This is a genomic window from Myceligenerans salitolerans (assembly GCF_017349295.1).
Lineage (GTDB): Bacteria > Actinomycetota > Actinomycetes > Actinomycetales > Cellulomonadaceae > Myceligenerans > Myceligenerans salitolerans.
On record NZ_JAFMPK010000047.1, the window covers coordinates 1 to 115,343 of the forward strand.

Here is a 115,343-nt window from a genome sequence, read left to right on the forward strand (position 1 = left end):
GGGGCTTCCCCCTGAGTAGTGGACACGCGAGAGACTGGACCTGGTTTGGTCCGGAGGAAGCGAGTTCACCGTCATGGTGCGGAAGTTCTATCCGGAGGAGTTCAAGGCCGACGCTGTCGAGCTGTACTCCTCCACGCCGGGGGCGACGATCAAGGAGATCGCTGCTGACCTGGGAGTTCACGAGGGAACCCTGTCGAGGTGGTTGCAGGCCGCTGGTGTGACGTCGCCGACGGCGGCTGGTCGGGCCGATGACGGCGGTGGGTCGAGCGGGGCGGGGGTGCCTGAGACGGCGGCTGAGGAGCTGGAGCGGCTGCGCGCGGAGGTCAAGCGGTTGCGGGCGGACAAGTCACTGCTGGAGACCGAGCGGGAGATCCTGCGCAAGGCGGCGAAGTATTTCGCGGGCGAGACGACCTGGTGAGCCGTTTCCAGTTCGTCGCCGAGTTCCATGACACCTACGGGGTGAAGCGGCTGTGTGAGGTCCTGCAGATCGGCAGGTCTTCCTACTACAAGTGGCGTGATGGCGCTGATCGTCGGGCCGAGCGTGTGGCGGCGGACGCCGATCTGGCCGCGAAGGCGTCCGCGATCACCGCGCAGTTCGATGGGACCTATGGGTCCCCGCGGGTGACCGCTGAGCTGCGCGACGCCGGGGTCGTGGTGAACGCCAAGCGCGTGGCCCGGGTGATGCGCGAGCACGGGGTTGTGGGGGTCCACCTGCGCAAGAAGGTCCGCACCACGGTCCCGGCCAAGGACGCCCCGAAGGTCCCTGACCTGCTAGAACGCGACTTCACGGCCGACGCGCCGAACCGGAAGTACGTCGGTGACATCACCTACCTGCCGATCGGGGATGGGCAGTTCCTCTACTTGGCCACGGTGATCGACTGCTTCAACCGGCGCCTGGTCGGCTGGCAGATCGCCGACCACATGCGCGACACCCTGGTCATCGAGGCCCTCGATGCGGCCGCCCGCGAACGAGGCTCGTTGGCTGGGGCGATTTTCCACTCCGACAACGGCCGTCAGTACTGCTCGGACGACTTCCTCGCCGCGGCCGGGCGGCACGGGTTGACCCTGTCACGCGGCGCGGTCGGGACCAGCGCCGACAACGCGCTGGCCGAGAGCTTCAACGCCGCGCTCAAGCGCGAGACTCTCCAGGGTGAACGCCGCTGGAACGGGGCCCGGGAGTGCAGGAAGTCCGTGTTCCGGTGGGTCACCCGCTACAACACGCGACGACGACACTCCTACTGCGACTACATGAGCCCAATCGATTTCGAGAATACTCACCTCGCCACTACAATGCCGATTGCTGGTTAACACACCGAGGTGTCCACCATTCGGGGGGAAGCCCCACCGTACTGTTCGTCGCGTTGCATTGGTGGCCTCCACGTCGCATCGGCCGGGTGGGGTCTGCTGGTTGCGGGTGGCTTCCAGCTCGCCGGACAAGATCAGTTCAGCCAGCGTGTTCAGTTCCTGGTCGAGCGGGCGATCGACGTCAAGGAAGGTCACGTGCTCGCGCACCAGAGTCCAGACCTCCTTGGTGGCTGGGCTGAGTCGGTCGACGCCGCGCAGTTCGACGGCCTGGCACAGTGCGTGCAGGACGGCGGCGGTCACGTGGGCTGTCAGTTCCACGACGGTCCGGGCGTCCCTGGCAGCGATCGATCCCATACTCACCTTGTCCTGGTTGTGCGCCTCGGTCGAACGTGAGAACACGGTGGCCGGGCTCGCCTGTTTCAGGGCTTCGGCCGCGAATGATGAGCAGGCGATCTGCAGGCCCTTGTAGCCATGGGTGGTGCGTCCCTCGGGGACCAGGTTGGGCGGCAGGCCGCCGCTGAGTTTTTCGTCCACGACCTGGGCCAGTTGGCGGTCCAGCAGATCGGCGATGCTGGCCAGCGCAACCTTGAGGGAATCCATTGCCTGGGCGATATGGCCGCCGTAGAAGTTCCCGCCGGAGAACACCTCCCCTGAGCCGGTGTCGAACAGAGGGTTGTCGTTGGCAGAGTTGATCTCTCGCTCCACCCAAGGCTCTGCCCATGCCAGCGTGTCGTGTAGCACTCCGATCACCTGGGGAGCGCAGCGCACCGAGTACCGATCCTGGACCCGGCGCTCCACCGCCGGCGATCCGATGCGGTCCTCGATCGCCGACACCCCGGTAAGCGCCGAGCCGGTCAGGAGCCGGTGAATGTGCGAGGCGCTGCCGGCCTGGCCGGGGTGAGGCTTGTGCTCGCCGAGGAACGCCGCGAAGTGATGCCCGTTGCCGCCAAGCGCCTGCGAGGCCAGGGCAGTGCAGACCTCAGCGGCGAACGCGAGCCGATGGGCGTCGTGGACCGCCAGCGCCGCGTAGGCGGTCATGAAAGAGGTGCCGTTGACCAGCGCCAAGCCCTCCTTGGCGCGTAGCACCAGAGGCTGGAGGCCGCAGGCGCGCAGGGCTTCGGCGGCGGGCACGGTCTCGCCCCGGTGCCGCGCTGATCCCTCGCCGACGAGGGCAGCGGCGAGATAGCTCGACGGCACCAGATCGCCACTGGCGCCGACCGATCCTCGCTCGGGCACCTCGGGCAGTAGGTCGTGCTCGAGAAGCCCGACCAGCAGCTCGGCGACCTCCGGCCGGGTGCCGGATACGCCCCGAGCCAGGCAGTTGGCTCGGATGGCGATCATCGCGCGGACCACCTCGTCGGGACAGCGGGAACCGGCGCCGGTCAGGAGGAACTGAATGAGGCCGTCCTGCAGCGTACCCGTCTGACCGGCGCTGACCACCCGATGGGCGCTGTCACCGAACCCCGTGGTGACGCCGTAGATAACCGCACCTTCATCTACCAGCCGATCCTTCAAGCCGGCGCTGGCGCTCATCCGCCCGGTGCTCTGGGGATCGAGGGTGACGTGGGTGTGGGAAGGATCGCGGGCGAGCCGGGCCAGTGCGGCCACGTCGAGCGTGAAACCATCGATGAGCACTGTGGGCCTGTCGTCGCGCAACGTTCTACCGCCTCTGCCGAGTCAGTACTGATTGGGACTTCGGCGACAGTGCCGATTTATCCTACGGTCTTCCGTCCGCGAGCTTCAAGGGGACGCTGCCCTGGCCGGGCGAGGAGTGCGACGTGATCGACCCCGGATCCTGCTGCACGCGGCCCGATGAAGAGGACTACCACGGCTCCAGATCCGCCCGGCGGCATGGGGGACCCGCCCGAGAGGGCGTGTGCCGCCGTTCTCGTTGCTCACGGGTGTGATGAGGGGCCACGGGCCACGCTCCCTCGGATCCGATGTGCCGGGAGCCGGGAAAGGTTCATGTCCCGCCCGCAGACCGGTCCGGCCGGTACTTGCGCGGCGACATGGCCCCAAATGAGCGACCGGCCGGGGCGACGTGGGCTTGCGCGATCTGTCCGTAAAGTCTGCGCATTCTGTCTTGTCTCGCCTGCTCGCGCGTCGCGATGCTGGGAGCCGCGCCTGTGGGACCGGCGCACGGATCCGGGGGGATCGGCGGCAGGAGCCGCGATGTGCACCCGCTGTCTCGCCCAAGTGCCCGCCTCCGTTCGGGGAGCGGCAGACACGAAGGGAAAGCGATACATGAGAACGCAGAGCGTCACTGTGACCGGCATGCTCGCAGCCAGGGCGCAGGAACGGCCCGAGGCAACCGCGATCGAGCTCGTTGGTGCGGGAGGACTCAGCTATGCAGCGTGGAATCAGCGTGCCCGCGCCGTCGGTCATGGCCTGATCGCCAGGGGTGTGCAGCCTGGTGACCGTGTCGTGGTCCAAGCTTCGGGTGACTGGATCGCTTTCGCGATCGGATACGTCGGGGTGCAGGCCGCCGGGGCGATCGCTGTTCCCGTCCTGGCATCCGGTGGTGATGAGCACATTGCTCGCGTCCATGCGGAGGCGGGGGCGGTCGGTGTCATCGCGCATGCGCCCGTGGGCGGGTGCCCGGGGTGGTCCCAGGCGGTCCACGAGATCGAGGCGGGCCAGCCAAGTGGACCGACCGGGGTGGAGGTCCGTGGCGAGGACGACGCGGAGATCCTCTTCACCTCCGGAACGACCGGGCGGCCCAAGGGCGTCGTGTCCACGCACGACAACCTCACGCACGCGGTCCGCGAGCGTGGTGGAGGCGTGTCGGCGCCGCTCGCGGCGGTGCGTTCCGTGCTGCATGCGTTGCCGCCCGCGTCGAATGCGGGGCAGAGCCTGATGGTGCAGACGCTCAGCGCCGTGCCGCACACGATGATCGTGCCCGAGAAGTTCGATGCCGAGGGTTTCCTGGACATCGCGCAGGAGTCCAGGCCGGACGATGTGGTGCTGGTTCCCGCACATGCGCTGGCGCTGTTGCGTGTCAAGGCGCGGTTCGACCTGAGCGGCGTACGGCAGGTGCGGACCACGAGCGCGCCCATCTCGGCCGCGACGCTGGCCCGGCTCGCGGAATTGTTCCCGGAAGCGAGCATCGTCAACATGTACACCTCGACCGAGAGCTGGCCGGCGCGTCTGCGGATGCGTTTCGACCTGGATCGGCCGTTCTCCCTCGGCCGGGCACACGGCGGCAGCGAGGTGCGCATCGTCGACGAGGCCGGTGAGCCGGTCCCGGCCGGCGTGTCGGGCTCCGTGCAACTGCGGGCAGAGGGGGTACGTCCGCGCCGCTACTGGAACGACACAGGTGCAAGCACGAGCGTCTTCGGGGCGGGCCAGTGGGTGAGCACAGGCGATATAGGCCGTCTTGACGACGCGGGGTACTTCTACCTGGAAGACCGCAGCGCCGACACGGTGAACGTCGGCGGGCGCAATGTGTCGACCCTTGCCGCGCAGGGTGTGCTGGAGGAGCATCCTGACGTGGAAGAGGCGGCCGCGTTCGGCCTGCCGCATCCGACACTCGGGGAGTACCTGATCGCCGCGGTGATCGGTTCCGACGACCTCGACTCCGACCAGGTTCGTTCGTTCGCCGCTGCGCGGTTGGGGGAGGCCGACGCGCCAAAGCGCGTGGTCCGGGTCGAGCGGTTTCCCCGCAACGTGCTGGGCAAGGTCGTCAAGCGTGAACTGATCGAGTCGATGTCCGCGCTGCTCGCCCAGCATGGCGATCACGACGAGATGGCCAGTGATACGGAACGCGCGGTGGCGGCCATCTGGGCGCGGGTGCTGGACGTGGCCCCCGCCATGATCGGCCCGGGAGCCGAGTGGGTATCGTTGGGCGGATCCTCTCTCGAGGCAGCGGAGGTCGCGTTGCTCGTCAGTGATGAACTCGGGCGCGAGGTGCCCGAGAGGGCACTGAACGTCAACCCGACCGTGCGCGCCTTCGCCGCTGTGGTGGACGGGGCGCCGCTCGTGAACGACGGCGAGCTGCGGTCCATCAGGCGTGTCTCCCGCGGGGCGGCAGGATGAACCAGCTGCACACCGCCACGCACTATCAACGTTCCCTTTACAACGCGACGGGCGGGCAGGCGTCCGGCGTCAACGTCGGCGCCGCCATCCGGATGCGCGGCCCCGTCGACCCTGAGCGCATTCGCGGGGCGCTGGACGCGCTCACAGCCCGGCACGAGGCCTTGCGCACGACGCTGATGCGGCAGGACACCACCGACACCGCACATCAGGTCATCAGCGATCAGTTTCCGCTGGAATTGCGCGAGGTCAGCGTTCCCGAGCCCGACGAGGAGCAGCGGGAGACAACCTATGCCGCGCTCCTGCAAGCGGAGCTGCGGCGGCCGTTCGTGCTGGAGAGCAGCCCTCTTGCCCGGGCAGCGTTGGTGACACTCGCACACGACGACCAGGTGTTCGCGTTGATCGCGCACCACGCAGTCATGGACGGCTGGTCCGCCGGCGTGATTCGCGACGAGTTCCCGCGCCTGTACGAGTACGGCACGAGCGCGGCGCTTGCGCCTCCCATGCTTCATCTCGTCGACTACGCCATGTGGGAGGCCGGGCTGGCCGACGACCCGGCCACGCGAGAGCATTGGCGCGCGGCTCTGGCCGATGCCAGCCCTCGTCTCACCTTCCCGCCCGGGATGCCGGCCATCGGGGCCATCGTCCGCACCACACCGCATCCGCTCCCACTTGACCAGGGTCCGACGCTCAGCGCGTTCCGTTCGCTCATGGTCGCCGAGCAGGCGAGCCCCACCGCCGTCCTGTTGGCTGCGCTGGCAGCGTCCTTGAGCGATCACGCGACGAGCGAGAGGATCACGTTCGGCGTCATGCGGTCAAACCGCCAGCAGCGAGATATCCGCGGCACGGTCGGGTTCCTCGCCGGGCACGTTCCGGTCACGGTGGACCTGTCCGGCGACCCGTCGTGCGAGACGCTGGTCGGCCGTACGGCCCATGCCTACGACCGGGCGATATCGCGCCCGGCACCGCTCAGCGTGCTGCGTTCGGCACTGCCCGATAACCGCCCAGGACCGTTGTTCGACGTGTCGCTGAACTACAGCCACCAGCAGGCGCGCCACCAGACGGACGCGATCGTGATGAGCGGCGGGGTCATGTTCTCCCCGTTCGACCTCGCGCACTCCGAGCCGACGGAGCACCCCTGGTGGGACGGGGCCTCGCTGCTGGACTTCCAGATCAGATCCGATCCGGCCGGGAGGCTCTCCGGAACCCTCGTGGCAGATGCCCACATGTTCGGTGGCACGCCGGCGGCGCGGTTCGGTGAGCGTTTCGCCGCCGCGCTACGCGGGTTCGCCGATCGCCCCACGGATCGCCTCAGCGATCTTCTCACCCCGAAGGAGTGGGCCCTGTGAGCACGGACGCGAGCATGGAGGCGGATCCCACTATTGCTGCGCATACCAATGCTGTGGACGCCACCGAGGCCGGGACAGGCGTGTTACCGGTCACCTATCTCCAGCAGGAGTGGGTCGAGGCGGTCGGTGGAGACCAGTCCAATCACAACATCCCGCACGCCATCGAGATCACGGGGCCCTTGCGCCTGGGCGACCTTGCCGCCGTGCTGGCGGCACTGGTGGAACGTCACGAGACCATGCGCATGGCGTTCACCCGTACCAAGACCGGGATCGCGCAGCACGTCATCGCACCGTTCGACCCCGCGTGGAGTTTCGAAGACCTCTCAGGCCTTCCGCAGCCGGCGCAGCGCGCCGCGCTGGAACACCTCGCGGTCGAACGTTGCGAGCAGATGATCGACCTCTTCGCTCCACCGCTCTGGTCGGCGGTGCTGGCCCGGCTGAGCTCTGACCGCCACGTCCTGCTGACCATCTGGCACCACGCCGTGTTCGACGGATGGTCCAACGCGGTGTTCTTCCGCGAATTCCACCAGCTCTACCGCGCCCGGCTCGACCCCAGCCGCCCGCCCACACCAGCAGCGACGATCCACCCCGGCGACTACGCCGCGCACGAGAGGTCCATCGGCCTCGGGGAGCATACGCAGTTCTGGCGCGGACAGTTCCCGGCCGATCCGCCACGCCTACCTGCAGAGCCCGGCGTGCAGAGCGGCCCGCTGTGGCTGCAGGCCCACCCACTCCCGCGGATCGGGAGAGACACGGTCAGCGCGCTGCTGCGGCTCGCCGCACAGCGCGGTGCCAGACCCGGCAGCGCCATGCGCGCCCTGGTCCTGGCCTCACTCGCGCCCTACCTCGGCAACCACGTGATGATCGGGAGCGTCACCGCCAACCGGGACGCCCCCGAACTGACACACATCATCGGCCTCTTGAGTGACCACGTGCCCGTCCGGGTCGACCTGCGCGGTGGGCCATCGTTCGACGAACTCGTGGTGCGCGTCCAGGAAGCGACCAGACAGGCGCACCTGCACCGCGTCCCGGTCGGGGTACTGCGTCGCGAGCTACCGCTGGCGGCTCAGGAGGACGGTTCGTTGTTCGACATATCGGTCAACTACATGCCGCATACTCCTGGCAAGATCGCAACGGTTACGGCACAGGACGGCAGCCGCCTTACGATGCGGCCCGAGACGCTGCCCACCAACCTGCTCCGGCCGAGGATGAGATCAGCATTCAGCGGCGCCGTGAGTCTCGGGTTCCAGCTGCGCCATGCGCACGAGGGTCATATTTCCGGTGACCTGTGGGCGCATCACCCGGCATTCACCACAAGGACCCTCGACCAGCTGTGCCGAAACCTCCCCCGCACGGCGCAGGCAGTACTCGCCGATCCTCAGTGCCGAATTCAGGACCTTGCCGCCAAGGGGGCGGCTCGGGATTGATTATCGCCGCCACGCCGGTTACGTCTCGAGCGCAAGCCGCTGCTGGGCCGCCCACGCCTTCGCGGTCTCGGCGACCGGGAGTTCGGGGTCCAGTAGCCAGGCGGTCTCCAGGCCGTTGACAAAGGCGATGATCTCGATGGCCTTCAGATGGGTGTCGACGTCGGCTCGAACCTCACCGCGGTCTTGGGCGGCCGCGAGCACCGCGCCAAGCCGGTCGGCCGTCAAGTGGTATCGGCTGGTCAGCCGAGGGTGGAGGACGCCGTCCTCGCCGAGGTTCTCGACAACCAGCACCGTGTGCATGCCTACCGCGTGTGAATGGCTGGCCCATCGGGTGACGTTGTCCGCGATGACATCGAGAATGCCCAGACCTGCGTCGGCGTCGTGCCACAGCACCTCGTCCTCGTCCTCGTCGCGGCGATCCAACACCGCATTGAGCAGCGCCTCCTTGCTCGGGTAGTGGTAGAGGAGGCCGCTTTGCGAGACCCCCGCCGCGGTGGCGATCTGCGCGAGATTGGTGCCACGGGATCCGTTGCGGGCCACGAGCCGGGTCGCGGCATCGACGATCAGCTGCCTGCGGGCCTCGCCCTTCGCGGACAAGGTCTTCGTGACGCCGCCCGGCTCCTGCGTCGCTTGATGGTCATCCCGTCTCATAACCCGATCCTATGCAGTCGTCTAAGTGCGCGGTCATTGGCCCGTCGTTCATGGATGCCGATCGCTCAGAGCGTGAGTCACTTGACAGCTCCTTGCAGGAGGGCCTTCACGAAGTGGCGCTGAAGGATCAGGAATACCGCCAGGGACGGGGCGATGATCAACAATGAACCGGCGCACAGGAGAGCGATGTTGGTGCCATGTTCACCCTGGAAAGCTCCCAGGCCACCGGCAACGGTACGCATGGATGGGTCATCGATGAGCACGAGTGGCAGCAGGTACTGGTTCCAGGTCGCGAGGAAGAACAAGATCGTGAGTGCCGACAAGGCGGGCACCGCCAGTGGTAGCTGGATCCGGCGGAAGATCTGCCATGCGCTGGCGCCGTCGAGCTTGGCAGCCTCCGTGAGGGCCGTCTCGGCCTTGAGGAAGCTTGCTCGCATCCAGAACACGCCGAAGGGCATGAGCAGCCCGATGAGCGGCAGGATGACAGCCCAGCGCGAGCCGAGCAGCCCCATGTCGCGAAGGTTGTAGTAGAGGGGTGTGATGAGCGCTTCGAACGGCAGGGTCAGGCCGACCAGCAGGATGGCATTGATGAGGCGGCCGCCGGGCACGGCAAGCTGCGCCAGGCCGTATCCGGCCGCGGTGGCCATCGCGACGGCAGCAGGAACGACCCCTAGCACGATCAGGACGCTCGACTGGAACAGAGTGAGAAAGTTCGCTGCGGTCCATGCGTCGACGAAGTTGTGCCACTGAGGATCCGCGGGCCAGGCAAGCCCGGGAGGCGTGCTGTTCTGTGGCGCGAGCGCCGCGGTGAACATGCTGAGCAGCGGGATGACCGCGAACATCATCAGCGCCATCAGGATGGCGACGCGAGAGATGCGGTCGACGAGGGTTGACGAGGCGGCGCTCATTCGTGCCTCCCGATTCGTTGAATGGGCCAGATGACGAGCAGCACGAGGGCCGCGAGGAAAACGGCGAGAGCTGAGGCCTGCCCGACCTGCTGCTCCAGGAAGGTGAGCCGGTAGATCTCGACGCCCGGCACCATCGTCTGATAGCCAGGTCCGCCCTGGGTGGCGATCTGGACGACGTCGAAGCTGGCCAGGGCCGCGATCGTCGTGATCGTCGCGCAGACGGCGATCTCTTGACGAAGCCCAGGCAGCGTGACTGCGAAGAACTCGCCGACGCGGCCGGCCCCGTCCAGGCGGGCCGCCTCATACAGCGATGGGTCGATCTTCCCGATACCCGACAGCAGCAGCACGGTGCAGAAGCCGAGTGACAGCCAGAAGCCGATGATGCCGACGGCCGGCAACGCGAACGTGAAGTCTCCGAGCCACGCGCGTGTGAAGGACTCCAGGCCGACCGCCCTGAGGGACTGGTTGACGAGCCCGTCGGTGGAGAACATCCACGTCCACGCGATGCCGGCCGCCACCGGCGGCAGCACCTGCGGGATGAACAGCACGACCCGAGCCGCAGTGTTGAACGGACCCACCCGAAGCTCTCGGATCAAGCTCGCGGCGACAAGCCCGATACTGACCGGCAGCACGGTGTAGAAGAGGATGAGGACGAACGCGTGGATCACCGATCCGAACAGCTCGGGCTCGGTGAAGATGGCCTTCCAGTTGTCCAGCCCCGCAGGCGTTGCCGGCCCGATGCCGTCCCACTCGTAGAACGAGAACTGCACGGACTGGCCCAGCGGATACAGCACGAACACGGCATACATGACCAGCGCCGGCGCCACCCACACCACACCGCTCCATCGGTCTGCGCGACGCCGTCGGCGGGCCGGGCGTGGCACGGGGAGCGACTTTCGGGAGTCGAGATCGGGCTCCACGAAACTCGGCTTCTTCACCACCTTGCCGGTTGATGCCGTTGCTGCGTTCAGTGTCATGGCTCCGCCCGTGGAAATCTTCGTGGTGGCGCCGGTCTGCTGTGCGTCTGCGGTTCTCGGCGGAGCGTGACGGGCGTTCGGGTGCCTACTGTTCGGTGTCATTTTCGTAGTCCTCCTGGAGCGCCGCAGAGAACTCGGACGGCGACGTCTTTCCCGCCACGAGAAGTTGCGTCTGCGGGATCAGGGTGTTCGCATGCATCGACGCCGTCGAGTTCGACATGAAGTCGACGAGGCCGTCGCTCTCCAGCAGCGTCTGAAATGACTCGACGGTGGCTGCGACAAGGGATCCAGGCTCCGAGTCGGGCATGGGCGCGTCCGCGGGCCCGGCGGGCGGGAGCCCGAGAAGATCCAGGGTGCTCTGGCGGGCTTCGGCATCTGTCTGGATGAAGTTCAAGAACGCAGCTGCCGCATCGGGCTCGGAGGACCTGGCAGGAATGGCCAGGACGCCGGCGGCGGTCATCGCGGTGAAGGGATCACCGGCCTCCTCGGGCGGGAAGAGGAAGAACCCGATCTCGCCGCGGCCTGTTTCCTGAAGCGTTGGCGCCTGCCAGTTCCCGCTCGGGAAGAAAACGCCCTCGCCCTGCGCGAACCTGGCGGGAGCCTGTGTCTGATCGATGCTGTTGACGTCGTCGGGCAGATATCCCTTCGCCCCCCATCGTTGAAGCGTCGTGGCGGCCTCGACCAGCGCGGACGTGTCGATGTCCGCGCCCGGCTTGTTGTAATTCCAGTCCTGGATCACCTGTGTGCCGCCCGCATAGTTCATTTGGAGGTTCTGCAGCGGATACGCCAGTCCGCCGTCCTTGCCGTTGACCATGATCGGCAGGAGACCCGCGCTCTTCGCCTCGTCCAGACTCCGCTCGAGGTCGCCGAGCGTGGCCGGCGGCTCGGTCATCCCGATCTGGGCCGCAAGTTCCTTGTTGTAGTACACGCCCGTCAACCCGAAACCAGGTCCGGCGCCGTACAGATGCCCGGTGCCACGCTGACGACCGTCATCGGCGACACGGGTGGAAGCGAACTGCGACTGCGGCCACTCGGTCCATCCGTATGCCTCGGCGTACGGATCCAGATCGGTCAGGAGATGGTCCTTGACCAGGTTGCCGAAGGACGCGAGCCGGACCAGGTCCGGCACCTCGGTGCCGGAAATCAGGCGGGGCACGTTGGTCGTGAGATTGTTGAAGTCCTCGCCGGTCACCTCCACCGTGACATTGGGATGCTCGGCATGGAAGGCGGCGCCGAGTTCCTCGTACAGCGGCACATCCGGTGTCGACACAAGCACCTCGACAGTGACCGGCGCGTCACCGATGCTCGTGCTCACGGCTGCTGGCGTGACAGGCGGAGCACTCGGCGTGCCCGGGGCAGCGCACGATGCCACGAGGGCGGCAAGTAGGGCGGGCAGGATGAATGGGGCGACAGCCCGCCGACGTCGCCGAGACTGAGCATTGCTGGTACGCATGACAACTCCTCAAGAACGATGTTCGCGCGACGATGGGCCTGGCCATGTCGCTCCACAGGTGATCGAAGGAGGCGATCCGTATCGGGCGTCCGACACGGAGCCCGACAGATCAGGTGTTGATCGCCGAACTCGCGCGATCCGATTCCTGATTGGCGAACGCCTGCCGTAGTGCCGAGCCGGCCTTGTCGACGGCGTCTGCCGCGTCCGGCATGACGCCGAGCTTCTCGATGAACCCGTGGATCTGACCGGCGTAGTCGTGGATCTCGACAGCGACCTGATCCCTGCGCAACCGCCGGGCGTACTCGATGGCCTCCCCACGCAAGAAGTCGTGCTCGGCGGTGATCACGATCGCGGGAGAGACACCGCGCAACGTCTCGGCATGCAATGGCGAGGCGAGGGGAGACCGCCGCATCAGCTCGTCCGGGACGTAGGCGTCCCACAGATACGCGATCCGCTCATACGTGGTCCTGCCGTAGTCGCCACGGCCTGCGAAATCCGAATACGACTCCACGAAGCGGAGCTTGGTCGTGGTGTCCATGGTGCTGTCCAGCACCGGGTACACCAACAGCTGCAGCGTCAGATCAAGCTGGACGTCCCTGGCTCTGAGGGCGGCCGCTGCCGCGAGGTTTCCGCCCGCGCTGTCACCCCCGACCGCAACCCTGGAGAAGTTCTGCCGGGCCCAGCTGATGGCGGCCCATGTGTCGTCGAATGCCGCCGGAAATGGGTGCTCGGGCGCGAGCCGGTAGTCGATCGTGAGGACGGCACATGCGGCACGGTTCGCCAGGGCACGCGCGACCCCTTCGCAGGCGTCCAGGTCGCCCAGCATCCAACCGCCGCCATGCATCCAGACCAGAACGTCCTCTTCGCCGCCGTGCGGCCGGTAGAGCCTCGAGGAAACACCCCCGGCGTCGACCGTCTCCACGGAGGCCACGTGCTCGAGCGGGCCACGGCAGGCCAGCGCGTGATCGTGGGCCTGCTTGCGCAGTGCGGCGATGTCGCGACCCCAGTAGTTCACCTGAGGTGCGAGAGACTCGAAATACCTGCGCACCTGCGCGCTAGGTACTGGGGAAATCGGCGTCGTCATCGAGCTCCTCCTTGAGCTGAGTGGGCCTGCGGTGCCATCAAGCACCAGGTCGAAGCGTCCGCTCCTTCGCAAGCGCTTCGGGTACCGATGTGGATCAGCCGGACCGGTGCCGCGAGTCGTAACGGCACTCAATACCGACTGACTAATCAGTCTGTTTCGGTGAACGTACGCCCGCGCTTGGTCGGGTGTCCAGTAGGTTGCAGAATCGTTACCAGCAGGTGAATCCCCTTCACCGCTCGGTATGCTTCTCTGACCTGTGATGACGTTGATCAGGCGTGATCTCAAGGGGCATCGGTGCGCTAGGGCAGACGATCGACGCCACCGGTGGATCGAAGCCCTGAGCGGGCCCCGCCATCGGCGGCCCGATCGTCACCGTGCCGACCGCGCGGCTGCCGCGCATGGGTCTCGCGATCGGGCTTGGCGTCCGAAGGTCCGGGCACCCGGATGTCAGGCTGCCGAGATAGCCGTTCTGGTGAGTCGTTCCGAGACCTCCCAGACGCGTGCGGCCTCGCCGGCGCTGCGCAGCGGGGAGTACATCCGCTGCTCGGCCGGTGCGCCGCTGGTGTTGCCGAACCCGCTGGGGCTGTATAGGACACCCGGCTCGGCCTGGGGGCCGGTGGCCGCCATGAGCGCGGGCAGCGCCGCGGTCTCGACGGTGCCGGCCAGGATGCCGCGGGCCGAAAGCCAGCGGATCATCCGGCGTCCGGTGGTCTCCTGGGTGCGGCCGATCTCGGGGCGGGCGGCCAGGAGGTTGGTGGGAGCGACGCCGGGGTGGGAGATGTTGCTCGTGATGCCCCACCCGTGCGCCTGGCTGCGGCGTTCCAGCTCGAGGCCGAACAGGCCGAGGGCGATCTTGGACTGGCTGTAGGCGCGCATGCCGTCGTAGCTGCGTTCCCAGTTGAGGTCGTCCCAGTGGATCCTGCCGCTGCGGGCGGCGACGCTCACCTGCGACGTGACCCGTGCGCCGCCGGCGCGCAGCAGCGGCATCAGGTGCGCGACGAGGGCGAAGTGGCCCAGGTGGTTGGTGCCGAACTGGAGCTCGAACCCGTCGGCGGTCGTCCGGCGGTCGGGCGGGGTCATCACGCCGGCGTTGTTGATCAGGAGGTGAATCGGGTCGCCCTCCGCGCGCAGGGTGTCACCGAGGGCGGCGACGGACGCGAGGGAGGACAGTTCGAGGTCGCGCAGTGAGACGTTCGCGCCGGGCACGGACTGCTTGATCCTGGCGATCGCGGCCTCCCCCTTGGCCGGGTTGCGAACGGGGACGACGACCTCGGCCCCGGCCGCGGCAAGCCGTCGGGCCATGACCAGGCCCATGCCGTCGCTCGCCCCGGTGACGACGGCGCGCCTGCCGGTCAGATCGGGGATGGTGATGTCGATCGGTGTGCGGGACATGTGGTTCGCTCCTCGGTGTCGTGCGTTGGACCAACACTCGCTGAAGGCCGGCCCCTTATTCAGGGCCTGACGATCCGCCCTTACGCGGGGCGGGGCTCGACCGGATCCGCCGCGAGGCCGCCGCCGGAATCAGGACCTCCCGATCACAGGCTTGCCGGGGTCAGGGCCGCCGTCCGCAACGGGGGATCGCCAGGCCGTGGCTATCTCCTGCCGCGCGGGATAGAAACGAGGCAGTACTTCCAGAAGGGGGAGCGTCATGATCGATCGCACCGGGCTGGCGAGCTTTCTCCGCAAGCGGCGTGCGGCACTGCAGCCGGAGGACGTCGGCATGCCTCGGGGTCAGCGCCGCAGGACCAGCGGGCTGCGGCGCGAGGAGGTCGCGACGCTGTGCAACATGTCGGCCGACTACTACGCCCGGCTGGAGCGGGAGCGTGGGCCGCAGCCGTCGCAGCAGATGCTCGCCTCGATCGCTCAGGGGTTGCACCTGACGATCGACGAACGCGACCACCTGTTCCGGCTGGCCGGACACAACCCACCGCCCCGGGGAAGCTCCAGCGAACACATCAACCCGGGGCTGCTGCGCATCCTCGACCGCTTGGAGGACACACCCGCCGAGGTCGTCAACGAGCTCGGTGAGACACTGCGGCAGACGCCGATGGGCGTCGCCCTCACCGGCGACACGACCCGGTACACCGGGCCCGCCCGCAGCATGGGTTACCGGTGGTTCACCGACCCGGGCGCCCGGGACCTCTACGCCCCGGAGGAACACGCGTTCATGACCCGGATGTATGCCGCCGGGCTGCGCGGGCTCGTCACCCTCCGGGGCCCGGACTCCCGGGCCGCCTACCTGGCCGGGCTGCTCCTGGACAGCAGCGAGGAGTTCCGGCGCGTGTGGGAGGACCACGAGGTCGGGATACACCCCCACCAGGTCAAGCACTTCGTTCATCCCGAGGTCGGCGCCCTGGAGCTCAACTGCCAGCGGCTGATCGACCCGGGCCAGGCCCACGCCCTGATGGTCTACACCGCCGTACCCGGCAGCGAGAGCTACGAGAAGCTCCAGGTTCTGTCGGTCATCGGAGCGCAGGCGCTGCGCTGAGGCGCCGGTGACCGGTCGAGGCGTTCAGCGGATCCACGATGCGAGGACGGTGGGCCGGATCTTGCCGCCGGCGAGAGGGTTGGCCTGGTATCGCACGATGATGCGCTCCCCGCGGTGGCCGGTGCTGCGTTCGTTGCGTCTGCCCGATGAGGGATCGGCCACGACGTCCGTGTCGATGTACCAGCCCGTGTCCCAGGAGGCTTGGAGCGGGAGGTGTCCGCCCCACTGGTTGACGAGCGAGCGGATCGGCCAGATGACGTCGCGGGACTCGAGCCCTGTGTCGGCCAGACGGGTCCAGACCGGTGGGCGGCGTGAGTCGACGGGCTTGTCGCCCGCAAGGACGAGTCCGGCCTGGAGACACAGGTACACGCTCAGCGGCGGGTCGAGGCGTGCCGGGCCGTCGTGGCCGACCATGGACCGCAGTGCCGTCATCACGTGTGTGGGTCCCTTGCCCGCGCCACGGGCGCTGATCACGGCCACGTCCCACAGGGAGGGGACCGTGACGAAGCGTTCTTCGTCGCACGACCAGGTGATCTCACGCATGGTGGGGACGCCGAAGCGTCCGGCGAGCGGCCCGTTCTCGTAGGCTCGCCCGAGCATGTCGTCGAGGGCCGCCGCACCGATGGCCGGTACGAACACCAGCCTGGGCTCGAGCGCCTCGCGGCGCATGAGCTCGAAAGCGGGCAGGACCTTTCGCAGCGAGGCGTCGAATGCTTCCAGCGGCGGCAGCGGGGCCGGCCCGTCGGGTCGATGGTCGACCAACGCGGCCAGCCTGCGCGCGGTGGCGTGGGCGGCGCCGGGCTCCATCGTCGAGGTGTGCGGTATCGAACCGGCCACGCCAGCCTCCCGGTGATCGTCGTCACGTGAGCATAGGTCGGGCCCGGGGTCTGGTACGAGGATGAAAACACTGGTCGGAGGCATCGACCTCCTCGACCTCGCGCGTCCACGTTTCCGCGGCGTCGGCCTCCGGCACCTTGCGCTCCGGCGCCTTGCGACGAGCGAGGGCAAGGCCGTGCGGGCGTCCTGGCCGGGACGAGTCGATCGCGAAGCAGGTGTCCCGTGGGACGATGCCGGCCCAGCGATGCGCGGTCATGCCGTCCGGTAGTCGGTGTACCCGGCAGCGCCCCCGCCGTAGACGAGATCGAAGTCGGTCTCGTTGAGCGTGAGCCCCGCGGTCAGCCTGGTCGGCAGGTCCGGGTTGCTGATGAAGGGGCGGCCGAACGCCGCTGCGTCGACGTACCCCTTCTCGATCAGCGTGCAGGCCTTCTCCGCGTCGTAGTTCCCGGCGCCGATGATCACCCCGGGGAACGCGCCGCGCAGGGCGGCGCGGAAGTCCTCGTCCAGCGCGGGCCCTCCGGCCCAGTCCGGTTCGCACAGGTGCAGGTACCCGAGATCGCGCTCCGCGAGCCGAGCGGCGAGGTACAGGCCCATCTCGAGGCCGTCCGCGTCGTCGAGGCCACCGAACTTGATCATCGGGGAGATGCGGATCCCGACGTGCTGCGCATCCCACTCGGACACGACGGCGTCGACGACCTCGAGGGGGAAGCGGGCGCGGTTCTCCAGGCTCCCGCCGTAGGCGTCGGTCCGGGCGTTGGAGGAGACCGACATGAACTGCTGGAGCAGGTAGCCGTTCGCGCCGTGGATCTCGACCATGTCGAACCCCGCGCGGCGGGCGTTGGCGGTCGCGCGCCGGTAGTCCTCGACGACGCGGGCGATCTCGTCCGTCGTCAGGGCCCGCGGTGTCGGGCTCGGCACCGACTCCACCTGCCCGGCGGCGTTCTTGACGGTGGCCTTGCCGTCGAACGGCAGCGCGCTGGCGGACACACCTGGGCCGCCGCCCTGGTAGGACTCGTGCGTGACTCGTCCGACGTGCCAGAGCTGGAGCGCGATCCGCCCGCCCGCGGCGTGGACGGCGTCCGTGACCCGCTTCCAGCCGGCCACCTGTTCCGCGCTGTAGATTCCGGGGGTGTCGGCGTACCCCTTGCCCTCGGGCGAGATCTGGGAGCCTTCGGTGACGATGAGGCCGGCGCCGGCCCGCTGGCGGTAGTACTCCACCATGAGGTCGGTCGGGACGTCCCCGTCGCCGGCGCGGCTGCGCGTCATGGGTGCCATGAACACGCGGTTGCTGGTCGTCAGTGCCGGCAGGGTCAGTGGCTTGGTCAGGATCGAGGTCGTCTGGGTCGGCATCGTGGGCATGGTGTTCCTCCTGCGGGCATGCCGGAGCGGGCCCGCGTCTTGATGGTGTGTACGGCGTCTCGTGGCGCCTCGGACGGTCGCCGGGCGCTGCCCGGCGACGACGGGAGGTGGGCGGTCCCGGAGCGGCTGGGCCGCTCCGGAACGCGCGTCAGCGGACGGTGGTGCGGGCGGCCCGCTCGATCAGGTCGGAGACCACGTGGGGCCTGGAGACGGCGACCGCGTGCGAAGCCTTGATCTCCGTGGTGTGCGATCCTGCTCGCTCGGACATGAACCGCATGGAGTCGGCGGGAATGGTCAGGTCCTCGGTGGTGATCAAGGCCCAGCTCGGGATCGTCTTCCACGCCGCGCGCGTCGCCGTGTCGTTGAGTGCCGACTCGGCGATGGGCCGCTGGGTCGCAGCCAGCAGCGTGGTGGTCCGGCGGGGAACGTCCGCTGCGAACACCCGCCGGAACTCGTCCTGCTGGACGTAGAGGTCGGTGCCGGTCGTGCCGTCGGCCGCCGGGAACGGCACCGCGTCCAGGGCCGGGCCCAGTTCACCGCCCGGATACTTCGCGGCCAGCTCGGCGGTGCTCTCGCCGGCGTCGAGCTGGAAGCTGGCGATGTACACGAGCGCCTTGACATCCCGGTCACCGGCGGCCGCCTGGGTGATCACCGACCCACCGTAGGAGTGGCCGGCGAGGATGACGGGACCCTCGATGCTGTCCAGCACGCTGCTGAGGTACTCCGCGTCGCCGTGCAGCCCGCGCAGCGGGTTGGCCGGGGCGATCACGGGGTACCCCGCACGCCGGAGGTCGGTGATGACGCCGTTCCAGCTCGAGGAGTCGGCGAAGGCGCCGTGCACCAGCACCACGGTCGGCTTCTCGGGCCCGGTGTGCGGACCCTGGGCGGCGACCGGGGCGCCGGCGGTGGTCACCAGTGCGGTCAGAGCCACGCCGGCCGCCAGGAGTGTGCGCTTGAGGTTCATGACAGAGATTCCGTTCTGTGTGTGATCGGTCGGATCAGCGGGTGGTGGCGCGTGCGGCGGCGTCGATGATGTCGGCGACCGCTGCCGGCCGGGACACGGACACGGCGTGGGACGCGTCGATCTCGGTGGTGTGAGATCCGGCGCGCTCGGCCATGAAGCGCATCGAGTCGGCGGGGATGGCGAGGTCCTGGGTCGTGATGAGAGCCCAGCTCGGGATCGTTCGCCATGCGGCCTTCGTCGCCTTGTCCTCCAGCGCGGCCGCGGCGATCGGCCGCTGCGTGGCGGCCATCAGGTCGGTCACGTCGGGGTCGACGTCGGCCGCGAAGACCCGGCGGAACTCGTCGGGCCGGATGTAGAGGTCGGAGCCGACGCTGCCGTCGTCCGCGGGGAACGGGCGGGGGCCCAGCGCGGGCCCCAGCTCTCCGCCGGGATACTTCGCGGCGAGCTCGCCGGTGCTCTCGCCGGCGTCGAGGTGGAAGCTGGCGACGTAGACCAGGGCCGTCACGTTCGCTGCGCCGTCGGCGGCCTCACCCATCACGGAGCCGCCGTAGGAGTGGCCGGCGACGACCACCGGGCCGTCGATGCTGTCGATCACGCTGCGCAGGTAGGCGGCGTCCTGGGCCAGGCCGCGCAACGGGTTGGCCACGGCGACGGATCGGTATCCGCGCCTGCCGAGGTCCGCGATGACGCCGTTCCAGCTGGCGGACTCGGCGAACGCACCGTGGACGAGGACCACGGTCGGGGTCGTGGGGGAGGAGGTGGTGCGGGGTGTGTTGCTCATGATCGGTCCTGTCGGTGTCGGAGGGCTGCCGTTGTCAGCAGGATGCAATATATTGCACGGAGGCGTCAAGGTGTGGCGGCTTGCGTTTATTCCCGGCGGCGGACCAATATATTGGATGCCCATCCCGCAGAACGCCCCGCTCATCAACCGCCGTCTTCTCCGGGACGACGTCTACCACCGCCTGCGCGACGCCATCGTCGACGGCACCCTCGCTCCTGGTGAGCAGCTGCGGGACGTGGACCTGGCCGCGTGGCTCGGGGTCAGCCGCACTCCCGTCCGGGAGGCGTTGCTGCGCCTGGCGGAGGCTGGGTTGGTCGCTGCGCAGCCGGGGCGCTCCACCAGCGTGACCTCGTTGACCGAACGCGGGGTGCGCGAGGCGCGGGACGTCGTGGCGGCGATGCACCAGCTGGCCGTCCGCGAGGCTGTCGGCAGCCTCACCGAGGCCGACCTGGACACGATGCGCGCGGCCAACGCTCGCTTCCGCGCGGCGATCGCGGACGGTGACATCGAGGCCGCGATCGCCGCCGACGACCAGCTGCACGCCGTCCCGGTGGCCGTCGCCTCCAACAGTGCGCTGAGCACGGTGCTCGACCAGTTCACCCCGGTGCTCCGGCGCGCAGAACGCCTCCGCTTCTCCTCGGTGGACGCCGACGCGTCCGCGAACCGGCACGACGAGCTCATCCAGGCCTGTGCGGACGGCGACACCGAGCGCGCCGAACGGATCGCCGTCGGTACCTGGAGCACCCTTCCGACGGTCGAGTGATCCGCTGACGTGTCGGCGGTCCGCTCCGCGCCGATGGCCGGCGGTCGGGACTCTTGACCGCATGTAATATATTGCGCGCAGCGGTATCGCCCGACGACGAGGAGAGCTCATGGCCCTGTCCGACTTCCCGCGCCACCCCCTCACCTTCGGGCCGAGCCCGGTCCACCCGATGCCCCGGCTCACCGCGCACCTCGGTGGTGCCGAGATCTGGGCCAAGCGCGAGGACTGCAACGCGGGCCTGGCCTACGGCGGCAACAAGACCCGGAAGCTGGAGTACCTGGTGCCCGACGCACTCGCGCAGGGGGCGGACACCCTGGTGTCGATCGGGGGGTACCAGTCCAACCACACGCGTCAGGTCGCGGCCGTGGCTGCGTCCCTGGGACTCCGGGCGGTGCTGGTGCAGGAGAACTGGGTCGACTGGCCCGACTCCGTCGCCGACCGCGTCGGCAACATCATGCTGAGCCGGATCATGGGCGCCGAGGTGCGGCTCGACCCTGCCGGATTCGGCATCGGCTTCAAGGATTCCTGGGCTCGCGCGATCGAGGACGTGCGGGAGAGCGGCGGCACGCCCTACGCGATCCCGGCGGGTGCCTCCGACCACCGGCTGGGCGGCCTCGGGTTCGCGCGCTGGGCCTACGAGGTCCGGGAGCAGGAGCGTGCCCTGGACGTCTTCTTCGACACCATCGTCGTGTGCGCCGTCACCGGGTCCACGCTGGCGGGCATGATCGCCGGGTTCGCGGCACTCGAGGAGGCCGGCGGGCCCTCGCGCCGGGTGATCGGCATCGACGCCAGCGCCAAGCTCGACGAGACGCGTGACCAGGTGGCCCGGATCGCCCGTGCGACGGCCGAGCTCATCGGCGTCGGACGGCCTCTGCGGGACGACGAGATCACCGTGCTGCCGGGGTGGGCCGGGGACGACTACGGCATCCCGGTCGAGTCGACGCTGGAGGCGATCCGGCTGACCGGCCGCCTGGAGGGCGTGATCATCGATCCCGTCTACGAGGGCAAGTCGATGGCCGGCCTGGTCGACCTCGTGGCCGGAGGCGGGATTCCCGCCGACAGCACGGTGCTCTACGCCCACCTGGGCGGTCAGCCGGCCCTGAACGCCTACAGCGGTCTGTTCACGTAGGCCCGGGGCCCGTCCCGGGGCGGCCGGGCGTCGGAAATGGGGCCCCTACCGCACCGGTAGGGGCCCCGTTCCATGGTGACCGGCGTCAGTCCCGGCCAGGACGGCCGCCGCGGTCGCGTCCTGCCCGGTGCCCGCCACCATCGCGAGGGCACCGAGGAGGGACGCGCGCCGCGTCGGCGACGGTCAGGTGCAGGAGACCGTCGCCGACGACGGTGGGCTGCCGTTCGCGACGAAGCCGTAGGTGGTCGACTGGCCGGCGCCGAGACTGCCGTTCCAGCCGACATCGGTCACCGTGTTCCCGCTGGCCGATCCGTTCCAGATCTGTGAGATCGAGATGCTCGACGGCAGTGTCGTGGTCCAGCCGTCGATCCCGCCGGACCCGGCCGTGACGGTGACGTTCGCCTGATAGCCCGAACCCCAGGAGTTGACGATCTCCAGCGCGGCCGTGCAGCCGCCGTCGCCACCCGGGGGAGGAGTGGTCGGCGGAGGCGTCGGATCGCCCCCGGAACCCTCGCTCACGGTGACGTTGGAGGAGCCGGAGGACTGGTAACCCTCGGTGGCGAAGATCTGGTAGTAGTGGTTGCTCCCCAGGTTGAGGCCGTGTTGTGCCCAGGCGTTCACGTGGTTCTGGAAGGTGATCGTGCCGCTCGTGCGCTTGCTCGTGCGGACGCTCCAGAACTGGGAGAACGTCGCGGTCCCGTCGATGGACGGCTTCTCCACCCGCTCGGTGCGGTAGATGTCGTACGTTCCGCCGTCCGACGTGACGGTGCCCAGCGAGTTGGCGCCCGGCGGACGCCAGGAGCCCCACGACTCGACCACGTAGTACTCGATCAGAGGGTTGCGCGTCCAGCCGTACAGAGTGAGGTACGAGTTCCCGTTCGGGTTGTACTGCGCGCTGTAGTCGACCACGCGGCTGGTGGTGCCGGGGTTCCACCCCTTGCCCGCCACGAAGTTGTTCGTGTTGCCCCACTGCGTGGAGTAGCTCCCGCCGGGTAGGAGGTCCATCGAGACGGAACCCTCCGTGTCGGTCCAGAACGAGTAGAAGTACCCGTCATGGGTGCCCTCGTCGTTGGTGTCGACCGCGGCCGCGGGGCCGGCTCCGCTGACGACCAGGGTGAGTGCGGCGCCCGCGCTCATCAGGGCCGTGGCCATCCGGCCGCGGCGCCGTGGGCCGGACCGTCGTTCAGCAAACGATTTCATCGTGACACTCCTTCGTGTGATCCGATGGTGCGGACGCCGGGGTCAGCAGGTGCCCACCTGCTGCCAGACCTCCCACTGGTCCGACCAGTCGGCCGGGCTCTGGTTCTGCGTCCACCACTGGGCCTCGTACACGGCACCCTGGAAGGAGGCCCGGTCGCCGGCGTGGTAGACGGTGTTCATGCTCCATTCCGCTACGGAGCACTCGCCGGGCTCCGGCTCCTCGGGCTCCGGTGCCGGCGTGCCGCCGGGGGTGATGTACGCGTCGATGCAGGCGTAGAACGCGTTGACCGTGTCGGCGATGTTCCACCGGACGAAGATCTTGTGGTTGCCCTCCGGCAGGTTGGAGATGTGGTGCGTGACGGTGTCGGGCGGCAGGGCGCCGCCGTCGTCGATCGTCGCGTGCAGCCGGCCGTCCACGAAGTACTCCCAGGTGGACGTCGAGTGGTTGGCCACGATGTCCCAGGTGAACGTCTGGTTGGTGCTGACCGCCTGGCGCGGCCAGCTGATCGACTCGTTGTCCAGCTCGCTGAAGCGGCCGCCTCCGGAACACTGCATCGAGCCCTTGGGGGCCTCCACGCTCCACGGCTCGTACTGGACGGGGCCGCAGTTCGGGACCGCACCCGTGTAGCACAGGTCCTGACGGCTGGGCGGGTCGACGATCCAGCCGTGCGCCTGCGCCGACGGCACGGGGGCGGTCACGAGGACGGTGAACGTCAGCGCCAGGGTGGCGAGGACGGACAGGAGAAGTCGACCGACGGCCGATCGCGGCATTCTGGGCAGGGCGATGGATCTCATGTTCGGGTCACCTCGATCAGGTATCGAATGGATGCGCGTGCTCGACGACCGTACGGTCGAGGCGGCCGGTACCGGCAGGGGAGAAAACGTTTCAGTTCGACGGCTCGGAGGTGGGCGCGGCAGGTTCGAGCGCCGCCGCGCCGTCGTCGGCGACGTCCGTGTACGGCGCCCACGGCGGTTCGCGGAGCGCAGGGCAGTGCTCAGGGGTCGGATGGTGTGCGATCTCGATCATCCGGTCGAGGGCGTCGCGTGTGGCGGCGAGGTCGGCCATGGTGGCCGTGATCCGGTCACGCTCGGCCGCCAGCAGCTCGAAGGCGTCGGGGGAGCCCTGCCCGGCCTCGATGAAGGGCAGGAGCTTCCGGATGGTGCGGCTCGGCAGGCCGGCCGTGAGGAGCTGCTGAATCAGCCGAACCCGTTCCACGGCCGATCCCGGGTACGTGCGCTGCCCGCTGTGGGTGCGGTCCGGCGCGAGCAGACCCCGTTCCTCGTAGTAGCGCAGAGCCCTCGTGCTGACGCCCGCCTGCCGCGCGATGTCACCTATCCGCATCCGCGTCCTCCTCCGTTCCTCGGTCCCGCGAGCTTCGACTTGCCCTTGACGTCAACGTCAACTTTTACCGTAGCCGACGCGGGGGCCGCCACGGCCCACGCGACCGGAGAAGACCCGTACAAGGAGCAGGCACCACATGAAGATCGCCGACCAGGTCGCCCTCGTCACCGGATCCAACCGCGGTATCGGCCGCCAGTTCGTCCTCGAGCTGCTCGAGCGCGGGGCGAGCAAGGTGTACGCGACCGCCCGACGCCCCGAGAGCATCGACGTCGACGACAGCCGGGTCGTGCCGCTGCGACTCGATCTGCTCGACCACGGGTCCGTCGCCGCGGCCGCGGAACGCGCGCGCGACGTGACGCTTCTCGTGAACAACGCCGGCATCGCAACCGGCGCCCCGCTCGTCACGGGCGACCTCGCCGAGGCGCGCCGCGAGATGGACACGCACCTGTGGGGCACGCTGGACGTGATCCGTGAGTTCAGCCCGGTCCTCGCCGCGAACGGCGGAGGCGCGGTCGTGAACGTGCTGTCGGCGCTGTCGTGGTTCGCCGCGCCGGGCACCGGCTCGTACTCGGCCGCCAAGGCCGCCGAGTGGAACATGACGAACGGCGTGCGTCTCGAGCTCGCTGACCAGGGCACCCTGGTGCAGGGCGTCCTCCTCGGAGCGGCCGACACCGACATCTCGGCAGGCTACGACGGTCCCAAGATCGATCCGCGCGACGTCCCGCGCCGATCGCTCGACGGTGTGGCCACCGGGTCGATCGAGGTGGTCGTGGACGACTGGACCGCCATGGTGAAGGCGTCTCTCGCGACGGACCCCGCTGCGTTCTACGAGCAGATCACGGAACTGCTCGCCGCCGGCTGAGCCTCTCGTGAAGGCCGTCCGGAACCTCATCGGCCGGCCTCGTCGTCGCCCGGACGTGAGCGGCACCGCCGCGAGCGGTCCCGGAACCACGGCGCCCGGGCGGGGACCGAGGTGCCGGGACCGGCGCGGGGTCCGGGAGCCGGGCCTCAGCTCGCCGGGTAGGGGGCGGCGACGTCGAGGATCCAGGTGACGCCGAAGCGGTCGGTCAGCATGCCGAACGCCGGGGCCCACCGCGCCGGCCCGTACTGCTCGACGACCGTCGCGCCGTCGGCCAGCTTCTCCCAGAGCTTTCCGACCTCCTCGACGTCGTCGCCTCGGACGGACACGAAGAACGGGTCGGTGGTGACCGTCATACCGTTCTCCCGGCGGGTCGACGACCCGGCCCCGGACGTCTCGCCGGACGTCGGGCCGTCGCCCGCCGAGCTCGGCACGTCGTAGGCCATCACGCGGAAGCCGTTGCCGGAGACGACCTGGCCCCAGACGACCTTGCCCGCGTCAGGCAGCTGCGCCGGCATGCCGAAGTCGCCGTAGGTGATGATCGTCGCCGTGCCGCCGAACACCTCCCCATAGAACTCCAGGGCCGCGCGGGCCTCGCCGTGGAAGTTGAGGTGGGTCACCGTGTTCACAGCCATGTCGTGCACTCCTTGTCGTGGATCGCCCGGGGAACCCGGACGCATCCGAACGATGGCAGCAGTACAGGACAGAGATCGTCCGCTTCCTGCGGCATGATCGAGATCGTGCCCACCAGTTCCGCATCCACCACCTCGCGCCGCCTCCTGTCGCTCCTGTCGCTCCTGCAAACCCGCCGGGACTGGCCGGGCGGCCTGCTCGCGGAGCGCCTCGAGGTCAGCGAACGAACCGTGCGCCGAGACATCGACCGACTGCGTGGGCTCGGGTACCCGATCCGCGCGGCCAAGGGGCCCGACGGCGGCTACCGGCTGGACGCCGGCAGCAACCTGCCCCCTCTCCTGTTCGACGACGAGCAGGCGGTGGCCCTCGCGGTCGCACTGCGCGTCGCCGTCACCACCGGCGCGGCGATCGACGAGGCGGCCGCCCGGGCGCTGGCCACGGTACGGCAGGTCATGCCGGCCCGCTTGCGCGCTCGCGTCGATGCGCTCGAGGCGACCGCGGCGGTCCCGGCCGCTCGCCCTCAGGTCGACGCCGAGGTGCTGCTCGCGATCGGTGCCGCCATCCGCGCCAACGAGGAACTGCGCTTCGACTACGCCGGTGCCGGCGGGAACGACGGCACGGACCAGGCAGTCGCGCCGCCGCGCCAGGTGCAGCCCCACCACCTGCTCGCGCGCGCAGGCCTCTGGTACCTGGTCGCCTGGAGCCCGCGGCACCAGGACTGGCGTGTCCACCGCGTCGACCGCATGACGCTCCGTGTGCCGAACGGGCCCCGGTTCACGCCTCGTGAGCTTCCCGGAGGCGACGCCGGTGCCTTCCTGTCCGCACGGTTCAAGGGCTCGGACGACGCCGGCACCTGGCCGTGCGCGGGCGAGGTGATCATCGAACTGCCGGCCTCCCGCGTCGCGCCGTTCGCCGGTGACGGCCTCGTGCAGGATCTCGGCCCCACGCGGTGCCGGCTCCGTGCCGGGTCCTGGTCCTGGGCAGGGCTCGCGGCCCACCTCGCGCGCTACGACGCCGACGTCACCGTCGTCGGCCCGCCCCAGCTTCGTGCCGCTTTCGCCGACCTCGCCCGACGCGCCGAGCGCGCGGCCCGTCCGGCGTCCGCGGTGTGACGGCGGCCGGCGTCTCGGATGCGGTGGTGCCGCCGGGGCCGACGCCGGACCCGGGTAGAGGCCGCTCGGGACCGATGTACCCATCGCGGGTGAAAATGGATTTACTCGTAACCAAATTGTGGGACAAGGCTGACTTTTGGTGCCAAGCTGACTGACCGGGCCGCCGTGTCGCCGGTAAGGACGCGGTCGTGCCACGAGCTGCTCGCCAAAGTCAGGAGTGACGATGGGATACCTGTCCAGGGCCGGCATCGCCGCGGGGGTGGCTGTCGCCGCGACCGCCACGTTCCTCGGTGCCCCCACGATGGCGGAAGCGGTACGGGGGGAGGCCGCCGCCGACCTTCCCCCGTTCGCGGTGGAAACGTTCGACTACCCGCGGTCGGACGAGATCCTCGCCGAGCACGGCGTCCTGCTGGAGCGGGGCGACGGCCGCATCGTCGCCGACCTCGAGTGCGCGACGGAGCCGGATGAGGACGGTGTGGGTGCGATGAGGGTGAGGTACACCGTGGAGTCGGGTGGGGCCCGCACGCTCTGTCTGGTGGTGCGCGGTGACTCGGGCCGTATCGACCTGCGTGTGCCGAACGTGTTCTCGATCCGTGGGGACGGGTACGAGACGGGGGTCGGCCACGATTTCACGGCGGTCGTGGACACGCCGTCGGACGACCCCGTCGAGATCACCGGGGACGGCGACTCGTACACGCCCGTGGGCATCGGCGCTGATCCTGACTCCGAGCCGACGGTTCTCCTGCAGATCACGGTCTGAGGCAGCGAAGAGTTCACGGTATGCGCCGTCAGTCCGTGGTGCGCCGAACGATCAGAAATCGACCGTAGGTCCGGTCACTGGATGGATGGAGGCTGGGATGGTGCGACGTCTGTTCGCCGCGCTGGCAGGTGCGGCGACGATCATGGCCGGTGTGGCGGCCCCGGCGACGGCGGTGACCGGTGGGGACCCGGTCACGTCGGGGAGCGCGCCGTACCTGGTGAAGGTCCGCTCCGGTGACGACCGCTCCTGCTCCGGTGCGCTCGTGCGTCCGCAGTGGGTGCTGACGGTGGCCTCCTGTGTCGCCGGTGACGGTGGTTCCCTTGCCACCGGTAGGCCGCCGGTGGCCGCGAAGGTGGTCGTGGGCGGCGCACACGCGGATACCTCGGCGCGCACCCTGGAGGCCGACCGAGTGGTGCCGCACCCTGACCGCGACCTGGCCCTGCTTCGCCTCGTCCTGCCCGCAGAGGGCGTCGGGGCGGCCACCATCCCCTCGACGGCCCCCGTCACCGGCCTCGCGTCCGTCCTGGCCGGATTCGGTCGCACGGCCGACACCTGGGTGCCCGACGCCGCCGAGCGCTCCACGGGCGCCGTCGGCGAGGTGGGCGCGGCGACCTTCACCTGGTCGGACGCGGCCGGAGCGGTGGGCGCCTGTCTCGGCGATGCCGGTGCCCCCGTGACACGCGCTGGTGGGGCGGTGCTGCTGGGGCTCGCGGTCGGTTCCGACCGGGCGCGGTGTCTCGCCGAGGAGTCGGAGCCCGCGGCGGTGACGACCGTGGTGCGCGTGGACGGCCTCGAGGACTGGGTGGACCGAAACGCACCTGCTCTGAGCACGCAGTTCGGCTGGGAGTACCGGAGCACGACGGCGGGCATCGGCGGCTACGACCTCGCGTCGGCGGCCGACGAGGTGATCGCCTTCGACTACGAGAGCAGCGGGCGAGCGGACCATCTCCTGCTGTACCGGCCCGGTGGCAAGGCCCTCCAGGTCGTGCGACGCGACGCGGACGGAACGTACACGAGGGTGTTCCGGAGCGCGACCGGCCTCGGTGACTGGGTGCTGGACAACCCGGTGGACAAGATCATCGCGTTCGACCTCGAGGGCAGCGGCAAGCTCGACGATCTGCTCGTGTACCGGGTGGGTGTGGGCTCGCCGGAGGTGCCGAACTACGCGGTGTTCAGCCGGAACGCCGACGGGGACTTCGTGAGGAAGCGTGAGAACGCCTGGGGCCTGGTGCGGAACCATCCCGACGCGCAGGTGGTCGCGATCGACTACGAGGGCACGGGCAAGCTGGACGACCTCCTGCAGTACGCGCCCTCCTCCGGAGGGACGGCGGCGGTCGTGGACCCGCGGACCTGGGGATACTCGTTGCCGCACGCCACGTCGCTGGGTGGCTGGACGTTCGGCGCCGGTGACCGGGTGGTCCCGTTCGACCGGGAGCACGACGGCATCACCGACGACCTGTTCGTGTACCGGCCCGGAGCGGCGAAGAAGTACGAGGTCCTCAGCCGGAGCGAGAACGGCGGCTATGTCACGGTGGACGCCGCCACGTGGACGCCGCTCGCGAACACGAGCGACCGGGTGGTCGCCATGGACTACGACCACGACGGCCTGGACGACGACCTCGTGGCCTACCGCCCGGTGAACGGCGGTATCGGGATGGTCAGCGTGATCACGTGGGACGCGGCGACCGACACCTACGAGCCGCTCGCCGGCCCGCGCGCCGGCGGGCTCGGCGGGTTCGACCTGACGAGGGCCGCCGATCGGCTGGTTCCGTTCGAAGGGCAGGGCACCGGCTCGCGAACCCTGGTGCTGGGGTACCGGCCCGGGGCGAGGAGCGCCTGGGCGATCAAGCGGCTCGACCACGCCGAAAGTCAGTACGAGAACGCGCACACCAGCTATGCGGGCATCGCAGGGTTCGACCTGTCGGACACCCGCGACAGGGCGATCGCGTACGACTTCGACCACGGCGGCCGGGCGGACCACGTCCTCCTGTACCGGCCCGGCGGCCGGCTCGTGGTGATCGCCGAGCGCCACGCGGACGGTACGTACACGGAGGTGTTCCGTGGCTCGGGCATCGGCGACTGGCCGCTCGCCGACGCGGCCGACAGGATCGTCGCGTTCGACTTCGAAGGCGACGGCAAGCTGGACGACCTTCTCGTGTACCGGCCGGGCGTGGGATCTGCCACCGTACGCAACGTCGCGGTGTACGGCAGGGACGCGTCGGGCCAGTTCGTCAAGAAGTACCAGAACGCCTGGGGCCTCGTACGTGGCGGCGACGATCCGCAGCTCGTCCCGGTGGACTTCGACGGTGACGGCAAGCTCGACGAGGTCATGCAGTACGACCCGAGCGCGGGCGGCACGGCGGCCGTGGTGTCGGCCCCGGAATTCGGGTACGTGATGCGGCACACCACGTCGCTGGGCGGCTGGACGTTCGCCGCCGGCGACCGCGTGACGCCGTTCGACGGCGACCACGACGGGAAGCCGAACGACCTGCTCGTCTACCGGCCCGGCACGGCCAGGAAATACGCGGTCGTCAGTCGCGACAGCTCCTCGGCCTACGCCAAGCAGACCGAGGGTACCTGGTCCGCCCTGGGCAGCACGACCAGCCGGGTGATCGCGACCGCCTACGACGACGGGAAGCTCGACGACCTGCTCGCCTACGCGCCGGGCGCGACCACGACGGCGATCCGGACGGCCACCGCGAGCGGGTTCACCACGGTCCGCCCCGACCGGTCCGGCGGTCTCGGCGGTTTCACCATCGCCTCCACGCGGGACCGGCTGGTCAGCGTGGAGGCAGCCGACGGCGGCAGGGCCCACGTGTTCGGATACCGCCCGAGCCAGAAGGTCGCCGTGGTCCTGGACCGCACCCGAACGCCGGACGCGACGGTCACGGTCTCACGGCCGGCGGGGGACACGTCGCTGGTCGAGAGGTTCGCCTACCCGGACGCGGAGCGGATCGGGGCGCAGCTCGGCATCGAGCTCGTCTCGGGCGACGGGAACATCGTGGTCGACGTCGAGTGTGCGACGCAGCCCGACGCGGACGGCGTGGGCGCGATGAGGGTCAGATACACCGTCGAGTCCGGCGGGGCGCGCACGCTCTGTCTGGTGGTCCACGGTGAGTCGGGGCGTATCGACCTGCGCGTGCCGAACGTGTACTCGATCCGCGGCGACGGCTACGAGACCGGGACGGGCCACGACTTCACCGCGGTGGTCGACACGCCGTCGGGCGAGCCGGTGGAGATCACCGGGGACGCCGATTCGTACACGCCCGTGGGGATCGGTGCCGATCCGGGTTCCGAACCAACGGTTCTGCTGCAGATCACGGTCTGAGGCGACGAAGTCAGATGGACGAGGAGGGTCCGACAGTGGGAAGCATCTCCGTTCGAAGGCCGTGGCGCACGACGTCGAGACGAGGAGCCCGTGCGGCTCTCGTCGTTGCCGTGGCCGCGGGTCTGACAGTTCCCGGTATCGCGCCGCAGGCCGGTGAGGCCCAGGCTGCCGAGACGTCGCAGGTCTGCTCGCGAGCCGGCGTGCTCGCGGCACGCGACGCCGGCGGACCGCAGGTCAGGGAGGCCGCCGAGGCGGCCCTGGTCGGTACCGAGGAGGAGGTGTGCGCCTTCGTCCACGACCAGTGGAGCACGCTCGAACTCGTCGACCGTGAGATCGTCGCGACCCAGATGTTCGCGAGCGGCGGTCCAGCGATGCAGGCGACCCTTACCCCGCTCCTGGACGCGGAGGATCCCGAGGCTCTTCGCACCTTTCTCACGGACGGCTGGAACGACCCGTGGCTGGCCGACCAGGAGATCCGGATCAACCAGTTGGCCGCCACCGGCGGCCCTCAGGTGAGGTCCGCCGCTCGCGCCGCCCTGGACGCGGGCACGCCCGAGGCCATGCGCGAGTTCCTCGACGGCGGCTGGCTGACGGCTCACCAGACGGACCGCGAACTGCAGGTCAACCAGGCGTATGCGGCGGGCGGACCGATCGTGAAGGATACGGCCGCCGCGGCACTCGATGACGGTAGCCCCGACGCGATCGCCCGGTTCCTGGAGATCGACTGGGGCGTGGCCGCTGCCAGGGACCACGAGCAGGAGACCGTCGCCGGCCTCCTGCAGGCGGCCGAGGCCGCGGGCAGCGAGGCGCAGGCCGCGACCCAGGCTGCGACCGACGACGCTGATCGGGCCGTCGCAGCGGCGGCGTCCGCGAAGGCGGCGGCGGCCAAGGCGCGGGACGAGGCACAGGCGGCAGGCAGCGACCGGAGGCGGGCCGAGACCGCTGCGGCGAATGCAGCACGTGCGGCCCAGCAGGCGGCAAGTGCCGCGGGAGCAGCGGTCGGCGCGGCCAACGACGCCGCTGCCGCGGCACGTACCGCGGCCAACGCCGCCGTCCGGGTCGCGATGGCAGCCGCTCTGGCCGAGCGGAAGGCGGCCGAGGCGTCCCGTGCCGCCGCAGAGGCGCGGAGCGACCGGGAGGCCGCTGACGCCGCCCGGCAGAAAGCGGGAGAGGCACGTGCGGCGGCTGACGCCGCAGGCGATGCCGAGGAAGCACTCCAGGAAGCTCTCAGCGCGGCGCAGCAGGTGGAGGCTGCGTCGGAAGCGGCGATCTCTGCGATCGGCAACTCGAACGACGCGGCACGCGCGGCCCAGGAGGCGGGCGAGGCAGCGGCTGCCGCCGGTGCCGACGCGTCGGAGGTGTACGCGGCGGCCGAGCGTGCGCGGGCTGCGGCGCTGCGCGCGCAGCGGGCCGCCCAGGAGGCCGTGGACTTCGCCAGGTACGCTCGCGATCAGGCGATCGTCGCCCGCAACGCGGCCCGGTCCGCGGCGGCCCATGCGCGCGCAGCGGCCGATGCAGCCGAGGACGCAGCGGAGCACGCTGGCGAGGCCGTGGACGCGGCGCGCCTGGCCAGAGAGCACGCGGATGCCGCGACACAGGCGGCACGGGCCGCACGGCTCTCTGCCCAGCAGGCTCAGGAAGTCTACGAGGAAGCACGTCGCCAGGACCGGCTCCGTCTTGCTCGCGAGCACGAGCAAATGATCGAGTCCGCGCGGGACGCGGCCCGGGTGGTCGAGGAGGCGCGGCAGGTCGACGCGCCGACCGTGAACACACCGAGATCGCAGTGGCGCCCACCTACGGTCGAGGCGGCACTCGTCGTCGCGAACGACTCGGGCTCGTCCCGGGAGGCGGCTGTTGCCGGTGCGCGTGAGGCTGCGCTCGGCCTCGTCGACTCGGGAGGAACGTGGACTCGGGAGGCGGCGCGCGCGGCGCTGGTCGGTGACGAGGAGCAGGTTCTCGCGTTCGCCCGCGGCGGGCTGCAGTCCGCGGAGGGCATGGACGACCGGACCACGTTGGTCGGACTGTCGACCGTCGGCACGGCGGCGATGCGCGACGCCGTCGAGGACGTGCTGGAGGGTTCGGACGCCGAGGTCGCTGAGTTTCTGGAGCACCCGGACTACCCGGAGCGGCGGGGTGAGGACGAACTGGAGACGACACGGATTCTTGCCGCAGCGCGCGAGGCCGGGGACTCGCACACGGTCGACGCCGCGACGGCCGCGTTGGACGACGGTTCCTCCGCCGCCCTGCGTGAGTTCGTCGAGACCGGACAGCTCGCTGCGCGGGAGGCCGACGCCGAGATCAAGGTCACCCAGATCTTTCAGAACGCACCCGAGGGCAGCGAGCTCAGGATCAACGCCGAGGTCGCTCTCGAGGGACCGCCAGCATTCCGGGAGCGCTTCCTGGCTACCGGCCGCCACGAGGCCGCCATGCGCGACCATCGGACCGCCGCCCACGTGGAGACGATGAGCTCCCTGGTTCTGCAGGTTGTCGAGGTGGCGGCACGAGCGACCGAGAACGAGAAGCGCGCATGGGAGGAGGCCGCGCGCGCTGCTGGAGCGGCCCAAGAGGCCGCGAACTACGCGGACCAGGCCGCCGAGGCCGCGGACGAGGCCGACGCGCACGCTGTTGCAGCGACGGACGCCGCGCTTCGGGCCAGCCGCTCCGCGGCGGACGCGAAACGGTCTGCGGACACGGCGGTGGACGCCGCCGCCAGGGCAGGGCGCTCGGCGGATGCGGCGGCGCAGTCGGCGACCTGGGCGACCGTCTCCCTGGCGAGGGCGGTCAAGTACGCACAGGAGGCGACGGACAGCGCGAACCAGGCGTGGCACGATGCCAACGCGGCTGGCCAGAGCGCGATCGACGCGGCAGCAGAGTTCGAGGCCGCGTATCAGGCGGCGTACGACCTGATGCTTGGCGACCTCGTCGTGGAGGCGATGGAGATCGCCGAGACGAAATGGCCCGTGGGGTGCCTTCTGCCCTCAGGCGAGCATGACCAGGACTGCCTGAACCGGGTCGCCGACACGATCATCGCCCTGGATGAGCAAGGCCTCGACCCGACACGCCTCGCGTACATCAACGGCATGACGTGCGAAGCGCTGTTCGGCAACGGGGGCAAGCTCTTCGACGAGTGCATCGCGAACGTCCTGAACCTGAACTTCATCGGTGCGCTTCAGACGGACCTGGCCTGGGCCGTGTACTGGCCCATCCTGCACACCCTGGAACCGATCCTGGGACTGGAGCTCGAGATACTCACCGGCGGTGCCACGAGCCAGTACTGCAAGCGCACCCCGAGTGACGCCTGCGAGGAGATCCTCGGTGAGATCTTCGGGGGGCTCACCGAAGAACTTCCGGACTACACCTCACTGGAGTACTGGCACGGCTGGTTCGAGGCTTGGCGGGAGTACTGGGAGGTCCCCAGCCTGCAGAGCGCGGCCCTGGACAACTTCACGATGGTCTCGGAGTACTTCGCCAACACGTGCCTCGCCGCGGGCAGCGGCGGAGCGGTCTCCCTGTGCGCGGAGGAACGCGTTCGGGAAGCGCTCGACGACCTGGCCTGGACACCGCCCAGCTTCAGCGTCGGCGGGCACACCGTCAGGATGACGACAGAGCAGATGGTGCACGTGGTGAGCCGTCAGACCTGGGATTACTTCGGCGCCATGCCGACGAACGTCCAGGCCTACTTCGCGCCGACCGACACCGTCGCCGACCTCGACCGCTACCTGGCGGCGGTCGTCCAGCACAACGAGGCACAGATACGCGACTACCTGGAGGGGAGACGCGCGAGTTCCCAGTTCAGCCTGGAGATGGACGGCCACGTCTATGTGATCGGCCTGCAGCGAGACGGGACGATCGTGCAGTTCTACCGCCAATGACGGCCGCCTCTGGCTTCGCGTTCCTCAACGACATCCCACTGGAAAGAGAGACATGACCACGGAACCTCACCACCGCCGCGCGGCCGTCGGCGTCGCCGCCGCGCTGACCGCCGCCCTGCTGACGGCGCCCCTGCTCGTGCCGGCCGCCACCGCCGTCGTCGGGACGACGACGGCGGACGAGGACTATGCGTTCACCGCGCGGCTAGCGATCGGTGACGAGGAGAACGGGCGTGCCTGCTCCGGTGCGCTGATCGCGACGTCGTGGGTGCTCACGGCCGCGAGCTGCTTCGCGGAGGACCCGGCGACGGGCACGCCGCCCGCGGCGGGGGCACCGCCGATGACCACGGTCGCCACGATCGGCCGCGCCGACCTGACGACCGACTCGGGGCAGGAGCGCGACGTCGTCGAGCTGGTCCCGCACGAGTCGCGTGACCTCGTCCTGGCGCGCCTGTTCGGCCCGGTCCCGGAGATCGCGCCGGTCGAGGTGGCGGCCGGGCCGCCTGCGGCCGGGTCCGAGCTCGTCGTGCCCGGCTACGGCAGGACGGCGACCGAGTGGGCTCCGCTGCGGCGGCACGCCGGCACCTTCGTCGTCGACGCCGTGTCGGGCGGCGACATCGCCGTCACCGGGCAGGACGGCGCGGCCGTCTGCGCCGGCGACACCGGCGGGCCCGCCTTGCGGCTGACGGCTGACGGCCCCCGGCTCGTCGCGGTGAACAGCCGGTCCTGGCAGGGCGGCTGTTTCGGGAGCGACCCGGCCGAGACGCGCACCGGCGCGATCGAGGCCCGGGTCGACGACGTCGCCGGCTGGATCGAGGGGGTCGTGCAGCGTGAGGAGCCCGAGCCGCCGCCGGCCACCCCGGCGATCTGCGATCCGTCGCGGTGCCTCCCCGACTTCAGCGGCGACAAGAAGGCCGACGTCGTCGGCGTCGATTCCGACGGCTACCTCTGGCACTTCCCCCAGGCCGCGGGCAACCGGCTCGGCTCCGGACAGCGGTTCGGCCCTGGCTGGGACACCTGGGAGTCCGTCATGGCCGCGGACTGGAGCGGTGACGGCACCGATGACATCGTCGGGGTCGACGCCGACGGCGACCTCTGGTACTACCCGCACCAGCGGAACGACGACGGCGTGAACTACTTCAGCCCTCGGACCCAGATCGGGCACGGCTGGGACCGCATGACCACGGTGATGGCGGCGGACTGGACCGGCAACGGCCGCGCCGACATGCTGGCGGTGACCGGCGCGGGCGACCTGCTGCTCTACGAGCGTCGTGGTACCGGCAGCGCCATGGAATCACCGGTCCGGATCGGGCACGGCTGGGACCAGATGCGCCAGGTGGCCGCGGAGGACGGTACCCGGGACGGCCGCGCCGACATCTTCGCGCTCGACGGCTCGGGGAAGCTCTGGCTGTACCCGCACACCGGGAGCGGCAACGGCTTCGGCAGCCGCGTCGAGATGGCGTCCGGCTGGGGCGACCACACGACGATCGTCGCCGCCGACTGGAGCGGTGACGGCACGGCGGACATCATCGCCCGCAACACCAACGGCGACCTGTACTACTACGCCCACTGGTACAACGCGACCGACGGCCACTACCTCGCCGACCCGGTGAAGATCAGCCAGGGCTGGGGGAGCTGGCTCCATATCGTCTGACCAGGTACCGGACGGCCCTGGCCGGCGGGGCCGTCCCACCGTCGTCCGGGGCCGTCCGGGGCCGTCCGGGGCCGTCCGGGGCCGTCCGGGGCCGGTCAGCCGGCGTCGACCGCGACGCGCAGGATGCGGTCGTCGCCGGGACGCGGTTCGGTGCCGCCCCAGGTGGCGCGGTCCGTGTTGGAGGTGACCAGCCAGAGGGCGCCGTCCGGAGCGACCTCCACCGTGCGGATCCTGCCGTAGGTGCCGACGAGGTGCGGGATCGGATCGGCCGTCGCGCGAGGTCCGTCCACGGGCAGCTGCCACAACCGTTGCCCGCCGAGCGCGCCGATCCAGAGCGACCCCGCCGCGAAGGCCATGCCGGACGGACTGGCGTCGTCGGGGTGGATGGTGGCGATCGGTGGTTCCCCGGTGTCGCCGGCGATCCCTTCCGTCTGCGGCCAGCCGTAGTCGCGTCCCGGGCGCAGGGCGTTGACCTCGTCCCAGGTGCGGTGGCCGAGTTCGGAGGCGTACGGCGTGCCGTCGGGGCCGAAGGCGATGCCCTGCACGTTGCGGTGACCGCTGGACCAGATCGGCGAGTCGGCGGGGTTGTCGCCGGGGATGGAGCCGTCGACGGCGATCCGCAGGATCTTGCCGTTGAGCGAGCGGTCCGCGGCCGCGTTCGCCGGCTCGAAGGCGTCGCCCGTGCCGATCCACAGATGGCCGTCGGGCCCGAGGGCGAGCCGTCCGCCGTGGTGGCGGTCGGCCGTCCGGATGCCGTCCAGGAGTGTCCTGTCCACGGTGAGTGACCGGAAGCCCTCGTCGACGGTGAGCGCGAGGACCCGGTTCTCGTCGCTCCCGGAGACCGACGCGTAGACCGTGCGGTCGGTCTCGAACTCGGGGGAGGCGACGATGCCCAGCAGGCCGCCCTCCGAGCTGACCTCGACTCCGGGTACGACACCGACCGTCCGCGGGTCCCCGCCCGATGCGGGGACCCGCAGGATCTGGCCGCTGATCCGCTCGGAGACGAGGGCAGATCCATCCGGGAGGAACGTCAGGCCCCATGGCGCCTCCAGCCCGGAGGCGATCTCGACCGGATCGCCGAGCACCGCGGCCCCGGCCGGAGCCGGCCTGTCGGACGGCGCCGTGGATGCCGGCGCCACCGGCGACGCCGACGCCCCGGGAACGGCGTCCGGTGCGGTGGTGGAGCACGCGCCGAGCCCGAGGGCGAGCGCGGCCACCAGTGCGGTGGTGCCGAGAGACGGCGGATCCAGGCGTCGCACGAGTCTTCCGGGTGCGGTGGTCGCGGCGGCGGACATGGCCTTCTCCTCGGGGATCGCGGAGCATATGGACTACTGGTTCACATGTGACGCTACCACTATATGAACTTCGGGTCCATAAAAGGTCCGGCCGACGCCCGCCCTCACGCCGCCGAGGGGCATGGCCCCGAACCCTGTCTCACCGGGACGGTGCGGCGGCGTCGTACTCCGCCCGCGCGGCGTCGACCGCCGGCATGTGCTCCTGGGCCCAGTCCTTGAGCTCGTGGAGCAGCGGCAGGAGCGAGCGCCCCAACGGCGTCAGCTCGTAGTCGGTGCGGACCGGGACCGACGGGGTGACCGTTCTGGTGACCAGCCCGTCCCTTTCCATCCGGCGCAGCGACTGGGTGAGCATCTTCTGGCTCACCCCCTCGATCTGCGCCGCCAGCTCGCCGTACCGCAGCGGCCCGTGCACACCCAGGGCGACGATCGACAAACTCACCCACTTGTTCCCGATCGCCTCCAGCAGGCGCCGGCTCGGGCAGTCGGCCGTGAACGCCTCGTACGCGCACGACATTCCTGGTTCCACGCGTGTTCCCATGACTTACCTCCGGGTGCCCTCGGCACGTTGAAGTGCCGTCTTCCCCGAGGAGAGTAGGGCACCGATAGTGGTGCGCATGAACGACACGAAGACCGCGCTGGTGACCGGCGCGAACAAGGGAATCGGCTTCGCCATCGCCCAGGGTCTCGGGGCCCAGGGGTTCAGGGTCGCGGTGGGCGCCCGTGACGAGGCCAGGCGCGAGGAGGCCGTCGGGAGGCTGCGCGCGGGCGGCGTCGACGCGTTCGGCGTCGCCCTGGACGTCACCTCGGACGACAGCGCCGTCGCCGCGGCGGAGGAGATCGAGCACGCGGCCGGGCGGCTCGACGTGCTCGTCAACAACGCGGGCATCGGAGGCAAGCTCGACGAGGGGGCGCAGGACCCCACGACGCTCGACCTCGACGTCGTGCGTACCGTCCTGGACACCAACGTGTTCGGCGCCGTGCGGGTGACGAACGCGATGCTCCCGCTGCTCCGGCGCGCGGACTCGCCGCGCGTCGTCAACATGTCGAGCAACATGGGATCGCTGACGCTGCGGACGGGACCGGTGCTGGCCGCCTACGCGCCGTCGAAGACGATGCTCAACGGCGTCACCGTCCAGTACGCCCGCGCACTGGCCGGCACGAACGTCATCGTGAACGCCGCCTGCCCCGGCTACGTCGCGACCGACTTCACCGGGCACGCCGGAACCCGGACCCCGGAACAGGGCGCCGCGATCGCCGTCCGCCTGGCCACCCTGCCCGACGACGGCCCCCGCGGCGGGTTCTTCGACGACGACGGCGTCGTGCCCTGGTGAACCTCGGCGCCGCCGACCCTCGCCGCGGCTTCGGGAAGTGGGTGCGCTGCACCCAGGAGCGGCCCGGCCTGGGCGGCGCCGCGCCGGATCTCGCACCCTGGTGGTGCAGCAGCCGTCGTGACGAGGTCGACGGCGTGAGACCGTGGGAGCGGCGATGAGCGAGACAACGAGCGGATCCGGTCCGGCGCCGGCCGGCCCCCGGGACGCGCGAGCCGGTGAACTGGCCGTCGTCGACGCGGTCGTCCACGCGACGCCGTCACGGGCCGTCCGCGGCGAGCTGTGGGCCTCGGGCGGGCGCATCACGCACGTCGGCCCGTGTGCCGGTGCGGCGCGACCGGCGCACGCCGAGCCGATCCCGGCCGACGGTGCGGCAGTGGTCCCTCTGCTCGTGGACAGCGCCGTGCGTGCCCTCCCGGACGAGCGGCGTGGCGCCTTCGACCTCGTGCCGGGCAATCCCGCGACCTTCGCCGTCGTCAAGGGGCGGGTCGGCGAGAGCCGCATCCGGCAGATGCTCGTCGTCCAGCCGCGCGACCTGGTCGCGGTCGTCACGGCCGGTCACGTGGAGGTGCGGCGGGGGAGGCCGACGCGGCCACCGGGTTCCGACGGCTCCGAGGGCACGGGCCGGCGATGGCACGGGGCGTGGCGCGACCCCGGCCGGGACATGACCCAGTACCTGTTGCCCGGCGGCCGGTACACCGAGACGCGCCAGGGCCGCCCGGACGCCTGGACCGGCAGCTACTGGGTGCGCTCCGACCGCATCACGTACCTGGACGACACCGGGTTCTGGGCGTTCGGACAGCTCGTCGACGGTGTCCTGCACCACGCGGGCTTCGTCCTTCGCCGGCACGCGTGACGGCGCGACCGGTCTGCCGGTCGTCGGGCGGTCGGCACCCTCCAGATATGGACTACCCGTTCACGATGTGCTTATATGAACTTGTCGTTCATAACATGAGCCAAGGAGGAAGTCATGAGCACCACGCAGGCGCGGGACCGGGTCGCCCTCGTGACGGGCGGGTCCGGTGGTATCGGCCGGGCCGTGGTCGAGCGGCTCGCCGCCGACGGTGACGCGGTGGCCGTCCACTACGCCGGTCACGAGGCACGTGCCAAGGATCTCGTCGACCAGGTGGTCGCCGGCGGCGGGCGGGCGATCGCGGTCGGCGGTGACGTGGCCGACGAGGTCGCGATGGCCGCGGCGTTCGACGCCGTGACGGAGGCGTTCGGCGCGATCGACGTCGTCGTCAACACCGCCGGGATCATGCTGCTGTCGCCGATCGCGACTCTGGACCTGGCGGATCTCGACCGCATGCACCGGACCAACGTCCGTGGCACCTTCGTGGTCTCCCAGCTCGCCGCCACCCGCCTGCGGGCGGGCGGCGCGATCGTCAACTTCTCGACGTCGGTGACGCGGACGAGGTTCCCGGCCTACGGCGCGTACGCCGCGTCCAAGGCGGCGGTCGAGACCCTGACCCCGATCCTGGCGCGCGAGCTGCGCGGCCAGGACATCACCGTCAACGCCGTCGCGCCGGGGCCGACGGCGACGCCCCTGTTCCTGGAGGGCAAGAGCGAGGAGCTGATCGCGAGCATCGCGTCCGCGAACCCGTTCGACCGTCTCGGCACCCAGGAGGACATCGCCGAGGCCGTCGCGTTCCTGGCCGGCCCGGCGCGCTGGGTGAACGGCCAGACCCTTTTCGCCAACGGCGGCATGGCCTGACCGGCTCGGCCGTGACCGTTCGCACGTTCCGAACACAGGAGCGTCCTCCGTCGTAGACTCCGCCCGAGGGAGGCGACCACCAGCGATGCAGACCCACGACGCCGCACCCGCCGGTGCGGTCACGACCGCCACCGGCGCACCACCTCACCGCGGCCGCGGCCGCCGCCCGGCCGAGGAGGTTCGCGCCGACGTGCTGCGCACGGTCGGCGACCTGATCCTCTCCGAGGGTCTGGCGGACCTCACCTTCGAGCGCGTCGCCCGGTCGTCCGGTGTCAGCAAGACCACGCTCTACAAGTGGTGGCCCTCGCGGGGGGCCCTCGCGCTGGACGGCTACTTCCACGCGGTCGAGCCGGCCCTCGCCTTCGACGACACCGGCGACGTCCGCGCGGACCTGAGCCACCAGCTCCACTCGTTCGCCGAGGTGATGGGGACGCCCGGCGGCCGGGCACTGCTCCAGCTGGTCGGCGGGTCGCAGACCGACCCCGATCTGGCCGCCGCGCTCAGCGACCTGTACACCTCGGCCCGCCGCAGGCTGGCCGAGGAACGCCTGGCACGCGCCCAGGAGGCGGGACAGATCCGCGGCGACGCCGACGTCCGGGTCCTCGTGGACCAGCTCTGGGGCGCGATCTACTACCGTCTCATGGTGCCCGACGGGGTGACCGTCGACGCCGCGTTCGTCGACGCCCTCGTGGACCACCTGTTCGACGGCGTCACGCCGCGCTGACAGCGGCCGCGGCGCGGGCGGCGACGCGTTCCGTGATCCTTCCGGTTCCGGTCCGGCCCCCGGGGGAAATCCCCCGTGCCCGAGGCGGTATGCACCATTCCTGAGCCGGGGACGGAAACCTAGGTTCGAGGGCATGGACATCAGACCCACCTCGCTCGTGTCCCCGGCCACCGCGGAAGGGGGCCGAGATGCTCGTCGCCCCTGATTCCCCGGCTCCCGTCGAGCGGCCGACGCCCGCGCGTATCGGAAGGCCCGCGATCGGTGCGCTGGGAGTCCTCGCGCTCGCTCTCGGCACGCTGCAGACCGTGGTCGATCCGGCGCGCCCCCTGCTGGAGCGCGAACTGGGCATCGACTCGGCCGGTGCGGCGCTGGTCGTCAGCACGCTGCTGGTCACCGGCGCGATCGTGGCCCCCATCGCCGGGAAGCTCGGTGACCGCTACGGCGGAAAACGCGTCCTGCTCGTCCTGATGGCACTGGTCTCGGCAGGTGGTGTGCTGTCGAGCACCGCGCCGAACCTGCCGGTGCTGCTGGCCGGTCAGACCCTGCAGGGGGCGATGGTCGGTGCGCTGCCGCTGTCGTTCATCCTGGTTCGCAAGAACCTCCCGAAGGGGCAGACGCAGGTGGCCGTCGGTGTGGTCAGCGCACTGTTCACCGCGGGTGGCGTCGTCGGGACGCTGGCTTCCGGGCCGCTGGCCGAGAACCTCTCCTGGCACTGGATCTTCGCGGCGCCGACGGCCGTGGTCGTCGCGGCGACCGCCGCCCTCCTCCGATTGATGCCGAACGACGTGCCGAGCGAGCAGGGCACCACGATCGACTGGGCAGGCGTGGCCCTGCTGAGCGCCACGTTGGTGGCGCTCATGCTCGGGCTGCTGCTGGTGACCGGGAACGCTGTCCCGCCGGCGGCGGTCGGCGGAATCGCGCTGCTCGTCGCCGCGCTCGCCGCGTCGTGGGTGGCCGTCGAGCGGCGGGCGGTCTCGCCCATGGTGGACCTGCGCATGCTGGCGGCGCCCGCCATGTGGAGCGCGAGCGTGCTCACCGTCGCCGTCGCCGCGGTCTCCGCGATGCTGCAGACGTTCGTGCCCAAACTGTCCGCGGTCTCGGGCGACGGCTACGGCCTCGGGCTCGGCACGACAGACATCGGACTGCTCATGATGCCCGCCTCCATCGCCGGCGTCCTGGCGGGCTCGGTGGGCGGGCTCGCGGTCCGGCGCCACGGTGCCCGCTCGGTGGTGACCTTCGGTACCGCGGCCACCGTGGTCGTCCTCCTCGGCGCCGCGGCCCTGCACGACACGGCGTGGCAGCTCGTCGTCGTGCGTGCGCTGGCCGCCTTCGCCGGGGCACTGGCCACGACGGCCCTGCTGGCGAGCACCGCTACCGCGGTCGCATCCAAGGACACCGGTATCGCCACCAGCCTCCTGGTGGTCATCCGGCTGATCGGCGCCGTCGCGGGGGGACAGGTCGCGGGCTCGATCCTCGACGCGGGCAGCGACCCGGCTTCCGGGGTTCCCGCCGAGCCGGCCTTCGTCGCGGGCTTCCTGGTCGCGGCCCTCGTCGCCGGACTCTCACTGCTCGTCGTTCATCACCTGAAGAAGGAGGTCCAGCCATGACCGCACCGTCCGGCACCGCCCGGCGCAAGGTCCTGATCGCGGGTGCCAGCATCGCCGGTCCCACGCTGGCGTACTGGCTGCACCGGTACGGGTTCGCCGTCACGGTGGTCGAGAAGGCGCGCGCACCCCGCGGGGGCGGCTACCCGATCGACGTGCGAGGCACCGCGGTCGACGTGGTCCGGCGGATGGGCATCCTGCCGCGGCTGCGGGCCGCGCACCTCGACACCGGTCGGTTCACCTTCCTCGACGCCCACGGCGGTGAGATAGCCTCCCTCCACCCCCACGCGGTCGCCGGGAGCGCCGGCGGACAGGACCTCGAGATCGGGCGCGGGGACCTGACGGCCGCCCTGTACGCCACGGTCAGGGACGACGTGGAGTTCCTGTTCGACGACTCCATCGAGGCCCTCGACCAGCACGGACACGTGGTCGACGTCACCTTCCGCAGCGGTAGGCAACGCACCGTCGACGTCGTGGTCGGCGCCGACGGGATGCACTCGGGCACCCGGAGGATCCTGTTCGGGCCCGAGGAACGGTTCCACCGATACCTCGGCTACGCCTTCGCGGTGTTCACCATGCCGAACGTCCTGGGACTCTCCCGTGAGCTCGTGATGTGGAACGCCCCCGGTGCGGCCGCCGCGCTCTACGCCACCGGGGGAGCCGACGACGAACTGCACGCCTTCCTGAACTTCCACCGGCCGGAACCGCCCTCGGACGTCCTGCGGGACACGGACGCCCAGCGCGAACTGGTCGCCCGGACCTATGCGGGTGCGGGGCGGGAGGTCGCCGGCATCGTCCGGGCGATGCGCGAGGCGGACGACCTGTTCTTCGACACGGCCGGCCAGATCCGCATGCCCAGCTGGTCGAGCGGCCGGGCGGCGCTCGTCGGCGACGCCGCCTACGCGCCGTCGTTCCTGACCGGCCAGGGCTCCAGCCTCGCCCTGGTCGGTGCCTACATGCTCGCCAGGTCGTTGGCCGTCCACGAGGATCCCGTGGAGGCGTTCGCCGCCTACGAGCGCGACACCCGCGAGTTCGTCACGACAAACCAGGCACTCGTCGACGCGGGCGGCGCCAGGCTCTTCCCCACGACGGCCGAGGCACTGGAACGGCGCAACGCGATGCTTCGTGACCTCGTCGCCATGCCCGCGACGACGCCGCGGCCCGCGCACTCGGCCCTCGCGCTGCCGGAGCCCCCGCCGGCACCGTGACCTCGGCCGCGGGGGAAATCCCCACCCGCTCCGGAGGAACGCACCATGTCGCGCCGGGCGGTCACACGGCACCCTGGCAGTATGACCACCATGACCCTCGACCCCGGGGCGCGGCAGTCCGGTGCGACGCGCGGTGGGGTCCGCCTCCTGAACGCGCCGCTGTCCTCCGCCACGTGGCGCTCGTACGCCTACCTGTGGCTCATGCTGCTCCTGGCCCCCCTCGCGTTCGCGTATGTGCTGGCCACGGTCGTGTTCACGGTCGGGGCCGCGGTGACGGTCGTCGGACTGTTCGTGGCGGGCGCACTGGTGACGGGCGGGCGGTGGTGGGGCTCCGTCTACCGCGGCCTGGCCGGGTACCTGCTCGGCACGGAGGTCGCGTCGCCGGCGGCCCGCCCGCCACGTCAGGGATTCTGGCCGCGGGTCGGCGGAGCGCTCGGCGACGCGGTGGGCTGGCGAGCACTGCTGTTCATGATCACGACACTGCCGGTGACACTCGCCGGGCTGATCGTGAGCACCGCGTGCCTCGTACTCGGGATCGGTGGCGTGACCTACTGGACCTGGTTCTGGTCGCTGCCGCCCGAGCTGGCCATGGACGGCTCGTGGCACACGCCACCAGGGTTCGCGCTGGTGGCGGCCGGCGGCCTGGGGGCGCTGGTCCTGTGGCCGGTGCTGCAGCGGGGTGTCGTCGCCGTGCCGCAGCTCCTGACCAGGGTGCTGCTCGGGCCCACGGCCGTCAGCCTGCGTCTCGCCGAGCTCGAGCGCTCTCGCGCGGGCACGGTGGAGGACGCCGACGCCCGGCTGCGCCGGATCGAGAGAGACCTGCACGACGGCACCCAGGCGCGCCTCGTCGCCGTCGGCATGCAACTCGGCGAGGCGCGCCAGCAGCTGGCATCCGGTGACACGGTCACCGTGGGCGAGCTCCTCGAGGTGGCGCACACGTCGACGAAGGACGCGCTCGTCGAACTTCGCGAGCTGGCTCGCGGCATCCATCCGCCGGCCCTGGACAGCGGGCTCGCGGTCGCCCTGGAGACACTCTCGGCGCGCGCGCCGCTCCCGGTCACCGCGCAGGTCGATGCCGCCGTCGAGGCACGTGGCCGCCTGGCGCCGGCGATCGAGTCGATCGTCTACTTCTCGATCGCCGAGCTGGTCACCAACGCGGCGAAGCACGCGCACGCGTCCAGGGTCCACGTGCTGGTCGAGGCGCTCTTCGAGGAGAAGGACGGCATCCTGCGCATCCAGGTGCTCGACGACGGCGCCGGGGGCGCGACCGTCGTCCCGCACGACGGGTCCGGACTGCGATCAGGCCTGGCGGGACTCGCCGAACGGGTCCGGTCGGTCGACGGCACGTTCGGCCTGTCCAGCCCTGTCGGTGGGCCGACGGTCGTGACCCTGACCCTCCCGGCCGTGCCCGCCGTCGCCGAGGGTGGTCGCCACACGGGTACCGGTGGCGACGCATGACCGGGCCGGGGGACACGCCGCCGGACGGACTGCGAGTGGTGCTCGCCGAGGACTCCGGGATCCTGCGTGACGGGCTCGTCGCACTGCTGGCACGCCAGGGGCACGAGGTGAGTGCCGTCGCGGACGCCGAACTCCTGAGGCGTGAGGTCGCGCGCCTCGCGCGGGAGTCGCTGCCCGACGTCGTCGTGGCCGACATCCGCATGCCACCCACCTCGACCGACGAGGGACTGCGCGCCGCGGTCGAGCTCCGGGAGCAGTTCCCCGGGCTGCCCGTCCTGCTGTTCTCGCAGTACGTGGAGACGCGGTACGCCGATGTGCTGCTGAGGGGCGACGCGCGGGGCGTGGGATATCTGCTCAAGGACCGCGTCGTGGACGTGGAGGACTTCACCCGGGCGCTCGCGCGCGTGGCCCGGGGCGAGACCGTGCTCGACCCGGAGGTGGTCTCGCAGCTGATGGGTGCGTCCGAGCGAGACCTCGGCCAGGCGCGGCTGTCCAGCAGGGAGCGTCAGGTGCTGGACCTGATCGCGCAGGGGCGCTCGAACAACGGCATCGCGGAGACACTGTTCCTGTCGCAGGGCGCGGTGGAGAAGAATGTCGCGGCGATCTTCCAGAAGCTGGATCTGCCGCACGACGGTGCGAACAACCGCCGGGTTCTCGCAGTGCTGCGCTACCTGGGCGCCGGAGGCTCCGGTCCGAGGCCGTGATGCGATGCTGAGATATGGGTGGTTGTTCCGTAAGATCCCGGCATGCCTGAGTTCGAGACGGAGATGCTGGACGGTACACGGTGGACGCCCGCGGGCAGACTGGCGCTCGACATCCGTACGGATACCGGCGGTGACCCGGCGGAGGTGGCATGGCGATCGGCGAACGGCGCGGAGGCCACCATCATGATCGACGCCGACTCGGGCGACTTCCGCGGCATGCGCCGCTCGGCGGGCGCCGTCGTCCGGCCGTACCGCGGGACCCGGGCCCTCATGACAAGCGGCGAAGACCTGGGGGCCGTCGTCCTCACCACGTCGGAGGGTGAGGACGGCACCGCCCCTCGCGGGCGCCTGAGCCTGCTGGTGAACGACGGCGAGGGTCCCGTCGAACGCGTCACGTGGCGTGACCGTGCCGGCACGGTCGCCTCGGTGCACCTCGCGGTGGAGCGCCCGCCGGACATGGTCCCGGTCCGGATCCGTGACATCGTCGCAGACGGCGAGCACCCGGGCGCGGGTGAGGTGGCCCGGAACCTGCTGGAGTCCGTGAGCTCCAAGTGGCTCACGTTCTCGGACACGGCGACGATCGACCTGGAACTCGCCCACCCGGCCCCGGCCACCGCGTACCGCCTGACGTCCGCCGACGACTTCCCTGATCGCGATCCCCGTGACTGGGAGCTTCTCGGTTCCATGGACCGGAGTGCCTGGTTCACGGTGGACGTCCGGTCCGCCCAGGACTTCCCCGCCCGTCACCAGACACGCGAGTTCCTCGCACAGGCGGCGATCCCGTACCGGTTCTACCGTCTCGACGTCCGCCGCAACCGGGGGTCCGCCCGCGAGACCCAGCTGCAGCGGATCGAGCTGCTCACCACCCGTGACCCGGGTGGGACCGGCATTCCGGTCGCCGCCACGACTGCCCGGGGCAGCCGGGAATACCGTCGGGCCGGTGAGGTGGCGGTCAACGTGCTCGACGACGATCACGGCAAATGGCTGTCCTGGGACCCCGCGGCCCACAACACCGGACGCGCTCACCTGGACCTGGAGCTTCCGCGGCCCGCGGTGGTCAACGCGTACGCGCTCGCGTCGGCGAACGACTTCGTGGCCCGTGACCCCCGGGACTGGACGTTCGAAGCATCCCACGACGGGGCCTCCTGGACGGTCCTCGACGCCCGCGCCGGAGAACTGTTCCCCGAGCGCCACCAGCTACGGGCCTTCACCGCCGTCAACGCCGTGGCCTACCCGCGGTACCGGTTGAACGTGACCGCCAACGCGGGCGGCGAGACGGCGATCCAGCTCAGCCGCGTGGCGCTGCTCCGCCGTGACCCCGGCGCGGGGACCGGCCTGACGTTCTCCGGACTCATCAGGCACGACGGCGGGCCCGCCCGCCCGTATCACGGCTGGACCGGATCCGGGGCCGGGACGGCAGGCGGTGCCCCCGTCCTCACCGCGGCCGTACGGAATTCGCTCGCCCCGCTGAAGGCGCTGGACATGCTCGTCCCGGCGATGGAGTTCGTCCTGCGGGACACGGGGCCGGAGGTGCTCACGACGCTACGAGAACTCGATGCCGACGGCGTGGGTCGGGTCTTCGACCCCGTCGAGTGGTGGTGGTCCCCGCGTGTCGCGGCCGTGACGGCCGACCTGAACCCCGGCTGGAGCCAGGAGACCGCCGCCGCCGGGCGGCTCACGCTCTACGGGGCGGCGCCGGTGGACGTCCTGGCCCGGTTCGGGCAGGTGCTGCACGCCGTGACCCGCCCCGGTGTGCCGGACACGCCCGACACGGACCCGTCCTGGCTCCTCGCCCTGGCCGACGACGTCATGCGGGTCGTCCGGAACGCGCAGACGGCGGGGGAGCAGGTGCGCAGGAGGTGGACGCCCGACGTCCTCACCGAGATCGCCCGCGCGGGCGGCGCGACCAGGAGGCCACCGGTCCACGACACGATCACGGCCCTGCTCCACGAGGACGGGCGGAACCGCGCGTACCGACGCCACGAGCTCCTGGACAGCGCTGCCGGCACGGCCTTCCTCGCACGGTACGCGGACGTCGTCGCCGAGGTCGTCCCCGGGCTCGGGGCCGGTGGACGCCGGTACGCGTCGATGGTGTGCGGACGCCGACCTCACGCGCATCTCGCCCTGATCGGCGGGCTGATCGCCGACCCCGAGGCCGCCGTGCGAGCCCAGGCACTCACCGCGCTCGCATGGGCGGACGTCCCGGCGCAGGTCGACGTGCTACGCCGGCATCTGCGCACGGCGCCGACGGACCGTCTGCCGGCGATCGTGGACCGACTCGCCGACATCGGAGCGACCGCCGTGATCGAGGAAGCGCTCCAGGACGTCGACGACGGCAGGCGGGCCGAGCTCCTGCGGCGGGTGCTGGACCGGCAGACGCGCCTGCGGGTGCCCGAGCCCGTCCCGCCGCCCGTGCCGTCGGTGGACCCGGACCTCGCGGCCGACCTGCGCGCGAGCCTGGCGGCGGCGCGCCGGAAGGGGCAGGACGTCTGGCCGGACGTTCGCCGGAGGCTGGAGCAGGTGCCCGACGTGCGGGTGCTGCGCGACGTGTTGCGCGATGCGGGGAAGTCCGACGCCGATCGCAGGATCGCGAGGCTGTTGGTCACCCTGACGTCCGGCGGCGCCGGCCGGAAGAACGGCTCCGCCCTGACACCTGAGGGTGCGCGGCGGTGGTGGCCGCTGTTCGCCGAGCGCCTGGACCTGGCCGACGAGTATCTCGACGGCATCTGCGAGAAACGTGACGTCGACGACGACCCCGTCGACACGGCCGCGACGATCCTGACCGTCCTCGAACAGTTCCCGCAGCCGCCGGCGCCGCTCGTACGGCGCCTGACCTCGATGGCTCTTGGCTCGGGCCGGCATCGCCTGGCCGCACGCCGCGTGCTCGCCGACCGCCCCGGGGCGCGGGACTCCGCGACCTCCGCCCTGGCCCACGGAGATCCGGTGGAGCGGGCGTCGGCCGCCGAATGGCTCGCGGGCCTGGGCGAGCCGGGCGTGGTCGCTCCCGAACCGGGCTGGGAGTTCGGCGACGGCGTACTGCCCGCGGCGGTGCGGGAGCTGCCCGCGGAGACGCTCGGGTGGCTCGACCGGTTCGCGGACCAGGCGCGCGCGGACGGCGTCTCCCCGGAGGAGGTCGACCGGTGGCTCGGCCTCGCCCGGCCGGCGCTGCGGACGTCGGCGGACGGGAGCGGGCCGGTGATGGGCCGGCTCGGCGGCCCGTTGATGCTCCCCGTGGACGCCGGGGCGACACCGGACGGAGAGAGCCATCTCGAGCACCAGCTCATCCTGACGCTCGACCTCTCCGCGATCCCGGAGGGTGCGACCGACCTCGCCCTGCCCCGGGACGGGCAGCTGCTCCTGTTCGCGAATGCGGAGCTGGACACCCGGCTCAGGGGCGGTGCCCGGTACGTCCCGGCCGGCGTTCCCGTCGAGGAACGGCGGCAGTCCCTTCCCGACTTCGACGTGTACGGGTACGGGACGCCGGAGAAGCTGGACGCCCGCTTGAGGGCAACGGGTGACCTCCGGCTCGTCCACGGGGTGTCGCTGCCTTCCACGCCGCCGGACGATGACATGCTCGCGCGCCATCCCCGCGCGGAGACGCTGAGGGACGTCTGGTCCGAGCAGACCGACGGTGGCGGTACCTGGCAGATCGGTGGTCACGCCGCCAACTTCGACGACTACGGCGATCCGGTGCCGGCATCGGCGAGGAAGGATGCCTGGGACGGCGATCCTGGTGTCCCCGACGGATTTTCCGCGCCGGAGGACTGGGTGCTGCTCGCGCAGTGGGCCGGATTCCCGATGGCGATCGTGTACTGGACCATCACCCGCCAGGATCTGGAAGCCCGTCGTTTCGACCGGGTCGTGGTGCACATGCACGCCAACCCATGACGTTCGCCGGGTGCGCGGGAGTGGTCGTACGGATGCCCGTGCTCGGCGTCGTCGAGCCGCAGCGCGCCTGACAGGCCTGTCGGGCAATCCGGGCGCCGGACGTCGCACCCTGGTACGGACGGGGCCTGGATGCGGCGGGCGGTGTCCGGGATCCTGGCGGAGCCGTGCCGCCAGGAGGAACCAGATGGCTGTCGAGGTGACCGTGCCCATGGGAGCGGCCGCTACCCATCGGGCCGTTCGCGTGCTCGGGTACATGATCGGCCACGATCCGGTGCGCGAGGAGGTGGTGGCCCGAGGACTGGGGCTGAGCGTGGAGGACGTGCGGGAGACGCTCGTGGCCCTGGAACGGGACCGGCTGGTCGAGCGTTCTGCCGGCGGTCTCCCGGATGCCGGTGCGCACGGTGGACGATGGACCGCGCTTCCTCCCCAGGCGTTGCTGACCGCCCTGCTGGCCCGGCGAGCCCCGGACGCCGCCGGCTGGCCGAAGGACCTGGACGTCCCGGACGAGCCCCGGCCGCTGTCCCCGTGGCCCGAGGACGGCGCTCCGATCGACGTCGTCTCCGGCACGGAACAGGTGGGCACGGTGCTGCGCGGACTGCGGGTGATGGCCGCCCGGGAACTGCTGTACCTGGTGACGCCGTCGTTCCCGCCGGCCGTGGGCCGCCCGCGCGGGGGCGACGCCGCCGTCACGACACGCGCGGTCCACGAGATGTCGGTCCCGCCCACGACCACGCCGGCCCACGGCCGGCCGGGGGTGCGGCTCGCGCCCCACCTGCCGATCGGCCTCATGGTGGTGGACCGGAGCATCGCGATCCTTCCCTCGGCCGGCGGCGCGGCGGACGGACCCGACGAGGTGCTGGTCGTCCACGCCCCGCCGGTGGTCGAGGCGCTCGTCGAGGTGTTCGAGCGGGAGTGGCGCGAGGCGGTTCCGCCTCCGGGCCGGCGACCGCCGGAGGCGGGGGAGCGCCGGCGGAGGGTCCTGACGATGATGGCCGCCGGGCTCACCGACGACGCGATCGCCCGGGCGCTCGGCGTCGGCACGACGGACGTCGAGGAGGAACTGGCCACGCTGGCCGGCGAACTGGGTGCCCGCACCCGTTTCCAGCTCGCGCTGCTGGCGGCGAGGCAAGGCCTCGTGTGAGGCGGGCCGCTGCACGGTGCGGCTCGCGTCAGGCGGTCACCCGGTGGCCGGCGCCGACGCGCAGCGCATCGAGCTTGTCCCGGGCGTCCGTCCCGGCGGTGGGGAAGTAGGCGATGACCTTGAGCCCGGGTTCCGGGGTGATGATCTCGCACGTGAGTGCCAGATGCCCGACTCGCGGATGGACCATGCGCTTGTCCTCGGAGAGGCGGACCGCGACCTCGTGACGGTCCCACAGCTCGCGGAACTCCCGGCTCCGCGACCGCAGGTCCGTCACGAGCTGGTCGGCGTACGCCGTGTCCCCGCCGCCGGCGTTCCGGGCGCAGGCCGCGCGCAGGTCGTTGACCTGTACGGCGGCGTAGCGCGGCCAGTCGTCTCCGGCGAAGCGTCCGCGCACGCCCGGATCGGTGAAGCAGCGCCACGTGTAGTTGCGCGCCAGGCCGGCGTGCCGGTCGAGGTCCATGCCGAGCACGGTCTCCGCCAGGTCGTTCAGCCAGAGCACCTCGTGCAGGTCGGTCGCGATGCACACCGGCACGTCCCCGAGGTGCTCGACGAGGCTCATGACCCCCGGACGGATGCGCCGGCGGTTCGGGCGGGCGGGCGCGACGAAGCCCGCCAGGCGGAACAGGTGGTCGCGCGCGTCGTCGTCGCAGCGGAGCGCCCGCGCGAGCGACGCGACGATCGTCTCGGAGGGGTTGGCGCCGCGGGCCTGCTCCAGCCGGGTGTAGTAGTCGTTCGACATGCCCGCGAGAAGCGCCACCTCGTCCCGCCGCAGTCCCGGCGTGCGGCGCCGGCCCCCCGGCGGCAGCCCGACGTCGGGAGGGTTCAGCTGGGCGCGTCGCCGGCGCAGGAAGTTGGCGAGTGCGAGCCTGTCGATCATGTCGGTCATTGTCGTCCCGGCCCCCGGGGGTTTCCAGAACCGGTACCGAAACGTGACGGCGCCTCACGGCCGCCCGGCCGGCACTCGCGGCACGTACGTGCGCGTCGTGGCCCAGGTCGCGGCGACCGCGGCGGCGACGCCGACGGCGCCCGCCACGACGGCCGGCGCGGTCGGCTCCGCGTAGAGTCCCGGCTGCGCCGGCGTGGTCAGCTCGGCGAAGAGCCAGCTGACGAGATCCGCCGTCGCGACGGCCGCCCAGAGCGGCACGAGCAGCCGTGGCCGCCACGCGAGCCCTGAGGCCACGGCGAGGAACACCGGGAGCGCCACGGGGAGCAGGTAGCGCGGGTACATCCCTCCGCTGGCGGCCGTGTACAGCACCTGCGTGGTCACGGAGACGGCGACGGCCGCCCAGGGCAGGAGGGCGACCAGCAGCCGGTCGGCCGGATGCGTGCCGCCGGCCACCCGGGCGGTGTCACCGGCGACTCGCGCGCCGACGGCGTCGAACCGGTCCGGCCTGCCGGGGCGTTCGCCTCGTGGCGGCGGGGAACCCGCCGTCCGGGAACGTCCGGGAAGCACTCCGGGCCACACCCGGGCACGCCGGCGCACCCGGGCCAGCAGTGCGATGACCAGCGGTGCCCAGACGAGCAGGATCGCCGTGACCGTCAGGGTGGTCGCGGAGTACGGCGTGGTCGGGGGTACGCGGCCCGCCCACCAGAAGAAGTCGGGCAGGCGGGCCCACGTGACCGGGTCGAGCACGACCGCCCAGACGGGCCGCACCTCGCGGACCTGGTTGGCCAGGGCCCAGTCGAAGTGCGAGCCGGGGATGTTCCCGGTGAGCGCCACGTTGCGGGCGTAGAACCAGCCGGCGGCCCCCAGCGCCGTCGCCGGGCCGCCGATCGCCAGCCCGAGCACCGGTCCCCACCGGCCCCGCCCCTGCGCGGCCCGCACGGACCCCGCCAGCACGGCGAACCCACCGATGACGACGGCGATGAGCGCGGCCGAGAGCCGGGACAGCGCGCAGGCCGCCGCCAGCAGGCTCAGGAGGACGACGAGCCGCGCGTCCAGCCCGCGGCGGATCGCCGTGGCGCCCACGCCGAACATCGTGGTGACGCAGAGCGTCGCGACCAGGTCGTTGAACGCGTTCCCCCCGGCGTGCGCGACGGCGGCCGCCAGGCCCGCCACCAGCGCCACGAGCTGCGGCAGCGCGCTGCCGGGCCGGCAGATGCGGCCCGCGCTCCACCAGCACACGAGCACGAACACGCCGGCCAGCAGCATGTTGACCGCGCGGGCGGCGTACACCGCCGCGACGGGCCGGCCGGCGTCGGCCAGCGGCCCGACGAGCCACGAGACGAGCAGGTAGAACAGCGGCGGATGCTGGGCGGTCCACTGCACGGGAGGCAGCACGGCGCCGTCGGGCCGGAACTCCAGGCCTTCCTCGAAGACGGGCAGCTCGCCGTGCCACACCTGGTAGGCGTAGTCCATGTGCGGCGGCTCGTCGCCGGTGACGTAGGGCGGGTCGGTGAGCAGGACGGTCAGGGACAGCAGGACCGCGCAGAGGGCCGCGGCCCCGACCGCGGTGCGACGCGAGCCGGCCAGGACGCGTGCGAGGACGGACGTCATGCGACCGTGACGGGGTCGGCCTCGGCGATGTTGCGGATCCGTTCCCGGCCGTGGCGGGACAGCAGCAGCACCGCCATCAGCCCGGCGACGGACATCGCGCCCACCATGATGACCAGGTAGGCGCCGTGCAGCGACGAGTCCAGCGGTGCCACCAGGCCGGTCAGGACCGAGACGGCGACGACCGCCATGGCGCCGGTACGCGGAAGCCTGAGGGGCGCCACGAACGGCACCAGCCAGAGGAAGTACCACAGGTGCACCACGGGACTGAGCAGCAGCGCGGCACCGACGAGCAGAGCGGCCCCGCGCACCCCGTCCGCGGGGTCCCCGGTGCGCCGGCGCAGTGCCGTCCAGGCGGCGAACCCGAGCAGGCCGGCCATCGCCGCAGCCCGGACCAGGTCCCGGAACGTGTCCGGCTCCAGGCCGGTCCCGAGGAGCGCGGCCGCCCGGTCGAGGGCGCGGCCGAGCAGGGTCGGCGGCGAGAGCAGCGTGTCGATGCTGGCCGGGACGCTCAGCGCCTCGATCCACCCGGTCCCCAGACCCCACAGCACGCCGGTCCCGACCAGTGTCCCGACCGAGACGGCGGCCACCTGCGCCAGGCGGCGCAGGCGGTCGACGAGCAGCGCGCCCGCCGGGAGCGACACCAGGACGACCAGCACACAGATCAGCCCGCCGGGAAGCTTCACGGCCGCGGCCAGCCCGCCGAGCACGGCCCCGGCGAACCAGCCGTGCTCGACGGCGGACACCAGCGCCGCGGCCATCAGGCCCACCATCAGCAGATCGTTGTGCAGGCCCCCGACGCCGTTGGCCATCATCAGCGGCGAGACGAGGACGACGGCGGAGGCCAGGGCCGGGTTGACGCCCGTCCACCCGGCCATCCGCGGCACGGCCCAGGCCAGCAGCGCCAGTCCGGCCAGCGCCACCAGCCTGTGCCCTACCACGAGAACCCACGGGTTACCGGTCAGACTCGCTCCGAGGTCCCCGAAGATCAGCGGGAGCGGACCGTACGGCGCGGGCGTCCCCATCCAGCGGGGGTCGACGGCCTCCTCGATCGGGCCGGCGAGCACCCCCGGCCCGAACTCGTACGGCGACAGGCCCACGTGCACCAGCATCCCCTGCGCCGCGTACGACCAGCCGTCGCGGGAGAAGAGCGGCGGCGCCACCAGCAGGGGCAGGCACCAGAGCACCGTGGCGCGCCGCACCAGGGCGAGAGCCGCGGCCCGCTGCGCTCCCTCGGCACCCGCGACCGCCCGGCACAGCGCGAGCCACGCGCCCGCCAGCAGGCCCAGCCCGAGCAGCACGACGCCCAGCCCCACCATCCGGCCCGCGGTGTGCGCGCGCAGGGCGGCCAGCGGGCCGCCGTCCAGGATCGGCGCGGACTCGGGCAGTGCGGAGACCACCAGCCCCCCGAGCAGGACCAGCACGCTTCCGAGGACGCCACGGGTCAGCACGCTCGAAACATAGGTCCGGACGGGGACGTGACGCCGACGTCCGCGCGAACACCACGCCAACGGTCCGTGTCCGGAGCGAGAACCGCGGACACGGCCCCGGCCTGCGTCGTCACGCGGCCCCGAACGTGGGGATGCGAGTGGCGAGTCGCGGTGACGACAGTGGTGATGCCGCTCACCGTGGTGCACGGGCCGTGCCTCACGGTGAGCGGACCACACCACCGACGAGTCATCGTGAGGGAGCCCACCATGTTCTTCCACCGTCAGGAGTTGCAGCACGCCGCCAAGCCGGAGAAGCCCGACGCCGTGTACGCCCGCAAGCTGCAGGAGGTGCTCGGCGGCCAGTACGGTGAGATCACCGTGGCCATGCAGTACGGCTTCCAGTCGTGGAACGCGCACCTGCCCGGCAAGTACCGCGACCTGCTCTACGGGATCGGCGCCGAGGAGATGGGCCACGTGGAGATGCTCGCGACGATGATCGCGCAGCTGCTGGAGAAGGCGCCGCTGGGCGTCACCGAGGGGGCCATGCAGGACGACCCCGCGGTGGCCGCGATCATCGGCGGGACCGACCCTCAGCACGCGATCGTGGCCGGTGCCGGTGCCCGGCCCGTCGACTCCAACGGCAACCCGTGGACGGCCGGGTACGTGACCGCCAGCGGCAACCTGCTGGCCGACTTCACCGCGAACGCGAACGCCGAGATGCAGGGCAGGCTTCAGGTGGCACGGCTGTACCACATGACCGACGACCCGGGCGTGCGTGACCTGCTGTCCTTCCTCCTGGCCCGGGACACGATGCACCAGAACCAGTGGATCGCTGCCGCGCGGGAGCTGCGGGAGGAAGGCGTCGAGGAGCTGCCCGTGCCGAGCACCTTCCCGCTCGGCAAGGAGGACCGGGAGGCGTCCTACCAGTACATCAACTTCTCCGACGGGCAGGCCGCGAGCGAGGGCAGCTGGGCGAGCGGGCCCACCCCGGACGGCAGGGGCGAGTTCGAGTACGTCGCCGAGCCGCCTGCGGGAGTCCCGGCACCGCCCCCCACCACGCCCGACGCCCGCCTCCACGGGACCACCGGAAAGCCCGGGATCGTGGAGAAGGCCGCAGGCGCCGCCCAGGACGCCCTCCACAAGGAATGAGCGGTTCCACGCCCCGCGAGCCCCGGCCGGCGGACCCCTCGGACCCGGGCGACGAGGCACGACCTCGGCCCGGCCAGGGCCTGCCGACGGGGACGGGGTGGGGCACACTGTCGTCGTGACGTCGCAGAGCACCGTCCCACCGGCAGCCGGCGACCCGGTCCCCGACTGGCTACGCACCGGGGCCGGCTGGTCGTGGCGGCTCATCGTCCTGCTGGCCGGCGTCGCCGCCGTGTTCTGGCTGACCTGGCAGGTACAGCTCGTCTTCGTCGCGCTCTTCCTCGCCCTGGTCTTCACGGCCGTGCTCAACCCGGTCACCGACCTCTACGAGCGCGCCATGCCCCGCCCGCTCGCCACCGCCCTGGCCATCCTCAGCGGCGTCGTCGTGGTCGGCGGCCTGCTCACCTACGTCGTCGCGTCCGTGGCGGGACAGTGGGAACGGCTCGCTCTCCAGTTCAGCAGCGGCGTCGACCAGCTCGTCGAACTCGTCGAGTCCCTGCCCGGCCCCTTCGAGGTCGAGGTGGGCCGGCGCAGCCAGTGGCTGTCGGACGTGTCCGGCTGGGTCCGCGAGAACAGTGAGGAGCTCGCCGCCCGCGCCGCAGAGGGCGCCGGCTCCGTCGTCGAGGCGTTCGCCACGTTCGCGCTCGCCATCTTCTGCACCGTGTTCTTCCTCGCGTCGGGCGCCTCGATGTGGCACTGGTTCCTCGCCCAGATCCCCGCCGTCCACCGGCGCCACTGGCGCGAGGCCGCCGGCGCCGGCTGGTACACCTTCTCGGGCTACACCCGCGGCACGGTCATCGTCGCCGTCACCAACGGCGTCCTCGCCGGCATCTTCCTCGCCGTCCTCGGCGTCCCCCTGTCCGCCCCGCTCGCAGTCCTGGTATTCATCGGCACGTTCATCCCCATCATCGGTGCCCCGCTCGCGATGATCATCGCCGCCGTCGTCGCGCTCGCCGCCGAAGGACCCCTCACGGCGCTCTTCGTCATCCTCGGGATCGCCGGCATCGGCCAGCTCGAGGGCCACGTGCTGCAACCGCTCATCATGGGCAGGCAGGTGTCCCTGCACCCGGTCGTGGTGGCGCTCGCGGTCACGTGCGGGACACTGGTCAGCGGGGTCCTGGGGGCGGTCGTCGCGGTCCCGCTGGTGTCGGTCGCGTGGGCGGTCTTCTCGGCGATGCGGCGCGGGCCGGGCGACGACGACGGCCGTTCCCCGGACGCCGGAGCCGTTCCCGCGCAGGACGCGGCCGCCGCAGGTGCCGCACCGGGTGGCCACGACGGCCCCGCGGGCGGGGAGCCACGGTCGCCGGCCGGCACCGAGTAGTGCATGCCGAGGCATGAATGTGCAGGTCAGTAGGCCTGTCTATGGCAGGGTAGGCGCGTGGAACCCTTCGTCCTCGCCAACGAGACCGTCCGGCTGTCCGTCCCCACCGAGGAGGACGTCGACACGATCACGGCCGCCTGCCAAGACCCGGACATCTCGGACTGGACCGTCGTGCCGTCGCCCTACCTGCGGTCCGACGCCGAGGTCTTCGTGAGGCGGTTCGTACCCGACGGCTGGGCCCGCGGCAGCGAGTTCAACTGGGCGGTGCGCGAACCCGGCGAGACGGACGGCCCCCTGCTCGGCATGGTCGGCCTGCACTTCGAGGGACGCGCGGGCGCACCCGACGAGGAGCGGTCCGCGGAGATCGGCTTCTGGACCGCGCCCGCCGCGCGTGGCAAAGGGCTCGCGACGGAGGCGGCGCGGCTCGTCGTCGACTGGGGTTTCGACCCCGAGGGTCTTGGCCTGGCGGTGATCACCTGGGTCGCGTACGTGGGCAACTGGGGGTCACGCCGGGTGGCGTGGAACCTCGGGTTCCGCGTCGAGGGCACGCTGCGGCGGTACGGCCTGCAGCGCGGGAAGCGGCGGGACGCCTGGATGGGCACCCTGCTCCCGCAGGACCCGCGCGAACCGAACGAGGAGTGGCCGGGCCCGGCCGCGTCCACCGGCCTCAGCCGGCGTCCCGGGGCGCGAGTGCCCGGTCGATGACCACCCGGGCCTCACCGGCCCGCTCGTGGAAGGCGGTCCCGCCCGCCAGGAGTTCGCGGGCGGCCTCGATCAGACCCGCGTAGGCGGCCCAGGCGAACGTCCCGCCGACGGACACGCGCGCGACCCCGGCCTCGGCGAGCTCGGCCGGCGTGGGGCCGCCCGGCCGGAGCAGCACGTTGACGGGCCGGTCCACGGCGCGCACCAGCGTCGCGATGTCCTTCAGGGCGTGGAGCCCCGGAGCGAACAGCACGTCCGCGCCGGCTTCCTGGTACGCCTGCAGGCGCGTGATCGTGTCCGCGAGGTCCGGCCTGCCGTAGAGATAGTTCTCGCAGCGGCCGGTCAGCACCAGGCCGCCCGACGCCTCGGCCGCCGCCGCGATCCGTTCGGCGGCGAGCGTGGCGTCGTGGACGGGGGCATCGGCCCGTCCCGTGGCGTCCTCGATCGAGAAGCCCGCCAGGCCCGCACCGCGAGCACCTTCCGCCGTCCGGGCGACCTCGTCGGGGGTGTCGCCGAACCCGTTCTCCAGGTCCGCGCTCACGGGCACGTCCACCGCCGCGGCGACCGCGGCGGCGTGGCCGAGCGCCTCGGTGCGCGAGACGCTGCCGTCGGCCCGGCCGAGGGTCGCGGCGAACCCGCTGCTGGTGGTCGCGACGGCGGCGTAGCCGAGCTCGGCGAGGATGCGTGCCGAGCCGGCGTCCCAGGCGTTCGCCAGCAGCAGCGGATCGCCGGGACGGTGCAGGTCGAGGAACGTGCGTGCCATGCCGGGACCGTAGCACCGGGCCGCCGGTCCGGTCGCCGCTCAGCCGGTCGCCGCTCGGCCGGACGTCGTGCGGAACCGTGCGGCGAGGGCCTCCGAGCCGCGTGCGAGGAGCGTCACATCGGCGCCCACCAGGACGAACGACGCACCGGCCGCCAGGTACGAGTCCGCCACCGCCGGGTCGAAGGCGTTGACGCCGACCGGCTTGCCGGCGCCCCGGACGGCGTCGACGGCGCGCAGCACGGCCGCGGTGACGTCGGGGTGGGTCTGCTGCCCGAGCAGTCCCATCGACGCGGCCAGGTCACTGGGGCCCACGAAGACGCCGTCGACGCCGTCGACCGCCGCGATCTCCGCGGCGTTCTCCACCCCGGCTTCCGACTCCACCTGGACCAGCAGGGAGACGTGCTCGTCGCCGTCGGTGAGGTAGTCCTCGACCCGGTTCCAGCGTGCGGACCGCGCCAGGGCGGAGCCGACGCCGCGGAACCCGCGCGGCGGGTAGCGCACCGCTCGTACGGCGGTCTCGGCCTGGTCCGCGGTGTCGATCATCGGCAGCAGCACGTTCTGCGCGCCCAGATCGAGGACCTGCTTGATCATCACGGGCAGCAGGCCGGGCAGGCGTACGACGACGGCCGGCGGGTACGCGGCCGTCGCCTGCAGCTGGGGGAGCACCCCTTCGATCCCGTTCGGCCCGTGCTCCATGTCGACGAGCAGCCAGTCCAGGCCGCTGCCCGCGCAGATCTCGGCCACCAGCGGGCTGCCCGTGCTCACCCACATGCCCGCGAGGGGCCGGCCCTCGCCGGCCTGCGCCCGGTCGGCGAGGATCTCGCGGAAGGTCGGCTTCAGCTGAATCGGCATGTCACGGTTCCCATCGGTCCGTAGTCGCACAGCACGGAGTCGCCCGCGCCGACCCACATCGGCCGGGTGAACGACCCGGCGAGGATGATCTCGCCCGGCTCCAGGCGGTCGCCGTGCGACGCGAGTTTGTCGGCCAGCCACGCCACGCCGGTGGCCGGGTGGTTCAGGACGCCCGCCGCGACGCCGGTCTCCTCGATCGTCTCGTTGCGGTAGAGCAGCGCGGACACCCAGCGCAGGTCGACGTCGTGGGGCGGGGTGGGGCTGCCGCCGAGCACCATGCCGCCGTAGGCGGCGTTGTCGGCGATCGTGTCGACGATCGTGCGGCCCTCGAGCTCGATGTGGGAGTTGAGGATCTCCAGCGCCGGGGTCACGTACTCGGTGGCGCGCAGCACGTCGAACAGCGAGCAGTGCGGGCCCTGCAGGGCGTCCTTGAGCACGAACGCGAGCTCGACCTCGATGCGCACGTTCGAGAACCGCTCGGCCGGGATGACCGAGCCGCTGTCCCAGACGGTGTCGTCGAACATCACGCCGTAGTCGGGCTCGGTGATACCGGTGGCCGCCTGCATGGCACGCGACGTCAGGCCGATCTTGCGTCCCACGAGCCGCCTCCCGGCGGCGAGCCGGCCGTCCCGCCACACCCGCTGGATCGCGTACGAGTCCTCGACCGTGGCGCCGGGATGGCGGGCGGTGATGCGGGGGACCACCGTCCGGCGGCGGTCCGCGTCGGCGAGCTCGGCGGCGAGAACGGAGATCGTCTCGGGCGAAAGGGTCATGACGCACCGCCTGCCCGGTCCGACGCCGCTGCCCGCCCTGGGGCCGGGAGCCGCGTGTGCCTGGTGGCGGCGCGGGTCTCGAACCTCGCCCGCCACGCGTCGTTCATGGGGAACAGGCCTTCGACCGGGTGCCCCTCCGCCACCCGCTCGGCGATCCACGCGTCCTCGTCCTCCTTGGCGAGTGCCGCGTCCGCGACGTCCTCGGCCACGCCGGGAGGAATCACGACGACGCCGTCCGCGTCACCGACGACGACGTCACCCGGCTGCACCGTGGTCCCGCCGCAGGCGATCGTGACGTCCGAGTCCCAGGGCACGTGCCGCCGGCCGAGTACGGCGGGGTGCGGGCCGGCGCAGTGGACGGGAATGCCGGCCGCGGCGACGGCGGTCACGTCGCGTACGCCGCCGTCGGTCACGATTCCGGCCGCGCCGCGGGTACGGGCACGGATGGCGAGGATGTCGCCGAGTGTCGCCGCGGTCGTCTCGCCGCGGGCCTCGATGACGATGACCTCGCCGGGCCCGACGGCGTCGAACAGGCGCTTCTGGGCGTTGAACCCACCCCCGTGCCGCGCGAAGAGATCCTCGCGATGCGGGACGAACCGCAGCGTGCGCGCGGTACCGACGAGTTTGGCGTCGGGCCGCAGCGGGGTGAGGCCGTCGATGCTGACGTCGTTCAGGCCGCGGGCGCGCAGCTGCGCGGAGAGTCCCGCGACGGGCGCGCGGGTGAGCTTGTCGCGGAGGGAGTCGGTGAGCGCGGGCGGCGTGGTGCCCGCGGGCGGTGGCGCGGTACTCGATGGCATGAGAGTCCTTCGTCCTTGCGGTGATGAGTCGTGGCGACGTGACGTCAGTGCAGGGCCAGGTAGTCCTCCAGCGTGGCGGGGGTCGCGGTGAGCAGCGGCTCACGCACCGGCTCACCGGGGAACTCGCTGGCCTCGAAGAACCAGCGGCGGCTCGCGGGCATGCCCCACTGCTGGGCGCGGCGGGGGTCGCTGACGTCCCAGCGGATGGGTTCGTCCTCCAGGTCGATGAACTGGTAGTGGGTGGTGAACAGTTCGATGCGGTGCTGGTCCGGGTCACGCAGGTACAGGAAGAGGGCGTTGCTCAGGCCGTGACGTCCCGGGCCCCGGTCGATCTCGTCGCCGAAGCCCAGTGAGCCGGCCACGTCCGCGGCGTGGATCAGCGAGGTGGCGTCCGGCACGGTGTAGGCGAAGTGGTGCAGGCGCGGGCCGCGGCCGTTGGTGAAGACGAGGTCGTGCGTGTTGCCCTTGACCTCCATCCAGGTGCCCCACAGCTCGTCCGTGCCGTCCTTGGCGGTGTACTCGGACAGGCGCATGCCGAGACCCGCCCAGAAGTCGGTGGCGGTCTGCACGTCGTGGGTGGCGACCTGGTAGTGGTCCAGGCGCTGGGGCGCGCCTGCCGTGAACTCGTGGAACGCGGCCATCCTGCGGGGCACCACCTCCATCGAGGAGGTGAGCTCGATGTGCGTGCCCACGCCGTCGCGGAACCGCAGGGTGGGGCCCTGGTGGGGAACCTCGACGCGTTCGTGGTCGATGCCGCGGCCGGCGAAGTACCGCTCGGCGGCGGTGATGTCGTCGTCGGTGCGCACGCGCAGCCCGATACGCAGTGCCCTGGCCTCCTCGGCGCGGTGCAGCACGAGGCTGTGGTGCGCCGACTCCTCGAGGCCGCGCAGGTGGACGACGTCGTCGGACTCGTCGGTGACGACCAGTCCGATGACGTCGCGGTAGAAGTCGCGGCTGGCCGCGAGGTCCGTGACGGACAGCGCGACGTGGCTGGCGCGCGTGATCGTGAACGGCGGGGCGAAGTTCGTGGTGGGAAGCATCGTCGGCTCCAGGTGCGTGGGTCGTCCGGCGGGCCGGCTGCTGCCGGCGGTGCCGTCAGGTTCGCACCGTGGGCATCCTGGCGGAAGAACGGATGTCCACTGGTAGCCATACATGCGGTGTATACCGCTGTCACCGTGGGTATCCTGAGCGTATGGAGCTGCGGGAGCTGCGGTACTTCGCGGCGGTGGTCGAGGCCGGGTCGCTCACCGCCGCGGCCGAGCGGCTTCACCTGTCCCAGCCGCCGCTGAGCGTGGCGGTCGCCAAGCTGGAGCGCGAGGTCGGCGTGCCGCTGCTGGTGCGTACGTCGCGCGGCGTCGAACCGACGAGCGCCGGGAGCTTCCTGCGTGACGCCGCCGCGCGAATCCTCGACGAGGTCGACGACGTGACCGCCGCTCTGCGGCGGTTCGGCGCCGGGGTCGCGGGGACGATCACGCTCGCGGCCGTCCCCGTGCTCATGTGGCACCGCGTGCCCGGGCTGCTGCGCGAGCATGCCGCCGAGGCGCCGAGCCTGGAGATCCGCCTCGTCGACCCGCCACCCTGGACGGCGATCGACCTGCTCGCCCGCCGCCAGGTGGATCTCGCCGGCGTCGTGGTCGCCGACCACCGCCGGTTCGCTGCGCGCCACCGCCCCGCGTTCGACGTCGCCGACTGGGGCGAGGTCCCGCTCGTCGCGGTGCTGCCGCCGGACGGGTCCGATGCGCCGGACCCCTACCCGTTGCGCGCGTTCGACGGTGAACAGCTCGTCCTGCCGCGGCGGGCGAGCGCCGTGCCGAGCCTGCCCGAGGAGGTCGAGGCGGCGTTCCGGCGGCACGGGATCACGCCCGGCTCCGTGCGCACCGTGGAGACCATCCAGGCGGGGCTGCCGCTGATCGAGGCGGGGGTCGCCCGGGGGATCCTCCCGGACCCCGACCGGGCGAGCCTGGCACGGTTCGACGTCGTGGTGCGTCGCCTCGATCCCGAGCCACGGCCGCTGCGGGCCCTCGTGCTCTCCCGGGCGGGCAGCGACGACCCCGGCGTACGGCGCGTGCTGGAACGGATCTCTGGGCACAGGGACCGGTAATCATGTGCGATCTTCGATAGGATTACCGGGACGATCGACGGCGGGCGACGGGGCACCGCCGGATCCGGACAGGAGACGCGAATCGTGGGGAAGAGCAAGGCGGACGAGGCCTACGAGATCCTGCGCAAGGGGATCATGGAAGGCGCCTTCGGGCCCGGCCACCGGCTGGTCATCGACCAGCTGGTGCGCGACTACGGGATCAGCTCGGTGCCGTGGCGGGAGTCGTTGCGGCGGCTGGAGGCCGAGGGGTGGGTCGAGATCGTGCGCAACGCCGGGGCGGTCGTGAAGACGTTCGACACCAACGCCTGGGCGCGCACCATGCAGCTCCTGGCGCGTCTCGAGGGATACGCCACCGCGCTGTCCGCCCCGCATCTGAGCGCCGAGGACCTGGAACGGGCGCGGGCGCTGAACAAGGAGATGAGCGAGGCGCTGGGCAGCTTCGACCCGGCGCGGTTCGGCGCGCTGAACCGGGAGTTCCACGAGCTGCTCTGCTCCGGCTGCGACGACGAGCGCCTGAGCACCCTGGTGGAGGCGGAGTGGACGCGCCTGGAGCTGATCCGCCGCTCCGCGTTCTGGTACGCGCCCGGCCGGGCGCAGGCCTCGATCGCGGAGCACGAGGGTCTCGTCGACCTCATCGAGGGCGGTGCCGCTCCGGACGTCATCGAGGCGGCGGCGCGTCGCCACGAGCTCAACACGGTCATCGCGATCGCCGCCGAGGAGGCGAGCGCGGCCGACGGGTCCACCGCGGGCTGACCGGCACCCACCCGGCGCGGCATGCGCCCGGCGGCGGCGCCACCACGGCGCGAACGACACGGCCGCGGACGGGATCCCGTCCGCGGCCGTGTCGGTGACGTGGGTCCGGCCGTCGCCGGCCCGTGCGCTCAGCGGTGCGAGAGGTAGGCCTTGGCGTAGTCGTTGCCGTTCGGGTGGCGGAGCGTCGTGTGCACGTGGAAGCTCGCGGGGAGCTTGTTGGCCAGCCACACGCCCGCGTGGTGGTCGAGCTCGGCCAGGATCACGGGGCTGTGGACACGCAGGTAGAACGGCTCCGAACCGTCGGTGGCGCCGTACCAGGACAGGTACGTCTCCGCGCGGCGCGCCGCGAACTCACGCATCGTCCTCTCCCGCTGCGGTGCGGTGAGCAGCAGATGGAAGTCCTCCACGACGGCGCACAACGTGTCCCACTGGTCCGCGTCGAGCGCGTCCGCCCGCAGGCCCTCGTACGGGACCACCCGGTTGTCGCGGAACGCGCCCGCCACGTGCCGTTCGTCGGCGGGGTGCAACCGGTCCGGTGGCATCTTCGGGTCGAGGACGGAGGAGTAGACGACGGCCGCGGCCCGCTGTGCGGCGTCGAGCGACGACGCCAGGCGCAGCGCCAGCGCCTGCCGCTCGGCGAACACGGGGGGCCGCGCGCCGTCGGACAGCGCGGGTTCCGCCCCGAGGAAGACGGGCGCGACGACGTGGCGGCCGGCGACCGACACGAAGTTCACCGCGACGTGGTGGCCGAACAGCTGCCACCCCCACGCCCCGCCCGGCTCAGGGTCTCCGAACAGGGAGAACCAGTAGCTGCGCGCGTTCATCAGCGCCGGCAGGCCCACCAGCTCGCCGAGGAACGCGTTGAGCTCCATGGCCTCGGTGACGCGCGCGTAGCCCTCGGGGCTGAGGGACGCGGACACCACGGCGAGCACGGCACGGGCCGCGTCCTCCTCCAGGTCCTCCAGCCGCAGCCCGGCCTCGTGGATCACGAACTCGGGGTTGCTCCACGCGCGCCACTGGGGCGCGTGGAGCGGATACCGGAGCGCGGCGCGTTCGGCGTCCGTGAGCGTGGCGAGCAGCCGACCGGCTGCCTCCGCCGGCGCGGGGTCCGGGTCCGCGACGGGCGCCGGCGCCCACACCTCGTCGCGCACGACGCCGTCCGTCGTGATGCCGCGGAAGGGCTCCTCGTAGAGCCGCCGCCACTCGCCGAGCAGTTCCCGCACGAAGTCGGGAGAGCGTTTGCGGGCGGAGAACTCGCGGTATCCCAGTCCGCGCCATTCGGCGAGGATCGGGTCGTCGTGGTCGTACAGGTGCTCGCGGTAGCTCTCGCCGCCGAGCGTGACCGCCTCGGACCGGCTCGAGACCCGGGCCGTGGAGAAGAACCCGTCGAGGTCGTGGTCGTCGTGCGAGCCCTCGGCCGGGGGAGCGTCTCCCGAGGCGACGTCGTCCGCGGTGGTCATGCCCGTTGCCCTCTCGTCGTGACTCACGCGGCGACGCCTCCGCGTGCCGCGATCCTGGCGGCCCGGCGGGACTCGCGCCCGGCCGGGTGCGGCGACAGGCTCGCCGCCAGCAGCTTCTTCGTGTACTCGTGGGAGGGGGCGTCCAGCACTCGCGACGTCGTACCCTGTTCCACCAGCTCGCCGGCCCGCAGCACGCCGACCTGATGGGCGATGTGCCGCACCACACCGAGATCGTGCGTGATGAAGAGGTAGCTCACCCCGGTCTCCGCCTGCCGGTCGCGCAGCAGGTCGAGGATCTGCGCCTGCGTCGACAGGTCGAGCGCGCTGACCGCCTCGTCGCACACGACCAGTCGCGGGGACAGCACGAGCGCCCGCGCGATCGCGACCCGCTGCAGCTGGCCGCCCGACAGCTCGGAGGGTAGCCGGGTGAGATGCTCGGTACCGAGGCCCACCTGCTCGAACGCGGCCGCGGCACGACGGCGGCGCTCCGTGCGGTCGGTGACGCCGTGCCGGGCGAGCGCATCCGTGACGGCCTGTCCCACACGGTGGCGCGGGTTCAGCGACCCGACCGGGTCCTGGTAGACGGCCTGCACGGCCCCGCGGTAGGACAACGGCGCGGTACGCCCGAGGCCGACGATGTCGCTGCCGGCGAACGTGATCGTGCCGGCGGAGACGTCGGCCAGACGGAGGATCGCCCGTCCCGTGGTGCTCTTGCCCGAGCCGGACTCGCCGACGAGCCCGTAGGTCTCGCCGGGCGCGATCGTGAAGCTGATCCCGCGCACGACCCGCAGCGCACGTCGCCGCCAGGCGAGGGCGCCGCCGACGTCGTAGTCCACGCACAGGTCCCGGACCTCCAGGAGAGGCGATGTCGTTGTCGCGTTCACGCGTGCTCCACCTTCCGCTGGTCGTGCGTGCCGAGGCCGGGGGCGTCGTCGTCCACGCCCGGGTGGGCGGCGATGAGCCGGGCCGTGTACTCGTGCCGGGGGTGGTCGAACACCGTGTGCACGTCGCCGGTCTCGACCACCTCGCCGCGGAGCAGCACGGTGACCCGGTCGCACGTCTCCGCGGCGACACCGAGGTCGTGGGTGATGTTGACGACCGCCATCCCGAGCCGGTCACGCAGGTCCAGAACCAGGTCGAGCACCTGGGCCTGGGTGGTGACGTCGAGGGCCGACGTCGCCTCGTCGAGGATGAGCAGATCCGGCTCGCCGACGAGTGCGACGGCGATCGCGACCCGTTGCGCCATCCCGCCCGAGAACTGGTAGGGGTACTGGTCCAGCCGGCGTTCGGGGTCGTCGACCCCGACCAGGTCGAGCAGGTCGGCGGCCCGGCTGCGGGCCGCCTCCTTCGAGATCGTGGCGTCGTGCGCCCGCACGACGTCGGTCAGCTGGCGGCCGACCGTGTGCACCGGGGACAGGTTCGCCTGCGGGTTCTGGAACACGACGCCCATGCCGGTACCACGCAGCGCGGCGAGCTGCGCCGGGGAGCGATCGGTGAGTTCGGTGCCGTTCAGCGTGATCGCGCCACCCGCCAGGCGGACGCCTGCGGGCAGGAGCCCGAGGATCGCCTTGGCCAGCATCGACTTGCCCGAGCCGGACTCGCCCAGCAGGCCGAGGATCTCGCCCCGCCGCACCGTGAGAGAGGCGTCGTGCACCAGCCGGACGACCCCGCCGTCGGGCCGGTCCGCGACGATGTCGGCGTGCCGTACGGCGAGCACCGGCTCGCCGGCGGAGTCCTCCACGCTTCCGGTGTCCGGTCCCACCGGTCCGTCGTCGGTGCCCGCCGAGGCCGGCGGGAGGGCCGCGTCGGCCGACCCGCTGCGCGCGCCGTCGCCGTCCAGGAGCACCCTGCCCAGGATCTTCGTCCGGCGCATCCGCGAACCCGACAGCGTGTCGTTGATCGTGTCGCCCAGCAGGCTGAACGCCAGCACCGTCACGCAGATCGCGATGCCGGGCGCGAGGGCCATCTCGGGATGGTCGGCGGTGTGCTGCGTGGCGAACCCGAGCATGCCGCCCCACGACGGCTGCTCGTCGCCCAGGCCCAGGCCGAGGAACGACAGGGCCGCCTCCACCTTGATCGCCGAACCGAGGAACACCGCGGCCTGGACCACGAGCGGGCCCGCCAGGTTGGGCAGCACCTGGGAGAACAGGATCCGAGGCGCGTTCAGCCCGGAGACACGGGCCGACTCGACGTACCCCTTGTTGCGTTCGGTCAGGGTGATCGCTCGCGTCAGGCGCGCGAAGTTCATGCAGAACACGAGCCCGATCGCGAGGATCAGCACCGCCATGCCCTGCCCCAGGATCGCGATGACGACGAACCCGATCATGAGGCCGGGCAGCGCGTCGGCGATGTCCAGGCCGCGCGAGCCGATCCGGTCGTACCAGCCGCCCCGGTAGCCGAGCACGAGACCGAGGGGCACGCCGATCAGCATCGCGACCACCACCGACCCGACCGCCACGAGCAGTGCCGTGCGTGCCGCGTGGATCAGCTGGCTGAGCAGGTCCCCGCCCAGGTCGTCGGTGCCGAGCGGGTGTGCCGCCGTCGGACCGGACAGGGGAGCGGTGAAGTCCTTCGCCTCGGGGGCGTAGGGAGCGATCAGCGGCGCCGCGATCGCCACCACGACGACGACCGTGACGACGACGACGGCGAAGAGCGCCGTGGGCTGTCGGAGGGCGGTTCTCACTGGGGCCTCGCTTGCGGGTTGATCAGGCCGTAGCAGATGTCGAGGACCAGGTTCACGGCGATGACCAGCACGGCCGTGACCATGACGACGCCCTGCACGACGGGGAAGTCCTGCGCGATGACGCTGGAGAGCATGATGGAGCCGAGCCCCGGGAGGGAGAACACCTTCTCCACCACGAAGCTCACCCCGATGAGGATGGCGAGCGTGACGCCCGCCGACGCCAGCACGGGCACGAGCGCGTTCTTCACGCCGTAGCGCGCCACGATCGTGGCGCGCGGTACGCCGGCAGCGGTGAGGGTGTCCGTGTAGGGCGCGGCCAGCGAGGCCACGACGGCGGCACGTGTCTGTCGCGCGATCATCGCCCCGCCCGTCACACCGAGCGTGATCGAGGGCAGCGCGATCCCGCGCGCCCAGCCGAGCGGGTCGTCCGTCAGCGGCGTCCACGCGACGATCGGGACCCAGCCGAGCTGCACCGCGAACAGCGTGGTCAGCAGCAGCCCGAGCCAGAACTCCGGGACGGCCAGACCGAGCACGGTGCCGCCGGTGACGACCCGGTCGCCCGGAGTGCCCGGGCGGGTGCCGGTCCACACGCCGGCACCCACCCCCAGCACGAGGGCCACGAGCATCCCGCCCGCCACGACCGACAAGGTCGCGGGCACGTGCCGTGCCAGCAGTTCCGCGACCGGCACGCCCGAACGGAAGGACGTCCCGAGGTCGCCGGTCAGCAGCCCGCCGATCCACTCCGCGAACCGCTCCGGCGCCGGCCGGTCCAGGCCCATCTGCGCCTCGACCTGCGCGATGCTCTCGGGCGTGGCCGCCGCGCCGAGCATGGCCGCCGCGGGACTGCCCGGCACCAGATAGGTCAGCGAGAACACCACGACGGCGATGACCAGCAGCTGCGGCACGGCGAACAGCAGCCGGTAGGCGATGAGCTTGCCCATGTGCGGTGGCCTCTCGTCAGCTCGCGGGACGCAGCGCGCGGTAGTCGACCGACGTCGTCTCCCACGGCTCGACGGGCGGGGCCACGCCGGTCACGGTGTCGGTGTTCCAGGCGATCAGCTCTTCACCGGCCACGTGCGCGCAGGTGAGGGCCTCCTCGGAGATGATCCGCGTGACCTCGGCCCACAAGCCGTCGGCCTCGGGAGACGTGCCCGCGGCGATCGCGGCGTCGGCGGCCGCGGCGAGCTCCTCGCTCTCCACGCCGGAAGGGTTCCCCGGCGCGTCCGCGGCGAACCACGCCTGGTACCAGTCGTACGGGGTCAGCTCGTCGTTGCCGCCCAGCCCGATCGGGTACCGGCCGCTCGCCCACTCGGAGAAGAACTGCGGCGGCGGCGCCGTCTGCACGGTGATGTTCATGCCGATCTCGCCCACCTGCTCGGCGTACACCTGCATCTGCCGCTCGTTGAAGAACGTCGCGAGCATCTCCACGTCGACCGCCGGGTTCCCGGCCTCGTCGTACAGCCGCTGCGCCTCGGCCAGGTCGTGCGGGTACCCGGTGATGTCCGGGTTGTAGCCCTGCTCGCCCTCGGCGAAGTGCTGCGTGCGCACCTCCCAGTCCGTCTCCACGGACGCGAGGGTCTCGGTGTCGATCGCCAGGCAGGCCGCCCGGCGCACGTCGACGTCCTCGAACACTCCGCCCGGGCCCCGGTCGAAGAAGATCGGGTTGTTGCGGATCGCCGGGTACGACAGGTGGTCGGTGTTGCCGGCCGACTCCAGCGTCGTGAACTCCGTGGACTCGGTGTCGGTGAGGTCGATCTCCCCGCTCACCAGCGCGGCGGTCGCGGCGGTGTCCTCCTCGATGGCCACGATCTGGATGCTCTCGAAGCCCGGCGCCTCACCCCAGTAGTCCGTGTTCGGTCCGAACACCATGCGCGTGCCGGTGACCGAGGCCTCCTCGTCGTAGGCCCAGGGGCCGGTGCCGACCGGCGCGGAGGTCACCGTTCCCGCCGCGATCGCGGCGGGGCTGGCCATCGGGGCGGCCCGGGTGGACAGCGTGGTCAGCAGCGACGGCGTCGGCTCGGACAGATTGAAGGTCACCGTGTGCTCGTCCGTCACGTCGATCGAGTCGATCACCTGGAACGGTCCGGCGTACGGACCGGGCGTGTCCTTGACCGTCTCGATGTTCGTCCTGACGGCCTCGGCGTCGAACGGCGTGCCGTCATGGAAGGTGACGCCCTCGCGCAGGGTCAGGGTCAGGGCCTCGTCGGTGAGCTCCCAGTCGGTGGCGAGCACCGGCTGGATCTCGCCGTCGACGAGCGCCACCAGGTTCTCGTAGGGAACCCGCATGCTGCCGGCCTCCATGTCGGCGCCCGGGGCCCAGCTCTCCGGGAAGCCGCCCCAGTTGACCCGCAGAACGGAGCCGGGCACGGTGCCCGAGCCGGTGTCACCCGTGGCGGCGGTGCCGCCTCCGTCGTCGGTGCTGTCGGCCGAGCAGGCGCTCAGGGCGAGGGCCAGGGTCGCCGCGACGGCGAGTGGCGTGAGAGGTGTTGTCTTCGTCATGGGATCAGCGCCTCCTTGCGCTGGGTGTCCTTCGTGGACGGGGTCGCGGGTGGCCGCCCGGTCGGGGGACGGTCGGCCACCGGTTCGTGGGGAGCCTCAGACGGGGAGGTTGAACAGGCGCTTGGCGTTGCCCGACAGCACCGCCGCGCGGTCCGCGTCGCTGATCTCCAGGTCGTTCGTCACGAAGTCGACGCCCTGGCTCATCCAGCCGCGGAAGACGGGGAACGAGGAGCCGAACAGGTAGTGGTCGGCGCCGCTGATCTTCAGGGCGGCCTCGACCTGGTGCTTGCCCCAGGAGTGCGGGTGGGTGAGGTCGAAGAAGATGTTGTTCTCGAGGTAGCCGCGGATCTTGTCGCCGCCGGTGGCGTCAAGACGGTTCAGCGACTCCTTCCTGGTCGACGCGTGCGGGGTCAGCAGGTCGGCGTTGGCGAACCAGTTCCCGCCGAGCATCGTGTGGATGAAGCGCAGGTCCGCGAACTCGTCGAACATGCCGCTGAACAGCTCGCGGCCCACCGCCGTGGCCTGGTCGACGATGCGGCCGAACTCGCGGCGCAGGTTGGTGTAGTCGATGATCGAGCGCCACTCCACGGGCAGCGGGGTGTGGTGCACGATGACGGGTAGGCCCTTGTCGTTGAGCACCTTGAGGTACGGCTTGAAGACGTCGTCGTCGAGGTAGAGCTGGCCGTAGTGGCACGCGAGCTGCACGCCGACGACGCCGAGCTCGTCGATGCAGCGCTCGAGCTCGTAGATGTTCTCCTTGCCGCCCCACGGCGGCACGCACGCGGTCGAGAAGAGCCTTCCACCGGACTTCTTCACGATCTCGGCGGCGTTGTCGTTCACGGCCCTGCAGGTCTCCAGGTCCAGCCACTCCTGCCAGACGGGTACGCGCATGATGCCGTAGTCGACGCCGGCGTCGTCCATCGCGGCGAGCTTGGCCTCGCACGAGTAGTCGCCGTCGACGTAGTTGAGGTTCTGGTAGCCCTTCGGCTTCTCGAGGATGAGCTGCGGCTTGCCGTCGTCGGCCGTGCCGACCGAGGCGATCTCGCCGAAGCCGCGCGGAGCGCTGTTCAGGAAGCCGTTCAGGATCTTCTCGTTCGAGAACAGGTCCTCGGGCAGGTGATGGATGTTGATGTCGACGACGGTCATGGTCGCGTCTTGCTCCCTTGCACCTCGGTGTGCTGTCCGGCGGGCGACGCCGGATCGTGTCGGAAATCATATGCAGATCGCCGCGCGGCTCGCAACTATCCAGACAGGATCCTCGGTGAAGTCAGGCGAGCTCTCCGAGGAAATACGGCGTGAAATAGCCGTTTGTGACGGGTCGAACGGGCTGTGGCCCTCGGTTCACACTTGAAATCGTGTAGAAAATGCTTCTACGATGCCGCCACGACATCGGCGTCGGACGGAAGGTTCACCGATGAACAAGCTGCTCACCTCCGCGGAGCACGACGTGCGAGTGCGCGACGTCGAGTACACGCACGACGGCACACGCATGCGGGGTGCTGTCGTCGCGGCTCCCGGTACCCGGGGCGCGCCGGGCGTCCTCCTGGTGCACGACGCGTTCGGTCCGGGCGAGGACATGCTGGCGATCGCGCGCAGGCTCGCGGCGCTCGGACGGCCCGTGTTCTGCGCCGACATCTGGGGCGCGCGCACCCGGCCGCGAACCATGGCCGAGATCGGGCCTCTGATCGGTGGCATGGTCGCGGACCGTGCCCGCTGGATCGCCCGCGTGTCGGCCGCCCACGAGGCCGCCGGCGCGCAGCCGGAGCTCGACGGCGGGTGCCTCGTCGCGCTCGGCTACTGCTTCGGCGGTTCCTCGGCGCTGGAGTACCTGCGTGGCGGAGGCCGGCTGGCCGGCGTCGTCGGCGTCCACGCCGGGCTGGACCTGCTGGACCCCGGCGCGGACTGGAGTGCCGCTCACCCCGGCGCGAGCGTGCTGCTGTGCACGGGCGCGGACGACCCCATGGCCACCGCCGCCCAGCGCGACGCGCTGCAGAACGCGCTGACGGGCGCCGGCATCGACTGGGAGACCGACGTCTACGGCGGCACGGTGCACGCCTTCACGAGCCCCCGGGCGCGGAACTCGCCGGATCCCCGCGTGATCGCCCACCACCCGCGCAGCGCCGCACGTGCGTGGGACGCCACGACCCGGTTCCTGCGCGAGACGCTGCCCGCCTGACCGGCCGGCGACGGCCCGCCCGACCCCCACGAGAAGGACGAGGAAGACCATGCTCGACATCGCCATCGCCGGAGCAGGCCCCGGAGGCCTGCTCACCGCTCTCCGCCTGCATCAGGCGGGCTTCCGGCCGACGATCTACGAGACCGTCGCCGAGCTGAGACCGCTCGGCGTCGGCGTGGACATCAAGACCGTCGGAACCGCCGAGCTCGACGAGCTCGGTCTCCTGGAGCAGTTCCGGGAGATCTCCGTGGAGGCCGAGGACTCCGTCTTCTACAACCATCACGGCCAGGAGATCTACGCGGAGAAGTGCGGTGTCCACATGGGCTACCTGCACGAACAGCGGTTCGTGCACCGGGGCGTCCTGCAGATGATGCTGTACCGCACCGTCCTGGACCGGCTGGGGTCCGGCGCGGTGCGGCTGGGCGTCCGGGTCACCGGTTACGCCCAGGACGCGGACCACGTCACGCTCGACCTGGAGCACACGGACGGTCGCACCGAGCAGGTGCGGCACGAGGCCCTGATCGCGGCCGACGGCATCAAGTCGGCCGTGCGGCGGCAGATGCACCCCGCGCTGACCGAGCCCGAGTTCTCCGGGATCACCATGTGGCGCGGGACCACGCTGCGCGAGCCGTTCCGCGGCGGGCACACGATCCTGCACCTCGGCAACCCGCACGTCGCCTCGATGATCGTGTACCCCATCGCGGAGAACTTCGAGAACAGCGGGCTCGACCTCATCAACTGGGTCGTCGAGACCAACGGCGAGGAGACGATCGAGGACTGGAACCAGGTCGCCGACCCGGAGGACGTCGTCGGCCTCTTCGACACGCTCAAACTGCCGTTCCTCGACGTGCAGGAGCTGATCCGGGACGCCCGGGAGGTGTACCTCTTCCCGCTGGTCCGGCACTTCCCCCTGGACACCTGGGTGGACGGGCGTGTCGCCCTGCTCGGTGACGCGGCCCACGCCATGTACCCGCGTGGCGGCAACGGCATCACGCAGGCGATGCTCGACGCGCGCGCGATCACGGCGCGGCTGGCCGAGCACGGCTCCGACGCGGCGGCAGCCCTCGCCGCCTACGACAAGGACCGCCGCGAGATCGTCAACCGCATCGTGGACAGCATGCGCGGCGAAGGGTACGAGGTGATCCGCCGGATGGTCGCCGACCGCACGGGCGGGGAACCGTTCGACGACATCGAGAAGGTTCTGCCGCTGGCCGAGGCCGACGAGATCTTCAGCGGCTACCACGCGCTGGTCGGCGCTCCGCGCCCCGGTCACGCCGCCGGTGACGCGACCGGCTTCCGCACGTGGGAGCAGGAGGCGGGCGCATGAGCACGACGAGCGCCGTCCGGCGCGCACGTGGCACCCGCGCGCCCGTCCGGGACCAGGCACGGGGAGACCTCGCATGAGCGCGGTCGCCGGTGCGGACGAGACCGTCCGTGCAGAGATCCTCGCGGTCGAGGCCGAGCGTCACCGCGCCCTGGTCGACGTCGACGTCGCCGCGCTCGACGCGATCCTCGACGACTCGCTCGTGCACGTGCACGCCCCCGGCCTGGTGCACACCAAGGCGCAGTTCCTGGAGCACGTCGAGACCCGTCGCGCGTTCCTGCGGATCGAGCGCGGCGAGCTGAACATCCGCGTGGTGGACGACGTCGCCGTCGTGGTCGGGCCGATCACGAACCACATGCGCACGCCGGACGGCGGGGAGCGCACCCAGGAGGGCGTCGTCACGCAGGTCCTCGTCCGGTCCGGCAGGTCCGGCGACGTCCCCGGCTGGCGGTTCATCAGCTTCCAGCTGACCCCGTACGGCGAACAGATCTGGGGGAAGCTGCCCTCCGAACAGCCCGAGGAGAAGGAACAGGCACGATGAAGATCGCACGATTCCGCGTGGGCGACGGGCCGGTACGGCTCGGCAGGGTCGACGGCGAGACCGTCACCGACATCAGTGAGGCGGCCGGGACGACGTCGGCCCGCGTGCTGCTGCCGCGCCTCGGCGAGCTGAACGTCGCACTGGCCGCCGCCACGGGCCCCGGCCACCCGCTGAGCGACGTGACGCTCCTGGCACCGGTCGACTACCCGCAGAAGTATCTCGGCATCGGGATGAACTACGCCGCACACGCCGAGGAGGCCCGCAGAGCCGGCATCCCGATCCCGGACAACCAGATGTGGTTCAACAAGCAGACGTCCTGCATCGTCGGCCCCTACGACGACGTCGTGAAGCCGGCGATCTCGGACGAGCTGGACTACGAGATCGAGCTCGCCGTCGTCATCGGGACCGAGTGCAAGCACGTGTCCCGCGCGGACGCACGGTCCGTCATCGCCGGTTACATGGTGGCCGACGACGTGTCGGTACGGGACTGGCTCGCCAAGCGTTCGCCCACGTTCACGCTCGGCAAGTCGTTCGACACGCACGGGCCGCTCGGTCCCTGGCTCACGACCGACGACGAGATCGAGGACCCGCACGACCTGCGCATGACCCTCACCGTGAACGGCGAGGTGCGCCAGGACTGGCGCACCGACGACATGATCCACGACATCTACGACCAGATCGCGTACCTCACCCAGGTCATGACCCTCGTCCCGGGAGACATCCTCGCCACCGGCACGCCGTCGGGCATCGGGGCGCCGACCGGGAACTTCCTGAAGGCGGGCGACGTGGTGCGCGCGCAGATCGGACCGCTCGGCGCGATCGAGAACCGGATCGTCGAGGAGCGCCGGTGAGCGGCGACCGACAAGATCGGCGGACCTCCGTCGAGATCCGCGGGTTCGCGCACCGGAACCCCGTGCCGGCAGGCAGCCGCATCGGCCCTTTTCTCGCCTCGGGAACGCTGACCGGGCGAGACCCGGCCACCGGTGAGATCCCCGAGACCCTCGACGAGCAGGCCGCCAACATGTTCGGCCACGTCCGCGAACTGCTCTTGGCCGCGGGAGGCGGTACCGACGATATCCTGACCATGACGGTCCGCCTTGCCGGATACCGTGACCGCGCCGCCCTCAACGCGCAGTGGGAGAAGATGTTCCCCGACCCGCGGACCCGCCCCGCGCGCCACGTCGTGACCGCCTCCCTCGACCGCGGTCAGCTGATCCAGTGCGACCTCCTGGCCGTGCTGCCTCCCGACGACGCCACGCCCGTGGACGGCGGGCCCGGTCCGCACACCCGCGAGACGAAGGAGTCCGAGCAACCATGACCGACCCCCGCGAGACCCAGCTCCTGGCCGCCGTCCCCGACGGTCTCTTCATCGGCGGCGCCTGGCGCCCGGCCCGTGACGGCGCCACCTTCGCCGTCCACGACCCCGCCACCGGCGACGTGATCAAGGAGATCGCCTCCGCCGGCGTCGACGACGGCGCCGCCGCGATCGACGCCGCGGTCGCCGCCGCCGACGACTGGGCCGCCACCCCCGCGCGCGCCCGCGGCGAGATCCTGCGCCGCGCGTTCGACCTGCTCATGGAACGCAAGGAGGACGTCGCGCTCCTCATGACCCTCGAGATGGGCAAGCCGCTGGCCGAGTCCCGCGGCGAGGTCGCCTACGGCGGCGAGTTCCTCCGCTGGTTCTCCGAGGAGGCACCGCGCATCGCCGGCCGCTACGGCGCCAACCCCGAGGGCACCGGGCGCATGATCGTGACCCAGCACCCCGTGGGGCCGTGCTTCCTCATCACCCCGTGGAACTTCCCGCTGGCCATGGCCACCCGCAAGATCGCGCCGGCGCTCGCGGCCGGCTGCACCGTGGTGATCAAGCCGGCCGCACTCACCCCGCTGACCACGGTGTTCTTCGCGAAGATCCTGGAGGACGCGGGTCTGCCCGCGGGCGTCGTGAACGTGGTGACCACGACCAACACCGGCCCGGTCTCCGAGCGGATCATCCGCGACCCGCGCCTGCGGAAGCTGTCGTTCACCGGCTCCACCCCGGTCGGGCGGAAACTGCTGGAGCAGGCCGCCGGGGGAGTGCTGCGCACCTCGATGGAACTGGGCGGCAACGCACCGTTCGTCGTGTTCGACGACGCCGACCTGGACAAGGCGGTCGAGGGCGCGCTCGCGGCGAAGTTCCGCAACATCGGCCAGGCGTGCACGGCGGCCAACCGGTTCCTCGTGCACCGGTCGGTCGCGGACGAGTTCGCCGAGCGGGTGACCGAGCGGGTCGCGGAGTTCCGGATGGGGCGCGGCACCGAGGACGGCGTGACCATCGGGCCGCTCATCGACGACGACGCGGTCGCGAAGTCGTCGTCCCTGGTGCGGGACGCGGTGGACCGGGGTGCGACACTGCGGCTGGGCGGTTCGCCCGCGGAGGGCACGGGGTCGTTCTTCCCCGCGACGGTGGTGACCGACGTGCGGCCCGGCAGCGAGATCCTGCGTGAGGAGATCTTCGGCCCGGTGCTCGCCGTCGTCCCGTTCGACACCGAGGACGACGCCGTGCGCCTGGCCAACGACACGGAGTACGGGCTGGTCTCCTACGTGTACACGCGGGACCTGGCACGCGGCCAGCGCATGATCGAGCGGCTGGCCACGGGGATGATGGGGCTGAACATGGGCGTCATCTCCAACGCGGCGGCACCGTTCGGCGGCTGGAAGGCGAGCGGGCTGGGCCGCGAGGGCGGTGCGGAGGGGATCCACGAGTACCTCCAGACGAAGTACACGCTGACGCCGGACCCGTTCGCCTGAGGCGGCCACGGCCGCCGCTCGCGGCCGGGGACCCGGACCGGTGTCCGGGCCCCCGGCCGCGAGCGGCGGGCACGCCGAACGCCTGACGCCGCGGCTGAACGCTCGACGCCGGGCGGGGGCGTCAGGCAGCGGTGGCGACCGCGTCGAGCCGGGCGAGGTCGTCGCCGGTGAGCCGCAGCGACCCGGCCGCGATGTTCTCCTCCAGATGGGCGCGGTCCCCGGTGCCGGGGATGGCCAGGACGTGCTCGCCGCGGTGCAGGGTCCAGGCGAGCCGGACCTGCGCCGGGGTGACCTCGTGGGCCGCGGCGACGGCGGCGACCGCCGACTCGTCGCTCGCGACGGTGCCGCCCGGCACCGCACCGGGCACACCGGCGCCCACAGAGAAGAAGGGCACGAACGCGATGCCGTGCTCGCCGGTCAGCGCGACCAGGTCGTCGTCGCCGCGCTCGGTGAGTCCGTACCGGTTCTGCACCTCGGCGACGGGGGTGATCGCCATCGCCTCGGTGAGCTGCGCCGCGTCGACGTTGGAGACCCCGATGTGGGCCAGGAGCCCCGCGTCGCGCAGTTCGGTGAGCGCGCCGACGTGCTCGGCCACGGAGCCGGACTCCTTGCCCATGCCGGAGCCCCAGCGCAGGTTGACGACGTCGAGGTGGTCGACGCCGAGCTGACGGACGTTCTCCTCCACCTGGGCGCGCAGCTCCTCGGGCCGCGCATACGGAGCGAAGGCGAGCCCCTCCCCCTTCCCCCGGACGGGGCCGACCTTGGTGGCGATCACCAGGTCGTCCCGGTAGGGGTGAAGGGCGGTGCTGATGAGCTCGTTGGCGGAGCGGGTCGGCAGGAAGTAGAACGCGGCCGTGTCGATGTGGTTCACGCCGAGCTCGACCGCACGGCGCAGGACGGCGATCGCCGTGTCCCGGTCACGGGGCTTCTCGTCCCAGGGCATGCCGGTCAGGCGCATCGCGCCGAAGCCGATGCGGTTGACCTCGCGGTCCCCGAGGCGCCAGGTGCCGGCGGAGGCGGCGGGAGAGGGTGCGGTGGTCGTGATGCTGTCACTCGTCATGCCGACCAGCGTGCGGCGCCGCCCGGCGGAATCGCCGACCGTGGCAGGTTGTTGCCACGGCTGGACGTGCGTACGGGCGCGCGGGAGGGTGAAGACATGTCGAGCACAGCCAGGACCAGCGACGGCGGCGTCACCGTCGTGCGCGGCGAGGAGGAGGTGTTCCGGCGCACGGCACACCTGTTCGCGAACGCGACCACCATCACCTGCGCCGCGAACACGCTCGCGTCGTGGGGCTGGACCCATGGGCCCCAGGGGGTCGCGACCGGCTCACCGGGCCGCCCTGCCGTCCGTCCCGGGCGCCGCGACGCCCGCGTCCGCAAGGTCTACCGCTCGGGCATGCTCCTCGACCCGGCCTGGCCGCACCGGATGGCGACCGTGCTCGAGCATCCGGGTGTCGAGGTCCGGGTCGCGACCGAGGAGGTCAACGAGACGATCCTGCTCGACGAGCGCATCGCGATCCTCGCCGGCGACATGCGCACCGGTGAGCGGACGTACAGCCTCATCACGCAGCCGGAGACGGTCCGAGGGGTCAGCTCACTGTTCGAGGCGGCGTGGCGGTCGGCCACGGACCTGGACGTGTACGACACCGGAGCCGCGGAGATCCGTCTGCTCGCGCCCCAGGTGCTCGACCTGCTCGGCCGAGGGGTCAAGGACGAGACCGCCGCCCGTGAGCTCGGCCTGAGCGTGCGCACGTACCGGCGCCGGGTCGCGGAGCTCATGGCGGCGCTCGGCGCGGACTCGCGGTTCCAGGCGGGCGTGCGGGCACGCGAGCTCGGCCTGGTCTAGGGATCCGTCAGGCCGGCCGCCACACCGCGGCCAGGCGGCCCACCGCCTCCCGGAGCCGGTCCGGGCCCGCGGCCGCGTACCCGATGACGAGCCCGGGCGGTCCGGTGCCCCGGCGGTGGGACGACAAGGGATGCACCGTGACACCGGACCGTTCCGCGCGGGCGGCGAGCGCGGCGTCGTCCACGCCGCCGGGCAGCGTGACCAGCAGGTGCAGCCCCGCGGCGACGCCGTGCACGGCCGCCTCCGGCAGCTGCGCGGCCAGCGCCGCCAGCAGTGCGTCGCGGCGGGCGCGGTGCCGCCGCCGCACCTGCCGCAGGTGCCTCTCGAACGCGCCCGACGTGATGAAGTGCGCCAGCGCGAGCTGCGGCAGGGCGGGGCTCGCCAGATCGGTCCAGTAGCGCGCCTCGACGAGTTCCTGGTGCATCGGGGCGGGTGCGAGCATCCATCCCAGCCGGATCCCGGGCGCCAGCGACTTGGACACGCTACCCAGATGCACCACGTGCTCCGGTGCGAGGGAGCGCAGGGCGGCGACCGGTGGCCGGTCGTAGCGGTGCTCGGCGTCGTAGTCGTCCTCGACCACCAGGCGCCGGGGCGACCGGCCGGGCGCGCGGTGCGCCGTGTCCGCACGGGCCCACGCGACCAGCGCGCGGCGCCGCTCGGGTGCGAGTGCCACCCCGGTGGGGAACTGGTGCGCGGGTGTGACCAGCACGGTGTCGAGGCCGGACCTCTCGAGCGCGCCGACGTCGAGGCCGCCGTCGTCCACCGGGAGCGGGACCGGCTCCAGGCCCCACCTGCTCAGGTGCTCCCGCGCCCCGCGCGAGCCCGGGTCCTCGAACCCGATCCGGGTGGTCCCGTGCCCGCCGAGCACCGTCGCGAGCAGGACGAGCCCCTGCGACACGCCGTTCACGACGAGGATCTCGTCCGGGTGGGCGCGCAGCCCGCGGGTGCGCGAGAGCCACCCGGCGAGAGCCTCCCGGAGAGCGGGCAGCCCGCGCGGATCGCCGTAGCCGAGGTCCCGGGACGCGAGGCCGGTGATCGCCGCGCGCTCCGCACGCGCCCAGGCTGCCCGCGGGAACGCGGACAGGTCCGGCAGCCCCGGCGAGAGGTCGATCCGCTGCGGGTGGGGCACCGCCGGTGCCGGCGTGGCCGGGCGCGCCGGAGCGGGGTCCGACGTCGCCCGCAGCAGGTCGGTGCGCACCGTCGTCCCCGCTCCGCGACGGCCGGACAGGAGGCCCTCGTCCGTGAGCCGCCGGTAGGCGTCGACGACGACGCCACGCGAGCAGCCGAGCTGGTCGGCCAGCACCCGGGTGGCGGGCAGGCGGTCACCCGCGGTGAGGCGGCCGTCGCGGACCGCGCCGCGCACCTCGTCGGTGAGCCACACGGTGAGCCCGCCGCCCGGTGCCTGCGCGGGGTCGAGCTGGAGGAAGTCGGATCCAGACATCTTGGTCCTCTCGATCAGGTCTGGATTGGCACTGTTCGCCGGACCAATGGTCGCAGAGGCTGCCCGCATGACAGGAACGAGCGACAGCGGACCGGCGGTGGGCGCCACGCCGTCCGCGGAGGCGGTGGCGGCCGGGACGGCAGCCGGCAGCGGTGCCGTCGAAGGACGAGCAGGCCGCGGTGGCACGCACGGCGGCGGCGCGCTGTACGCCGTGATCGGGATGTCGCTGGTGGGCAGTCTGGTCGCGGTGTCGGGCACGCTCGACGGGGCGCCGCTCCTCGCCGTCCAGGCGCTGCGGTACACGCTGGCCGCCGTGATCCTCGTGCTGGTCCTGCGGACGACGGGCCGTGCCGCCCCACGCCCGCGCGGTCGCGAGTGGGCGTGGCTCGCGGGCGTCGCGCTGAGCGGCCTGGTGCTGTTCAACGTCGCCGTCGTGCGGGGCGTCGAACACGCCGAGCCGGCGGTGATCGGCGTGGCCGTGGCCGCCGTGCCGATCCTCCTCGCGCTCGTCGGCCCCCTGGCGGCCCGCTCGCGGCCCGCGCCCGCCGTCGTGGCCGGGGCGGTGGTCGTCACCGCCGGCGCCGTCCTGGTGACCGGGGGCGGGCGCACCGACGCGGCGGGAGTGGGATACGCCCTGCTGACCCTCGGGTGCGAGGCCGGGTTCACCCTGCTGGCCGTGCCCGTGCTACGCCGCCTCGGGCCCGACGGCGTCACCCTGCACGCCACGTGGATCGCGGCCGCCGGGTTCGTCGTGCTGAGCCTGGCGACCGAGGGGCCGGCGGCCGTCCTGACCCTGGGGCCGGGCCATCTGCTGGCGACGCTGCATCTGGCGGTGTTCGTCACCGTCGTGGCGTTCCTTCTCTGGTACACGGCCGTGGGACGCCTGGGACCGGGCCGCGCCGGGCTGTTCACCGGCGTCGTGCCGGTCACCTCCGCCGTGGGCGGCGTGCTCCTCGGCGAGCCGGTCCCCGGCCCGGTGGTGTGGTGCGGGGTCGCGGTCGTGGCGGCCGGCGTGGGGCTCGGGATGCGGGCGGGCCGCTCGTGACCGGTGGGCCGGCTCGTGACCGGTGGGCCTGCTCCGGGTCGGCGGGCGCTGCGTGACCGGCGCGCGGTGTGCGACCGGCGGACCGGCGGCCGTCTACTCGTCGGACCGCAGGATGCCCCGCACGCGCGCGAGCCTCTCGGAGACCTGGCGCTCGAACCCCCGGTCGCTGGGGGAGTAGTACTCCGTTCCCGCGAGCGAGTCGGGCAGGTACTGCTGCGGCGCCACCGCGTGCGGCCAGTCGTGGGCGTACCGGTAGTCCTTGCCGTGCCCGACGCCCTCGGCCCCGGCGTAGTGCGCGTCGCGCAGGTGCATCGGGACGGTGCCGGCCCGGCCGGCCCGCACGTCGGCCAGCGCCGCGTCACCCGCCAGGTACGCCGCGTTGGACTTTGGCGCGGTCGCCAGGTGGACCACCGCCTCCGCCAGCACGATGCGCCCCTCCGGCATGCCGATCATCTGCACGGCCTGCGCGGCCGCGACCGCCGTCTGGAGGGCGGACGGGTCGGCGACGCCGACGTCCTCCGCCGCGGAGATGATGAGCCGCCGCGCGATGAACCGCGGGTCCTCCCCGGCCGCGACCATGCGCGCGAGGTAGTGCAGAGCGGCGTCGACGTCGGATCCGCGGATCGACTTGATGAAAGCGCTGATCACGTCGTAGTGCTGATCCCCGGCGCGGTCGTAGCGCACGGCGGCGACGTCGACGGCGCGCTCGACGTCGGCCAGGGTGACGCGGGGCGGGTCGGCCTGCGGGGAGGCGCTCGCGGCGGGCTCGGGGCCGGGCTCGTCGTCGGGCTCGCGGCCGGGCTCGTCGTCGGGCTCGGGGTCGTCGCCCCGGCCGCCGTCGGACAGCACGGCCCCCGCTGCGGCCTCGAGGATGGTGAGCGCCTTGCGGGCGTCACCACCGGCGAGACGCACGAGGTGCTCGGCGGCGTCGTCGGCGAGCATGACGGAGCCGGCGAGTCCGCGCGGATCGGCGACGGCGCGCTCGACCAGATCGCGGACGTGCGCCGAGCTGAGCGGCCTGAGAGTGAGCAGCAGCGAGCGGGACAGCAGCGGCGAGTTCACCGAGAAGGACGGGTTCTCGGTGGTCGCGGCCACGAGCGTGACCCAGCGGTTCTCGACGGACGGCAGCAGCGCGTCCTGCTGGGTCTTGGAGAAGCGGTGCACCTCGTCGACGAACAGCACGGTCTCCGAGCCGCCCGTGGCCAGGCGGCGGCGCGCGTCCTCGACGACCTGGCGCACGTCCTTGACCCCGGCCGTGACCGCCGACAGTTCCACGAAGCGGCGGCCGGACACCGTGGCGACCAGGTAGGCGAGCGTCGTCTTTCCCGTGCCGGGCGGCCCCCACAGGATGACCGACGACGGCGCGGAACGGGAGCTCGCCGTGTCCGCGGGCTCGATGAGCCTCCGCAGCGGGGACCCTGGCTCGAGCAGGTGGTCCTGCCCGGCGATCTCCGCGACGGACGCCGGACGCATCCGCACGGCGAGCGGGGCGGCGTCGCCCACCTCGGGCGTGCCGCGCTCGGTGGTGGTCACCGCGGAGAACAGGTCCATGCGGCAACCCTATGCGGGGAGTCCGACACGAAGGGGCCCGGACAGCACCCCGAGGACGGGTGGCCGCACCACTGCGGCCGCCGCGGTCGGCCACCTCGCTCGCACCACCGGAACGTGCGTGGGATAAGATGTTGCGGTTGCCTGACGGGCCCTGGTCCGGACGGTGACTCCCTGGGACCTCGGCCCCGTGACGTGCGTGCGGTTCGCCCGTGCGCCGCGTCCGTCGGCTGGTCCCGCACCCGGCCGGCACCGTCGTGGACGGCGTCGGCTCGCGGGTGTGACCTATCAACCACGAAGGACAGGAACATCACGTGACCTCTGTCACCCGTTCGCGGCGTCAGGTTCGCCTGAGCCGCAAGCTCGGTCTTCCGCTCACGCCGAAGGCCGTCAAGCACTTCGAGAAGCGCCCGTACCCGCCCGGTGAGCACGGCCGCGCCCGTCGCCGCACCGAGTCGGACTACGCGGTGCGTCTGCGCGAGAAGCAGCGCCTGCGGGCGCAGTACGCCCTGCGGGAGAAGCAGCTCCTCAAGGTGTACGAGAACTCCCGCAAGCAGCCCGGCCTGACCGGTGAGGTCATGGTCGAGGACCTCGAGACCCGTCTCGACTCCCTCGTGCTGCGCGCCGGCTTCGGCCGCACCATCCTGCAGGCCCGCCAGATCGTGACCCACCGTCACATCCTGGTGGACGGCAAGATCGTGGACCGTCCTTCCTTCCGCGTGAAGGAGGGCCAGACCATCCAGGTGAAGCCGAAGAGCCAGGCCACCACGCCGTTCCAGGTCGCCGCCGCCGGCGCGCACCGTGACGTGCTGCCGGCCGTGCCCGGTTACCTCGACGTGCAGCTGGAGAAGCTGTCCGCGACGCTGACCCGTCGTCCGAAGCGTGCCGAGGTCCCCGTGACCTGCGACGTGCAGATGGTCGTCGAGTACTACGCCCGCTGACATCCGTTCAGCCCGACACGCCCCGTCCGAGCCTCGTGCCCGGGCGGGGCGTCGTCGTCCCGCGTTAGGGTTGCGGCCATGACTTTCTCCCTCGGTGACGTGGCGGGACTGCTCGCGGCGATCGCGTTCCTGCTGCTCGTGGGTTTCCTTGCCTATCCGCTGATCAAGCTCGGCCGGGTGCTGGAGGAGGCGCGGGCCGGTCTGCGTGAGGTGACCGAGCACTCCGTGCCCATCCTGGACGAGACCGCGACGGCTGTGGCCAGCGCCAACACGCAGCTGGAGAAGGTGGACGTCGTCACGACGAGCGCGGCGTCCGTCAGCGAGAACGTGAGCGCCCTGACCGGTCTGTACGCCGCCACCCTCGGCGGCCCGCTGGTGAAGGTGGCCGCGTTCTCCTACGGCGTGCGCCGGGCGTTCGCCAGGGCCACCGGCCGGGAGGACGCCGGCACCGCCGGTCAGGGCGCCTCCGGCGCCGGCCGCCACGCCGCCGCGCCCGAGGGCGGCGCGCGGTGAGGGCCCGGCTGTTCTGGATCGGTGTCGGCGTCGTGGTGACCGTGGTGGTGGTCCGGCGCGGGCAGCGGCTCGCGGCGCGGTACACGCCGGCGAACATGGCGGCGGCGGCCGGCGCGCGGGCGGTCGACGCGGCCGACGCGGGCGCCGTGCGGCTGATCCAGGGTGCGAGAGGATTCGCCGGCGATTTCCGCGCGGCCCGCGCCGAGCGGGAGGCCGAGCTGATGGCCTCCCTCCTCGCGGACGGCGCGGGTGGCACGCACGACCTGGACGAGCTGCGCCGTCGCACCGGCCGCTGAGCGTTCCCACCGGCCTGCCGCCGCGGTGGCCGCCCGGCCGGTGGACAGGGCTACGGCCGGGCGGTCCGCCGACCACCGCGCACCCTGCGGACGGCACGGAACCCGGGATTCCTGCGCGACGCCGCGGCGTTGTCCACAGCGCACCACATTCAGTTTCGTCTTTCGCCTCCTGGCGCGGGAGACTAGGACCACACGAACCGACTCCCGGCGTGCGAGCGCGCGCCGGCTCACGAGACAAGGACCGCAATAGATGCGCACCGCCGAGATCCGCAAGCGTTGGCTCGACTTCTTCGAGGCAAGGGCTCACGCGGTGGTGCCGTCTGCGTCGCTGATCAGCCCGGACCCGTCCACGCTGTTCACGATCGCGGGCATGGTGCCGTTCATCCCGTACATGACGGGCCAGCAGACCCCGCCGTGGAAGCGGGCCACGAGCGTGCAGAAGTGCGTGCGCACCCTCGATATCGACGAGGTCGGCAAGACCACCCGGCACGGCACGTTCTTCCAGATGAACGGCAACTTCTCCTTCGGGGACTACTTCAAGGAGGACGCGATCCGGTACGCGTGGGAGTTCCTCACGGGCTCCCGCGAGGACGGCAACCTCGGCATCGACCCGGACCGCCTGTGGGCCACGGTGTACGAGGAGGACGACGAGGCGCGCGAACTCTGGAAGAAGGTCACCGACCTGCCGGAGAGCCGGATCCAGACCCGGGGCAAGAAGGACAACTACTGGCACACGGGCCAGCCCGGCCCGGGCGGCCCCTGCTCCGAGATCTTCTACGACCGCGGCCCGCAGTACGGTGCCGAGGGCGGTCCGGAGGCCGACGAGGACCGCTACATCGAGATCTGGAACCTCGTGTTCATGCAGTACGCCCTGGACGACGTGAAGGCCAAGGACGACTTCAAGGTCGTGGGCGACCTCACGGCGAAGAACATCGACACCGGCATGGGCCTCGAGCGCGTCGCGTTCCTGCTCCAGGGCGTGGACAACATGTACGAGATCGACGAGGTGCGCCCCGTCATCGACGCCGCCGAGAAGCTGTCGGGCAAGAGGTACGGCGCCGACCACGACGACGACGTCCGGATGCGTGTCGTGGCCGACCACGTCCGCAGCGCCCTGATGATCATCGGCGACGGCGTGCGCCCCTCCAACGAGGGCCGCGGCTACGTGCTGCGCCGCCTGCTGCGCCGCTCCGTGCGCGCGATGCGCCTGCTCGGCGTGGAGGACGTCGCCCTGCCGTCGCTGCTGCCCGTCTCCAAGGACGCGATGAAGGCCTCCTACCCCGAGCTGGAGACGAACTTCGAGGAGATCTCCCGGGTGGCCTACGCCGAGGAGGAGGCCTTCCGCCGTACCCTCGCCGCGGGCACCACGATCCTGGACACCGCCGTGTCGAAGCTGAAGGCCCAGACCCCCGCCGGCACCGGTTCGCTCGTGCTCGGCGGCGACGCCGCGTTCCAGCTGCACGACACGTACGGCTTCCCCATCGACCTCACCCTCGAGATGGCCGCCGAACAGGGCGTCCGCGTCGACGAGCAGGCGTTCCGCACGCTCATGCAGGAGCAGCGCGCCCGCGCCCGCGCGGACGCACTGGCCAAGCGGCACGGCAACGTCGACGTCGCCGCCTACGAGTCGATCGCCCAGGAGCTGACCCGGCCGGTCGAGTTCCTCGGCTACACCCAGCACGACGCCACGGTGCGGGTCGTCGGCCTCCTGTCCGACGGCGTGCCCACGCCGGCCGCCACCGCTCCGGCCGACGTGGAGGTGGTTTTGGACCGCACCCCGTTCTACGCGGAGGCCGGGGGACAGCTCGCCGACCAGGGCACGATCGTGCTCGACGGCGGCGCCACCATCGAGGTCGACGACGTGCAGCGGCCGGTCAAGGGTCTGAACGTGCACCGCGGTCGCCTCACCGAGGGCACGGTGGCGCTCGGCGACCCCGGAACGGCCACGATCGACCGGGCGCGCCGTACCGCGATCAGCAAGGCCCACTCGGCCACCCACATGATCCACAAGGCCCTGCACGAACTGGTCGGGCCCGACCGCACGCAGGCAGGCTCGGAGAACGCGCCGAGCCGGATCCGGTTCGACTTCCGCTCACCGCAGGCCGTGCCCGCCACCGCGCTCGGCGAGATCGAGGAGCGCGTCAACACGCTGCTCACCGAGAACCTCGAGGTCACCGACCAGCAGATGCCGCTGACGGAGGCCAGGGAACTGGGCGCCATGGCGCTGTTCGGCGAGAAGTACGGCGACGTGGTGCGCGTCGTGTCCATCGGTGGCGACTGGTCCCGTGAGCTGTGCGGCGGCACGCACGTGAAGCTGACCGGCGAGCTCGGCCGTGTGACGCTGCTGGGCGAGTCGTCCATCGGCTCGGGCGTGCGCCGCGTCGATGCCCTCGTCGGCGAGGGCGCCTACGGCTTCCAGGCCACCGAGCACGCCCTGGTGGGCCAGCTCACCGGAATGCTGAACGTGCGCCACGACCAGCTCGCGGACCGTGTCGGCTCGCTCCTGACCCGGTTGAAGGACGCCGAGAAGGAACTCGCCACGGTGCGTCAGGCGCGGCTGCTGGAGGCAGCCGGGAAGCTGGCCGCCGAGGCGCCGCGGGTGGGCGACGTCCGCGTCGTGACGCACGACGCCGGTGAGGCCGGTGCCGACGGGCTGCGCGCCCTCGTACTGGACGTGCGTGCTCGCCTCGGTGAGGCCGAGCCCGTCGTCGTCGCCGCGGGCGGCACCTCCGAAGGACGTCCCGTCGTGGTGGTCGCGACGAACGAGGCCGCCCGCGCGGCGGGCCACAGGGCGGGCGACCTGGTGCGCGCCGCGGCCAGGACGCTCGGCGGCGGAGGCGGCGGCAAGCCGGATCTCGCCCAGGGCGGAGGCCAGGACGCGGCACGGCTCGGCGAGGCGCTCGCCGGTGTCGCCGAGAACGTGCGGCTCGCCGCGGTCGGCGCGTGAGCACGTCGCAGCAGCCCGCGGACTCCCTCGGACGGGCGCCCCTACCCCGGGGCGCCCGCCTCGCGATCGACGTGGGCAAGGCGCGCGTCGGTCTCGCGGCGAGCGACCCGGACGGGCTCGTGGCCACACCCGTGGAGACCGTGCCGCGCACCCCTGAGCCGGCCGCGCTGCGGCGCATCGCGCAGGAGGCCGCCGAGCGGTCCGCGGCCGTCGTCTACGTCGGCCTGCCGAGACATCTCAACGGGCGGGAGGGCGCCTCCAGCGCGGATGCCCGGCGCTTCGCCGACGGGCTCGCGCGCGCCCTGGCCGACGTCGGGCAGAGCGGGACGGAGCTGCGGTTCGTCGACGAGCGGATGACCACGGTCACCGCCACGCAGGCCCTCCACGCCGCGGGACGAAACACCAGGAAGCACCGGTCTGTGATCGATCAGGCCGCTGCCGTTATCATTCTGCAATCCGCACTCGACGCCGAGCGGGCGACAGGGGCTCGTGCCGGCAGCGGCGTCGAGGTGTAGACCGTGCACGACACGCACGCCTCCCCAGCACGTTTTCCCGGAAGTGAAGGATCGACGAGGTGACGGACCTGTTCACGGCGCCCCCTGACGCTCACGAGGGCGCGCCCGCCAACACCGTGCATCCGGGGAGCCGGACCCCGCGCGACCACCGTTCTCGACGCCTGCGTCGCCGTCGCCGTCGTGGACGGTCGATCGTCGTCCTGCTCGTGACCTTCGGTCTCGTGGCCGGGGCCGGCTATCTGGTGTGGGAGCAGAAGGACATGCTGCTGTCCTTCGAGAACCCGATCGAGGCGAAGGACTACCCGGGTCCGGGCAACGAGGACGTGACCGTCGAGATCCCCGAGGGCGCCACCGGGTTCGACATGGCCGAGCTGCTGTACGACGCCGGCGTGGTGGCGAGCAAGGACGCCTTCGTCAAGGCGTTCGGCGAGAACCCGGACGCCGGCGGGATCCGGCCCGGCACGCGGGACATGCTCACGGAGATGAAGGCCTCGGACGCCGTCGCGTTGCTGGCCAAGAACGAGATGGCGCATCTCGCGGTGACGATCCCGGAGGGTTTCACCGTCGCGCAGACCGTCGAACGGTTCGCGTCCGTGACCGGGATCCCGGCAGCGGACTTCACCAAGGCGCTCGACCGGCCCCGTTCGTTCGGGCTGCCCAAGCAGGCGGGCGGCAACGCCGAGGGCTGGCTGTACCCGCAGACCTACCCGGTGAACCCGGAGGAGGAGACGGCGGCGGACGTGCTGGCACGCATGGTGCGCAACACGGTCGAGCAGCTCGACGACCGGGGCATCCCGCCGAGGGATCGCCAGGACGTGCTCATCAAGGCGTCCCTGGTGGAGCGTGAGGGAATGATCGCGGAGGACCGGCCGAAGATCGCTCGCGCGATCGAGAACCGGCTCGAGGACGACATGAAGCTCCAGATCGACGCGTCGCTCGCGTACGGGCTGGACAAGCCCGGCATCGAGCTGACGACCGCGGACAAGGCTGCGGACACGCCGTTCAACCTGGAACGACACGTGGGCCTGCCACCCACCCCGATCGCGAACCCGAGCGCCGAGTCGATCGACGCGGTGCTGTCCCCGGCCGAGGGGGCGTGGAAGTTCTGGGTCACGGTGAACCTGGACACGGGCGAGACCAAGTTCTCCGAGACCTACGCGGAGCATCAGCGGTACGTGGCCGAACTGCGCGAGTGGCAGGCGCGACAGGGCTGATGCGCACGGTGGGCCGCCCGTCGTGACCGGGTACGCCGACCTGATATAACCGTCTCGCCGTGGCACGGACCCGTGTCGCGGCGAGGCAGACGAGCACGAGAGACGGGTGAACCGCGCGCCGATGGCCGACGTGTCGAACCAAGGACCGCCACGCCACTGGGCAGGGAAGGGCAACCGCCACCGGGGTACCCGGGGCACGGGCCGCGCGAGCCGGGGGGACCGCCGCCGTTCCCGCGGTGGCCGGCGCGTGCTGGGCGTCGTCGTCGTGGCGGTCCTGGTCCTCGTCGCCGGGCTGGGCGCGTGGACGTGGCGGAACGACGGTTACCTCTTCGGCATCGAGACGCCTCTCGCCGCCGAGGACTACGACGGCCCGGGTGGCGAGGAGATCCAGGTCGACATCCCGGAGGGTGCCAACGGCGCGGTCATCGGCGAGGTGCTCGTGCAGCACGACGTCGTCGCCTCCTACGGCGCCTTCAAGCGGGCGTTCGACCAGAACCCCGCCGCACCCGGCATCCAGCCCGGCACCCACACCGTCCTGACGCGCATGCCGGCTGCCGACGCGGTCGCCATGCTCGCGGAGAACGACGTCGACCGGGGCGGGCTGACCGTGCCCGAAGGCCTCACGGTGGCGCAGATCCGCGAGCGGATGATCGCGACGGGCTGGCCGGAGAAGAAGACGAACCAGGCGTTCGAGAACATCGGGCAGCACCTGCCGCAGCAGGCGGGCGGCAATCCGGAGGGCTGGCTGTTCCCGCAGACGTACGACGTCGACCCGGAGCGCACCCCGCCGGCCGACGTCGTGCGGATGATGGTGGAGATGACGGTCTCCCAGCTCGAGGACGCGGGCGCGCCGCAGGAACGCTGGGAGGACGTCCTCATCCGCGCGTCGCTCATCGAGCGCGAGGCGGCACGTCCCGAGGACCGGCCCCGGATGTCGGGGGTCATCCAGCGCCGCCTCGACCAGGACTGGACACTGGGCATCGACGCCGCCGTCCTGTACGGAACGGGACGCACCAGCGGCGCCCTGACGCGGGCGGAGCTCGACGACGCGTCCAACGAGTACAACCTGCGCATCCACAAGGGCCTGCCGCCCACCCCGATCTCCAACCCGGGCAGGGCGTCCATCGACGCCGCGCTGAACCCTGCCGACGGCACGGAGATGTACTGGGTGACGGTGAACCACGAGACCGGCGAGACGAAGTTCGCCACCAGCAACGAGGAGTTCGAGGCCCTGGTCGCCGAGCTGCGGCAGTGGGAGGCCGACAACCCGGACTGGCACGAGTGACGGCCGGCCGGCGGGTGGTCCGCCAGCCGGTTCGGAGCGGAGCGGCGAGCCCGCGTGACGTAGCCTTTCCGCCGTGGAACTGATTCGCCAGGGCAAGGTACGTGAGGTGTACGCGGACGGACAGGACGTGATCCTGGTCGCCTCCGACCGGGTGTCGGTGTACGACGTCGTGCTGCCGACACCGGTCCCGGACAAGGGCGCGATCCTCACCCAGCTGTCCCTGTGGTGGTTCCGGCAGTTCGCCGACCTCGTGCCCAACCACGTCCTCAGCGAGGACGTGCCCGGCGAGTGGAAGGGGCGGGCCATCCGCTGCCGCAGGCTCGACATCCTGCCGGTCGAGTGCATCGCGCGCGGATACCTGGCCGGCCTCGGTCTGCGCTCCTACCAGGAGTCGGGCTCCGTCTCGGGTGTCGCGCTCCCGCCCGGGCTCGTCGAGGCCGACCGGCTGCCCCGGCCCGTGTTCACGCCGTCGACCAAGGCGGACGAGGGACACGACGAGTACATCCCCTTCGAGACGGTCGCCGACCAGGTCGGCACGGCCACGGCCGAGCGGCTGCGCGACCTGACCCTGGACATCTACGCCCGCGGCGCCGAGATCGCCCGGGAGCGCGGCGTCCTCATCGCCGACACCAAGCTCGAGTTCGGGCTGGACGCGGACGGCGTCCTCACCCTGGCCGACGAGGTGCTCACGCCGGACTCCTCGCGCTTCTGGAAAGCGTCCGAGTACGAGCCCGGCCGTCCCCAGTGGTCCTACGACAAGCAGTACGTGCGCGACTGGTCCGCCACGCTCACCGACTGGGACCGCACCGACCCGGGCCCCGAGATCCCCGCCGACGTCGTGGCCGAGACCCGCGCCCGCTACGTGGAGATCTACGAGACCCTTACCGGCGAGGCGTGGACGTGAGGGCTGCCGTCCTCGGGCACCCCGTCGCCCACTCGCTGTCCCCGGCCCTGCACACCGCCGCCTACCGCGCGCTCGGCCTCGACGACTGGGAGTACGGCCGCCACGACGTGGACGAGCACGAGCTCGAGACGTTCCTGGCCGGTGTCGACCGCGGTTGGGCGGGCCTGTCCCTGACCATGCCGCTCAAGCACCGCGCCCTGGCACTGGTCGACCACGTCGAGCCGCTGGCCGCCGCCGTCGGCGCGGTGAACACCGTCCTCGTCGCGCCCGCCGGCCCGCCGGGTGCCACCTCCGGCGGGGTGACGCTGACCGGCACCAACACCGACGTGTACGGGCTCGTGCAGGCGCTGCGCGAAGGACTACTCGCGTCGCGGCCGGCAACGGGGGCGGGCACCGGCCCGGCGGCTGCCACGACGGCCGGCCCCGACGACGGCACCGGTGTCAGCGCGCCCGCACCCGCCTCCGGGCACTCCGCCGCCACCGGGTCCGAGGTCACGCACGCCCTCGTCCTCGGCGGGGGAGCGACCGCCGCGTCCACGCTCGCCGCCCTGGCCGAGCTGGGCTGCACGTCCGCCCGCGTCCTGGTCCGCTCCCTGGACCGGGCCGGGGAGCTGCGCGCCGCGATCGCCCGCATGGGCGTCACGCCCGAACTCGTCGAGGCGGACCTCACCGGCACCGACGGCCACGTCCTCCGGGAACTGGCCGCGGCCGACGTCGTCGTCTCCACCCTCCCGCCGCGCGCGGCGGACCCGCTGGCCGCCGCCGTCGGCCGACTCACGGGAGACGACGCCCCGTCGCACGACGCCCTTCCCGGTGCCGCTCTCCCCGGTGCCGCCGGAACGCCGGACGACGCACGCCCCGCCCCACCCCGCGGCGTACTGCTCGACGTGGCCTACGATCCCCGCCCCACCGCACTGCACACCGCCTGGGCCGGCGCCGGCGGCGTCGCCGTGAGCGGCGAACGCATGCTGCTGCACCAGGCCGTCGCCCAGGTGCGCCTCATGACCGGCCGCACCGGCCCGGTCGGCGACGTGCTCGCCGCGATGGACGCGGCGCTCGCGGCTGCGCTCGACGTGTAAGGATTGCCGCATGCTTCGCTGGTTGACCTCGGGAGAGTCACACGGTCCTGCCCTGGTGGGGGTGATGGAGGGGCTGCCGGCAGGCGTCGCTCTCACCACCGACGACATCCGGGCGGCGCTCGCCCGGCGCCGTCTCGGCTACGGGCGCGGCTCACGGCAGAAGTTCGAGCAGGACGAGCTGCGCGTGCTCGGCGGCCTGCGGCACGGAGTCACGCAGGGTGGGCCGCTGGCCATCGAGATCGGCAACAGCGAGTGGCCCAAATGGACCGAGGTCATGGCCGCCGACCCCGTGCCGCGCGAGGCGCTCCTCAAGGACGCCGGAACCGGTGACGAGCGTGAGATCGCCCGCAACCGGCCCCTCACCCGCCCGCGGCCCGGCCACGCCGACCTGGTCGGCATGCGCAAGTACGGGTTCGACGACGCCCGGCCCGTCCTGGAGCGGGCCAGCGCCCGCGAGACCGCGATGCGTGTCGCCCTGGGAACGGCCGCCGCGAAGTTCCTGGAGCAGGCACTGGGCGTGCGGCTCGTCTCCCACGTCGTGGCGATCGGCCCCGTCGAGGTGCCCGACGACGCGCCCGTGCCCGGTCCCGACGACGTCGCCGCGCTCGACGCCGACCCCGTGCGCTGCCACCACCCCGCCACGTCGAAGCTGATGGTCGAGGAGATCGATCTGGCCAAGGCCGACGGCGACACGCTCGGCGGCGTCGTGGAGGTCGTCGCCCACGGCGTCCCGTCGGGGCTCGGCACCTACGTCCAGGGTGACCGCCGCCTCGACGCACGGCTGGCCGCCGCCCTCATGGGTATCCAGGCGATCAAGGGGGTCGAGGTCGGTGACGGCTTCCGCACCGCCCGCCGCCGTGGCACGGCGGCGCACGACGCGATCCTGCCGGGTTCCGGGGCCGGGGAGGACGGGGCCCGGCTGTCGCGCGGCACCAACCGCGCCGGCGGCATCGAGGGCGGCATGTCCAACGGCGAGGCGGTGCGGGTGCGCGCCGCGATGAAGCCGATCTCCACCGTGCCGCGTGCCCTGCCGACGGTGGACGTCGCCACCGGTGAGGCCGTGACCGCTCACCACCAGCGCTCGGACGTGTGTGCCGTGCCGCCGGCGGCCGTGGTCGCCGAGGCGATGGTGGCGCTGGTGCTCGCCGAGGCCGCGATCGAGAAGTTCGGCGGGGACTCGCTCCCCGAGACCCGGCGCAACGCCGAGGCGTACCTCGCCGCGATCCCGGAGACGCTGCGATGAGCCACGACGCGAACCCCGGCACGACGGCCGGCGCGACCGGCGCGACCGGCGCACCCGGCATCCACGCCGCGGCCCCGGCGGCGCCCACCGGCCCGCCTCCGGACACCTCCGGCCCGCTCGTCGTCCTGGTCGGACCGCCCGGCTCGGGCAAGTCGAAGGTCGGCCGCGTGCTGGCCCACGGCCTCGGCGTGAGCGTCCGCGACACCGACCACGACATCGAGGAGCGCGCGGGCAAACCCGTCGCCGACATCTTCGTCGACGACGGCGAGCCCGCCTTCCGCGCCATGGAACGCGAGGCCGTCGCGGCGGCGCTCGCCGAGCACGACGGGATCCTGGCGCTGGGCGGGGGAGCCGTCATGGACGCCGCGACGGCGCAGGCCCTGACCTCCTACGCGGCGCGGGGCGGCGACGTCGTCTTCCTCGACGTGACGCTCGCCGTCGCGGCACCGCGTGTCGGCATGAACCAGGCGCGGCCGCTGCTGCTGGGCAACCCGCGCCAGCGGTGGCAGGCGCTCATGGACGAGCGCCGTCCCACGTACGAACGGCTCGCGACCCTGCGCATCCACTCCACGGAACGTCCCGCCGAGGAGGCGGCGGCCGAGATCGCGGGTGCGCTCGGCCTGCGCCCCGTGGCGGAGTTCGCCGATCCGAGGCACCTGGACGACGGGGACGAGCACCCCGCCGGCAAGGCCCCCGCGGCACGCGCCGTCACGAACGAGCAGGGAGACGAGCAGTGAGCACCACCCGTGTCACCGTGGCGGGAGAACGGCCGTACGACGTCGTCATCGGGCGGCACCTGCTCGGTGAGCTCGCGACGATGATCGGCCGCGACGCGCGGCGGGTCCTCGTCATGCACCCGGCCTCCCTGCAGGCCACCGGCGAGGCGGTGCGTGAGGACCTCAAGGAGCAGGGCTACGAGGCGTTCGCCGTCGAGCTGCCCGACGCCGAGGAGCAGAAGACCGCGCAGGTCGCCGCCTTCTGCTGGCAGGTTCTCGGGCAGGCGGACTTCACGCGCTCCGACGCGATCGTGTCGGTCGGCGGCGGCGCGACGACGGACCTGGCCGGCTTCGTGGCGGCGACGTGGCTGCGCGGCATCCGTGTCGTGCACCTGCCCACCACGCTGCTCGCGATGGTCGACGCCGCCGTGGGCGGCAAGACCGGCATCAACACCGCCGAGGGCAAGAACCTGGTGGGCGCCTTCCACCCGCCCGCCGGGGTGCTGTGCGACCTGGCCGCCCTGGAGTCCCTGGACCGCTGGGACCTGGTGGCCGGCCTCGCCGAGGTCGTCAAGACCGGCTTCATCGCCGACGAGGAGATCCTGCGCCTCGTGACCGCCCACGCCGCCGACCTCAAGGGCTGGCAGGGCCGCGACGCGGCGCCCGCCACCTGGGACGTGCTCGCCGAGCTGGTCACCCGCTCCGTGCGGGTCAAGGCGCGGGTCGTGGGGGAGGACCTCAAGGAGTCCGGGCTGCGCGAGATCCTCAACTACGGCCACACCTTCGGCCACGCCGTCGAACTGGCCGAACGCTACCAGTGGCGGCACGGCGCGGCCGTGGCCGTCGGGATGGTGTTCGCCGCCGAGCTGGCGCGGCTGGCCGGCAAGCTCGACGACGCCGTCGTCGACCGTCATCGTGACATCCTCACCGCGCTCGGCCTGCCGACGTCGTACCGCGGCGACCGGTGGGACGAACTGCTCGGCGCGATGCGCCGGGACAAGAAGTCCCGCGGCGACCTGCTGCGGTTCGTCGTGCTGGACGACGTCGCGAAGCCGGTCCGCCTGGAGGGCCCGGACCCGACGATCCTGGCGGCCGCCTACGCGGAGGTGTCGAAGGAGCCCCCGGCGGGCCGGGAGACACAGGTGACGCTCGGCTGACCACGGCCGACGCCGACGGGCCGGCCACCGCACGGCCGGCGGCGCCGGAGACCGGGACGCGCTCAGCCCCACATCCCGCGGGCGACCAGCACGTCCCTGAGCACGTCGGCGCGGTCGGTCACCAGGCCGTCCACGCCGAGGTCGATGAGGCGCCGCATCTCCGCGGCGTCGTCGACCGTCCACACGTGCACCTGCTTGCCCGCGCGGTGGGCGGCACGCACGGTGACGGCGTCGACCACCGTGAGCCGTCCGGCGACCGGCACCCGCTCGGTCACCGGGACCTGAAGAGCTCCGACGTCACGCAGGGCGTGCCGCGCGAGCGGTGCCAGACCGGTCCGTGCCCCGGCGAGGAAACGCGCGACCTCCCCCCTCCCGGCCGACGTGGCCACGGGGCGTGACAGGTGCGCCAGCGTCGCGCGGCGGCGCGCGGGGGAGAACGAGGTGACGCAGACACGGTCGTGGGAGCGGGTGCGCTCGACGGCCTCGGCCACGGGCAGCACGCCCGAATCGGCCTTGACGTCGATGTTCACCCGCAGGGCGGGCCACGTGCCCAGCAGGTCGTCGAGCCGGGGGACCGGCTCGCTGCCGCCGATGCGCGCGGCACGGACCGTGTTCCACGGCAGCTCGGCGACCAGCCCGGAGGAATCGGTGGTGCGGTCCAGCGACTCGTCGTGCAGCGCGACCGCGACGCCGTCGCGCGTGCCGTGCGCGTCGGTCTCGACGTAGGAGTAACCGAGGTCGACCGCCGCGGCGAACGCGGCGAGCGAGTTCTCCAGCCCGTCGTCCACCCCGCCCGGGCGTGCGAAGCCCCGGTGCGCGAGCGCGGCGAAACCGTGCGGGGCGTCGAAGTAGCCGCTCCCGGCCGGCCGGTCACCCCTCTCGTGGCGCGCGGTCACAGCCGTTCCTCCAGCCACGCGAACATCTTGCCCAGGTACTCGGTGCGCGGCTCGTCCGCCGACAGCGACAGGTCGTGCACCGCACCCGGGACGACGAGCTGGGTGACGTCGTCGCCCAGGCGGCGGGCGCGCCGGGCGATCTGGTCGACGTCGAGCACGGTGTCCTGCGCGTCCAGCAGCGGGTTGTCGGCACGGTCCGGCCCGGACGAGTCGGACCGCGCCACGAGCACAGGGGCCGAGATGCGCAGGCCCCGGGCCACCTGCATCTGCACCCGCCGTACGGCACGCATCCACAGGGCCAGGGCGGGCTGCCCCTGCGGCTTCTTGAGACGCGTGTCGAACTCCCACCGGCCGCCGTTCGCGGCCAGCAGATGCGTGGCGTACTCGCTGCGCCCCTCGGTCACGACCCGGTGCGGGCTCGCGGGCGCGGCGATGCGCAGGATCCAGGTGCCCACCGTGCGCTCGAACAGCGTGCCCGGCAGGTCGAGGAACGGACTGTTCAGCACCAGCAGGTCAGGACCCTGGTAGGAGCCGTCGGGCAGCGTGCCGCGGCGGGCGTGCGCCCACAGCGCCGCGGTGAGCCCGCCGGTGGAGTGGGCGTGCACGACGACCGGCAGACCCGGATGCAGCCCCCGCACGGCACGCACGGCCTCGTCGATGTCGGCGGCCTGCTCGCGCAGGTCGCCGACATAGTGGGGCACCTGCCCCTCACGCAGGGAACGGCCCGCGGCACGCAGGTCGACGGCGTGGAACGCGTAACCGGCGCGCGTGAAGGCCCGCGCCAGGTGCTCGTGGAAGAAGTAGTCGTTGTACCCGTGCACGTGCACGACGGCGGCGTGCGGCGGCAGGACACCACCCGGTGCGGGCGGCCGCGGCCCGAGCGCCGCCCCGGCCGGCACGTGACGCACCAGGGTCGCGGGACCGAGCTTGCTCTGCTCGAACGGCTCGCCCAACAGCGTGTCGGGCTGCCAGCGCAGCGGGACCCGCGACGACGGCGGCAGAGGTTCGGGCACGGATGGATGGTAGCCCGGGATCCGGCGGACGGTCAGCCGGCCAGGCCGGCCCGACCCGTCGCCCACCGCGCGCCGCGGCGCCCGGCGCCCACCGGGACCTCCGCCTACCGGGACCTCCGCCTACCGCACGTCGCACTGCTCCCGCGTGTACCCCGCATCCCCCGGACCCACCAGGTCCCGGTCCCGCAGGACCGTCGACGGCGCACGGTCCGGGTCCGCGCACAGCCGCGCGAACGACACCGGCAGGTTGTCCGTGTACTCCACCTGCAGCACCCGCTCCCCGTACACCTCGCGGTACGCCCCGCACTCCGCATACGCCCCGCACTCCTCGACCACCGCGAAGTCGAACCCCAGGTCGCGCCCGGCACGCGCGGCCCCGGCCGCGTTCTTCTGCCCGACGGCGAGCCCGGCAGCATGCGCGAGCTCCACGTACGCGCGCGCCAGCGCCAGCGCGTCCGCCCGCTTCACCAGACCGGTGGCACGATCGTCGAACCGCGTCCACGTGTCGAGGTTGTCGATCTCCACGGCGTCGAACCCGTCCGCCGCACACCCGGCGATCACCGGCCCCACCACCGCCACGATCCGCTCCCGCCGCGACGCCGTCGACGGGTCCAGGACGAACTCGTCCGGCCAGTGCGGATCCACCACGAGCCGGCCGTCCGCGTCACGCAGCAGCAGCTCCTCGTTCTCACCCGCCCACAGACCCTCCTCGCCCGGCTGCGTCTGGAACCCGTTGACATAGCAGACCGAGTACGCACCCCGCACAGGATCCGCCGACGCGTCCCGCACCACCACGTCCAACCCCGCCTCCACCCCGTACGCGGCGCCCAGCTGGTAGTCGAACCGTCCGCCCGCCGGAGGCAGGGCCACGGCGCTCGCGGTCGCGGACGCCGCCCCGGTGGCCTCGGGCGGGGTGGAGCCGGCGTCGGGACCGGCGCAGGAGCTCAGCGAGAGCGTGACGAGGAGCAGCACGGCTGCGGGTGTGCGCGACATGGCCCCACCGTAGGCCGCCGCCACGAAATCACCCCGCCGCGATTGTCCACGTCACCGAGTCGTGCCGTAGGTTCTGACGCTGTGACCCAGACGGCCTTCCCGCCCCCTGCCGCCGAGCCCTCCCCGTTCCCGGAGCCGGCTCCCGCGAAGAAGCCCGGAAAGCGCCACCGCGGCCGCACCAACACCGTCATCGTCTCCGTCCTCGCCTTCCTCCTGGCCGTCACCGTCGGTGCCGCCTACTGGTTCCTGGAACGCGAGTCCGGCGACCTGGCGCGACAGGCCGCGTCCGCCGAGACCCTTCTCGCGCAGTCCGAGGGCCGCGTGGCCGACCCCGCCGTACGGGAGGCCCTGGAGGCACGGCTGACAGCGGCCGACGACGTGCTCAACGGGACGGCGTTCGTCGACCGGCTCCCCGGCCAGGCCACCGAGGCCACCGAGAACCTCATCGCCGCCTCCGACCGTGTGTGGGCCTCCATGGTGCAGCGCGCCAGGACCGACATCGCCACGGGCCGCGACCAGCTCGAGGACACCATGGACCGCGCGGAGAAGGTCTACACCGTCACGGCGTCCCTCGACGGTGACGACCTGACCCGCTCCGCGCTGCGCTCGGCCCTCGACTCCGCCGAGGTCACCCACACCCGCACCCGTGAGGACCGCCTGGCCGACGCCGAGCTCACCCAGCTCGAGCAGGCGGTCGGCGACCTCACCGCACGTCGTGCGGAACTCGGCTCCACCACCGGCACCATGGTCGCCGCGCAGGACGCCGCCACCTGCCCGGCGCCCGACCAGCTGTGGACGCCCGACAGCGGCCGCATTCCCGAACAGCGCCTCGCCCCCATCCCGTGGGACACCGGGTACCGCGTCCGCGCCGACGTCCTCGACTCCCTCATCTCCCTGAACGACGCCTACCGCGCCCACTTCGGCACCGACCTCACCATCAACTCCGCCTACCGCAGCCTCCAGGACCAGACGGGCCTCTACGACCCGAGCTCGCCCATCGCCGCCGCACCCGGCTGCTCCACCCACGGCCTCGGCCTCGCGGTCGATCTCGGCGGCGGCGTCCAGACCTTCGGCACCCCCCAGCACGAGTGGATGCAGGCCAACGCACCCGCCCACGGCTGGCTCCACCCGCGGTGGGCCGCACCCAACGGCCGTGTCCCCGAAGCCTGGCACTGGCAGCACGAGAAGTCCCCGGCCGAGACCCTCTGACCCCACCCGCAGGCAGGAACCCTCGCAGCGATGAACGCCATCTCCCGGACAGTGCAGTCCGCCATCTACACCGCGGGTGCCTACGGTCACCGCCCCGTCGTACCCACCTCACCCGACCGGCTCGAAGCCGCGGCCCGCGCCACGATGACGACGCGCGCCCGCGCGTACGTCGCCGACGGCGCCGGCGACCAGCGCACCGCCGCCGCCAACCTGGCCGCCTTCACCCGCCACCGCATCCTGCCCCGCCAGCTCACCGGCACCCACCGGCGTGACCTCACCACCACCCTCCTCGGCCGCACCCTGCCCGCACCCCTGCTGTACGCCCCCATCGGCGCGCTCGAGCTCGCCGTCCAGCACAAGCGCGGCACCGCCGGGACGCCCCGGGGCGCCGAGCCCGAGCTCGCCCGCGCCGCCACCCGCACCGGGGTGCCCGTCATCATCTCCTCCCAGGCCTCCACCCCCATGGAGGACACCGCCGCCCTCCTGGGCGACACCCCCCGCTGGTACCAGCTCTACTGGCCCCGCTCCGCCGAGCTCACCCGCTCCCTCGTGCGCCGCGCCGAGGACATCGGCGCCGAAGCGATCGTCCTCACCACCGACACCAGCACGCTCGGCTGGCGCACCCGCGACCTCGACCTCGGCAGCCTGCCCTTCGTCCGCGGCGAAGGGCTCGCCCAATACCTCTCCGACCCCGAGTTCCAGCAGCTCGCCGCCACCCGCGCCACCCAGCCCGCGCCACCCGCGCCCGCCCCCGCACCCCGGCCCACTCTCCGCGCCCTCGCCACGCTCGCCTCCCTGCGCCGCCACCACGCCACCCGCGCCCACGTCGACACCTTCCTCGACACCTTCTCCGACCCCACCCTCACCTGGCCCGACCTCGCCCGCCTCCGAGACCTCACCGACCTGCCCATCCTCGTCAAAGGCGTCCAGACGCCCGAGGACGCCACCGCGGCCCTCGACCACGGAGCCGCCGGCATCATCGTCTCCAACCACGGCGGACGACAGATCGACAACGCCATCGCCTCCCTCGACGCCCTCCCCGCCGTCGCCCACGCCGCCCGCGCCCACACGCCGCACACACCCGTCCTCTTCGACTCCGGCATCCGCACCGGCGCCGACACCTTCGTCGCCCTCGCGCTCGGCGCCGACGCCGTCCTCCTCGGCCGCCCCTGGGTCTACGGCCTGGCCCTGGCCGGCGCCGACGGCGTCCACGCCGTCACCCAGCACGTGCTGGCCGAGCTCGACATCACCATGGCCCTCGCCGGCGCCGCCACCCTCGCCGACATCGGACCCCACACGCTCGCCCGACACGAACCGTGAGAGCCGCCGCCACCTCCCGCCCGCGCTACCTTTCGTTCACCCGCATCGAGGAGAGTCCGGTCCCATGAGCGAGAACACCGCCCCCGCGACGGGGCTCGACCTTCAGGCCGACGCCGACATACCACGCAAGCGCGTCCTGGCCTGGGCGCTGTGGGACTGGGGCACCCAACCGCTGAACACGGTACTGATCACCTTCGTCTTCGCCGCCTCCTACCTCACCGGCGCCGACTTCATCGACCCCGCCCTGGCTGAACTGGGACCCGACCACCCCGACCACGCCCGCGCGCTCGCCGAACTCGCCGCGAACTACGGCTACGCCGGCTTCGTCGCCGGCATCGCCGTCCTCCTCCTCGCACCCGTCATCGGACAACGCGCCGACGTCACCGGCCGGCGCAAGAAATGGCTCGCCGGCACCACTCTCGCGCTCGTCCTCCTGCAGTTCGGGCTGTTCTTCGTCTACGCCGACCCCACCTACTTCTGGCTCGGCGCCATCCTGATCGGCCTCATGCAGGTCGTCCAGGACGTCGCAGGCGTCAACTACAACGCCATGCTCGTCAGCGTCTCCACACCACGCACCGTCGGCAAGGTCTCCGGCCTCGGGTGGGCCATGGGCTACGTCGGAGGCATCGTCGCCCTCGGCGCGGTCGTCGTCGCCAACACCGTCGACTTCTGGGGCATGCCCACCGACAACGGGCTCGGCTACCGCGTCATCGCCGTGTTCTGCGCCGTCTGGACCGTGATCTTCACCCTCCCGCTCTTCCTCCACGTCCCCGAGACCCCGCCCGCCGCCGGCCGCGCCCCCGCCGGCTTCCTCCGCAGCTACGCCGTCGTCGCCAAGGACATCGCCGGCCTCTGGCGCGACGCACGACCCACCTTCTGGTTCCTCGTCGCCTCCGCGATCTACCGCGACGGACTCACCGGAGTCTTCACCTACGGCGCCATCATCGCCGCCCAGGCCTTCCACTTCCCCGAAGCCTCCGTCCAGGCCTTCGGCCTCGCCGCACTCTTCGTCGCCGGCGCCGCCGCCTTCGTCGCCGGCTTCCTCGACGACCGCTTCGGCAGCCGCGCCGTCGTCGTCGTCTCCCTCGTCGGCATGGTGCTCTCCGGCCTCGCCATCGTCGCCCTCCACCCCCTCGGAGCCACCGTCTTCTGGGCAGCCGGCCTCTTCCTCTGCCTCTTCGTCGGCCCCGCACAAGCCTCCTCGAGATCCTTCCTGGCACGTCTCACCCCCGCCGGCCGCGAATCCGAGGTCTTCGGCCTGTACGCCACCACAGGCCGCGCCGCGTCCTTCCTCACCCCGCTCCTGTGGGGACTCGTCATCCACCTCACCGGCGCCATCATCTGGGGCACCCTCGCCGTCCTGCTCGTCGTCCTCGTCGGCCTCCTCATGCTCGCCCTCGTCCGACAGCCCTCACGCACCACCCCCTGACCACGCCCGACATCCCGCCACCCCCTCCTCGCCAACACCCCACGGATTCGCCCTCCTGCAAGCGACCCCAGTAGCATCAACCGCGCACGACGGCCGGGCCCGCCCCGCCACGCACCAGCACCACCCACCACCCGCGTGCCGGCGACACAACGACCGATGAACGACCGATGAGACCTGTGAGGGGGGATCACAGCGTGTCGATCGAGACGAGCCCCGGTACGCCCGGAGCCACCGGCGCAGCCGTGCCACTACGCCCCGAGGACCCACGCCACCTCGGACCGTACCGGCTCCTCGGCATCCTCGGCTCCGGCGGCATGGGAACCGTCTACCTCGGACGCACCCCCGAAGGCGAGAAGGTCGCCGTCAAGGTCGTCCGCCTCGACCTCACCGGCGAACAAGAATTCCGCGAACGCTTCGCCCGCGAGGTCGACGCCGCCCGCCGCGTCTCCGGCAGCCACACCGCGAGCCTCGTCTACGCCGACCCCCACGCCCGCCAACCCTGGATGGCCACCACCTTCGTCCTCGGCCCCTCACTACGCGAGACGATCGGCGAAACCGGACCCCTCGACCTCACCACCCTCCGCGCACTCGGCCTCGGACTCGCCGAAGGCCTCACCACCATCCACGGCGCCGGACTCGTCCACCGCGACCTCAAACCCGGGAACGTCCTCCTCACCACCGGCGGCCCCCGCATCATCGACTTCGGCATCGCCCGCGCCCTCGAAGCCACCGCACTGACCTCCGTCAGCCAGGTCCTCGGCACCGCCTCCTACATGTCGCCCGAACAGGTACGCGGACACGAGGCAGGCCCCGCCTCCGACATCTTCTCCCTCGGCTGCCTCCTCGCCTACGCCGCCACCGGAACCTCACCCTTCGGCAGCGGCCCCGCCGAATCCGTCGCCTACCGCGTCGTCCACACCGAACCCGACCTCGACGGCATCCCCCCGGAACTGCGGCTCCTCGTCCACGACTGCCTCGCCAAGGACCCCACCACCCGCCCCACCCCCCAACAGATCGTCCAACGCCTCACCCACCGCACCACCCGACCCGTCACCTGGCAGACCACCCCCGCGCTCAACACCATGATCGCCGCACGCGCCAAAGCCGTCCGAGCACTGGAGGCGCGCAGCGACGCCGAGGAGACCGAAGAACTCACCCCGCTCGCCGAACCCGGCACCCGCACCCGGCCCGCACGGCCCCGCACCACCCGGAGCGCCACCCTCAAGGTCGTCACCGCGGCGCTCGCGGGTCTGCTGCTGCCCGTGGGCGTGTGGACGTTGTACGACCGTCTCGCGAACCCGCCCGGGACGAGCGTCGCGCCCGACGGCTGGTACACGATCGAGGGGGAGCGGATCGCGGCCGATCCGCGGCCCGACCACTTCGTGGAGATCGTCATCACGACCGCGACACCGGGGGAGCAGGTCCTGGTCGGGTATGCCGCGACGGTGGTGCGGGAGGGCGAGGCCGTGGTGCCGAGCCCGCGTCCGTCCGAGCCCGGTGGTGCGCCGGGCGTGGACACGGTCCAGGTGGGGAACGAGGACGGCTTCCTCGTCGAGACGCCGTGGCGCGGCAGGATCCCGGTCGACGAGCGCGTCCTCGCGGTCGGCGCCACGGGGAGCGGCGCGGAGGGGGAGATCACCTGCAGCATCTCCGTGGGCGACGAGCTGGTGGCGAGCGCGACGTCGCCGTCGACGTCGTCGTGCGTCACGCCCTTCGAGGGCAAGGAGCTGCTGAGCGGTCGCGAGCGGGGGAGCGACGAGCTCTCGGGCACGTCGCCGGAGGACTCGACCGCTCCGACCAAAAAAAGTGTGCCAAGCGGCGAAGGTGACGGGCCGTGACCGACGGGGAGTCCTCGGCAGCGGCCGGACCTCCGCCGGACCGCACGGAACTCACGGTGGGGGAGGTGGCCCGGCGTTCGGGCGTCGCCGTCTCCGCCCTGCACTTCTACGAGCGCCAGGGTCTGATCACGAGCCGGCGCACCCGCGGCAACCAGCGGCGCTACCGCCGGGACGTGCTGCGCCGCGTGGCGTTCATCCGCACGTCGCGGCGGGTGGGCATCCCGCTCGTGCGGATCGGTGCGGCGCTCGCCACGCTGCCCGAGGACCGCGCGCCCAGCCGGACGGACTGGGCGCGGCTGTCGCGCGCGTGGCGCGAGGACCTCGATGCGCGGATCGAGCAGCTGGAGCGGCTGCGGGACACTCTCACCGACTGCATCGGCTGTGGCTGTCTGTCGCTCCGGACCTGCGCCCTGAACAACCCGCACGACGAGCTCGCGGACACGGGTACCGGTCCGTGCAGGCTGCTGGTGGACGGTGTCGAGGACGACGACGGCACCGGGCGTACTGCCGCTGGCGCCTCCCGCTGAGTCAGGCCGCGATGCCGGTGCGCACGTGCAGGACGATGCCGTCGGCGGCGGCCTCGATCTGGTCGAGACACTCCTCGAAGTCCGCGGGCCCGCCGTACCAGGGGTCGGCGATGTCGAGCATCCGGGACGGGAGGGTGGCGGCCGCGGGGTCGAACGACCGGTAGAGCCGCACGTCGACGTCCGGGCGAAGGGCGCGCAGGCGGCGTGCGTGCTCACCGGTCATGGCGAGCACGAGGTCCCGGGAGCCGACGTCGGGCCCGGTGGCCTGCCGTGCGACGTGGCCCTCCCCGGCGGGATAGCCGCGAGCGACGAGGGCGGCGCGGGCACGGTGGTCGATCGGGTTGCCGCGCTCCTCGTCGCTCACCCCGGTCGAGTCGACGACGACGTCGAGGCCGGCGGCCTCGAACCTGTCCCGGAGCACGATCTCGGCCATGGGGGAGCGGCAGATGTTGCCGGTGCAGACGGTCATCACGCGATAGGTCACGGGACCATTGTCCGGGACGGACGAGTTCGCCCCGTCCGCCCGGGGCGAGCGCGAACCACCGACGGCGTGCCCTCCGGGCAAAAAAGTGTGCCAAGCTAGGAACTCCCACACCACCCACCCGTGCGGTCACCTAACCTCATGTCCATGACACGAGTGCTCATCCTCAACGGACCCAATCTCGGCCGGCTCGGTGTCCGTGAGCCCGAGATCTACGGACATGCCACGCCGGCCGATCTCGAGGCGGCCGCGGGGAAGTGGGCGAGCGAGCTCGGTCTCGACGTCGAGGTCCGGCAGACCGACGACGAAGGGACGCTCCTGGGCTGGCTGCACGAGGCCGTGGACGGGCGCGCGCACGTCGTCCTCAATCCGGCGGCGTTCACGCACTACAGCTACGGCATGCGGGACGCGGCGGCTCAGGTGACCGGGTCAGGTCTCACCCTGGTGGAGGTTCACCTGTCGAACCCGGCGACCCGCGAGTCGTTCCGCCATCTCTCGGTGGTCGCGGGGGTGGCCACGGGGACGATCGCAGGTTTCGGCTTCGAGAGCTACCACCTCGCCCTCAGGGCGGTGGCGTCACGGGTGTCCGAGGCAGCAGGGTAAAGCTCACGACTGAATTCTGCTCCACTTAAGCACTAAGCGAAAGTGCGGCTCAAGGCATGCCGATGCCTGCGGCCGCGCTGTCGAGCCCGACGACGGCCAACCCGGCGACTGCTACCAGCCAGCTCGCGAAGCTTCCGATGAGGAAGTACTCCGAGACCGGGTTCGGCCGGACCCCGGTGGCCGCCGATTTGTGGTCGGCCTTGACGTCGGGGTAGCGCAGCAAACCCTTCGCGGCGACGACGGCGGCCGCTGCGGTGAATGCTCCGGTCATGCCGAGTCCGAGGATGAACAGACGCTCCATGGATCCCAGTACCCGGCCGCTCTTGAGCCGTTGCTCCCCGGGTGTCGTCGGCACGCCGACGGTCTCAAGGGTGAGGCGGACGATGACATTTGCCGTGGCCAGCTGCGCCAGGGCGACGCCGAGGACCAGAACGGCGCGGTTGTACGGGATGGCGGTCAGCGGACCGGAGAACACCGCGGGCCATTGCCCGTCGTTGCCATCCGCCAGCAGGAGACTGATGGCGACGCCGAAACCCAGGCCCGTGAAGGCCACGAGGCGCGAGCTCCGGCGTGTCCTGGTCGCGAGGGCGTCAGCCGACCCGAGCGTCCAGGCGGTCAGTGCGAGCGCGAGCGGGATGGTCAGGAGCCAGTCCAGACCCGTCGTTCCCCCGGCCGCTAGAAGGAGCGCGAGGACGACGAGCCCGACGGCGAGGACGGTGATCCGTCGCCGTGCCGAGGTGTCGTCGTCGGACGCGCGGAGCAGGTCGCTCACGCCAAGTGCGCCCAGGAATGCTCCCAGTACTGCCATCATCCTGCCTCTCCGAAGGTGACCTGCGCGTCGTGTGCCGCCCGGACGCCACGGGCGAAGGCCTGACTCACCGCCGACTCGGTGATGCCCTCGACCTCCGCGATCGCCCGTTGCGACTCGCCCCGCAACGCCAGGAGGAGCATGCGGTGCTGGCGGTCGTTGAGTGTCGCGACGAGTGCGTCCCGGGCGAGCAGGAACGCGTTGACGAACGAGGGGTGGGGTGCGTTCTCGTCGTCGTCGGGGCCCACGTAGCAGGTCCCGTGCTTGCCCTTGAGCTTGTCGATGGCTTCGCGCGCCGCCCACCACCCCGGACCGTCCTGCAGCAGCGGGCGTCGATCGTCGTCGTGGACGGTGACGTCGCCGTATCCGAGTCCGAAACGCATGTCGACCTCCGGTGCCAGCTGGAGCCGGACGAGAAGTGTCGCCAGCGTGGCGTCACCGATCGTGCGGAACCCGCCCTGGACCTCGTCGCCGACCGTCGGCTCCATGAGCTGAGCCGTGTCGATGGTGTCGTTCACCCGGCCGAGGACCTCGCCGATCCTTCGCTGGACCGCCGCACGGTCAGGGACCTCACGAGATCCGATGAGGTCACCGATGAGCGTGAACATGGTCGAGGGCCGTCCTCTGAAGACGTCGAGACTTAAGCGCTGAGCTGACTGTTGCGTATCCGCAACAGTACAGGTGAAGAGGCGATGTCGGAGCTAGTCGTGCGACCGTGATCGGTCCGAATAGGATCCTCGGGGCACGGCCCGGGGCGGTCGGTCGCCACGCCTCGCAGTCGTCACGCCGGAAGCCTCCGGCCATGCGCTGGCCGGTGAACGGGGAGCAGGGAGGGAAACGGGTGAGCTGGTGGGGTGCAGGCCGCGTGCAGCGCGACGCGCGCCGGCTGACGGGCCGGCCCGGTCAGCGCCGGCCTGCCGAGGGGGCGGTGAGTTCCGATGCGCAGTTCGTCCAGTCGATGCTGCAGCTGACCATCACGAACGCTGACGTCAAGACCAGCGTCCTGGTCGCGGCGATCGCTCTGACCTTTGGCGTCGGGACTCCCGCGATCCCGTTCGAGCAGGCGATCGTGCCCGGTTCCTGGCTCGCCGTGGTCGCCGCCTTCCTCGGACTCGTCGCGATCGTGCTCTGCGGTGCTGCCGGCCTGCACCTCGTCCTGTCGCTGCGACCCCGGATGAAGAAACGAGAGTTCTCCCGCTACTCACTCCCGGACATCGTGGGCGCGTCCGTCGACGAGCTGGCGGCTACCGGCGCGGCTGGCGACCGCCGTGAAGCCTGGGTCCAGGTCAAGAACCTGGCAGACATCTCGGCGCAGAAGCATGCTCACATCCGCAGAGCCCTCATCTACTATCCGGCGTCGGTCGTGCTGATGGTCGTATCGGCGGCGATCGGCATCGTCGTACGCGCCGCGCCGATGTGAGCGGGCCGCGCCGTCCCCGTTAGACTGAGGCGCTACTCCCGAACCTCCCCGGTCACGCCGTGCGTCGTCGTGCCCGGCACATCATCCGAACTACAGGAAGACGAACGTGGCAACCTCGAACGACATCAAGAACGGCACCGTGCTCCGCATCGACGGTCAGCTCTGGACGATCCTCGAGTTCCAGCACGTCAAGCCGGGCAAGGGTGGCGCGTTCGTCCGTACCAAGATGAAGAACGTGCTGTCCGGCAAGGTCGTGGACAAGACGTTCAACGCGGGTATCAAGGTCGAGACCGCGAACGTGGACCGTCGCGACTACCAGTACCTGTACATGGACGGTACGGACTACGTGTTCATGGACAACGACACGTACGACCAGATCACGATCAGCCCGGCGACGGTGGGTGACGCGAAGGACTTCATGATCGAGGGTATGCAGGTGATGGTCGCCACGAACGACGGCCAGCCGCTGTACCTCGAGCTGCCGCAGTCGGTGACGATGGAGATCACCTACACGGAGCCGGGCCTGCAGGGTGACCGGTCCACCGGCGGCACGAAGCCGGCGACGCTGCAGACCGGTGCGGAGATCCAGGTTCCCCTCTTCCTGGAGCAGGGCACGAAGGTCAAGGTCGACACCCGCACGCGCGACTACCTGGGACGCGTCAACGACTGATCCTCGGTGCACCGCGGGCAGGAGTGCCGAGACACCCTTCCCGCGGAGCCGAACGGATCAGTCGTCACAGAAAGGAACCTGATGGGCGCCCGCACCAAGGCGCGCAAGCGCGCCGCCGACATCCTCTTCGAGGCCGAGCAGCGGGACATCGATCCGGCGAAGCTTCTCGCCGACCGGGTCGCGACCCCGTACACCGAGGCGCCCGTGCCGCAGTACACGGTCGAGATCGTCGAGGGGGTGCTGGCGCGGCTGGACCGCATCGACGAGGCCCTCGAGACGTACTCGCACGGCTGGACGCTGCGGCGTATGCCGGCGGTGGACCGCGCCCTGTTGCGTATCGGAACGTGGGAGCTGCTGTTCAACGACGACGTCCCCGACGCCGTCGCCGTCGACGAGGCGGTGGAGCTCGCCGCCGGGCTGTCCACCGACGAGTCGCCGGCTTTCGTGAACGGGCTCCTCGGCCGGATCAAGGACATGAAGCCCAGCCTGCTCGCGTGACCCGCTCCGAGGGTCTCGGCGCCGGTGGACGATGCCAGGGCCCGTGAGGGACACGGTGGTGTGAGGAACGCCGCTCGCCGCATCGCGGCGGGCGGCGTTCTCGTGCCCGTGCTACGGGTTATGGTGGCGGTGTCAGACTCCCTTTAATCCCGTCCGGTGAGGCGGAAAAGGAGGCCAGGAGGATGAGTCCTAGCACCGCTCTGCCCGGAGACAGGCCGAGCGAGAACCCCCGGGGAACCACGGTTCTCGAAGCTCCCGACATCGCCCGCGCGCTGACGCGCATCGCGCACGAGATCACCGAGCGCAACAAGGGAGCGGCCGACGTCGTCCTCCTCGGCATCCCGACGCGGGGCGTCCCGCTGGCCCGCCGGCTCGCCGAGCGTCTCGCGGCCGTCGAGCCCACGTACGACCCCGGCGCCGTGGGGGAGCTCGACGTCACCATGTATCGCGACGACCTGCGCCGGCATCCCACACGCGCGGTCGGGGCGACGCGCATCCCCGGCGGCGGCGTCGACGGCCGCACGGTGGTGCTCGTCGACGACGTGCTGTTCTCCGGCCGCACCATCCGCGCGGCGCTGGACGCGCTCAACGACGTCGGCCGCCCGCGCGCCGTGCAGCTCGCGGCCCTCGTGGACCGAGGGCACCGCGAGCTGCCGATCCGCGCCGACTTCGTGGGCAAGAACCTGCCCACGTCCCGCTCCGAGCGCGTGAGCGTGCGCCTGACCGAGACCGACGGCGAGGACGCGGTCACGATCGGCGAGAACGTCGCCGCGGCCGGGCAGACCCCGGGCGAGGGGGGCATGCGATGAGGCACCTGCTGTCCACCGCCGACCTCGCGAAGGACGACGCCGTCCTGCTGCTGGACACGGCCGCGCAGATGGCGGCCACCCAGGCGCGCGAGATGAAGAAGCTGCCCACCCTCCGTGGCCGCACGGTGGTCAATCTGTTCTACGAGGACTCCACGCGCACGCGCATCTCGTTCGAGACCGCCGCGAAACGTCTGTCGGCCGACGTGATCAACTTCTCGGCCAAGGGCTCGAGCGTGTCCAAGGGCGAGTCCCTCAAGGACACCGCGCTCACCCTGCACGCCATGGGAGCCGACGCCGTCGTCGTGCGCCACCAGGCGTCCGGTGCGCCGCACATGCTCGCGCACGCCGGCTGGCTGGACGCCGCGGTGCTCAACGCCGGCGACGGGATGCACCAGCACCCGACCCAGGCGCTGCTGGACGCGTTCACGATCCGTCGGCACCTGGTGGGCGGCGGGTCGGACGCCGGCACGGAAGGGACCGATCTGGCCGGGCTGCGGGTGGCGATCGTCGGTGACGTGCTGCACTCCCGGGTGGCGCGGTCGAACGTGCACCTCCTGCACACGCTCGGTGCCCACGTGACGCTCGTGGCCCCGCCGACGCTGCTGCCCGTCGGTGTCGAGACGTGGCCGTGCGACGTCTCCTACCATCTCGATGAGACGATCGAGCAGGCGTCGCCCGACGCGGTGATGATGCTCCGTGTGCAGCGCGAGCGGATGAGCGGCGGTGCGGGCGGCGCGTTCTTCCCGAGCGCGCAGGAGTACAGCCGCAAGTTCGGCCTCGGTTCGCAGCGCCTGGCGCGGCTTCCCCGCCATGCGATCGTCATGCACCCCGGGCCGATGAACCGGGGCCTGGAGATCAGCGCGGACGCCGCCGACCATCCCCGGTCCGTGATCGTGGAACAGGTCGCGAACGGCATCGCGGTGCGCATGGCGTCCCTGTACCTGCTGCTGGCAGGCAGCGACGACGCCCCTGACGAGAGGACCAGTCTGTGACCACCACGTACATCCTGCGCGGCGTGCGCCCGCTCGGCGGCGAGCCCGCCGACGTCGTCCTGTCCGGCGGGCAGATCGCGTACGTCGGCGCGCCGGGCACCGCGCCCCGCCCGGCGACGGCTTCGCCGTCCGGGGATCCTTCCGTGGCCGGCACCGCCGGCCCGGGCTCGTCGTCGGACACGGGCACGGACGTCGTCGAGATCGATGGCGGGAACCGCCTCGTCCTCCTGCCGGGCCTGGTCGACCTGCACACGCACCTGCGCGAACCAGGCCGGGAGGACGCCGAGACGGTGTACTCCGGCACCCGCGCGGCCGCCGCGGGCGGCTTCACCGCGGTGCACGCGATGGCGAACACGACCCCCACCCAGGACACCGCCGGTGTCGTCGAGCAGGTGTGGCGGCTCGGGCGTGACGCCGGCTGGGTCGACGTGCGTCCCGTGGGCGCTGTCACCGTGGGCCTCGGCGGCGAGCGCCTGGCGGAGCTGGGTGCGATGGCGGATTCGGCGGCTGCGGTGCGGGTGTTCTCGGACGACGGGAAGTGTGTGCACGATCCGGTGCTGATGCGGCGGGCGCTGGAGTACGTGAAGGCGTTCGACGGCGTGGTGGCGCAGCATGCGCAGGAGCCTCGGCTGACCGAGGGTGCGCAGATGAACGAGGGTGTGGTGTCGGCGGAGGTGGGGCTGGCGGGGTGGCCGGCGGTGGCGGAGGAGTCGATCATCGCGCGGGATGTGCTGCTGGCGGAGCACGTGGGGTCGCGGTTGCACGTGTGTCATCTGTCGACGGCGCGGTCGGTGGAGATCGTGCGGTGGGCGAAGTCGCGGGGGGTGGAGGTGACGGCGGAGGTGACGCCGCATCATCTGCTGCTGACGGATGAGCGGGCGCGGTCGTACGACGCGCGGTTCAAGGTGAATCCGCCGTTGCGGACGCGGGCTGATGTGGAGGCGGTGCGTGAGGGGCTGGCGGACGGCACGATCGATGTCGTGGCGACGGACCATGCGCCGCATCCGGTGGAGGACAAGGACTGCGAGTGGGCGGCGGCGGCGTTCGGGATGACGGGGCTGGAGACGGCCTTGTCGGTGGTGCAGGCGACGATGGTGGACACGGGGAGGATGTCGTGGGCGGACGTGGCGCGGGTGTTGTCGCAGGCGCCGGCTCGGATCGGGCGGATCGACGGGGGTGTGCAGGGGCATGGTCGTCCGTTGGAGGTGGGTGAGCCGGCGAACGTGACGTTGGTGGATCCGTCGCGGTCGCGCACGGTGCGTGGTGTGGAGCAGGTGACGGCGAGTGCGAACACGCCGTTGGAGGGGATGGAGCTGCCGGGTGTGGTGGTGGCGACGTTCCTGCGGGGCCGGGCGACGGTGCTCGGTGGTGTGCCGGTGGGCGGCGAGCTCGGCCGGGTGGGCGAGACGGAGGGAGTGCTGCTGTGAATCTTCCGATGCCGGTGGCGGTGGCGGTCTGGGTCGTGGTCGGGCTCGCGCTGCTGTATCTGGTGCTGACGGGGCGGCGTCGGCTGGCGTCGCGGACGAGGGCGGTGGTTCCTGTGCCGCCTCCGGTTCCGGCTGAGGTGGCGGCGTCGTTGGCCGGTGCGTTGACCGGGGGGCCGGTGCCGGTGTTCGGGCCGGTCGAGGCGACGTACGTGTCGAGCACGCTGCATGGTGACTGGTTGGCGCGCGTGGGTGCGCATCAGCTGGGTGACCGGGCGCTGGCGCGGGTGAGTGTGCTGGACTCGGGTGTGCTCGTGGAGCGTGAGGGGACGCGGGACGTGTGGATCCCGGTCGGCGCGATCCGGTCGGCGCAGTTGGCGCCGGGGATGGCGGGGAAGTATGTGGGGGCGGACGGGCTGGTCGTGGTGTCGTGGGCGGTGTCCGGTGACGATGCCGGTGAGGGTTCCGTCCTGCTCGACACCGGGCTGCGCACCCGGCACGCCACGGGTCGTGGTGGGCTGGTGGATGCCGTCCGCCATCTGGTCGCGGCGGGCAGGGCCGGCGCCGCGACGTACGACAGCAGTGAACTTCAGCAGGACGTCCGGCAGTACCAGGCACCCAGCACGACCGGGGGAACACACGATGACGACGACATCTGATCCGATCACCGACATGACGACGAGTTCGACGCGCGCCGCGCTCGTCCTGGAGGACGGCAGCACGTTCGCGGGCCGCGCCTATGGCGCGACGGGTTCGACGTTCGGGGAGCTGGTGTTCTCCACGGGTATGACGGGCTACCAGGAGACGTTGACGGATCCGTCCTACCACCGGCAGATCGTGGTGATGACGGCTCCGCACGTGGGCAACACGGGTGTGAACGACGACGACCCGGAGTCGGGGCGGATCTGGGTGTCCGGGTACGTGGTGCGGGATCCCGCGCGGCGTGTGTCGAGCTGGCGGGCGCGGCGTTCCCTGGACGAGGAGCTGGCGGCGCAGGGTGTGGTCGGGGTGAGTGGTCTGGACACGCGGGCGCTGACGCGGCGGCTGCGTGAGGAGGGTGTGATGCGCGCCGGGATCTTCTCCGGTGAGGCGCTGTTCGAGGAGGGGCCCGGTGGGCGGGTGCGCGAGCGCCCGGTGTCGGACCTGGTGGCGCAGGTGCGGTCGGCGCCGCAGATGGCGGGGGCGAACCTGGCGCCGGAGGTGTCCACGCGGGAGTCGTACGTGGTGGAGCCGTCGGGGGAGTTCGCGGGGCGGGCGCCGGTGGCGACGGTGGTCGCGGTGGATCTGGGGATCAAGGCGATGACGCCGGTGCGGCTGGCGGAGCGTGGTGTGCGGGTCGTGGTGGTTCCGCAGAGTTCCACGATCGAGGACGTGCTGGAGGTGTTCGCTCAGGCGCCGGAGGGTGCGCCGCGGGGGGTGTTCTTCTCGAACGGTCCGGGGGATCCGGATGCGGCCGAGCACGAGGTGGGGTTGTTGCGTGAGGTGCTGGACCGGGGGATTCCGTTCTTCGGGATCTGTTTCGGGAACCAGATCCTGGGGCGGGCGCTGGGGTACGGCACGTTCAAGCTGGGGTACGGGCACCGGGGGATCAATCAGCCGGTGCTGGATCGCACGACGGGGAAGGTGGAGGTGACGGCGCACAACCACGGGTTCGCCGTGGACGCGCCGGTGTCGGACGGGTCGGGGGGTGCGGTGGCCTCGACGGCTCCGCACGCCGGCGGCCGGTACGGGCGCGTCGTCGTCTCCCATGTGGGGTTGAACGACCAGGTGGTGGAGGGGTTGACGTGTCTGGA

100 protein-coding genes and 2 pseudogenes (1 of these 102 running past the window's edge) are annotated in these 115,343 nt (G+C 71.8%); 62 read left to right on the top strand and 40 right to left on the bottom strand.

Annotated elements, in window-relative coordinates; translation table 11 throughout:
• Positions 1-73 precede the first annotated feature (73 nt).
• Positions 74-1,308, top strand: a protein-coding gene (locus J0911_RS13565; RefSeq protein ID WP_372434853.1) for an IS3 family transposase whose coding sequence is annotated in 2 segments (ribosomal slippage) — positions 74-401 and positions 401-1,308 — 1,236 coding nt in all. Because the reading frame shifts where the segments join, the coding sequence is not laid out codon by codon here.
• 207 nt (positions 1,309-1,515) lie between these two features.
• Here J0911_RS13565 and J0911_RS20490 read toward each other — a convergent pair.
• Positions 1,516-2,940, bottom strand: a pseudogene (locus J0911_RS20490) (HAL/PAL/TAL family ammonia-lyase); the annotation flags it as partial.
• A gap of 639 nt (positions 2,941-3,579) precedes the next feature.
• Here J0911_RS20490 and J0911_RS13570 point away from each other — a divergent pair.
• Genes J0911_RS13570 through J0911_RS13580 form a run of 3 tightly spaced genes read left to right on the top strand, consistent with a single transcriptional unit; the run spans position 3,580 to position 8,113 of the window.
• On the top strand, positions 3,580-5,340 hold the full coding sequence (locus tag J0911_RS13570) for an AMP-binding protein (RefSeq protein ID WP_242636774.1): 1,761 nt from the start codon (positions 3,580-3,582) through the stop codon (positions 5,338-5,340).
• Entirely contained in the window at positions 5,337-6,686 is a 1,350-nt protein-coding gene (locus tag J0911_RS13575) for a condensation domain-containing protein (protein WP_207276006.1), read from the top strand. Before J0911_RS13570 ends, J0911_RS13575 begins: the two co-directional genes overlap by 4 nt.
• A complete protein-coding gene (locus J0911_RS13580; protein ID WP_207276007.1) occupies positions 6,683-8,113 on the top strand; it encodes a condensation domain-containing protein in 1,431 nt (476 codons plus the stop codon). The genes J0911_RS13575 and J0911_RS13580 overlap by 4 nt, the downstream gene beginning before the upstream one ends.
• 18 nt (positions 8,114-8,131) lie before the next feature.
• Here the strand turns inward: J0911_RS13580 and J0911_RS13585 are convergent, their stop codons facing one another.
• The 6 genes from J0911_RS13585 to J0911_RS13610 all read right to left on the bottom strand — a co-directional run bounded on the left by J0911_RS13585 (position 8,132) and on the right by J0911_RS13610 (position 14,578).
• Positions 8,132-8,764, bottom strand: a complete 633-nt coding sequence (locus J0911_RS13585; RefSeq protein WP_207276008.1) for a TetR/AcrR family transcriptional regulator — start codon at positions 8,762-8,764, stop codon at positions 8,132-8,134.
• Positions 8,765-8,841: 77 nt separating this feature from the next.
• Positions 8,842-9,672, bottom strand: a complete 831-nt coding sequence (locus J0911_RS13590; protein WP_207276009.1) for a carbohydrate ABC transporter permease — start codon at positions 9,670-9,672, stop codon at positions 8,842-8,844.
• Entirely contained in the window at positions 9,669-10,508 is an 840-nt protein-coding gene (locus tag J0911_RS13595; RefSeq protein ID WP_307865083.1) for a carbohydrate ABC transporter permease, read from the bottom strand. Before J0911_RS13595 ends, J0911_RS13590 begins: the two co-directional genes overlap by 4 nt.
• Positions 10,509-10,734: 226 nt before the next feature.
• A complete protein-coding gene (locus J0911_RS13600; RefSeq protein WP_207276010.1) occupies positions 10,735-11,964 on the bottom strand; it encodes an ABC transporter substrate-binding protein in 1,230 nt (409 codons plus the stop codon).
• Positions 11,965-12,211: 247 nt separating this feature from the next.
• Positions 12,212-13,186 (bottom strand): alpha/beta hydrolase, encoded by a 975-nt coding sequence (locus J0911_RS13605; RefSeq protein WP_207276011.1) that lies wholly within the window; start codon positions 13,184-13,186, stop codon positions 12,212-12,214.
• 447 nt (positions 13,187-13,633) lie between these two features.
• Complete coding sequence (locus tag J0911_RS13610) at positions 13,634-14,578, bottom strand: SDR family oxidoreductase (protein ID WP_207276012.1); 945 nt, start codon at positions 14,576-14,578, stop codon at positions 13,634-13,636.
• 256 nt (positions 14,579-14,834) lie between these two features.
• Between J0911_RS13610 and J0911_RS13615 the strand changes: the two genes are divergently transcribed.
• On the top strand, positions 14,835-15,674 hold the full coding sequence (locus J0911_RS13615) for a helix-turn-helix transcriptional regulator (protein ID WP_207276013.1): 840 nt from the start codon (positions 14,835-14,837) through the stop codon (positions 15,672-15,674).
• 24 nt (positions 15,675-15,698) lie between these two features.
• Here J0911_RS13615 and J0911_RS13620 read toward each other — a convergent pair whose 3' ends face one another.
• The 4 genes from J0911_RS13620 to J0911_RS13635 form a co-directional block, all read right to left on the bottom strand.
• Positions 15,699-16,511, bottom strand: a complete 813-nt coding sequence (locus J0911_RS13620; RefSeq protein ID WP_207276014.1) for a hypothetical protein — start codon at positions 16,509-16,511, stop codon at positions 15,699-15,701.
• Positions 16,512-16,763: 252 nt separating this feature from the next.
• On the bottom strand, positions 16,764-17,861 hold the full coding sequence (locus J0911_RS13625; protein WP_207276015.1) for an alkene reductase: 1,098 nt from the start codon (positions 17,859-17,861) through the stop codon (positions 16,764-16,766).
• A gap of 157 nt (positions 17,862-18,018) precedes the next feature.
• The gene (locus J0911_RS13630; protein WP_207276016.1) at positions 18,019-18,834 is read right to left on the bottom strand and encodes an alpha/beta fold hydrolase; all 816 of its coding nucleotides are present in this window, start codon (positions 18,832-18,834) and stop codon (positions 18,019-18,021) included.
• Between the two features lie 34 nt (positions 18,835-18,868).
• Positions 18,869-19,615 carry an alpha/beta hydrolase gene (locus J0911_RS13635; protein WP_207276017.1) on the bottom strand — a complete coding sequence of 249 codons (747 nt, stop codon included), beginning with the start codon at positions 19,613-19,615 and terminating at the stop codon, positions 18,869-18,871.
• Between the two features lie 115 nt (positions 19,616-19,730).
• On the opposite strand from J0911_RS13635, the gene J0911_RS13640 reads away from it, so the two are divergent.
• Together J0911_RS13640 and J0911_RS13645 are read left to right on the top strand one after the other, a co-directional pair.
• Complete coding sequence (locus J0911_RS13640; protein WP_207276018.1) at positions 19,731-20,378, top strand: GntR family transcriptional regulator; 648 nt, start codon at positions 19,731-19,733, stop codon at positions 20,376-20,378.
• Positions 20,379-20,487: 109 nt separating this feature from the next.
• Positions 20,488-21,507: a 1-aminocyclopropane-1-carboxylate deaminase gene (locus tag J0911_RS13645; protein ID WP_207276019.1), complete on the top strand. Its 1,020-nt coding sequence runs from the start codon at positions 20,488-20,490 to the stop codon at positions 21,505-21,507.
• A 183-nt stretch (positions 21,508-21,690) separates the two neighbouring features.
• On the opposite strand, the gene J0911_RS20860 is transcribed toward J0911_RS13645, so the two are convergent.
• The 3 genes from J0911_RS20860 to J0911_RS13660 form a co-directional block, all read right to left on the bottom strand.
• On the bottom strand, positions 21,691-22,707 hold the full coding sequence (locus J0911_RS20860; protein ID WP_278186820.1) for a glycoside hydrolase family 11 protein: 1,017 nt from the start codon (positions 22,705-22,707) through the stop codon (positions 21,691-21,693).
• Positions 22,708-22,749: 42 nt separating this feature from the next.
• Positions 22,750-23,502 carry a lytic polysaccharide monooxygenase gene (locus J0911_RS13655; RefSeq protein WP_207276020.1) on the bottom strand — a complete coding sequence of 251 codons (753 nt, stop codon included), beginning with the start codon at positions 23,500-23,502 and terminating at the stop codon, positions 22,750-22,752.
• A gap of 91 nt (positions 23,503-23,593) precedes the next feature.
• Positions 23,594-24,049: a MerR family transcriptional regulator gene (locus J0911_RS13660; protein WP_207276021.1), complete on the bottom strand. Its 456-nt coding sequence runs from the start codon at positions 24,047-24,049 to the stop codon at positions 23,594-23,596.
• A gap of 136 nt (positions 24,050-24,185) precedes the next feature.
• On the opposite strand from J0911_RS13660, the gene J0911_RS13665 reads away from it, so the two are divergent.
• Positions 24,186-24,911: an SDR family oxidoreductase gene (locus J0911_RS13665; RefSeq protein ID WP_207276022.1), complete on the top strand. Its 726-nt coding sequence runs from the start codon at positions 24,186-24,188 to the stop codon at positions 24,909-24,911.
• Positions 24,912-25,057: 146 nt separating this feature from the next.
• Here the strand turns inward: J0911_RS13665 and J0911_RS13670 are convergent, their stop codons facing one another.
• The gene (locus tag J0911_RS13670; protein ID WP_207276023.1) at positions 25,058-25,543 is read right to left on the bottom strand and encodes a VOC family protein; all 486 of its coding nucleotides are present in this window, start codon (positions 25,541-25,543) and stop codon (positions 25,058-25,060) included.
• Positions 25,544-25,648: 105 nt separating this feature from the next.
• Here J0911_RS13670 and J0911_RS13675 point away from each other — a divergent pair, with 105 nt between their 5' ends.
• From J0911_RS13675 to J0911_RS13695, 5 genes are all read left to right on the top strand, one after another.
• Positions 25,649-26,653 (top strand): helix-turn-helix transcriptional regulator, encoded by a 1,005-nt coding sequence (locus J0911_RS13675; RefSeq protein ID WP_307865084.1) that lies wholly within the window; start codon positions 25,649-25,651, stop codon positions 26,651-26,653.
• Between the two features lie 223 nt (positions 26,654-26,876).
• Entirely contained in the window at positions 26,877-27,413 is a 537-nt protein-coding gene (locus J0911_RS13680; protein ID WP_207276025.1) for a hypothetical protein, read from the top strand.
• 97 nt (positions 27,414-27,510) lie between these two features.
• The gene (locus tag J0911_RS13685; protein WP_207276026.1) at positions 27,511-30,741 is read left to right on the top strand and encodes a S1 family peptidase; all 3,231 of its coding nucleotides are present in this window, start codon (positions 27,511-27,513) and stop codon (positions 30,739-30,741) included.
• Positions 30,742-30,851: 110 nt separating this feature from the next.
• A complete protein-coding gene (locus tag J0911_RS13690; protein ID WP_207276027.1) occupies positions 30,852-34,613 on the top strand; it encodes an ALF repeat-containing protein in 3,762 nt (1,253 codons plus the stop codon).
• Between the two features lie 52 nt (positions 34,614-34,665).
• Positions 34,666-36,264: an FG-GAP-like repeat-containing protein gene (locus J0911_RS13695; protein ID WP_207276028.1), complete on the top strand. Its 1,599-nt coding sequence runs from the start codon at positions 34,666-34,668 to the stop codon at positions 36,262-36,264.
• Positions 36,265-36,359: 95 nt separating this feature from the next.
• On the opposite strand, the gene J0911_RS13700 is transcribed toward J0911_RS13695, so the two are convergent.
• Both J0911_RS13700 and J0911_RS13705 read right to left on the bottom strand, forming a co-directional pair.
• On the bottom strand, positions 36,360-37,559 hold the full coding sequence (locus J0911_RS13700; protein WP_207276029.1) for a PQQ-dependent sugar dehydrogenase: 1,200 nt from the start codon (positions 37,557-37,559) through the stop codon (positions 36,360-36,362).
• A 139-nt stretch (positions 37,560-37,698) separates the two neighbouring features.
• On the bottom strand, positions 37,699-38,097 hold the full coding sequence (locus J0911_RS13705) for a winged helix-turn-helix transcriptional regulator (RefSeq protein ID WP_242636747.1): 399 nt from the start codon (positions 38,095-38,097) through the stop codon (positions 37,699-37,701).
• A 76-nt stretch (positions 38,098-38,173) separates the two neighbouring features.
• Between J0911_RS13705 and J0911_RS13710 the strand changes: the two genes are divergently transcribed.
• The 10 genes from J0911_RS13710 to J0911_RS13755 all read left to right on the top strand — a co-directional run bounded on the left by J0911_RS13710 (position 38,174) and on the right by J0911_RS13755 (position 51,328).
• A complete protein-coding gene (locus J0911_RS13710; RefSeq protein ID WP_207276030.1) occupies positions 38,174-38,890 on the top strand; it encodes an SDR family oxidoreductase in 717 nt (238 codons plus the stop codon).
• A gap of 154 nt (positions 38,891-39,044) precedes the next feature.
• Positions 39,045-39,743, top strand: coding sequence for an Atu4866 domain-containing protein (locus J0911_RS13715; protein WP_207276031.1), 699 nt, complete (start codon positions 39,045-39,047; stop codon positions 39,741-39,743).
• A gap of 114 nt (positions 39,744-39,857) precedes the next feature.
• Positions 39,858-40,601 (top strand): SDR family oxidoreductase, encoded by a 744-nt coding sequence (locus J0911_RS13720; protein ID WP_207276032.1) that lies wholly within the window; start codon positions 39,858-39,860, stop codon positions 40,599-40,601.
• 85 nt (positions 40,602-40,686) lie between these two features.
• Positions 40,687-41,325, top strand: coding sequence for a TetR-like C-terminal domain-containing protein (locus J0911_RS13725; RefSeq protein WP_207276033.1), 639 nt, complete (start codon positions 40,687-40,689; stop codon positions 41,323-41,325).
• Between the two features lie 188 nt (positions 41,326-41,513).
• Positions 41,514-42,932, top strand: coding sequence for an MFS transporter (locus tag J0911_RS13730; RefSeq protein WP_207276034.1), 1,419 nt, complete (start codon positions 41,514-41,516; stop codon positions 42,930-42,932).
• The gene (locus tag J0911_RS13735; protein WP_207276035.1) at positions 42,929-44,137 is read left to right on the top strand and encodes an FAD-dependent monooxygenase; all 1,209 of its coding nucleotides are present in this window, start codon (positions 42,929-42,931) and stop codon (positions 44,135-44,137) included. The genes J0911_RS13730 and J0911_RS13735 overlap by 4 nt, the downstream gene beginning before the upstream one ends.
• Before the next feature lie 81 nt (positions 44,138-44,218).
• Positions 44,219-45,595 (top strand): sensor histidine kinase, encoded by a 1,377-nt coding sequence (locus J0911_RS13740; protein ID WP_207276036.1) that lies wholly within the window; start codon positions 44,219-44,221, stop codon positions 45,593-45,595.
• Positions 45,592-46,299, top strand: a complete 708-nt coding sequence (locus J0911_RS13745) for a LuxR C-terminal-related transcriptional regulator (RefSeq protein ID WP_242636748.1) — start codon at positions 45,592-45,594, stop codon at positions 46,297-46,299. Before J0911_RS13740 ends, J0911_RS13745 begins: the two co-directional genes overlap by 4 nt.
• 42 nt (positions 46,300-46,341) lie before the next feature.
• The gene (locus J0911_RS13750; RefSeq protein WP_207276037.1) at positions 46,342-50,187 is read left to right on the top strand and encodes a DUF1963 domain-containing protein; all 3,846 of its coding nucleotides are present in this window, start codon (positions 46,342-46,344) and stop codon (positions 50,185-50,187) included.
• Positions 50,188-50,371: 184 nt separating this feature from the next.
• Entirely contained in the window at positions 50,372-51,328 is a 957-nt protein-coding gene (locus J0911_RS13755; RefSeq protein WP_207276038.1) for a DprA-like winged helix domain-containing protein, read from the top strand.
• A gap of 28 nt (positions 51,329-51,356) precedes the next feature.
• Here the strand turns inward: J0911_RS13755 and J0911_RS13760 are convergent, their stop codons facing one another.
• The 3 genes from J0911_RS13760 to mptB all read right to left on the bottom strand — a co-directional run bounded on the left by J0911_RS13760 (position 51,357) and on the right by mptB (position 55,273).
• Positions 51,357-52,205 carry a helix-turn-helix transcriptional regulator gene (locus J0911_RS13760; protein WP_207276039.1) on the bottom strand — a complete coding sequence of 283 codons (849 nt, stop codon included), beginning with the start codon at positions 52,203-52,205 and terminating at the stop codon, positions 51,357-51,359.
• Positions 52,206-52,268: 63 nt separating this feature from the next.
• Entirely contained in the window at positions 52,269-53,825 is a 1,557-nt protein-coding gene (locus J0911_RS13765; protein WP_207276040.1) for a hypothetical protein, read from the bottom strand.
• Complete coding sequence (gene mptB, locus J0911_RS13770) at positions 53,822-55,273, bottom strand: polyprenol phosphomannose-dependent alpha 1,6 mannosyltransferase MptB (protein WP_207276041.1); 1,452 nt, start codon at positions 55,271-55,273, stop codon at positions 53,822-53,824. Before mptB ends, J0911_RS13765 begins: the two co-directional genes overlap by 4 nt.
• A 246-nt stretch (positions 55,274-55,519) precedes the next feature.
• Between mptB and J0911_RS13775 the strand changes: the two genes are divergently transcribed.
• From J0911_RS13775 to J0911_RS13785, 3 genes are all read left to right on the top strand, one after another.
• Positions 55,520-56,401, top strand: coding sequence for a manganese catalase (locus tag J0911_RS13775; protein ID WP_207276811.1), 882 nt, complete (start codon positions 55,520-55,522; stop codon positions 56,399-56,401).
• Between the two features lie 115 nt (positions 56,402-56,516).
• Entirely contained in the window at positions 56,517-57,719 is a 1,203-nt protein-coding gene (locus J0911_RS13780; RefSeq protein ID WP_307865085.1) for an AI-2E family transporter, read from the top strand.
• 57 nt (positions 57,720-57,776) lie between these two features.
• Positions 57,777-58,424, top strand: a complete 648-nt coding sequence (locus J0911_RS13785; RefSeq protein WP_207276043.1) for a GNAT family N-acetyltransferase — start codon at positions 57,777-57,779, stop codon at positions 58,422-58,424.
• Here J0911_RS13785 and J0911_RS13790 read toward each other — a convergent pair.
• The 5 genes and pseudogenes from J0911_RS13790 to hpaD all read right to left on the bottom strand — a co-directional run bounded on the left by J0911_RS13790 (position 58,387) and on the right by hpaD (position 62,646).
• Positions 58,387-59,184, bottom strand: a complete 798-nt coding sequence (locus J0911_RS13790) for an isocitrate lyase/PEP mutase family protein (protein WP_207276044.1) — start codon at positions 59,182-59,184, stop codon at positions 58,387-58,389. The two genes, J0911_RS13785 and J0911_RS13790, sit on opposite strands and share 38 nt — an antisense overlap.
• A gap of 39 nt (positions 59,185-59,223) precedes the next feature.
• Positions 59,224-60,036, bottom strand: coding sequence for an HpcH/HpaI aldolase family protein (locus J0911_RS13795; RefSeq protein WP_207276045.1), 813 nt, complete (start codon positions 60,034-60,036; stop codon positions 59,224-59,226).
• Complete coding sequence (hpaH, locus tag J0911_RS13800; protein WP_207276046.1) at positions 60,021-60,809, bottom strand: 2-oxo-hept-4-ene-1,7-dioate hydratase; 789 nt, start codon at positions 60,807-60,809, stop codon at positions 60,021-60,023. Before hpaH ends, J0911_RS13795 begins: the two co-directional genes overlap by 16 nt.
• A pseudogene (locus tag J0911_RS13805) lies at positions 60,806-61,564 on the bottom strand (RraA family protein); the annotation flags it as partial. The gene hpaH and the pseudogene J0911_RS13805, both read right to left, overlap by 4 nt.
• Before the next feature lie 86 nt (positions 61,565-61,650).
• Positions 61,651-62,646, bottom strand: coding sequence for a 3,4-dihydroxyphenylacetate 2,3-dioxygenase (hpaD, locus tag J0911_RS13810; RefSeq protein ID WP_207276048.1), 996 nt, complete (start codon positions 62,644-62,646; stop codon positions 61,651-61,653).
• Between the two features lie 152 nt (positions 62,647-62,798).
• Here hpaD and J0911_RS13815 point away from each other — a divergent pair, with 152 nt between their 5' ends.
• A complete protein-coding gene (locus tag J0911_RS13815) occupies positions 62,799-63,707 on the top strand; it encodes a LysR family transcriptional regulator (protein WP_207276049.1) in 909 nt (302 codons plus the stop codon).
• A gap of 84 nt (positions 63,708-63,791) precedes the next feature.
• Complete coding sequence (locus J0911_RS13820) at positions 63,792-64,460, top strand: GntR family transcriptional regulator (protein WP_307865086.1); 669 nt, start codon at positions 63,792-63,794, stop codon at positions 64,458-64,460.
• Between the two features lie 128 nt (positions 64,461-64,588).
• Here J0911_RS13820 and J0911_RS13825 read toward each other — a convergent pair whose 3' ends face one another.
• From J0911_RS13825 to J0911_RS13850, 6 genes are all read right to left on the bottom strand, one after another.
• Positions 64,589-65,947 (bottom strand): DUF3500 domain-containing protein, encoded by a 1,359-nt coding sequence (locus tag J0911_RS13825; protein ID WP_307865087.1) that lies wholly within the window; start codon positions 65,945-65,947, stop codon positions 64,589-64,591.
• Positions 65,944-66,804: an ATP-binding cassette domain-containing protein gene (locus J0911_RS13830; RefSeq protein WP_207276050.1), complete on the bottom strand. Its 861-nt coding sequence runs from the start codon at positions 66,802-66,804 to the stop codon at positions 65,944-65,946. Before J0911_RS13830 ends, J0911_RS13825 begins: the two co-directional genes overlap by 4 nt.
• The gene (locus J0911_RS13835) at positions 66,801-68,603 is read right to left on the bottom strand and encodes a dipeptide/oligopeptide/nickel ABC transporter permease/ATP-binding protein (protein ID WP_207276051.1); all 1,803 of its coding nucleotides are present in this window, start codon (positions 68,601-68,603) and stop codon (positions 66,801-66,803) included. Before J0911_RS13835 ends, J0911_RS13830 begins: the two co-directional genes overlap by 4 nt.
• Positions 68,600-69,544: an ABC transporter permease gene (locus J0911_RS13840; RefSeq protein WP_207276052.1), complete on the bottom strand. Its 945-nt coding sequence runs from the start codon at positions 69,542-69,544 to the stop codon at positions 68,600-68,602. The genes J0911_RS13835 and J0911_RS13840 overlap by 4 nt, the downstream gene beginning before the upstream one ends.
• 16 nt (positions 69,545-69,560) lie before the next feature.
• Entirely contained in the window at positions 69,561-71,102 is a 1,542-nt protein-coding gene (locus J0911_RS13845) for an ABC transporter substrate-binding protein (protein WP_207276053.1), read from the bottom strand.
• Between the two features lie 96 nt (positions 71,103-71,198).
• Positions 71,199-72,248 carry an amidohydrolase family protein gene (locus J0911_RS13850; protein WP_207276054.1) on the bottom strand — a complete coding sequence of 350 codons (1,050 nt, stop codon included), beginning with the start codon at positions 72,246-72,248 and terminating at the stop codon, positions 71,199-71,201.
• A 268-nt stretch (positions 72,249-72,516) separates the two neighbouring features.
• On the opposite strand from J0911_RS13850, the gene J0911_RS13855 reads away from it, so the two are divergent.
• The 6 genes from J0911_RS13855 (at position 72,517) to J0911_RS13880 (ending at position 77,930) form a co-directional block, all read left to right on the top strand.
• Complete coding sequence (locus J0911_RS13855; protein ID WP_207276055.1) at positions 72,517-73,278, top strand: dienelactone hydrolase family protein; 762 nt, start codon at positions 72,517-72,519, stop codon at positions 73,276-73,278.
• 49 nt (positions 73,279-73,327) lie between these two features.
• Positions 73,328-74,605 carry an FAD-dependent monooxygenase gene (locus J0911_RS13860; RefSeq protein WP_207276056.1) on the top strand — a complete coding sequence of 426 codons (1,278 nt, stop codon included), beginning with the start codon at positions 73,328-73,330 and terminating at the stop codon, positions 74,603-74,605.
• A gap of 73 nt (positions 74,606-74,678) precedes the next feature.
• Complete coding sequence (locus J0911_RS13865) at positions 74,679-75,143, top strand: nuclear transport factor 2 family protein (RefSeq protein WP_207276057.1); 465 nt, start codon at positions 74,679-74,681, stop codon at positions 75,141-75,143.
• Complete coding sequence (locus tag J0911_RS13870; protein ID WP_207276058.1) at positions 75,140-75,994, top strand: fumarylacetoacetate hydrolase family protein; 855 nt, start codon at positions 75,140-75,142, stop codon at positions 75,992-75,994. The genes J0911_RS13865 and J0911_RS13870 overlap by 4 nt, the downstream gene beginning before the upstream one ends.
• On the top strand, positions 75,991-76,461 hold the full coding sequence (locus tag J0911_RS13875) for a RidA family protein (protein WP_307865088.1): 471 nt from the start codon (positions 75,991-75,993) through the stop codon (positions 76,459-76,461). Before J0911_RS13870 ends, J0911_RS13875 begins: the two co-directional genes overlap by 4 nt.
• On the top strand, positions 76,458-77,930 hold the full coding sequence (locus J0911_RS13880) for an NAD-dependent succinate-semialdehyde dehydrogenase (protein ID WP_207276059.1): 1,473 nt from the start codon (positions 76,458-76,460) through the stop codon (positions 77,928-77,930). Before J0911_RS13875 ends, J0911_RS13880 begins: the two co-directional genes overlap by 4 nt.
• 121 nt (positions 77,931-78,051) lie before the next feature.
• Here the strand turns inward: J0911_RS13880 and J0911_RS13885 are convergent, their stop codons facing one another.
• A complete protein-coding gene (locus tag J0911_RS13885) occupies positions 78,052-78,990 on the bottom strand; it encodes an oxidoreductase (protein ID WP_207276060.1) in 939 nt (312 codons plus the stop codon).
• Between the two features lie 96 nt (positions 78,991-79,086).
• Here J0911_RS13885 and J0911_RS13890 point away from each other — a divergent pair, with 96 nt between their 5' ends.
• Positions 79,087-79,776: a helix-turn-helix transcriptional regulator gene (locus tag J0911_RS13890; protein ID WP_207276061.1), complete on the top strand. Its 690-nt coding sequence runs from the start codon at positions 79,087-79,089 to the stop codon at positions 79,774-79,776.
• 7 nt (positions 79,777-79,783) lie between these two features.
• On the opposite strand, the gene pdxR is transcribed toward J0911_RS13890, so the two are convergent.
• Positions 79,784-81,217 (bottom strand): MocR-like pyridoxine biosynthesis transcription factor PdxR, encoded by a 1,434-nt coding sequence (gene pdxR / locus J0911_RS13895; RefSeq protein WP_207276062.1) that lies wholly within the window; start codon positions 81,215-81,217, stop codon positions 79,784-79,786.
• Positions 81,218-81,284: 67 nt separating this feature from the next.
• Here pdxR and J0911_RS13900 point away from each other — a divergent pair, with 67 nt between their 5' ends.
• Positions 81,285-82,262: a DMT family transporter gene (locus J0911_RS13900; RefSeq protein WP_207276063.1), complete on the top strand. Its 978-nt coding sequence runs from the start codon at positions 81,285-81,287 to the stop codon at positions 82,260-82,262.
• Between the two features lie 93 nt (positions 82,263-82,355).
• Here J0911_RS13900 and J0911_RS13905 read toward each other — a convergent pair whose 3' ends face one another.
• Positions 82,356-83,813, bottom strand: coding sequence for a replication-associated recombination protein A (locus J0911_RS13905; RefSeq protein WP_207276064.1), 1,458 nt, complete (start codon positions 83,811-83,813; stop codon positions 82,356-82,358).
• 311 nt (positions 83,814-84,124) lie between these two features.
• On the opposite strand from J0911_RS13905, the gene rpsD reads away from it, so the two are divergent.
• The 12 genes from rpsD (at position 84,125) to aroB (ending at position 96,620) form a co-directional block, all read left to right on the top strand.
• A complete protein-coding gene (rpsD, locus tag J0911_RS13910; RefSeq protein WP_192861575.1) occupies positions 84,125-84,751 on the top strand; it encodes a 30S ribosomal protein S4 in 627 nt (208 codons plus the stop codon).
• A 78-nt stretch (positions 84,752-84,829) separates the two neighbouring features.
• Positions 84,830-85,264, top strand: coding sequence for a DUF948 domain-containing protein (locus tag J0911_RS13915; protein ID WP_207276065.1), 435 nt, complete (start codon positions 84,830-84,832; stop codon positions 85,262-85,264).
• Complete coding sequence (locus J0911_RS13920) at positions 85,261-85,560, top strand: hypothetical protein (RefSeq protein WP_207276066.1); 300 nt, start codon at positions 85,261-85,263, stop codon at positions 85,558-85,560. The genes J0911_RS13915 and J0911_RS13920 overlap by 4 nt, the downstream gene beginning before the upstream one ends.
• A 250-nt stretch (positions 85,561-85,810) precedes the next feature.
• The gene (gene alaS, locus J0911_RS13925; protein ID WP_207276067.1) at positions 85,811-88,507 is read left to right on the top strand and encodes an alanine--tRNA ligase; all 2,697 of its coding nucleotides are present in this window, start codon (positions 85,811-85,813) and stop codon (positions 88,505-88,507) included.
• A complete protein-coding gene (gene ruvX / locus J0911_RS13930) occupies positions 88,504-89,022 on the top strand; it encodes a Holliday junction resolvase RuvX (RefSeq protein WP_207276068.1) in 519 nt (172 codons plus the stop codon). The genes alaS and ruvX overlap by 4 nt, the downstream gene beginning before the upstream one ends.
• Before the next feature lie 59 nt (positions 89,023-89,081).
• Complete coding sequence (mltG, locus tag J0911_RS13935) at positions 89,082-90,236, top strand: endolytic transglycosylase MltG (RefSeq protein ID WP_207276069.1); 1,155 nt, start codon at positions 89,082-89,084, stop codon at positions 90,234-90,236.
• Between the two features lie 106 nt (positions 90,237-90,342).
• Complete coding sequence (mltG, locus tag J0911_RS13940; protein WP_207276070.1) at positions 90,343-91,521, top strand: endolytic transglycosylase MltG; 1,179 nt, start codon at positions 90,343-90,345, stop codon at positions 91,519-91,521.
• A 73-nt stretch (positions 91,522-91,594) separates the two neighbouring features.
• Positions 91,595-92,425 (top strand): phosphoribosylaminoimidazolesuccinocarboxamide synthase, encoded by an 831-nt coding sequence (locus J0911_RS13945; RefSeq protein ID WP_207276071.1) that lies wholly within the window; start codon positions 91,595-91,597, stop codon positions 92,423-92,425.
• Complete coding sequence (locus J0911_RS13950) at positions 92,416-93,504, top strand: shikimate dehydrogenase (RefSeq protein ID WP_207276072.1); 1,089 nt, start codon at positions 92,416-92,418, stop codon at positions 93,502-93,504. The genes J0911_RS13945 and J0911_RS13950 overlap by 10 nt, the downstream gene beginning before the upstream one ends.
• 10 nt (positions 93,505-93,514) lie before the next feature.
• Positions 93,515-94,747 (top strand): chorismate synthase, encoded by a 1,233-nt coding sequence (gene aroC / locus J0911_RS13955; protein WP_207276073.1) that lies wholly within the window; start codon positions 93,515-93,517, stop codon positions 94,745-94,747.
• Positions 94,744-95,484 carry a shikimate kinase gene (locus J0911_RS13960; RefSeq protein ID WP_207276074.1) on the top strand — a complete coding sequence of 247 codons (741 nt, stop codon included), beginning with the start codon at positions 94,744-94,746 and terminating at the stop codon, positions 95,482-95,484. The genes aroC and J0911_RS13960 overlap by 4 nt, the downstream gene beginning before the upstream one ends.
• A complete protein-coding gene (gene aroB, locus J0911_RS13965) occupies positions 95,481-96,620 on the top strand; it encodes a 3-dehydroquinate synthase (RefSeq protein ID WP_207276075.1) in 1,140 nt (379 codons plus the stop codon). Before J0911_RS13960 ends, aroB begins: the two co-directional genes overlap by 4 nt.
• 62 nt (positions 96,621-96,682) lie before the next feature.
• On the opposite strand, the gene J0911_RS13970 is transcribed toward aroB, so the two are convergent.
• The 3 genes from J0911_RS13970 to J0911_RS13980 all read right to left on the bottom strand — a co-directional run bounded on the left by J0911_RS13970 (position 96,683) and on the right by J0911_RS13980 (position 99,522).
• A complete protein-coding gene (locus J0911_RS13970) occupies positions 96,683-97,516 on the bottom strand; it encodes a glycerophosphodiester phosphodiesterase family protein (RefSeq protein ID WP_207276076.1) in 834 nt (277 codons plus the stop codon).
• Entirely contained in the window at positions 97,513-98,529 is a 1,017-nt protein-coding gene (locus J0911_RS13975) for an alpha/beta hydrolase (RefSeq protein ID WP_307865089.1), read from the bottom strand. Before J0911_RS13975 ends, J0911_RS13970 begins: the two co-directional genes overlap by 4 nt.
• 120 nt (positions 98,530-98,649) lie before the next feature.
• Complete coding sequence (locus J0911_RS13980) at positions 98,650-99,522, bottom strand: endo alpha-1,4 polygalactosaminidase (protein ID WP_207276077.1); 873 nt, start codon at positions 99,520-99,522, stop codon at positions 98,650-98,652.
• A gap of 81 nt (positions 99,523-99,603) precedes the next feature.
• On the opposite strand from J0911_RS13980, the gene J0911_RS21170 reads away from it, so the two are divergent.
• From J0911_RS21170 to soxR, 5 genes are all read left to right on the top strand, one after another.
• Positions 99,604-100,731 carry a M15 family metallopeptidase gene (locus J0911_RS21170; protein ID WP_207276078.1) on the top strand — a complete coding sequence of 376 codons (1,128 nt, stop codon included), beginning with the start codon at positions 99,604-99,606 and terminating at the stop codon, positions 100,729-100,731.
• A 30-nt stretch (positions 100,732-100,761) separates the two neighbouring features.
• The gene (locus tag J0911_RS13990) at positions 100,762-102,051 is read left to right on the top strand and encodes an alpha-hydroxy-acid oxidizing protein (protein WP_207276079.1); all 1,290 of its coding nucleotides are present in this window, start codon (positions 100,762-100,764) and stop codon (positions 102,049-102,051) included.
• Positions 102,052-102,115: 64 nt separating this feature from the next.
• Entirely contained in the window at positions 102,116-103,480 is a 1,365-nt protein-coding gene (locus J0911_RS13995; protein WP_207276080.1) for an MFS transporter, read from the top strand.
• Between the two features lie 194 nt (positions 103,481-103,674).
• A complete protein-coding gene (locus tag J0911_RS14000) occupies positions 103,675-105,318 on the top strand; it encodes a serine/threonine-protein kinase (RefSeq protein ID WP_207276081.1) in 1,644 nt (547 codons plus the stop codon).
• On the top strand, positions 105,315-105,845 hold the full coding sequence (gene soxR / locus J0911_RS14005) for a redox-sensitive transcriptional activator SoxR (RefSeq protein WP_207276082.1): 531 nt from the start codon (positions 105,315-105,317) through the stop codon (positions 105,843-105,845). The genes J0911_RS14000 and soxR overlap by 4 nt, the downstream gene beginning before the upstream one ends.
• A 1-nt stretch (position 105,846) precedes the next feature.
• Here the strand turns inward: soxR and J0911_RS14010 are convergent, their stop codons facing one another.
• Complete coding sequence (locus J0911_RS14010) at positions 105,847-106,329, bottom strand: low molecular weight protein-tyrosine-phosphatase (protein WP_307865090.1); 483 nt, start codon at positions 106,327-106,329, stop codon at positions 105,847-105,849.
• A gap of 144 nt (positions 106,330-106,473) precedes the next feature.
• Between J0911_RS14010 and J0911_RS14015 the strand changes: the two genes are divergently transcribed.
• Positions 106,474-106,929, top strand: coding sequence for a type II 3-dehydroquinate dehydratase (locus J0911_RS14015; RefSeq protein ID WP_207276083.1), 456 nt, complete (start codon positions 106,474-106,476; stop codon positions 106,927-106,929).
• Positions 106,930-106,978: 49 nt separating this feature from the next.
• Here J0911_RS14015 and J0911_RS14020 read toward each other — a convergent pair whose 3' ends face one another.
• Positions 106,979-107,740, bottom strand: a complete 762-nt coding sequence (locus tag J0911_RS14020) for a hypothetical protein (RefSeq protein WP_207276084.1) — start codon at positions 107,738-107,740, stop codon at positions 106,979-106,981.
• Positions 107,737-108,345: a SatD family protein gene (locus tag J0911_RS14025; RefSeq protein ID WP_207276085.1), complete on the bottom strand. Its 609-nt coding sequence runs from the start codon at positions 108,343-108,345 to the stop codon at positions 107,737-107,739. Before J0911_RS14025 ends, J0911_RS14020 begins: the two co-directional genes overlap by 4 nt.
• Before the next feature lie 233 nt (positions 108,346-108,578).
• Here J0911_RS14025 and J0911_RS14030 point away from each other — a divergent pair, with 233 nt between their 5' ends.
• The 8 genes from J0911_RS14030 to carA all read left to right on the top strand — a co-directional run.
• Positions 108,579-109,157 (top strand): Pycsar system effector family protein, encoded by a 579-nt coding sequence (locus tag J0911_RS14030; protein ID WP_207276086.1) that lies wholly within the window; start codon positions 108,579-108,581, stop codon positions 109,155-109,157.
• A 106-nt stretch (positions 109,158-109,263) separates the two neighbouring features.
• Positions 109,264-109,827, top strand: coding sequence for an elongation factor P (efp, locus tag J0911_RS14035; protein ID WP_207276087.1), 564 nt, complete (start codon positions 109,264-109,266; stop codon positions 109,825-109,827).
• Between the two features lie 81 nt (positions 109,828-109,908).
• Entirely contained in the window at positions 109,909-110,325 is a 417-nt protein-coding gene (nusB, locus tag J0911_RS14040) for a transcription antitermination factor NusB (RefSeq protein WP_207276088.1), read from the top strand.
• A gap of 182 nt (positions 110,326-110,507) precedes the next feature.
• On the top strand, positions 110,508-111,134 hold the full coding sequence (gene pyrR, locus J0911_RS14045; protein ID WP_207276089.1) for a bifunctional pyr operon transcriptional regulator/uracil phosphoribosyltransferase PyrR: 627 nt from the start codon (positions 110,508-110,510) through the stop codon (positions 111,132-111,134).
• Complete coding sequence (locus J0911_RS14050; protein ID WP_207276090.1) at positions 111,131-112,126, top strand: aspartate carbamoyltransferase catalytic subunit; 996 nt, start codon at positions 111,131-111,133, stop codon at positions 112,124-112,126. Before pyrR ends, J0911_RS14050 begins: the two co-directional genes overlap by 4 nt.
• Complete coding sequence (locus J0911_RS14055; protein WP_207276091.1) at positions 112,123-113,553, top strand: dihydroorotase; 1,431 nt, start codon at positions 112,123-112,125, stop codon at positions 113,551-113,553. Before J0911_RS14050 ends, J0911_RS14055 begins: the two co-directional genes overlap by 4 nt.
• Positions 113,550-114,209: a PH-like domain-containing protein gene (locus J0911_RS14060; RefSeq protein WP_207276092.1), complete on the top strand. Its 660-nt coding sequence runs from the start codon at positions 113,550-113,552 to the stop codon at positions 114,207-114,209. Before J0911_RS14055 ends, J0911_RS14060 begins: the two co-directional genes overlap by 4 nt.
• Positions 114,193-115,343 carry the 5' portion of a glutamine-hydrolyzing carbamoyl-phosphate synthase small subunit gene (gene carA / locus J0911_RS14065; RefSeq protein WP_207276093.1) on the top strand. 214 nt of this gene lie beyond the right edge of the window, so only the first 1,151 of its 1,365 coding nucleotides appear in the window; its start codon is at positions 114,193-114,195; the stop codon falls past the right edge of the window. Before J0911_RS14060 ends, carA begins: the two co-directional genes overlap by 17 nt.

Coding starts and splice junctions, on each gene's coding strand:
- alaS (WP_207276067.1), top strand. CDS start 85,811: ATGCGCACCGCCGAGATCCGCAAGCGTTGGCTCGACTTCTTCGAGGCA.
- J0911_RS13880 (WP_207276059.1), top strand. CDS start 76,458: ATGACCGACCCCCGCGAGACCCAGCTCCTGGCCGCCGTCCCCGACGGT.
- J0911_RS13585 (WP_207276008.1), bottom strand. CDS start 8,764: ATGAGACGGGATGACCATCAAGCGACGCAGGAGCCGGGCGGCGTCACG.
- J0911_RS13700 (WP_207276029.1), bottom strand. CDS start 37,559: ATGTCCGCCGCCGCGACCACCGCACCCGGAAGACTCGTGCGACGCCTG.
- pyrR (WP_207276089.1), top strand. CDS start 110,508: ATGAGTCCTAGCACCGCTCTGCCCGGAGACAGGCCGAGCGAGAACCCC.
- J0911_RS13655 (WP_207276020.1), bottom strand. CDS start 23,502: ATGAGATCCATCGCCCTGCCCAGAATGCCGCGATCGGCCGTCGGTCGA.
- J0911_RS13670 (WP_207276023.1), bottom strand. CDS start 25,543: ATGGCTGTGAACACGGTGACCCACCTCAACTTCCACGGCGAGGCCCGC.
- J0911_RS13660 (WP_207276021.1), bottom strand. CDS start 24,049: ATGCGGATAGGTGACATCGCGCGGCAGGCGGGCGTCAGCACGAGGGCT.
- J0911_RS13980 (WP_207276077.1), bottom strand. CDS start 99,522: ATGTCGCGCACACCCGCAGCCGTGCTGCTCCTCGTCACGCTCTCGCTG.
- J0911_RS13740 (WP_207276036.1), top strand. CDS start 44,219: ATGACCACCATGACCCTCGACCCCGGGGCGCGGCAGTCCGGTGCGACG.
- J0911_RS13735 (WP_207276035.1), top strand. CDS start 42,929: ATGACCGCACCGTCCGGCACCGCCCGGCGCAAGGTCCTGATCGCGGGT.
- J0911_RS13900 (WP_207276063.1), top strand. CDS start 81,285: ATGACAGGAACGAGCGACAGCGGACCGGCGGTGGGCGCCACGCCGTCC.
- hpaH (WP_207276046.1), bottom strand. CDS start 60,809: ATGACCCTTTCGCCCGAGACGATCTCCGTTCTCGCCGCCGAGCTCGCC.
- J0911_RS13885 (WP_207276060.1), bottom strand. CDS start 78,990: ATGACGAGTGACAGCATCACGACCACCGCACCCTCTCCCGCCGCCTCC.
- J0911_RS13685 (WP_207276026.1), top strand. CDS start 27,511: ATGGTGCGACGTCTGTTCGCCGCGCTGGCAGGTGCGGCGACGATCATG.
- J0911_RS13640 (WP_207276018.1), top strand. CDS start 19,731: ATGCCCATCCCGCAGAACGCCCCGCTCATCAACCGCCGTCTTCTCCGG.
- J0911_RS13815 (WP_207276049.1), top strand. CDS start 62,799: ATGGAGCTGCGGGAGCTGCGGTACTTCGCGGCGGTGGTCGAGGCCGGG.
- J0911_RS13905 (WP_207276064.1), bottom strand. CDS start 83,813: ATGGACCTGTTCTCCGCGGTGACCACCACCGAGCGCGGCACGCCCGAG.
- J0911_RS13680 (WP_207276025.1), top strand. CDS start 26,877: ATGGGATACCTGTCCAGGGCCGGCATCGCCGCGGGGGTGGCTGTCGCC.
- J0911_RS13715 (WP_207276031.1), top strand. CDS start 39,045: ATGAGCGAGACAACGAGCGGATCCGGTCCGGCGCCGGCCGGCCCCCGG.
- J0911_RS13760 (WP_207276039.1), bottom strand. CDS start 52,205: ATGATCGACAGGCTCGCACTCGCCAACTTCCTGCGCCGGCGACGCGCC.
- J0911_RS13730 (WP_207276034.1), top strand. CDS start 41,514: ATGCTCGTCGCCCCTGATTCCCCGGCTCCCGTCGAGCGGCCGACGCCC.
- J0911_RS13590 (WP_207276009.1), bottom strand. CDS start 9,672: ATGAGCGCCGCCTCGTCAACCCTCGTCGACCGCATCTCTCGCGTCGCC.
- hpaD (WP_207276048.1), bottom strand. CDS start 62,646: ATGCTTCCCACCACGAACTTCGCCCCGCCGTTCACGATCACGCGCGCC.
- J0911_RS13615 (WP_207276013.1), top strand. CDS start 14,835: ATGATCGATCGCACCGGGCTGGCGAGCTTTCTCCGCAAGCGGCGTGCG.
- J0911_RS13630 (WP_207276016.1), bottom strand. CDS start 18,834: ATGAACCTCAAGCGCACACTCCTGGCGGCCGGCGTGGCTCTGACCGCA.
- J0911_RS13870 (WP_207276058.1), top strand. CDS start 75,140: ATGAAGATCGCACGATTCCGCGTGGGCGACGGGCCGGTACGGCTCGGC.
- J0911_RS13750 (WP_207276037.1), top strand. CDS start 46,342: ATGCCTGAGTTCGAGACGGAGATGCTGGACGGTACACGGTGGACGCCC.
- J0911_RS13890 (WP_207276061.1), top strand. CDS start 79,087: ATGTCGAGCACAGCCAGGACCAGCGACGGCGGCGTCACCGTCGTGCGC.
- J0911_RS13765 (WP_207276040.1), bottom strand. CDS start 53,825: ATGACGTCCGTCCTCGCACGCGTCCTGGCCGGCTCGCGTCGCACCGCG.
- J0911_RS13995 (WP_207276080.1), top strand. CDS start 102,116: ATGAGCGAGAACACCGCCCCCGCGACGGGGCTCGACCTTCAGGCCGAC.
- J0911_RS13755 (WP_207276038.1), top strand. CDS start 50,372: ATGGCTGTCGAGGTGACCGTGCCCATGGGAGCGGCCGCTACCCATCGG.
- J0911_RS13745 (WP_242636748.1), top strand. CDS start 45,592: ATGACCGGGCCGGGGGACACGCCGCCGGACGGACTGCGAGTGGTGCTC.
- J0911_RS13710 (WP_207276030.1), top strand. CDS start 38,174: ATGAACGACACGAAGACCGCGCTGGTGACCGGCGCGAACAAGGGAATC.
- J0911_RS13605 (WP_207276011.1), bottom strand. CDS start 13,186: ATGACGACGCCGATTTCCCCAGTACCTAGCGCGCAGGTGCGCAGGTAT.
- J0911_RS13775 (WP_207276811.1), top strand. CDS start 55,520: ATGTTCTTCCACCGTCAGGAGTTGCAGCACGCCGCCAAGCCGGAGAAG.
- J0911_RS14050 (WP_207276090.1), top strand. CDS start 111,131: ATGAGGCACCTGCTGTCCACCGCCGACCTCGCGAAGGACGACGCCGTC.
- aroC (WP_207276073.1), top strand. CDS start 93,515: ATGCTTCGCTGGTTGACCTCGGGAGAGTCACACGGTCCTGCCCTGGTG.
- J0911_RS13635 (WP_207276017.1), bottom strand. CDS start 19,615: ATGAGCAACACACCCCGCACCACCTCCTCCCCCACGACCCCGACCGTG.
- J0911_RS13645 (WP_207276019.1), top strand. CDS start 20,488: ATGGCCCTGTCCGACTTCCCGCGCCACCCCCTCACCTTCGGGCCGAGC.
- J0911_RS13915 (WP_207276065.1), top strand. CDS start 84,830: ATGACTTTCTCCCTCGGTGACGTGGCGGGACTGCTCGCGGCGATCGCG.
- J0911_RS13720 (WP_207276032.1), top strand. CDS start 39,858: ATGAGCACCACGCAGGCGCGGGACCGGGTCGCCCTCGTGACGGGCGGG.
- J0911_RS13695 (WP_207276028.1), top strand. CDS start 34,666: ATGACCACGGAACCTCACCACCGCCGCGCGGCCGTCGGCGTCGCCGCC.
- J0911_RS13705 (WP_242636747.1), bottom strand. CDS start 38,097: ATGGGAACACGCGTGGAACCAGGAATGTCGTGCGCGTACGAGGCGTTC.
- J0911_RS13840 (WP_207276052.1), bottom strand. CDS start 69,544: ATGGGCAAGCTCATCGCCTACCGGCTGCTGTTCGCCGTGCCGCAGCTG.
- J0911_RS20860 (WP_278186820.1), bottom strand. CDS start 22,707: ATGAAATCGTTTGCTGAACGACGGTCCGGCCCACGGCGCCGCGGCCGG.
- J0911_RS13860 (WP_207276056.1), top strand. CDS start 73,328: ATGCTCGACATCGCCATCGCCGGAGCAGGCCCCGGAGGCCTGCTCACC.
- J0911_RS13790 (WP_207276044.1), bottom strand. CDS start 59,184: ATGGCACGCACGTTCCTCGACCTGCACCGTCCCGGCGATCCGCTGCTG.
- J0911_RS13575 (WP_207276006.1), top strand. CDS start 5,337: ATGAACCAGCTGCACACCGCCACGCACTATCAACGTTCCCTTTACAAC.
- J0911_RS13850 (WP_207276054.1), bottom strand. CDS start 72,248: ATGACCGTCGTCGACATCAACATCCATCACCTGCCCGAGGACCTGTTC.
- J0911_RS13665 (WP_207276022.1), top strand. CDS start 24,186: ATGAAGATCGCCGACCAGGTCGCCCTCGTCACCGGATCCAACCGCGGT.
- J0911_RS13990 (WP_207276079.1), top strand. CDS start 100,762: ATGAACGCCATCTCCCGGACAGTGCAGTCCGCCATCTACACCGCGGGT.
- J0911_RS13845 (WP_207276053.1), bottom strand. CDS start 71,102: ATGACGAAGACAACACCTCTCACGCCACTCGCCGTCGCGGCGACCCTG.
- J0911_RS13725 (WP_207276033.1), top strand. CDS start 40,687: ATGCAGACCCACGACGCCGCACCCGCCGGTGCGGTCACGACCGCCACC.
- J0911_RS14020 (WP_207276084.1), bottom strand. CDS start 107,740: ATGATGGCAGTACTGGGAGCATTCCTGGGCGCACTTGGCGTGAGCGAC.
- J0911_RS13625 (WP_207276015.1), bottom strand. CDS start 17,861: ATGCCGACCCAGACGACCTCGATCCTGACCAAGCCACTGACCCTGCCG.
- J0911_RS13960 (WP_207276074.1), top strand. CDS start 94,744: ATGAGCCACGACGCGAACCCCGGCACGACGGCCGGCGCGACCGGCGCG.
- J0911_RS13795 (WP_207276045.1), bottom strand. CDS start 60,036: ATGCCGATTCAGCTGAAGCCGACCTTCCGCGAGATCCTCGCCGACCGG.
- J0911_RS13610 (WP_207276012.1), bottom strand. CDS start 14,578: ATGTCCCGCACACCGATCGACATCACCATCCCCGATCTGACCGGCAGG.
- J0911_RS13865 (WP_207276057.1), top strand. CDS start 74,679: ATGAGCGCGGTCGCCGGTGCGGACGAGACCGTCCGTGCAGAGATCCTC.
- pdxR (WP_207276062.1), bottom strand. CDS start 81,217: ATGTCTGGATCCGACTTCCTCCAGCTCGACCCCGCGCAGGCACCGGGC.
- J0911_RS13570 (WP_242636774.1), top strand. CDS start 3,580: ATGCTCGCAGCCAGGGCGCAGGAACGGCCCGAGGCAACCGCGATCGAG.
- nusB (WP_207276088.1), top strand. CDS start 109,909: ATGGGCGCCCGCACCAAGGCGCGCAAGCGCGCCGCCGACATCCTCTTC.
- J0911_RS14015 (WP_207276083.1), top strand. CDS start 106,474: ATGACACGAGTGCTCATCCTCAACGGACCCAATCTCGGCCGGCTCGGT.
- J0911_RS14025 (WP_207276085.1), bottom strand. CDS start 108,345: ATGTTCACGCTCATCGGTGACCTCATCGGATCTCGTGAGGTCCCTGAC.
- J0911_RS13855 (WP_207276055.1), top strand. CDS start 72,517: ATGAACAAGCTGCTCACCTCCGCGGAGCACGACGTGCGAGTGCGCGAC.